The sequence below is a fragment of the Actinotalea lenta genome (assembly GCF_030586465.1).
Lineage (GTDB): Bacteria > Actinomycetota > Actinomycetes > Actinomycetales > Cellulomonadaceae > Actinotalea > Actinotalea lenta.
The window spans coordinates 1-114,825 of record NZ_JAUQYP010000002.1; the positions used below are offsets into that span (position 1 = coordinate 1).

The window sequence follows — 114,825 nt, forward strand, 5'->3', positions numbered from 1 at the left end:
CCGCCGAGGAGTTCCTCACCGCACCCGCCACGAAGAAGGGTGAGGTTCTCGCGGGGCTCGCTGCTGCGGGTCGCGCGACGTACCGGGCCTGACGGCCCATCCGCGACGCCCGCTGCCGGCCTGTGCCCCCGAAGCCGTTCCGGCCGGCAGACGGGGCTCGGGCCGGCCGCGGTCCGGCGCGAGTGCGGGGCCGGGGCATCCACGCCCCGGCCCCGCGTCATCTGCCGTTCGGTTGAGCGGGCTCACCCGCGCTCGTACCGCCGGCAGGGTGAGACGAACTCCTGGCCGTCGACCTGCACGTGGTACGGCAGCGGGCCGACGTCGTGCCAACCGTTGCGCTCGTAGAACCGGCGCGCGCGGGCGTTGCCCTCCACGACGGCGAGCCATGGCACCGCGCGTCCAGCGGCCATGATCTGCCGCTCGCCCTCGGCCAGCAGCGTGTCGGCCACCCCGGTACCGCGGTGCTCGCGCGCGACGAAGAGCTGTTCGACCTCGTCGCCGACCACCATGACGAACCCGGCCACCTCCCCGTGGGCCACGGCCACCGTCGTCTGCCCGAGCCGGGCGGCTGCCCGCGCGTCGAACGCCGGCCGGGTGCGCACGGCGGTCAGGCCGTCCGGGACGTGCCCGGCGTGCCCGTCGTGCCAGCCGACGTGCCAGATCTCCGCGATCCGGCCGACGTCCTGCTCGGTCGCCGGCCGCAGCACGCTGGCCACGCGGTCAGGAGTCGGTCGACGTGGCGCCGGTCGCGCCGCCGGCACCGCCCGAGCCGCCCTCCGTGGTGCTGCCGGAGCGGCGACGACGGCGACGGCGCTTGCGGGCGGGGGACGCCTCGGACCGGGTCGCGTCGCCGCCGTGCGCGTCGGACCCGGAGTGCTCGCCCTTGCCGTGCTCGCCCTTGCCGTGCCGGTCCTCGCCGTGGCCGTCCTTGCCGTGACCGCCCTTGCCGTGCCGGTCCTTGGAGTGCCGGTCCTTGGAGTGGCCGTCCTTGCCGTGCCGGTCGCGGCCGTCACCGTGGTGCTTGCCGGTCTCGCCGAGGTCCTCGAGCTTCTCGGCAGCCAGGCCCTCACGGGTCCGGGCCGACCGGGGCAGGCGCCCCGTGGTGCCCTCGGGGATGTCCAGGTCGGTGTACAGGTGCGGCGAGGAGGAGTACGTCTCCTGCGGGTCCGGGAAGCCCAGGTCCAGTGCCCGGTCGATCAGTGCCCAGCGCGGCACGTCGTCCCAGTCGACGAACGTGACGGCGGTCCCCGTCTTGCCCGCTCGCCCGGTCCGGCCGGTGCGGTGCAGGTAGGTCTTGTCGTCCTCGGGGCACTGGTAGTTGATGACGTGCGTCACGTCATCAACGTCGATGCCGCGTGCGGCGACGTCGGTGGCCACCAGGACGTCGATCTTGCCGTGGCGGAACGCGCGCAGCGCCTGCTCGCGCGCGCCCTGGCCCAGGTCACCGTGGATGGCGCCGGCCGCGAAGCCGCGCTCGGTGAGCTCGTCGGCGACCTTGGCCGCGGTGCGCTTGGTCCGGGCGAACACCAGGGTCAGGCCCCGGCTCCGGGACTGCAGGATGCGCGCGAGCACCTCGACCTTGTCCAGCGCGTGCGCCCGGTAGACCACCTGGGTGATCGCCTTGAGCGTGAGGCCCTGGTCGTCCGGGTCCGCGGCCCGGATGTGCGTGGGCTGGGTCATGTAGCGGCGGGCCATGGACACCACGGCGCCGGGCATCGTCGCCGAGAACAGCATCGTGTGCCGCGAGGCCGGTGTGCGGGCCAGGAGCTTCTCCACGTCCGGCAGGAAGCCGAGGTCGAGCATCTCGTCGGCCTCGTCGAGCACCACGGTGGTGGCCCGGGACAGGTCCAGGTGGCGCTGGTTGAGCAGGTCGACCATCCGGCCCGGTGTGCCGACGACGACCTCCACCCCCTGGGTCAGGGCCTCGATCTGCGGCTCGTACGCGCGGCCGCCGTACAGCAGGGTCACGCGCACGCCCCGGTTGCGGGACGCGGTCTGCAGGTCCCCGGCGACCTGGATCGCCAGTTCACGCGTGGGCGCGACGACCAGGGCCTGCGGCTTGCCCGGTGCCGGCAGCCGGTCGAAGCCCTCCTCGCCGGGGGCGATGACGTGCTCGAGCAGGGGGAGGCCGAAACCGAGGGTCTTGCCGGTACCGGTCTTCGCCTGGCCGATGATGTCGTGCCGAGCGAGCGCGACGGGCAGGGTCATCGCCTGGATCGGGAACGGGTGGGTGATCCCTGCGTCGGCCAGCGCCGACGTGATCTCGGTCCGGATCCCGAAGTCGGCGAACGTCTTGTCGATGGCGGGGGCCTTGTCGGTGGCGGGGGCCTTGTCGGTGGCGGGCGCAGCGGCGCCCGGCGCACCCGTGGGGGTGGCGGTCATGTCGTCCTCTCGAAGCCGTGCGGCCACCGCGGGGCGGGGCCCGGCACGGGCGGGGTGGTAGCCGATCGCACAAGAGACGGCGTGCTGATCACGCGAGGCAGACGAGACGACCGGTCAACCGATGTACGACCCAAGCCTATAGCCTGGACGGATGAGCGACTCCGCGCCCGACACCGCTGCACCGGCCGCACCGGGGGACCTGGCGCTCCCGTTGCTGGGGATGATCGCGTACTTCCAGCTCGCCGCGTTCACACGGCTCGCGGCGGACTCCGGGCTGGCCCCGACGCTCACGCAGCGGCTCAGCCTGGCCGGGTACGCCCGCAACGCGCTGAACCGGGTCGACCGCGTGGCCGGGCGGATCGTCGAGCTGGGCGGTGACCCGCAGTCGGCGATGCGGCCGTTCGCCGGGGTTCTCGTGGAGTTCGACGAGCGCACCGAGCCGTCCACCTGGTCCGAGCGACTGCTCAAGAGCTACGTCGGCTACGGCGTGGCCGACGACTTCGCGCGCGTGCTCGCCGAAGGCCTGGACCCGGCCTCGCGCGAGGTGGTCGACGAGGTGATGAGCGACGACGGGCACGGGGCGACAGTGGTCGCGGCGCTGGAGGCCGCCGGCGCCGACGACGCGACGCTGTCCCCGCGGCTGGCCCTGTGGGGCCGCCGACTGGTGGGGGAGTCCTTGGGCGTGGTGCAGCGCGTGCTCGGCGCCCACCCGGAGGTCGTGCGGCTGCTCGCCGGGGCGTTGCCGGGCGACGAGCCCCAGTCCCGGCTGTTCGCGCGGCTCACCGCCGAGCACACCCGCCGGATGGATCGCCTCGGCCTCGCTGCGTGACACGGCCGTCGAACGGCCGCCGGGTCAGAGGTTGAAGCCGACCCGCCTGGCGTCGTCCGTGCCGAGCTCGACGTAGCCGACCATGCCGGCGGGGACCAGGACCCGCCTGCCCTTGGCGTCCACGAGGTCGATCGGCGCGCCGACCTCGAGCGCCTTGAGCACGTCCTTGGCGATCTTGTCCGCGGTTCCGTCGAGCTCGACCACCAGCTCACGCGCCACGTTCTGCACACCGATCGTGATCTGCACGCCCATCCCTTCGTCGTCGCTGACGCCATCCTAGGAGGAGGACGTCGGCTCGGCGTCCCGGCGTCCGGGGATCAGCCCCTGCACCCCGCTCCACGCGAGCCTGCCGACCAGGTCCACGGCGGTGTCCGAGTCGACCGTCGAGGGCCGGTGCCGGGACGTCGCGGTGACCTGCGCCATGCCCACGAGCACCTCGGCCAGGAGGTCGGCCTCCGGCTGCGCCAACCCGGTGAGGTCCCGCAGCCCGCGGCAGACCGCGTCGGCGGCCTCCCGGGACGCCGCCTCGACGCGCTCACGGACCTCGTGGTCGCGTGTCACGTCGGACTCGAACAGCAGCGACGACGTCTCGCCGGCCTGCTCGACGAAGCCGACGAACGCGGCGACGATCGCCCGGGCGATGTCGTGGCCGGGCGGTCCGTCCGCGGTCGAGGCCCGCGCCAGCTCGGCGTCCACGGCGGCGGCCAGGGCCTGGCCACGGCGGTCGACCACGGCCAGGTAGAGGTCCAGCTTGGACGGGAAGTGCCGGTAGAGCACCGGCTTGGAGACCTCGGCACGATCGGCGATGTCGTCCATGGACACGTGGTGGTACCCGTCGCGGGCGAACATCTGCTCCGCGATCGCGAGCACCTGGGCGCGTCGGTCGTCGGCGGACATCCGCGGCGGACGTGGGGCCATTGGCGCATGCTAACCACGGCTCCTGCCGCGCGGGCCCCGTCCACCAGGATCGCTACGAACGTGTGACGTGCGGCGGCGCCGGTGCCACGATGGCCTGGTGCCCGAGCTCCTCCAGCACGCCAGGCCCCTGCGGCTCGCGCGGCACGCGCGACGCTCGGGCCCGGTGCTGACGCGCGGGAGGTTCGGAACGCTCGGTCTGGTCCCGGCGGTGCTGATCGGGCTCGGCGCGGGGTCCGCGACCGGCCTGGCGATGGCGTACTCACCGGCGACCGAGACCGCGGCGTCGGACGTCCGTGCCGCGAGCGACCGTCTGACGGGCGACCGTGCGGGGAGCGACCGTGCGGGGAGCGACCGGGTGGCCAGCGGGCGTGCGGCGCCGGCCCCCACGCCGGTCTCCTCCCCTGCCCCGTCGGGATCGGTCGACTTCCTCACCCCACCCGGTTCCCCGGCCGCGCCGCCGTCCGGCATGTCCGCCGCCGACCGGATGGCCGGTCTGCTCAGCACCGACGTCCCGCAGCGCGCCGGTTGGGACCTCGTGGTGGTGGCCGGCTCGAGCCCGGCGCCCGACCCGGACGCCCCGGTCCGCACGGTGCGGGTGGAGGTCGAGGCCGGCCTGCCGGTGGACGGTGAGCGGTTCGCGACGCTGGTGCTGGGCATCCTGAACAACCCGCAGGGCTGGGGGCACGGCGGTGCACTGAGCTTCGCGCGGACCGACGGCGACGCGGACCTGCGGGTGGTGCTCGTCTCGCCCGACAAGGTCGACGCGATGTGCGCGCCGCTGGCCACGCGCGGCACGTACTCGTGCGGCCGTTCCGGGCACGCGGCGATCAACTACGCGCGGTGGGCCACCGGAACGGACGCGTTCGCCGACCTCACGGTGTACCGGCAGTACCTCATCAACCACGAGGTCGGTCACCTCCTGGGGCACCCGCATGAGCAGTGCCCCGCGGCCGGCGCGGTCGCCCCGGTGATGCAGCAGCAGACGGTCGCCGTGGCGCCCTGCCTGCCCAACGGCTGGCCCCACCCCGACTCCGGTGTCGGCGGCCTGTGATGGGATCGGGGCGTGGTCGAGCTCCTGGCGCCGGTGGCGCGCCCGCCGTGGCCGGAGCCTGACCCGTCCCAGCGCCGGGTGATCGAGCACCGGGGGCCCCTGCTGGTCACGGGCGCCCCGGGATCGGGGCGCACGACGACGGCGTTGGCGGTGGTCGCGGACCGGGTCGCGTCCGGCGAGCTGGACGTCTCCGAGACGCTGCTGATCGCCCCCACCCGGCTCGCGGCCGCGCGGCTGCGCGATGCGCTATCGGGGCGTCTGCGGGCCACGACGGGCGAACCCACCGTGCGCACCGCCTCCTCGTTGGCGTTCTCGGTGCTCCGGGCACGTGCGGCGCTGCTCGGTGAGCCGCCGCCGACGCTGATCAGCGGCCCCGAGCAGGACCTCGTGCTGGGCGAGCTGCTCGCGGGGCACCTGGCGGGGGAGGGCGCCGCCGTGCCGTGGCCGGACCGGGTCCCGTCCGAGGCGCTCGGCCTGCGCGCGTTCCGCGACGAGCTGCGTGACCTGCTGATGCGGGCGGCCGAGCGGGGGCTGCGCCCCGAGGACCTCGACGTGCTGGGTCGCACGCACGCGCGGCCCGAGTGGCGGGCCGCGGCAGCGGTCTACGCGGAGTACCTGGATGTCACGCGGCTGCGCTCCGGAACCCCCGACGCGGGTGCCCGGTTCGACCCGGCCGCCGTCGTCGACGAGGCCACCGAGGCGTTGGGGGCCTGGTCGCACGAGGTGCCGCACGCAGCGCGGCCGTCGTGGCGGCTGGTCGTGGTGGACGACTACCAGGAGGCCACGGCCGCGACCGTCCGGCTGCTGCACGCGCTCGCCGACGACGGCGCCGAGCTGGTGCTGCTGGCGGATCCGGACCTGGCGGTGCAGACGTTCCGGGGCGCGAGCCCGGGGCTGGCCGACCGTGCCTCGCTGCCGGCCGGGAGCGAGCTCGGGGCGTTCGGCGCGGACACGGCCGTGCTCGAGCACGTGTGGCGGCACGGACCCGGGCTGCGCGAGGTGGTCCGGGCGGTCACCGCGGAGATCCGGGGCCCGCAGTTCCGGCACCGCCAGGTCCCCGGCGACGCCGCCCGGGCCGAGGACCGCGCGGAGGTCCACCTGCTGCGGTCCGTGGCGCAGGAGTCCGCCGACGTCGCGCACGTGCTGCGCGGCGCGCACCTGCACGACTCCGTCCCGTGGCGCCGGATGGCGGTGGTCGTGCGGTCCGGTGCGCAGGTCGCCGAGCTGCGCCGCGCTCTGCTGTCCGCGCGTGTCCCGGTGGCCGTGGACGCCTCCGACGTGCCGCTGCGGGTCGAGCCCGCGGTGCGGCCGCTGCTCACCGCGCTGACGTGCGTGCTCGACCCTGATGCGCTGGCCGAGCACGCCGCGACGCTGCTGACCTCGCCGCTGGGCGGGCTGGACCCGGTCGGGCTGCGGCGCGTGCGGCGTGCGCTGCGCGCCGAGGAGCTTGCGGGTGGCGGCGGGCGGACCAGCGATCCGCTCCTGGTCGAGGTCCTCGCGGACCCGGCGCGTGCCGCCACCCTCCCGGCGGAGCTCCGACGTCCGGTGCAGCGGCTCGGGCAGGTGCTGGCGGCGGGCCGCGCCGCGCACGGCTCGGGCGTGCTCGAGGTGCTGTGGGCGATGTGGTCGGCCGCCGGACTCGCAGAGCCGTGGCGGCGGGCGGCTCTGGCGGGCGGCGCCGCGGGGGCGCGGGCGGACCGCGACCTCGACGCGGTGCTGGCCCTGTTCGCCGCCGCGGAGCAGTTCGTCGACCGGCTGCCGCAGGCGCCGCCCCAGGCGTTCCTCGACCACCTCGAGGCGCAGTCCCTGCGTGCGGACAGCCTGGCGGCCCACGGCGGCGTCACCGACGCCGTCTCGGTGCTGACCGCCGCAGCCGCCGCGGGGCAGGAATGGGACGTCGTCGTGGTCGCCGGCGTGCAGGAGGGTACGTGGCCCGACCTGCGGTTGCGCGACTCGATGCTGGGCGCCGGGCACCTGGTCGAGGTCCTCGCGGGCCGCGCCTCGGCCCCCGAGTCGTCCGCGGAGGCGCGCCGTGCGGTGCTCGCCGACGAGCTGCGGGCGTTCGCCGTCGCGGTGTCGCGAAGCACGACGCGGCTCGTGGTCACGGCGGTGCGCGACGCCGACCACCAGCCGTCCCCGCTGGTGGACCTCGTGGTGCCGGGGAACGGTGAGGGTCCGGACCCGCGCGTGCGCGCGGTGCCCGCCGCTCTCGACCTGCGGGCCCTCGTGGCCCGGTGCCGTGCCGCGGTGGAGCGCGACCCCGGGTCGCCGGCCGCGGGGCTGCTCGCCCACCTGGTCGAGCACGGTGTCGAGGGTGCGGACCCCGACACCTGGTTCGGCACCCGGGCGCTGTCCTCGTCGCGGCCGCTGTGGCCGGAGGAGGGGCCGGTGCCGTTGTCGCCGTCCCGGCTGGAGCTCGCGGCCACGTGCGCGCTGCGCTGGGCCCTCGAGCAGGCGGGCGGGACGGCTGCCGACTCCCGCGAGCAGACCCTGGGCACGCTGGTGCACGCCGTCGCGGCCGCGCTGCCGGAGGGGAGCCAGGAGCAGCTCGCAACCCTGCTCGAGGAGCGCTGGTCGGAGCTCGGGCTGTCCGACGGGTGGCTGGCGACCCAGGCCCGCCGGCGCGCCGACGACATGGTGCGCAAGCTCGCCGCCTACCTGCGCACCGCCGACGAGGCCGTCGCGTGCGAGGAGAGCTTCTCGGTGCGGGTCGGTCGGGTCGAGCTGCGCGGCCAGGTGGACCGGCTGGAGCGCGCCGGCATGGACGCGGACGGGCATCCGCTGCTGCGCGTCGTGGACCTCAAGACCGGCAAGACGGCCGTGCGCAAGGACGACGCCACGCGGCACCCCCAGCTCGGGGCGTACCAGGTCGCGGTCGACGCCGGCGGGTTCGACCACCTGGTCCCGGGCGCGCGGGCCGGCGGCGCGACGCTCCTCTACGTCGGGACAGCCGCCCAGCGAGTCACGCTGCGCGACCAGATCGCCCCCGCCCAGGACCGCGAACCGGGCTGGGCGGCCCAGCTCACCGAGGCCGTCGCCGAGGTCGTCACGAGCGGCGCGATGGCCGCAACCCGCAACGACGGCTGCCAGACGTGCCCCGTGCGGCGATCCTGCCCGGCCCAGCCCGAAGGCCGGGTGGTGGGCGCATGAGGTCCGCGGTCCAGATCGCCGAGCTGCTCGGCCGCCCGGCACCGACGCCCGAGCAGGTGGCCGTCATCGAGGCCCCGCTGGAACCTGTCCTGGTGGTCGCCGGGGCCGGGTCCGGCAAGACGGAGACGATGGCCGCGCGCGTCGTCTGGCTGATCGCCAACCACCGCGTGGAGCCGGCCGAGGTCCTGGGCCTGACCTTCACGCGCAAGGCCGCGGGGGAGCTCTCGCAGCGCGTGGCGTCCCGCCTCGCACTGCTGCAGCGACGGTTGGGCGGCGAGCTGAAGACCTCGCGGTTCCTCGCGCCGACGGTGTCCACGTACCACGCCTACGCGGCGTCGCTGGTGGGCGACCACGCGCTGCGGCTGGGCGTCGAGCCCGCGTCCCGCCTGCTGGGGGAGGCCGGGCGGTGGCAGCTCGCGCACGACGTCGTCGAGCACTGGGCCGGGGACCTGGACACCGCGTACACGCCCCGGACCGTCACCGCCGCGGTCCTGGACCTGGCCGACCAGCTCGCCGAGCACCTGGTCGAGCCGGACCGGCTGCGCGAGGAGTGCGAGCGCATCGTGGCGGCCATGGCTGCGGCGCCCGAGCGGGAGCGGGCCACCGGAGCCGCCCGCACCCTGCTCCAGGCCGCGGCCACGTCGGTCGCGCTGCGGGCCCGGCTCGTCCCGCTCGTGGAGGAGTTCACCGCCCGCAAGCGCGAGCGCGACCTCATGGACTTCGCGGACCAGGTCGCCCTCGCGGCGCGCGTCGCGCGCGAGGTGCCCGAGGTGGGCGCGGGCGAACGGGCCACGTACCCGGTCGTCCTGCTCGACGAGTACCAGGACACCTCGGTGGCGCAGCTCGTGCTCCTGCGGCACCTGTTCGGCGACCGGTCCGGGGTGAGCCACCCGGTCACCGCCGTCGGCGACCCGCACCAGTCCATCTACGGCTGGCGAGGCGCGAGCGCCGGTGGTCTGGAGCGGTTCTGCGAGCAGTTCCCGCGGGCCGGGGACGCTGGTCCGCAGCCCGCGCACCGCCGGGAGCTGTCGGTGTCGTGGCGCAACGACGTGGCGATCCTGGCGGCGGCCAACACCGTCGCGGCACCGCTGCGGGCCGAGGCGCGGCTCGACCTGCCCGAGCTGTCCGCCCGTCCCGGGGTGGGGCACGGCGAGGTCAGCGTGCAGTACTACGAGGACGCCGAGTCCGAGGCCCGCGAGGTCGCCGCGTTCGTGGCACGCCGCCGCCGTGAGCTCGGCGTGGACGGGCGGCCGGCCACCGCGGCGGTCCTGTGCCGCAAGCGCTCACAGTTCCCGGCGCTCGAGGCGGCGCTGCTCGCCGCCGGGCTCCCGGTGGAGGTGGTGGGCCTGGGCGGGCTGCTGTCCACGCCGGAGGTCGTCGACCTGGTCGCCGCGCTCCAGGCCGCCTATGACCCCTCCCGAGGGGACGCCCTCATGCGGTTGCTCACCGGCCCACGGGCCCGGCTCGGCCTGTCGGACCTGGCGGCGCTCGCGGACTGGTCGGCGCACGCGGCGGCGCGTCCCGCCGAGCACGGGGTCGAGCACCGGGTCGAGCACGGCGCGGCGCACGGAGGCGAGCGCGGGGTGGGCCACGGCGCGGAGCCCGACGTGGTCGACGAGCGGTCGATCGTCGACGCTCTCGACTCGTTGCCCCCCGCGGACTGGACCAGCCGCCACGGGCGGTCCCTGACCCCCGTGGGCCGGGCCCGGCTCGCCGAGCTCGCCGCAGTGCTGCGCACCCTGCGCAGCCAGACGTTCCTCCCGGTGGCGGACCTGGTCGCGGAGGCCGAGCAGCTCCTCGCCCTGGACATCGAGGTCGCCGTGCGGCCCGTCAGCCCGGCCACCGCGCGCGCACACCTGGACGCGTTCCGGACCGTGGCCGCGCGGTTCGACGCGGAGGAGGGCGGGACGCTGGGGGCCTTCCTCGACTGGCTGGCAACCGCCGAGGCCGAGGAGCGGGGGCTCGAGGCGCCGGTCGCCGAGCTCGACCCCGAGGCGGTCCAGCTCCTGACCGTGCACGCCGCCAAGGGCCTGGAGTGGGATGTCGTCGCCGTCCCGGGCCTGGTCGAGCGCACCTTCCCGGTCGGTCCGCCGTCCTCCGGCTGGCTCACGGCGCACGGCTCGCTCCCCACGGCGCTGCGCGGGGACCGCGAGTCGCTCCCGGACGTGTCGGTCACCACCGGTGGCACGCAGGCGGAGCTGGGTCACCGGCTGCTGGAGTACAAGGACGCGGTCGCCGAGCACGAGCTGGCCGAGGAGCGCCGGCTCGCGTACGTCGCGGTGACCCGGGCGCGGCAGGCCCTGCTGCTGTGCGGCTCGTGGTGGCGCGGCGGCGTCAGGCCCACCCCGCCGTCCCGGTTCCTGGCCGAGCTGACCGACGCGCACGCGTGGACCCCGCCGGAGCAGCCACCCGCGCCCAGCGACCAGGCGCCGCTGGTGTGGCCCGTCGAGGCGGCCATGGGGGGCCGCCAGGAGGCGGTGGACCGCGCCGCAGTCGCGGTGCGTGCGGCGGCGCCGAGCGCCGAGTGGCCCGACCACGACCCGGAGGGACAGGACCTGGCTCGCACCGCCGCGCTGCTGCTCGCCGAACGCGCTCGCGGACGGGAGCAGGCGGGCGTCCCGCTGCCCGAGCACCTGTCCGCGTCCGCGCTGGTCGCGCTCGAGACCGACCCGGCGGCCTTCGCGCTCGCGCTGCGCAGACCGGTGCCGACGCCACCGTCGACCGTCGCCCGGCGGGGCACTGCATTCCACGCCTGGGTCGAGCAGTACTTCGGTCGCGCCGCGCTCGTCGACGTCGACGAGCTCCCCGGCGCCGACGAGGCCGTCGACCCGGAGCTCGACGCGCTGCGGGCGGCGTTCCTGGAGTCGGAGTGGGCGGGCAGACGACCGCTCGAGGTCGAGGTCGACGTGGAGACCACGATCGGCACCACGGTGGTGCGGTCCCGCATCGACGCGGTGTTCGGCGAGCCCGACGGCGGCGTGGTCGTCGTCGACTGGAAGACCGGCGCGGTCCCCGCCGAGGACCAGCTGCGCCACCGTGCGCTCCAGCTCGCGGTGTACCGCCTCGCGTGGTCGCGGCGCACCGGGCTGCCGCTGGAGAAGGTCCGGGCGGCCTTCGTCTACGTCGCCCACGGGGTCACGGTCCGCCCCGAGGCGCTCGCGGGCGAGGAGGAGCTCGCCCGCGTCCTCGGGGTCGGCGAGCTCGAGGACGCGCTCAGGGCCTGACCGGGGCCGACAGCGCGCCTGCCCAGGCGGGAGGTCCGAACGGTGCAGCCTTCCCGTCGCTATCCGACGGGAACGCTGCACCGTTGTGGGCCATCACTCCTGGTCGGACTGCCGCGGCCGGTCCCACGCGGCGTCGTCCGTGGGCTCCGTCGGCTCGCCGGACTGGTCGACGTCGGGCCCGGACGCGGTGACGATCGGTTCGCCGGACCACTCGACGCCCGAGCTGCGCGGGGACGCGTCGTCCGGGCCCGAGCTGCGCGGGGACTCCTCGTCGGGGATCGCTTCCGCCGGCCGGCCCTCGTCCACCGCCCTGGCGTGCCCACCGTCGTCCTGCCGCTCGGCGTCGTCGGCCGCCCACGCCTGGTCCGGTGCGGCGCCGCCGTCCTCGGTGAAGGCGAGCTGGTCCTGGGCTGCGGCGGTGGCGGACCGGCGCACCGGCGGGTTCGGTGCCGGTGCGGCGGAGGTGTCGGTCTCGCGCGCGGCAGCCTCCTGGCGGGCGGTCTCCTGCTCGGCTGCCGCCTCGCGGGCGGCCGCCTCGTACCGGGTCAGGTGCTCCTCGAGCTCGTCGAGCATCGAGCGGGCGTCGTCGATCACCGCCTGGTCGCCGATGTTGACGCCGTGCATCAGCCACCGGACGACCGCGAGCTCACCGGCCAGCAGCGCCCGGGTTGCCAGGTGCGGATCGCGCAGCTCGGTGCGTCGCAGGTGGTAGGCCTCGATGATCGGGTCGACCGCGGGCTGCGGTGCGGCCACGAGCAGCCAGGCGAGGTCGTCGGCCGGGTCGGCGACCTTGGTCTCCGACCACCCGAGCACGCCGACCGGCACGTCGTCGCGCACCAGGACGTGCTCGGCGGACAGGTCCCCGTGCACGACGGTGGGCTGGAAGTGCCACAGCGCGACGTCCTCCAGGGCGCGCTCCCACCGGCGCAGCAGGAAGGCCGGCACGTACCCGGTGCGTGCGGCCTCGTCGAGCTCGCTCAGCCGCCTGCGCCGGTAGGAGTCGGCGTCGTAGACCGGCAGCCCGGCGTGCTCCACCACCGAGACCGGCAGCTCGTGGATCGCCGCGATCGCGCGGCCGAGCGCCGCGGCGAGACCCGGGCCGGGGCCCAGCTCCTCGAGACGGATCGGGCGGCCCGGGAGCTGACGGTGGACCACGGCGCGCCCGCCCTCCGGCAGCGAGACCGAACCGGCCAGGCGCGGGACCTCGAAGGGCAGCGCGCCCGAGTCCACGTGGGTGACGAGTCCCGCCAGCAGTGCGACCTCGGCCTCGAGGGCCGCGCCCGCCGCAGCGTCCTGCGGCGCACGCGTCGTCCACCGTCCGCCGGTGGCGTCGATGACGACGGCGGCGTCGATGCCCGGCCCGGGGTGCGAGGCGCGGCGCACGTCGACGGCGTCGAGGTTGGGGACCGCGACCGTGGACAGGGCCGCGAGCACCAGGGGAGAACGTGCCACGGGCCCACCGTACGGCTCGGGCGCCGCGCTCGGGCGCCTCCCACGGGCGTGTCCGGCCAACCGCCGCCTACCGTGTGCCCGTGGACTGGACCCGACTGCCCCTCTCCCGCGACACCACGGACCGCGCCGCACACCGGCGCACGGACCCGGACCTGGTCCGGGACTCGTGGGCGGCGCCGGGGACGCGCGTCGTGCTGGTGCACGGCGCAGCCGTGGCGACCACGGCCGACCGGGCCGCCCTGGACCTCGCCAACCCGGCCGAGGTCGCCGACCCGGGGCTCGTGCTCTTCCTCGGCGCGGACGAGTCCGGTGACCTGATGGCCGTCGTGCGCGAGGACCCGGACCCCGACCGCACGTGGAGCGGGCTGCGCGACTGCGGGCACGTCATGGGTGACCGCGACTCGGGGCTGGCCACCACGGCGCTGGCGCTGGCGGCGTGGCACGCTCGGCACCCGTGCTGCTCCCGCTGCGGCGCGGCCACGGAACCGGCCCTGGGCGGGTGGACCCGGCGCTGCCCGCAGGACGGTTCGGAGCACTACCCGCGCACCGACCCGGCCGTGATCATGGCGATCACCGACGCCGACGACCGTCTGCTGCTCGCGCACGGCGCCGCGTGGCCCGAGCGCCGGTTCTCCACCCTGGCCGGCTACCTCGAGCCGGGTGAGACCCCCGAGCACGCCGTGGTGCGCGAGGTCGCCGAGGAGACCGCGGTCCGCGTCGTGGACCCGCAGTACCGCGGCAGCCAGCCGTGGCCGTTCCCGGCGTCGCTCATGCTCGCGTACACGGCCCGTGCGGTGACCACGCAGATCACCGTGGACGCGACGGAGGTCACGCAGGCGCACTGGTTCAGCCGGGCTGCGCTGGCCGCCGCCGTGGCCACGGGCGACGTGGTGCTGCCCACCCGCACCTCGGTGGCGCGTGCGCTGATCGAAGACTGGTACGGCGGCCCGCTGGACGCGGGCGACGCCCCGCGCTGACCCGTCCGTGGATCGTCCGCGGGTGTCCCCGGCACCTGCGACACTCGCCACGATGTCCACCACCGCCGACGCCCTGCTCGAGCCGCTCGACCCCGAGCAGCGTGAGGTCGCCCTCGCGCTGCGCGGACCGGTGTGCGTGCTCGCGGGAGCCGGCACGGGCAAGACCAGGGCGATCACCCACCGCATCGCGTACGGGGTGCGGACCGGGACGTACCCGCCGGCCTCGGTGCTGGCCGTGACCTTCACCGCTCGGGCCGCGGGCGAGATGCGCACCCGGCTGCGGGACCTGGGCGTGGTGGGCGTGCAGGCCCGGACCTTCCACGCGGCGGCGCTGCGTCAGCTGTCCTACTTCTGGCCCCGGGTGGTGGGCGGTGCCCCGCCGCGCATCCTCGAGCACAAGGCGCAGGCGGTCGCCGAGGCGGGGCAGCGGTTGGGGCTGCGCCTGGACCGGCTCGCGGTGCGCGACCTGGCCTCCGAGGTGGAGTGGTCGAAGGCGTCCCTTGTGCCGGCCGACGACTACGTGGCGGCGGCGGACGCGACGGACCGCCCGCTGCCGGCGGGGCTGGACCGGACCGCGGTGGCCAAGCTCATCAGCGCGTACGAGGAGGTCAAGGACGCGCGCGCGGTGATCGACTTCGAGGACGTGCTGACGCTGCTCGGGCACATGATCGAGAGCCGGCAGGACGTCGCCGAGCAGGTGCGCGGCCAGTACCGGCACTTCGTGGTCGACGAGTACCAGGACGTGTCGCCGGCGCAGCAGTACCTGCTCGACCAGTGGTTGGGGTCGCGGCACGAGCTGTGCGTGGTCGGTGACCCCAACCAGACCATCTACTCCTTCGCGGGGGCGACCCCGCACCACCTGCTGACGTTCACCGAGCGGCACCCGGGGGCGGCCGTGGTGCGACTGGTGCGCGACTACCGCTCGACGCCGCAGGTCGTGGACCTCGCCAACCGGGTGCTCGGGCGCCGCGCCCGTCAGGTCTCCGGCCTCGAGCTGATCGCGCAGCGTCCGCCCGGGCCCGCGGTGACGATCGAGGACTACCGGGACGACGAGGAGGAGGCCGCCGGTGTCGTCGCGCGCATCGGCCGCCTGGTGGCCTCCGGCGTGCCGGCGCGCGAGATCGCGGTGCTGTACCGGACCAACGGGCAGTCGGAGGTGTTCGAGCAGGCGCTCGCCGACGTGGGCATCGGATACCTGGTCCGCGGCGGGGAGCGGTTCTTCGCCCGGCGCGAGGTGCGCGACGCCCTGGTCCTGCTGCGCGGCGCCGCGCGATCGATGTCGGACGTCCCCCTGGGTGAAGCCGTGCGCGACGTGCTGGCCGGCGCCGGGTGGAGCCCGGAGCCGCCCGCCGCGCGGGGTGCGGTCCGCGAGCGGTGGGACTCGCTGCAGGCGCTGGTCGGCCTCGCCGACGAGCTCGAGGCGAACGGGCCGACCCGGCGACTCGCGGACGCACCGGACGGCCCGGGTGCGGAGGGTGCGCAGCGCGCGACGCTCGTGGACCTCGTCGCAGAGCTGGATGACCGTGCCGCGGCGCAGCACGCCCCAGCGGTGGACGGGGTGACGCTCGCGTCGCTGCACGCCGCGAAGGGCCTGGAGTGGGACGCGGTGTTCCTCACGGGGCTCAGCGACGGGCTGGTCCCCATCTCGCTGGCCGAGTCCCGCGCGGCCGTCGCGGAGGAGCGTCGGCTGCTGTACGTCGGCATCACGCGGGCGCGGGAGCACCTGCACCTGAGCTGGGCGCGGTCGCGCACGGGTGGGCGGTCCTCACGCGAGCGCACGCCGTTCCTGGCCGGTGTCCTGGGGGACGGCCACGCGTCGTCGGAGCCGGAGCAGGCCGACCCGGAGCTGGTCGAGGCGCTGCGCACCTGGCGGGACCGGATCGCGCTGGAGTCGGAGCGGGCCCCGCACAACGTGCTGCCGGACGCCACCCTGACCCGGGTTGCGCTCGCCCGGCCCGGCACGCGCGCGGAGCTCGCGCGGGTGCCGGGCGTCGGGCCCGTGACCATCGACGGCTTCGGGGACGCGATCCTGGCCGTCGTCGCTGGTCAGCGCCCATGGGGGTGACCCGCGCGGGGCGCGCGGGACAGCGCTGCGGGTGCTCGCGAGAAGTTCTGCGGTAATTCCGTTGTGCGGCCCGGCGCGCGGGGTCTAGCGTGTTCGCTGTCCTGACCGGTGCCAGGGGCTGGAAGACGCCCTGGGCGGAGCGAGAGAGGGGGTGGGTGACCGAATGATGATCGACACGGCGATCTGCGGGATCGATGCCGTGCGCCCCGCGCTGCCCACCCCGACCTTCCTCCAGGGGACAGCTGCGCCCGCTCGCGGTCGTGAGATCGGCGCATCGCCCGCCTCCGCCCCCGACTCCTCGGTCTGACCGGAACGCCTGCTCAGGCCGCGGAGTCCACCGGGACCCGCGGCCTTCGTCTTGAGGGCCTGGTCCCAGCATCAGCCCCAGACTTCGCAGGACCCGAGGAGGAGCCGTGCGGCTCACCACGCTGCTCGACACGCTCAACAACGGTGGCAACGGACCGTGGCCGCCCGAGGCGTCGACACTCACCGACCCCGAGTTCGACCTCGTCATCTCCAGCCTGATCCCGTGCCGTCAGAACGACGCCGAGCTCTGGTTCGCCGAGCGCGAGTCCGAGGTCGAGCAGGCGAAGGCGCTGTGCCGTGCCTGCCCGGTGCGCGAAGGGTGCTTGGCCGGCGCCGTGGACCGTCGCGAACCGTGGGGGGTCTGGGGCGGTGAGGTCTTCGTCGACGGTGTCGTCGTCCCGCGCAAGCGCGGTCGCGGCCGCCCCCGCAAGGTGGCCGCGGCCTGACGTCGCCGGCGACCCGCACGCACCGGCCGCCACCGGCCACCGCACCGCACCGGCCGCCACCGGGCACCGCACCGGACCGGCGCCACCGGTCAGCGCACCTGGCTCCCGCACCCGCACTCGGGGTGCGGGAGCCAGTGCTGTGCCCGGGGGACGGTCAGCGGCAGGCTCAGCTCGAGCGCGGCGTCGTGCGTCGCGCACGGGCGGCCGTCCAGGTGCGCGAGCACCTGCACGGTGGCCAGGGCACCTGCCGCGACGGCCAGGGTCGACTCCGCGACCAGGCTCGCGCTCGCCCGCGCCGCGACGAGCTGGGCTGCGACCAGCGGCCAGGCCGGGTCGGCATCGGCGCGGTGCAGCTCGGCGCACGTCAGGCAGGCGGTGCTGCCGGGCACCACCAGGGGTCCGACCAGGACCGACGCCTCGCGGACCAGGACGGACAGGTGGGGTACGCCCGCGTCGCGCAGCGGGGTGTGGCGCACCGGGTCGGCCACGGCACGGTCCACGAGCACGACGAGGTCCGGGCTCCGGCCGACCGCCGCCAGGGTCTGGGCGCGGGGCCGCGCTGCACGGACCGCACGCGCGACGGCCAGCTCCCGGGGTTCGCCGAGGTCGCGGTCGGTCAGGCCGCCGAAGCCGACGTCCGCCGGGAGGACCGGCGAGGGGTCGTCGAGCTCGAGCCGTCCCACCCCGGCCAGTGCGAGCGTCTGGGCGACGGCGATGCCCACCCTGTCCAGCCCCCAGATCCGCACCCGGGCGGCCGCTCGCGCGGCCAGCAGGGGTGCGACGTCCCCGTCGGCGGACAGCAGCGACCACGCCCGGAGATCGGCCTGCTCGGCGGGGGGGACAGCCGCGGGCGTACGGACCATCAGGTGGCCCCGTGCGAGGTGGTCGAGGATCGCGTCGGCCTCCTCGGCGTCGACCCCGGCGGCCTGCAGCGCGGTGCGCACGGTCCGCTCCGGTGCGCCAGGGGGGAGGGCGGCCAGCACGCCGGCGGCTGGTGGGCTCAGGTCGCCCAGCGCCACGGCCCACCGCGGGTCGGTGCCGACCTGGACGGTCGTGGTGTCCCGCCGCACCACGGGCAGGGTTCGCAGCTGCACACGGCCTCCTCTCCGGCAGCAAGCGTGCTCGGGTCCGGGAGGCGGCAGGGGTTGTCCACACATGACAAGAGGCGGCCCCCGATGGGGACCGCCTCTCGCGGGTGCCTGGCTCAGGCCTTGCCGAGGATCCGGTTCAGCTTGGTGCCGCAGACGGGGCAGGTGCCCTTGGCCATCTTGCGGCCGTTGGTCACGACGACCTCGCCGGAGGTCTGCCGCTTCTCCTTGCACTTCACGCAGTAGAACTCGCCCTCGTAGGTCTCGGCCATGGTGTCTCCGTTCATCAGCCTGGTGCGTCGGTCGTGGTCGAGCCGACGGGCCGGAGCGCGGTGATTGGTCGGCTCCGTGCTCGGATCAGCGTAACGGTGCCGCATGGCCGTGCGTGGCTCGCTCCGGGATCGGCGCGTCGTGCACGGTCGGGCCGCGGTGGGGGCCGTCCACCGGTCGTCTGGTCGCCCGAGGCCGGTGTCCGCCGCGCGGGCTACCGTTCCCGGTGTGGACGACGAAGCACTCGCGACGGCCCTGGAGCGGGTCGAGGTCCGGCGCAGCCGGCGACGCACCCGCACGGTGAGCGCGTTCCGGGAGGGCGGCCGCACCGTGGTGGCCATCCCGGACCGGTTCACCGCGACCCAGGAGCGCGAGTGGGTGCGCAGGATGGTGACCAAGATGCTCGCGTCGGAGCGGCGCAGGACCCCGTCGGACGCCCAGCTCGAACGCCGGGCGGCTGAGCTCTCCGATCGGTACCTGGACGGCCGTGCCCGCCCGGTCAGCGTCGCGTGGTCCGCCCGCCAGGGCAGGCGTTGGGGGTCGTGCACGCCGTCGGAGGGCACGATCCGGATCTCCACGAGGTTGCGCGGTGTGCCGCGGTGGGTCCTGGACTACGTGCTGCTGCACGAGCTCACGCACCTGCTGCATGCGGGCCACGGCCCGGGGTTCTGGGCCGAGCTCGAGGCGTACCCGCGCACGGACCGCGCCCGAGGCTTCCTCGAGGGTTTCGCCCACGCGACCGACCTGCCGCCCGAGGACACCGACGCCGACGAGCCCGGCGGCGAGGCCGACGGGTACCGCGGTGACCTCGAGGAGCCCGGCGCGGGCGTCGACGCGGGTTAGGTCAGCTCTCGCCCCTCTTGCCCTCGTCGTCCTGCCCGAAGATCTCGGCGAGCGCGCGGTCCAGGTCCGCGTTGTCGGCCTCGGCGGCCTCCCGCCGTGCCCGGTAGCCCGTCGGGTCGTCCAGGTCCTCCGCCGTGGGCAGCAGGTCCGGGTGGTCCCACACCGCCTCCCGCGCGGCCGCGCCGCCCTCTTCGGCCAGCGTCGCCCACAGCGTCGCGGCGTCGCGGGACCGCCGGGGCCGCAGCTCCAGGCCGACCAGGGTCGCGAAGATGTCCTCGGCCGGCCCGCCGGCCGCGCGCCGACGACGCATCGTCTCGCGCAGGGCTGCGGTGTGCGGCAGGTGCGCCTCCGCGGCGACGGACGTGACGTGGTCCACCCACCCCTCGATCAGGGCCAGCAGCGTCTCCAGCCGCAGCAGCGCAGCCTGCTGAGCCGGGGAGGTCGCCATGGCGAACACGCCGCCGGACAGCGCATCGGCGATGCCCTGCGGGTCGGTCGGGTCGATCGAGCGGACGGCGTCCTCCAGGGCGTCGACGTCGATCGCGACCCCCCGCGCGTACGCGTCGACGACGCCCAGCAGGTGCCCCTGGAGCCACCCGACGTGCGTGAACAGCCGGGCGTGGGCGGCCTCGCGCAGCGCCAGGAACAGCCGCACCTCGTCGGGCGGGACGTCCAGGCCCTCGGCGAACTCGGTGACGTTGCGCGGCAGCAGTGCGGTGCCGGGCCCTGGCAGCAGCGGCACGCCGATGTCGGTGGTGCCCAGCACCTCGCGGGACAGCGTCCCCACGGCCTGACCCAGCTGGAGCCCGAACACGGCGCTGCCCAGCTGGCGCATCATCGGCGCCATCGCGCCGGCCAGGTCGCCCATCTCCTCGGGCATGTGCTGCTCGCCGATCACCCGCGCGAGCTCCGCCGAGACGCTGCCGGCGACCGGCTCGGCCAGGGTGCGCCAGCGCGGCAGGGTCTGCTCGACCCACTCCGACCGGCTCCAGGCGCGCACCGGCCCTCCGCAGGCGGGCAGGTCGGTGGCCTGGTCGAGCCACAGCTCGGCGACCCCGAGCGCGTCGACCACCGCGCGGCGCTCGGTGTCCGTGACGCTCGGGTCGCCCTCGGCGGCGGCGGTCTGACGGGCCAGGTCGTGCGTGAGGTCGGTGTTGATCGGTCCGGTGCCCGAGGCGAGCACCTGCTGCATCTGCGACACCATCGCCTGCACGGCCGCGGGGTCCTCCGGCAGGCCCATGCGGCTGGCCAGCTCGGCCAGGTCGATCGGTTCGCCGTCAGGGCCCTGCAGGCCGTGCTCGGCGATCTCCGCGATCACCTCGTCGGCCTGCGGTCCGAGCATCTGTCGCAGCATGGCCGCCCAGGCCGGGGGGATGCCGGGGGTGGGGTCCGGAGTGGACATCGGGCCTCCAGGGGAGAGGTGGTTCGTCCACGGTAGCCGGGGGGCGGCCCGGGGCCATGCCCCGTGGGCCCGGTTCGCGACCGGGTTCGCTCAGGGCGCAGCGACGCCGGCCCGCGGGCGCCGAGGTGAGAGCGGTGCGCCGCGCGGCTCGACGCGAGCCACCCGGCGGCTCAGGGGATGATGACCCGGTGAGCGACGACCCCCGCACCCCTGCGCCGGACGCGACCCCCCACGGCGAGCCCGACGTCGCCGAGGGCGGCGACCCGTTCGTGCCCTCGGACGACGAGGGCCAGGACGAGCCGCGGCCCGCGACGCCGCGGTCGATCACCCTCAGCGTGTCGGTGGTCGCGCTCGCCCTGCTGCTGGCGGTCGCGTCCGCCCTGCCGCTGCCGTACGCCGTGGAGGCGCCCGGGCCGACGCTGAACACGCTGGGCGCGCACGACGGCAAGCCCCTGATCGAGATCCCGCACGCGAAGACCTACCCCGTCACCGGTCAGCTCCGGCTGGTGACGGTGTCCACCGCGGGCGGCCCCGGCTACCCGGTGACGCTCGGCCGGATGCTGTCCGGCTGGGCGTCGCGCCAGGACTCGGTGATCCCGGTCGAGGCGATCTTCCCGCCGGACCAGACCCAGAAGCAGATCTCCCAGGCCGGGCAGCAGGAGATGATCTCCTCCCAGGAGGACGCCACCGTCTCCGCGCTCGAGGAGCTCGGCTACCAGGTGCCGACCACGCTCACCGTCGGCGACGTGATGACCGGCAGCGGCGCCGACGGCCACGTCCGCAAGGGCGACGTCATCACCGCGGTGAACGGGGTGCAGGTCGACTCGTTCTCCGCCCTGTCGACGCAGATGGACGCGGTGCGCCCCGGGGACACCGTGACGCTGACCGTGACGCGCGACGGGTCCCCGACGCAGGTGCCGGTGACCACCACCGACGACGGTCACGGGCGTGCGCTGCTGGGCGTGCTCATCGACCCGAGCTTCGACTTCCCGGTCGACGTGTCGATCCAGATCGAGAACATCGGCGGCCCGAGCGCGGGCACGATGTTCGCGCTGGGGATCATCGACCTCCTCACGCCCGAGGACATGGCCGACGGTCAGGTGATCGCCGGCACGGGAACCATGGACCTGACCGGGACCGTGGGGCCCATCGGCGGCATCCGGCAGAAGATGTACGGCGCGCGGCACGACGGCGCCACGTGGTTCCTGGCCCCGGCCCAGAACTGCGCCGAGGTGGTGGGCCACGTCCCGGACGGCCTGCACGTGGTCTCGGTCACGACGCTGCACGGCGCGCGCCAGGCCGTCGAGGCGATCGGCGCCGGCAAGGGCGACCAGCTCCCCACCTGCTCCTGACCGCGGCCCGCGGATCGCGCCACCGTGGTCAGAGCGCGGCGCTGCGGTCAGAGTGCGGCGCTGCGGTCAGAGTGCGGCGCCCGGGACGCCGCGATCTGCGACGAACGCCGCGATCTGCGACGAACGCCGCGATCTGCGACCGGCGCCGCGATCTGCGACCGGGGGCGCGGACGCGGCTTGGCCCTACAGGAGGGTGGCGGCTACTGCGTCGGTGAGGCCGGGGACCAGGTCGGGGCCGGCGGCGACCGCGGCGTCGTCGTCGTTCGCCCGGGTGCGCAGCACGCACCAGCGGGGGCCGTCGCGCAGCGCCCCCGCGGCAAGGCGCACGTCCTGACGCTCCGGGTGGGACATCAGGTACTGCACGGCCTGTTGCGGGTCGGCGGGCATGTCCCGCTCGGCGCTGCTGGGTAGCACGACCCGTTCGACGACCACAGCGGCGCCGTGCACGGTGTCCGGCCATGCGAGGCCCCCGAGCAGCTGCTCCAGGTCCTCGGCGGCCGGCAGCCCCTCCTGCTCGACCGCGGTGAGGTGCTCGGGGTCCAGCCGCGCGGCGACCATCGTCTCCGGCGGGAGCTGGCCGGCGAGCTCGGGCTCGGCCTCGAGCGCGGCGGCGGTGCGCACCAGCGCGAACACCCGCACCGGGCCGTCCCAGCCGGCGCTCGCCACGTGCCGTTCGATCTCCCGCATGACGCGGTCCAGCGCCTGGACCGCGGCGTCGTCGCTGCTCGAGGTGCTCACCGCGCCATGGTGTCACGCCCTCGGCGGGAGGTTCCGCGCCCGCGCGCCGGGCACGTGTGGGAACCTGGGCCCGTGCTCGTCCGTTGACCCGACCGACGCGTGCGCGCCGAATGCCCGTCCCCAGCCGAGCCCCGACCATGAGGACCACCTGACGTGACCTTCGCACGACCCAGCCGACCTTCCTCCGGCTCCGGTGGACCGCGCCGCAAGCGTGGGCCTCTCGGGCCGACGATCGCGATCATCATCGGGCTCGTCGTGCTCGTGATGATCATGGCCCAGGTGTGGACCGAGGTGCTCTGGTTCCGCCAGGTGGGCTACCTCGGCGTGCTCACGACGCAGTGGATCACGCGGGCCATCCTCTTCGTGGCCGGCTTCGTGGTGATGGGCGTGGCGGTGTGGGCGTCGCTCGCGGTCGCGTACCGCAGCCGGCCCGTGTACGCACCGTCCACGCCCGAGCAGGCGTCGCTGGACCAGTACCGGGAGATGATCGAGCCGCTGCGCCGGCTCGTGATGATCGCCGGGCCCGCGGTGGTCGGCTTCTTCGCGGGGTCGGCCGCCTCGGCGCAGTGGCAGGACGTGCTGCTGTTCCTCAACCGGACGTCGTTCGGCACGACGGACCCGCAGTTCGGGCTGGACGTGTCGTTCTACCTGTTCGTGCTCCCGATGCTGCGGTTCGTGGTGTCCTTCCTGCTCGCGGTGGCCGTGGTCGCCGGGATCGCGGGGCTGGCCACCCACTACCTGTACGGCGGCCTGCGCGTCGGCGGGGGCAGCGGCCCGCGCACGATCCCCGCGGCGCGCGTGCAGCTGGGGGTGACGGCCGCGGTGATCATCGCCCTGATCGGGGTGAACTACTGGCTGGACCGGTACTCGCTGCTGACCAAGACCTCGGCGGACGCGACGGTGCCCGGTGGGGCGTCGTACACGGACGTCAACGCCGTGATGCCGGCGAAGGCGATCCTGACCGGCGTGGCGGCGCTGATCGCGATCGTGTTCCTGTACGCCGCGTTCCGGGGGACGTGGCGGGTGCCGGTGATCGGCGTCGGCCTCATGGTCATCTCGGCGATCCTCGTCGGGGGGATCTACCCAGCGGTCGTGCAGCGCTTCCAGGTGCAGCCCAACCAGCAGTCGGCGGAGTCGGAGTACATCCAGCGGAACATCGATGCGACCAAGGCGGCCTTCGGGTTGTCGGACGCGGAGATCACGCCGTACGACGCGAAGCTGACGGCCACGGCCGGGGCGCTGCGCTCGGACGCCGAGACCACGGCGAGCATCCGGTTGCTGGACCCGGCGATCGTCAGCCCGTCGTTCCGCCAGCTCCAGCAGAACAAGCAGTACTACGACTTCCCCAAGACGCTGTCGGTGGACCGCTACAACATCGACGGGGAGAGCCGGGACACCGTCATCGCGGTGCGTGAGCTCAACCTGGGCGGCCTGGACTCCGCGCAGCGGACCTGGGTCAACGACCACACCGTGTTCACGCACGGGTTCGGCGTCGTGGCCGCCTACGGCAACACGACCGCCGCGGACGGCCGGCCGTCGTTCTACGAGGGCGGCATCCCGCCGGTCGGTGCGCTGGGCAAGTACGAGCCGCGGATCTACTTCGGCGAGAACCTGCCCGACTACTCGATCGTGGGCGCGCCGGCCGGCACCTCTCCGTGGGAGCTGGACTACCCGGACGACTCCGCGGGCGGCCAGGTCAACACCACCTTCCCGACCGCCGAGGTCAAGGCGGGCCCGAGCATCGGGAACCTGTGGAACAAGCTGCTGTACTCGCTGAAGTTCGGCTCGGAGCAGATCCTGTTCTCCAACCGGGTGACGCCGGACTCGCAGATCCTGTACGACCGCTCCCCGCAGGACCGCGTCAAGAAGGTCGCGCCGTACCTCACGCTCGACTCGAGCGTGTACCCGGCCGTGGTCGACGGGCGCGTGGTGTGGATCGTCGACGGGTACACGACGTCCGACCAGTACCCGTACTCGACGTCCAAGCAGCTCGAGCAGGTGACCCAGGACTCGCTCACCGCGCGGGGTGGTGCGCTGTCGGCGCTCGCGCCGGACGAGGTGAACTACCTGCGCAACTCGATCAAGGCCACGGTCGACGCGTACTCCGGCAAGGTCACGCTGTACTCCTGGGAGCCCACCGACCCGGTGCTGGAGACCTGGCAGAAGATCTTCCCCAACACGGTCAAGCCGATGAGCGACATCAGCGGTGCGCTGATGAGCCACCTGCGCTACCCGCAGGACCTGTTCAAGGTGCAGCGCGACCTGATGGCGCACTACCACGTGGGCACCGCGTCGGAGTTCTACTCCGGCCAGGACTTCTGGCGGAACCCGGAGGACCCGGTCAACTCCAGCGAGCTCCAGCCGCCGTACTACCTGACGTTGAAGATGCCGAGCCAGGACAACCCGACGTTCTCCCTGACCTCGGTGTTCATCCCCGGCGGTAACACCGACCGGCAGGTGCTCACGGGCTTCATGGCGGTCGACGCGGAGCCGGGCGACACCGCAGGCCAGCGCCGGGCGGACTACGGCAAGATCCGCATCCTGGAGCTGCCGCGCAACTCGACGGTGCCCGGACCCGGCCAGGTGCAGAACGCGTTCAACTCGGACCCGAACGTGTCGGAGAGCCTGAACGTGCTCCGGCTGGGCAGCTCCACGGTGGTCAGCGGGAACCTGCTGACCCTGCCGGTGGGCGGTGGTCTGCTGTACGTGCAACCCGTGTACGTGCAGTCCTCGGCGGGCACCAAGTTCCCGTTGCTGCAACGCGTGCTGGTGGCGTTCGGCGAGAACATCGGGTTCTCGGACACGTTGGGCGGCGCGCTGGACCAGGTGTTCGGCGGTGACGCGGGGGTCGACACCCCGGGCCCGACGGACAGCGGTGTCCCGAACGCCCCCACGAACGGAGGCAGTACCGGCGGCTCGACGTCGTCGCCCACCACCTCGCCCACGACGAGTCCGTCGAGCAGTCCGACGACGAGCCCCACGACGCCTCCCGCCGGGGACGCGCAGGCTGCGCTGAACGACGCGCTGCAGCGGGCCAAGCAGGCGCTGGACGACGGTCAGGCGGCCCTGACACGCGGTGACTTCGCCGCGTACGGCGAGGCGCAGAAGCGGCTCCAGGCGGCGCTGACCGACGCGATCACGGCCGAGGCCCAGCTCAACAACGGCGGCTGAGACCCGAGGGTCCCGTCGCGCAGCACGCGCGACGGGACCCTCGGTGCTTCCCGGCGATCTGCGACGGGCCCCCGTGTGGAGGGGGCGTCGTCAGGCGACCTCGATCGAGCGGCGCGCGAGGCCCCACCAGAAGCCGTCCAGGGCGGTGGTCACCGTGCCCGGCACGGTGGCCGCGCCCAGGGTCAGGAACAGCGGCGTGAAGTGCTCGACGGTGGGGTGCGCGTACGGCATGCCCGGTGCGCGGTCGCGGTAGCCGGCGAGCTCGTCGACGTCGCCGCGGGCCAGGGCGTCGGCGGCCCACGCGTCGAACTCGGCCGACCAGCCGGGCACGCGCGACAGGTCGCCCCAGGGCAGGAACGGCAGCCCGTGGGTCATGAACCCCGAGCCCACCACGAGCACGCCGTGCTCGCGCAGGGTCCGCAACCGCCGCCCGAGCTCGAGCAGCCGGCCGGGCTCGTGCGTCGGCATGCTGAGCTGGAGCACGGGGACGGAGCCGTCGGGGTACATCGCCAGCAGCGGCACCCAGGCGCCGTGGTCGAGCCCGCGCGCGGTGTGCTCGTGCAGCGCCTCGGAGGCGGGCAGCACGGAGCGGACCAGGGCGGCCAGGTCGCCGGCGTCGGGCGTGTCGTACCGCAGCCGGTAGTACAGCGGGTCGAACCCGCCGAAGTCGTAGACCAGGTCGGCCCGGCCGTCGGTGGTGGACAGCGCGAGGGGAGCGGACTCCCAGTGCGCGGAGACGATGAGGATCGCGCGCGGGGTGGGCAGCCGCCGGGCCCAGGCGTGCAGGTCGTCCATCCACGCGGCGTCCTCGAGCAGCGGCGGGGCGCCGTGCGACAGGTACAGCGCGGGCAGCGGGCCGTCGGACGGGGTCCACGGGCGGCGCGGCACGGCGGTGTCCAGCCGCGCCGCGCGCTCGCGGAACTGCGCGTAGGGGTGGGTCATGGTCAGTCGGCCAGCGCGAAGCCGCCGGTCCACGAGGTCCGCTCGGCGGCGGCCAGGGTGATCTGCAGGAAGCCGAGCGCCTCGAGCTCGCGGGCCCGCTTGAGCGCGCCTGCGTCCACGGCCCGCAGGCCCCCGGCCTCGACGACTGAGGACAGTGTGGCCTTCGCGTCCGCGTCGTCCCCGGCGATGAGCACGGTGGTGGGCCGGGCGAGCACGGAGCCCGCGGCCAGCGCGCCGGCGAACGTGGTGTTGAAGGCCTTGAGCACGCGTGCGGTGGGCAGCGCGGCGGCGATCTCGGCGGCGGCCGAGGAGTCCGCGGGCACCACCAGGGAGTCGAACGTGGCGAAGTCGACGGGATTGGTCAGGTCCACGACCACGGTGCCCGCCATCGCCGAGCCGTAGGTCTCCAGGACGTCGGCGAGGGAGGGGTAGGGGATCGCGAGGATGACGACGTCGGTCCCGGACGGCAGGTCCTCGCCGCGGTGCACGAGGGTGTGCGGGGTGTCGCCCCGGCTGAGCACGGCGTCCAGGGCCTGTCCCATGGTCCCGGTGCCGATGATGCTGACGTGCGTCATGACGTCCTCCCGTGTCGATCAGGACCTCGTCGGCCCATTTGGTTGAAGTGACAACTAACACGCTAGGGCGCAATGGTTGAAGCGTCAAGTGTTCCGGTAGGATGCGGGGCATGACGCGTTGGCTGACCGAGGACGAGCTGCAGGCCTGGGTGCGCCTGGTCGCGGTGGTCGAGCTGCTGCCGGGCTCGCTCGAGCAGCAGCTGCGCCGGGACTCCGGGCTGTCGCACTTCGAGTACTACGTCATGGCGATGCTCTCCGAGGCGCCAGAACGCCGGCTGCGGATGACCGCGCTCGCCGCGCGGTCCAACGCGACCCTGTCCCGGCTGTCGCACGTGGTCAGCCGGCTCGAGGACCGGGGGCTGGTCGAGCGGGCGCCGTGCCCGGCGGATGGCCGGGCCACCAACGCGGTGCTGACCGAGGCCGGGTGGCGGGCCGTCGAGGCGGCGGCTCCGGGTCACGTGGAGCAGGTGCGCCGCACGGTGCTGGATGCGCTCGAGCCGCAGCAGGTCGACCAGCTGCGGGCGATCGCGGGCGCGATCCTCGACCGGCTCGACCCCGACGGCGTGATGACCGCCCCATACTCGCGGCCGCAGGGGCAGCGCGCCTAAGCGCGGGCCAGGGTGCGCAGGGCCGCCATCGTGTTGTCGATGGTGTCCGCGTGGCCGAAGTGCCAGCCCTGTGCGTAGCCGCAGTGCATCGACAGCAGCCGGACGGCCTGCTGAGGCACCTCCACGCCCTCGGCGATCACGTGCAGGCCCAGGTCCCGGGCCATCGCGACGGTCGACCCGACCACGGTCTCCAGGCGGGGGTCGTCGAGCATCCGGCTCGTCAGCGCACGGTCCAGCTTGAGCACGCTCAGCGGCAGGCTGAGCAGTCGCGTCAGCGAGGAGTGCCCGGCGCCGTAGTCGTCCAGGGCGATCTGCACGCCGGCGTCGTCGAGCGCCCGGAGCTGGGTGACCGCGGCCTCCCGGTCCACGAACGCGGCCGTCTCGGTGACCTCCACCACGAGCGCGTCGGGTCCCAGTGCCCGCTCCTGCAGGTCGGCCATGAGCTCGGCCGCGAGCTGCGGGCGGGCCAGCTCGATGGGCGAGATGTTGATGCTGAGCTGGATCGAGGCCGCGGACGAGCCCAGCCGTCGGATGCGCGTCAGCGCATCCATCCCGCGCTGGCGCACCTGCCGGCCCACCGGGATCATCAACCCGCTGGCCTCGACCACCGGCAGGAAGTCCCCGGGAGGCAGCAGGCCGTGCTCCGGGTGCTGCCAGCGGATCAGCGCCTCCAGGGCAACGGTCGAGCCGGTGCGCAGGTCCACGATGGGCTGCAGGTAGGGCACCAGCTCGCCGGCGTCGAGCGCGCGGCGGATCCGGGTGGGCTCCACCGGGCGCGCGTGACCCAGCGTGCGCCCGCCCCAGGCGTCCAGGCGGTGCAGCTCGAGGCGGTTCATGATGTGGTCCGCGAGCACGCGCAGAGCGTGCAGGTGCCGATCGGTGAGCTCGAGCGGTGCGGTGTGGTGCACCGCGAGGACGCCCAGCGGCAGGCCGTCCCGGCCGGTGAGCGGCACCGCGGCGAACGCCCGCACCGGTCCGTCCTGGGCGAACGGGTGGTCGGGGCGCAGCGCCCCCGGGATGTTCGGCAGCACCACGGGCTCCCCGCGCTCGACCGCGGCCGCAGAGACCGACATCGAGCGGGGGATGTTGCGCATCGGTGCGCCGAACGTGGCGTAGACCTCGACCTCGTCCTCGCCCAGGAAGCCGACCGCGGCGCTGCGAGTGCCGCAGAGCTGGGCGGCGAGCTCGGCGATGTCCGTCAGGTCCGGGCCCTGGCCGCCCAGGATCCCGTAGGTGAGCAGGGACTCGAGGCGGTCCAGCTCGCGCGGCAGGTCCATCACCGGACTCCTCCTCCCTGTCGTGGTCTGTATCGGCCGGTTCTGGGCCGGCTGAAGCGGTGGTTCGGCCGTGCCGTGGGGCGGCCACCCGGATGGGTGATCATCACCGGCGGCGGACCCCGCCGGTGTCGGGCCGGTGACCGTGCGTCACCCGGGTTCGGAGACGCTCAGGACGAAGGTCCTCTGATGAGCAGTGTCCTCGCCACGATAGATGGTGCGCCAGTCACCGAGCGTGCCTGGTGCCCGGGCAGCGATGCGTGCCGGGGGTCGGCAGGGGGCACAAGCAGGGGGACATCTCCATGAGCACGTCGCGCGGCAGGTCGCCGCGGTCCGCGGTGGCCGACGTCCGGCTGGGCGTGGTCGTGTTGTGACGCGCTGCGCCGACGGGGCGCGCCGGGACGGCGCGCTGAGGGTGCGCCAGGGAGGCGCGCCGAGGGTGCGCCGGTAGGCGCGCCGACGGGAGAGCCCTGGCCGGGCTCGCTGGGGGGCAGTCCGGCCAGGGCTGCCGTGCGGGGTGGGGTGCACGGGGTTTGGGGTGGACGGGCAGGGGCCGCGGCAGAGGGCGGAGGTTGGGGGCGATTTGCCGCTCCACCTACGGTCCCGTATCGTTGAGGTTCGCGACGCGGGGTGGAGCAGTTCGGTAGCTCGCTGGGCTCATAACCCAGAGGTCGCAGGTTCAAATCCTGCCCCCGCTACTTGTGAAGGTGCAGGTCAGAGGCCCTCTCGATCTTCGGATCGAGAGGGCCTCTGGCGTTGATGCACGCAGAATGCACGCATCGGTCAGGCGCGGACGCGTGCGGACGGCCTCGGTGGAGCGCGGAACGCTCGGGGTACTTGTTCTCGGTGAGCCTCTCGGCGCCAAGATGACCAGTGGCGGGTGAATCGACCCACGACTTCGCTACCCACGCTGCGGGACATTGCGAGGATGCCTGTCTCGGCCGCTACGTTGTCCGAGACCGCAGTGACAACGACGCGCGCCGCGGCGCGGAGGAGACAGCCCCAGCCATGAGCAAGTCGCTACTTGAACAGCTGCCTGGCATCGTGGCTGCGGGCAAGCGCCAGGCCCAGCAGGTGCTTGAGCAGCTTGAGGGCCGAAACCGCGTCACCCTTCAGACCCGCGAGTTGGTGATTCCGTCGAAGGACCGGACCGGTCTGAGCCTTTGGGCCGCACGCGACCCCGAGACCGACGCCGGGGACATTACTTCGCTGAACCGGCTGATCTATGGCGACAACCTCCTGGCGATGGCCGCGTTCCTGAGCGGCAACGATGAGACGCCGAGTCTGCGCGGCAAGATCGATCTGATCTACATCGACCCGCCGTTCGACTCCAAGGCCGACTATCGAACCAAGATCACGCTACCTGGCACGACCATCGAGCAGCGCCCGACCGTTATTGAGCAGTTCGCCTACTCGGACACTTGGGCGGACGGCACTGCGTCCTACCTCGCGATGATCACTCCGCGGCTGGTTCTGATGCGGGAACTACTCTCAAGCGAGGGATCGATCTTCGTTCATATCGACTACCACGTCGGTCACTACGTCAAGCTCGTCCTCGACGAAGTATTCGGGCGCGACAACATGCTTAACGAGATCATCTGGGCGTATACGGGCCCGTCGAACACAAAGAACTGGTTCCCTCGAAAGCATGACAACATTTTCTGGTACCGGAAGTCTAGCGGCCACATCTTCGATGGCGATGCCGTCCGTGTGCCTTACAAGAAGCTGGCCACCGGCAAGACGAGCGGGATCTTCAAGGAAGAGCACTTCTTGTCAGAGAATGGCAAGATCCCTGAGGACTGGTGGTCCGACATCACGACGGTAGGGCGCATCAAGGGAGAGGGTGTCGACTACGGCACCCAGAAGCCAATCCAGTTGCTGGAGCGGATCATAAAGGCATGCTCTCGTCCCGACTCGATCGTGGCCGACTTCTTTGTTGGATCGGGAACTACCGCAGCTGCTGCGGAGCGGCTCGGGCGCCGCTGGGTTGCGACCGATCTCGGCAAGCCCGCCGCGATGATTACCCGCAAGCGGCTTATCGACCAGGATGCCCGGCCTTTCCTGTATCAGGCGATAGGCGACTACCAGGTCGAGCAGGCCCGTTCGACGCTCGGCCGAAGCTTCCGCATCGGCGACCTCTCGCGGGTCGTGCTGGATCTTTATGGCGCGCTGCCTCTGCCGTCAGAAGAAAACGTCAACGGCAGCCTCGGCTGGATGCCGAACGGTCGCACACTCGTCTTTGCCGACAGCCCCTCGCGCCTGACGACGCCCTCGACGCTCAAGCGCGCCCAGGGTTACCGCGACACCAAGATGGGCGGCTTCGATAAGGTAGTTGTGCTGGGCTGGAACTTCTCGGCCGGTATTGGGCAGGACATTGCCGATCTGAACGACCCAAAGCTTGAGGTCCTGGTCATTCCCCCAGATCTCCTCGACAGCCTCAAGAAGAAGGGCTCTGACAAACTCGCCGGGACGGTCCGGTTCTCGAGCCTCCAGTACCTGCAGGCCGCGGTGACGGAGCGTGTCGTCGGGTCCGGTGCCCGCGAGTCGCTGACCGTCCGGCTGCAGAACTACGTCCTGCTGTCGCCGGAAGCCATCAACCTCGACGCGTCCAGCAGGGCAGCCCTTCAGGGCGTCATGAACACCGAGCCGTTGGCACTCATTGAGTACTGGGCGGTCGATCCCGACTACGACGGCGAGGTCTTCCGCTCGGTCTGGCAGGATTACCGGGGAAATATCGAGAACGACGCTGACGAACTGCGCGTCGTCACAACCGCCGAGCTCGACCTCCCTCCACATGACGGTCCTCGCACAGTCTGCATCCGTGCCGTCGACGTATTCGGGTTTGAGTCGGATGTGGTCCTGCCCAACGTCGAGGTGACGGCATGAGCGGCTTCGCAGACTTCCCCCTGGCCAAGGGGCTCGCCAAGATCGTCGACCCCCAGATCGCGGATCTCGTCGCCGGCGCCGGGGCGCCGATCCTGGAGCAGGTCACGCCTGTCACGGCCGAGCTGTTGCGCTACTGGTTCCAGCAGGACTATTGCGACCTGCGCGGGCTCAACTTCCATGCCGGTCAGCGGGCGGCCATTCTCAACACGATCTACGCGCATGAGGTTCTCAATGCGGCGAGGCTGAGCGATCTGTACAGTGCGGTAGCCGCTGATGCCTTGGCGACCGCCGGGGTGCTAAGCGAGGTGACGCGCGCGCGCCACAACCATCCCAAGTACGCCGCCAAGATGGCTACGGGCACCGGCAAGACGTGGGTCCTCAATGCGCTTCTCGTGTGGCAGCACCTGAATAACATCGCCAACCCGTCTGACCCTCGCTTCTCCAGCAACTTCTTGCTGGTGGCGCCCGGTCTGATCGTCTACGAGCGCTTGCTGGACTCCTTCCTGGGAAAGGAGCACGAGGGGGAGCGGGGCTTCGAGTCCAGCGACCTCTACTCGCAGCGCGACCTGTTCGTGCCCGAGACACACCGCAGCCAGGTCTTCGGGTTTCTGCAGTCGTCCGTGGTTGTCAAGAGCGACATCGGTCGCAAGGTGACCGGCTCCGGGATGGTCGCCATCACCAATTGGCATCTGCTAGCCGGCCAGGAGGACCCGGACTTCCTCGCCGACCAAACGGGGGAGGACGAGGTCGAAGCACCCGGCGCCGACATCGACCCCAAGGGGGCCGTAGAGAGCGTCTTTCCGCTGACACCGGGCACGGCGGCCGGCAACTCCCTGGACGTGCTAGACCGGCGCTTCCTGCGTGGCGGCCCGCTTGAGGCCCTCAAGGACCTCACTGACCTTGTCGTGTTCAACGACGAGGCGCACCACATTCACGAGATCCGGCGCACCGAAGAGGTCACCGATGTCGAGTGGCAGAGGAGTCTGAACGAGATCGCCGCGACCAAGGGGCGGCGCTTCATGCAGTTCGACTTCTCGGCCACGCCTTACAACGAAGTCGGCGGTCGCGGCGGCAACGGCAAGGAATACTTCCCGCACATCGTTGTCGACTTCGACCTCAACGCAGCTATGCGCGCCGGCCTGGTGAAGGCGCTGGCGCTCGACAAGCGTCGGGACATCGCCGCACTGCCTCTTGACTTCAAGGCCGAGCGCGACGAGCAGCGGCGGGTCACAGGGTTGTCCAATGGGCAGCGCGTGATGCTGCGAGCAGGGCTCAAGAAGCTGGAGATCCTGGAACGCCAGTTCGCCGGGGCCGACCGGGACAAGCACCCGAAGATGATGGTGGTCTGTGAGGACACTTCGGTCACGCCGCACGTCATCGAGTTTCTGAACAGCACCGGGTTGTCCGAGGACGACATCCTCCGTGTCGATTCCGGTCGCAAGGCCGAGCTCGGCATCAAGGATTGGGAGCCGATCCGCGAACGGCTCTTCGACATCGACAGGCACAAGCAGCCGCGGGTCATCGTCTCGGTTCTGATGTTGCGTGAGGGCTTCGACGTCGCCAACATCTGCGTCGTGGTTCCTCTGCGCTCGTCCGCGGCATCGATCCTGCTGGAGCAGACCATCGGGCGCGGGCTTCGCCTGATGTGGCGCGGAGACAGCGCTATCGATGAACTGAAGGCACAGACTCGAGAGCGCATCTCCAAGCGGCTTGAGCCGGACAACTACTTCGACGTGCTGTTCATCGTGGAGCACCCAGCGTTCTCGAAGTTCTACGACGACTTGCTGGCTGGCGGGCTGGCGGTCGAGGTCGGCGATGACTCAGACGGCACCACCGCCACCGGTGACCTGGAGCACGTCGATCTGCGGACCGGCTACGAGTCCTACGACTTCGAGGTGCCCATCATCCTGCGCGACGCTGACGAGGAGCTGCGAAAGCCCAGCGTCAACCCCCTCGAACTCACGCCAAGCAAGTACCAGCTCGACTGGCTCAGGAAGGCGGTCGGCAAGGGAGACCAGTTCGTGTCGCAGGATGCCCAGACCGGCACCCAGTACGGCGACTACCGCGTGGACGGCGGTGTGCTTACCGCTACGGGCTACAATGACTACCTCTCGCGCATGACGATTCGCATCTCCGAGGCCCTCAGCCGAGGAATGACGAGGAGCCAGTCGCACTACAACCAGCACGCCAAGTTCCCGATCCTGCAGGCATACCGGCCGCTGCTGACTGGCTGGCTCGACATCTACATCCGTAATCGGCTGTTCCAGCAGGAGTTCGACCCGCTGGTGGATGAGAATTGGCGTGTTTTGCTGCTAGATGACGTCGCGCAGGACCTCGCTGGCGTCTTCGCTACAAAGCTGGTCGAGCTCCAAGCGAGCCAGGTTGTAGCTTCGGCGGAGATCCAGCACCGCAGGCTCTCCGAGGTGAAGTCGATCCCCGTGCGCACCAGCACCGCTGTTGAGGTCACGAAGTGCATCTACCCAAAGCTTCCCGTGCCCTCTCAGGGCGGTGGCCTGGAGCGGGCTTTCATCCAGTGGGCCGATAGCGACTCCACGATCGAGGCGCTGGCCAAAGTGCACGAGTATCGCCATGAGTTCCTCCGCCGGCCATACCTCAAAGCTGACGGCATGCCAGCGCAGTACTCGCCCGACTTTCTTGTCCGCACCGCCGAAGCGGTCTACGTTGTCGAGACAAAGGCACAGACCGCTCTCAGTGACGACAATGTCAGACGCAAGCAAGTGTCAGCCACGACCTGGTGTGAGCAGATTAATGAACTGGAACCCGAGGAACGCGACGGCCACGAGTGGTACTACGTCCTGCTAGGCGAGACCCTCGTCCGTCAGTGGCGCGACAAGGGCGCGAAGGCATCTGACTTGCTGGAGTACGCTCGACTGCGGCGGCGTTCGGGGCCCGAGCAGGGCCGGATATTCTAGGGTCCGCCGTTTCTAGCCGGTTCCGAGCCACTGCAGTCCGGACAACTCGGCGCGTGCGGGGCTGTCGACATCGCTATCGATCCGGGCGCGGAGACGGCGGACCGCTGCATTGTCGTCGGCGGCCGCGGCTGCCTCAAGTGCGTCGCCAAGGAGTAGTTCCGAGGCCCCGTCGACGTTGAGCCCCTTGGTCGCTGCGTCAAGGCTCGTCGCCAGGTTCGAGCAAGAGGCGCCTCAGGACGGGAGCCACATCGGCGATGGTGCTGATCATGTGCTGGACGTCGTGCTCCGCCCATGAGTAATCCGCGTCCGGTACCCCGAGCAGGGGTCGGTCGCGCACGAGGTTCATCGCGGATCGCAGGTCGTCGGTCTCGTCGAGTCCGGCCGCGAGTCCCCGGCGAGCGAGTCTCTGGAAGTCGGACCAGTCGGTCGTGACCGCGTTCCCGAGTCGGTAGAAGCCGTCAGCGCCGACGACGGGGAGGACGTCCGCGCCGACGCGTTGCCGCGTCCGGTAGACGAGGCTGTTGCGGGTCTGGCTGTCGATGCGCTTGCCGTACCAGAGGGCCTTGTCGAGCTCGGGTCCCGTCGCACGTCCCCGGAGGGCGAGGTACACCAGGAGTTCGGTCGATCGCCGACTCAGGTGACCGGCGCGCTCTGGGAGACCCGTGATCACCACTGGTCCGAGTAGTTCGACCCGGACAGTCGAGGGCGGAGCGTCGGCGGCGTCGCCGTCCACGTCCTCGGCTGGGGGTAGCGCCGCCAGTGCGTCGATGATCTCGACCGTCAGCGGCGCGGGCCGCAGCGGCGGGCGTCGTCGACCGCTGGCGCAAGTGCCATTAGCTCGACCAGTCGGCCCAGACCCTCCGCGTTCAGGCGCTGAGGCTGGACCTGGATCCCGAGTGGCTCGACGCGGGCGCCGGCCTCGTCGGCGGTAACCGTCCACACTGGGTCCGACGCGGTGTGCAGTGTCACGACAACGGTGCCTGTCCACGGTCCCGGAGCCGGTTCCGCTGTGTCGGAGGAGTCGAACACGACAGGCAGCCAGACATCACCGACGAGCCGGTCCGATCGGGCCTGCAGCGTGTCGTCGAGACCGACTTCCGTCAGAGCGTGGCGCACATCGCTGAGTCGACGATCGGCCGTGCGCGTGATTGCCGCCGCGGGCGCGGTCTGCAGGCGGGCCGGGTCGCAGGCTCGGGCGAGTGGCTCGAAGTCCTGGCCGGCCGCGAGGCCGACGCGGCCCGTTGAGGTCGGAGGTGACGAGCTCGGCGACGAGCGCCCGGCGGAGGTCGGCTGCAACCGCCGGGTCGCCGCCGATGGTCAGCGTCCCCGCCGCTTCGAGGTTCAGGAGGACGGTTCCGTCGGCGGAGTGGCCGAGTGTCACGAGTGTCGGGAACGGCTCCGGGCGGCCCGGGTCGTCCGCACTCGGCATCGAGGTCAGTGCCCCGTGCGGCGTGTCGGTGCCCGGCGGCCTGTTCCACGACCCGGCCGCCGACCGCGCCCTGTTCGACGCCGTCCGGCGGGCGCCGTCGCGCCGCACGTAGACGTGATGAGCTCGACCTGCCCATCAACGACCCCGAGCCGCATCGCCCGTTCCGAGATCCTGCGACGCCTGGACGCCAAGCGAGCCGCCGGCCGGCCGATCGTCGGCGGAGGTGCTGGCACAGGCCTCTCGGCGAAGGCCGAGGAAGCCGGCGGGATCGACCTCATCGTGATCTACAACTCGGGCCGCTACCGGATGGCCGGCCGCGGCTCGCTGGCGGGCCTGCTGGCCTACGGGAACGCGAACGACGTCGTCGTCGAGATGGCCCGCGAGGTCCTGCCAGTGGTGCAGGACGCGCCCGTGCTGGCCGGTGTGAACGCAACCGACCCCTTCATGACGCTCGACGTCTTCCTCCCCGAGCTAGCCCGGCTCGGCTTCTCCGGCGTGCAGAGCTTCCCGACGGTCGGCCTCATCGACGGCCAGTTCCGCGCCAACCTGGAGGAGACCGGGATGGGCTTCGCCCACGAGGTCGAGCTGGTCCGCGCCGCCCACGAGCTCGACCTGCTCACCACCCCGTACGTGTTCTCCGCCGAGGACGCGGGTCGCCATGACCGAGGCCGGCGCCGACGTGGTGGTGGCCCACCTCGGCCTGACCACCGGCGGTGCGATCGGGGCGGACACCGCCCGAACCCTGGACCAGTCGATCGACGTCGTCCGGGAGTGGGCGGCGGCGGCCCGGTCGGTGCGCCAGGACGTGGTGGTGCTCTGCCACGGCGGCCCGGTGTCCGCGCCGAAGGACGTCGCCGTGGTGCTCGCCGCGGTGCCGGAGATCGACGGCTTCTACGGGGCGTCGTCGATGGAGCGGCTCCCGACGGAGGTCGCGATCGCGGACACGGTGCGGGAGTTCGGCGCGATCGAGAGATGACAGGAGTGTCGAGCGTTCGAGCGCCGCATGATGTGGCCGATGAGGCGAGGACAGGAGCATCGCCTCACCGGCCCTGAGCGCCGCGGTCCTGCTACCTCAGGTGTCGTGGAGTTCAGCGGCGTGTGCGGATGGCCTCGAAGGCGGCGAGTGCGCGCTGGTCGGCGTCGGGAAGGGTGTGCAGGTACTTCTGGGTGGTCATGATCTGGGCGTGGCCCATGCGTTCCATGACGGCTTTGAGGTCGGCGCCGCCGGCGAGGAGCCAGGAGGCGTGGGCATGGCGTAGGTCGTGCATGCGGGCGGGGAAGTCGATGCCGGCGCGTTGGACTGCGGGTCGCCAGTATCGGGTGTTGAAGGTGGCTCGGGACAGGGGTTCGCCGTGGGCCATTTCGCGCGAGGGGAAGAGCAGGTCGTCGCGGGCCAGGCCGAGCGTGGCAATGCGCGCGGCGAGTGCGTCGAGGAGGCCTTGGGACACGGTCAGGGTGCGTGGCTCGTCGTCCTTCGGGTAGGGCTTGACGATCATGCGCTGACCGGTGGGGGAGTCCTTGCGGGAGACCTCGACGATCGTCTCCTCGACGGTGATGGCGCGTCGGAGGAAGTCGATGTGGCGGGGTCGGAGTGCGATGAGTTCGCCCCAGCGCAGGCCGGTCTCGATGCCGGTGAGCACCAGGGGCCGGAAGCGTTCGGGGATCTCGGAGAGGATCGCGTCGAACTCGGCCGGGGTGAGGGTTCGGGCGCGCCGGGTGACGACTTTGGGGAGCTCGGTGTCGGCGCAGGGGTTGAAGGCGATGAGCCGGTCGCGCACGGCTCGGGCGAAGATCGAGTGGAGCATGGTGTGGTACTTGGCGATCGACCGCGGGGACAGGCCCTGATCGAGTGCGTGGGAGACCCAGCCCTGGATGGCCGACGGTGAGATCTTGCCGAGCTGCAGCCGGCCGAAGTAGGGCACGAAGTGGTTGCGGAGGTAGGAGGCGTAGCCGGCGCGGGTGGTGACCTCGAGGTGGCGGGAGGGCAGCCAGATGTGTTCGGCGTACTCGGCGAAGGTGATCTTGCCGGCGCCGGGGTCGATCCACTCCTGTCGGCGCACTCGTTCCTCGGCGCCGCGCGCGGCTGAGCGGGCGGCCCTCTCGCTTGCGAATACGCCGGCGGATCGGGTGCGGCCCTCGGGGTCGCGGTACATCCCGGCGTGACGGATGGCGCCGCTGCGGTCGGGCTTGCTGATGATCCAGACCATCGTGACTCAACCCCCGGTGCACGCAGAATGCACGCAGACGCGTCTGGATCCCGACGGACGGCCGCGGGCTAGCCCGGACGTCGAAATGGCACTTGACCTGCGGAAACGCATGCATCGATGCTAGTCAAGAGCGTGGAGAAGCGGTAGTCGGCCCGGCTCATAACCCAGAGGTCGCAGGTTCAAATCCTGCCCCCGCTACTTGTGAACGAAGGCCCGGACCAACTGGTCCGGGCCTTCGTCGTACACGTCCGGCGTGGCGCTTGAGGACGTTGCCGGTCCCGCTCTCGGCGCCGCGCGTCGAGTCACCAGGTGAGGAACATCGCTCAGTTCGGCAACCAACCTCACGTCGGGGTGATCGCTTTCACGAAGGAGCCTGCGCAGGTCGACGAGCGCATCTCGATTTGCCGGGTCCACGAGGTCGGCGCGCACTGCTTACCAGTACCTGTAGCGCTGCCCGACTCCGCGTTCAGGGCGAGCGGGGTCTTGCGGATGGTCGACTCGAGCCGCAGTCGCGAGGTGCGGTAGTGGGGGCTGCCGTCCGCGACGACGGTGGCCTCGCACGGGTCGAGCGGCTCGATGGTGTCGAGGCTTGCGTAGAAGCTCGCGGGGAGGTCGCGGACGAGTTCGCTGAGGCCCTGGACGTGGACGAGGAGGCCGTCGGCGGTCTCCTCCGCGGAGCGGACCAGCCACTCCTCGTCGCGGACGACGACAACTGAGCCGGGAGCGACGGTGATCCCGGAGCCTGCCGTCGTGGTCACTGCTGTCGTGCCCCCTGTCGTTGGTGCTTCGTCACACTACAACCCGGCCTCGCCCGTCGATGGTGACGCGGGCTTCTCCGGCCCTCGTGTGCCGCTCCGGGGCCCGAGGTCCATCCGCATCCACTCGAGATCCGCACCATCTCCGACGTACCGGATCAGGTCGTCCTGGCGTGGCTGCCCGATGACCAGGCGGTACGCGCCGACCGTCCTCTGCAGCCGGTGGTATCGCGCGACTTCGCTGCTCAACGGCATCGCCGGCACGTACCGCTCGATCGCCGCCGGCCCGGCGTACACCCATGAGGGAACGATGTCGCTCGCGCCCTCCTCGCGGCCTTCGGCCGCTGCGAGGAACATTGCGAACCAGGGGTCGTCGACGGTGGCGTGGAACGCCGCATCGGCGTGCCTCGCGGCGACGTTCTTGCGAACCGCGTGCCCCTTGTAGCGGTGCACGCGTCCTTCGCGCTGCTCGAGGTCGACGGGGTTGCCGGGCAGATTCCAGTGCACCACTGCGTGGCTGTAGGTGTGGAAGTCCAGCCCCTCCTGGCCGACCGATGTCGACGCGAGCACGAACGGCCAGAACGGTGAGTTGAAGGCGGTCTGCACGTGGGTCTCGCGCACGGCTGCCTGGTCCTCGGCCCTCGCCCGTCCGAAGCGTGCGGCGAAGTGCGAGCGCATCGTGTGGCGCTCGACCGTGAAGCCCGCGTCGTGCGGCTGGAACTCGTCGACGGCGTTGCTCGTGGTCTTCAGCCTCAGCGCTTCGCGCATCCGGCCCGCGATTCGCTCGGCCCGGAGCGGGCTGGGGGCGTCCTGGAGGCCCTCGGACTCCAGGAGCACGTGGGCGTACTCGTCGAGGGTGGCTTGGAGGCCGCCGTCGAGTGCCTGGTCCAGCACCAGCCGCCAGTAGTGCTCCTCGGCGGCTTCCTCCGCGCGGAGGATGGCCATCAACTCTGGGCGGTTGAACAGGGACCGCAGGCCACCGGCTACCACGCTTGCGTGGAGCCGGGTGCTTGGGTCGGCGAGGGCGTCATGTCCTCCGGCCACCCGGGACAGCGCGCGCAGCGCGCACACGCCCGGGCCCGCCAACGCGAGGCGTGCCAGGACATCGACGAGGTCATCGGGGCGCGGACCGAGCTCCTCAGCGCGGATGGCGCGCAACGCGGCCACGTGCTCGGCGAGCCCACGGCCCACGTCGTCTGGGTCATCGTCGTCGCCGAGGCCGAAGCCCGCTTCGAATCGCTGCTGGTCCGGGACGGCGGCGACCCGATCCAGGAGCACGGGCGCAGCCCAGTACCAGCGCCGGTCGGGGGGCCCTGCCGCGCTGGTGCTGGTCGGAAGACGATCGAGTGCTCGCGTTACCCGGTCGCGCACGGCGTCGAGAACCGCATCGCGTGGTGCGGGCAGACGCTCCGCCACGGCGCGCGCGATGGCCAGGGGGTCGCCGAGCTGAGCGAGCGTGGAGCTGGGGTAAGCGAGTGCCAGGACCGGCATCGCGCCCGGTGCACCGTCCTTCAGCCTGTACTGGAGCAACGGCGTGGTGCGTCGCGCTGAGTAGGACTCGCGTCGCGAGGCGGCCTGGTCCGTGGCGCGACGCTCAGCCTCGTAGCTGACCATCACCGAGATCGCCTTGGGGACCACCGTCCACGCGGAGAACACCAGTCGCTTGGTGTACTGCCGCAGGGCCGGATCCGTGTAGGTGCCGCTGAGCTCGACGTAGGGGAGTGAGGGTGGCAGCCACGGGAGCCGCCAGGCTCCCGGGTCGAGGGCGTCTGCGATGAGGCTGCGGAGCTTAGCGTTGCCTGGGTCCAGTGCGCGGTACCGCTCGACGTCCTCCCAGGGGAGCATGCCCTCGGCGGTCTCGAGCGCTCGCGCCACAGCAGGGTCGGACCTGTGGTCGAGCAGGTCTTCCTTCACCTTGTAGCCCTGCTGGTCCATGAGGTTGAGCAGGTACGGGGCCGACCGCCACAGCTCGAAGATGTCCGGCCTCCCCACGGCTCGGGCAACGCTGTTGAGGCCGCGCAGGGCCCGCAGCTCAGTGAGCTCGACGCCGTTGGCAGCTGCGCGGGTCTCCCGGAGCATGCCGTCACGATCGGTGCTCACCGCGAGCCGCTCGGTGCGGCACATCACTCGGCGTAGCGCCGTCTCGACTCGATCCTTAGCGGCTCGGGCCGCGTCGACCGAGCTGCCATCGACCAGGGCCGCACGCATGGTCCGCAGGTCAGCCTCGATGCCCGCGGCCGCGTCGTCGCCGGCGAGGAAGCGGACGGTTGAGACGAAGTCGCGGTAGTGGTCATCGCCTTCCGGTTCATCGGGCAGCGTGTACATCTTGAAGGGCGTCGCGGACAGCAGGAGGACCTTGGCGTCGGGGTGGTTGAAGATCGCGTGCGCGAGCTCGGCGGCGTCCGATCCTGGCGCCATGAGGTCCTTGAACCTCTGGAACTCGTCCATGATCACGAGGTCGGGTTCGAGGGCTTCGACCGAGGCGCGAGCGACCACGGACCGCAACGCACCAATGAGGGCGTAGCGCCTGCTGGAGAGCCTCCAGTGCGGGTCGCCGCGCAGGTAGTTGAACTCCTGCACGCACTTTTCGAGCTCGGTTCGCAGCGGGCCGGCGTTCGGACCCTGCGTCTTCTCAAGCTCGTCGCGGAATGCCACGACGATGTCCGCGTCGAGGCTCGAGCGGTCGAACGAGTCGAGCTGCCGGGCGAAGCTCTCGCGGCCCGAGCCACCTCGGAAGAACTTCAGCCAGCGGGTGGGGCGCACGTAGTCCCGACCGTAGGCCGCAGCGAGGAGCCAGTACAGCACCACCCTCTCGGGTGCCTTGCCGCCGCCACCCTTGACGTGGAACGAGGTTCCCGGGGTGAACGAGACGATGTTGATCCGCCGGTCGTTGAGCCGCTTGATGACCGTGGGCAGCATGGTGAGGCGGTCTGCGTGGTCGAGTTTCTGCCCGTCGACCACGTTCAGCCTGCTGAGGTTCTGGCGCGCGATCTGCTGGTTGGAGCAGATGTAGACGATGTCGATCCGCTTGGGGGTGTCCCACAGGTGGTCGACCGTGGTTGCGATGAGACCCTTGGCGACGAGTGTCTTGCCGAGGCCGACCTCGTCGGCGACGAGGAAGCGTTTGACCGCGTCGTCGTCGGTCCACAGTCGGCGGTGCACGTACTCGACTGTGGCGCGCTGGAAGTCCTTGAGCCCGCTCATCACGGCGTCGACGTCGGGCCGGTGGTCGGTCGTCATGCGCCTGCCTCCTCGGCGACGAACTCGCGGACCACGGTCCACAGCTGGTCGAACCCGTCGGGCAGCAGACCGCCCACCTCGCGCAGCTCGTCGACGATCTGGGCGATGCGGCCGATGGCGGCGCTGTCGCGGACCGCAGCGCGGATCAAGGGCTCGAAGAGGACGATGTCGTGGCTGGTCCACGGGTGGGAGTCGGTGCCGCCGAGCAGGTCCCTCGCCGCAGCGTCGGCGAACGCGATGCTGCCGCCGAGCTCGGGTTCGGCGAGCAGGAGGGCGAGGTAGCGGACGACCGCCTCGACATCGCGTAGCAGGTCCCGCAACGCACCCTGCTGCCGCTCGGGTGGGTCGCCGACCAGCTCTGCCTTGAGCACGCAGCGGCGCGTCACCCGGGCGTCGCCGGTCCCCGCCGTCGTCTCGACCGCGACGAACGGCGTCACCGCGGAGATCGCGATCTCGGGCCACGAGACCGACGCAGCGAGAGGTTGGGCATGAGCGTCGGGGCGGAGGGTGATCGGCCAGATGCGGGTCTCGCCCGGCAGATGCTCGGGCAGCGGCAGTCGTACCTCGATCGACGTGACGTCGCCGTCCACGTCGCCAACCTCGACAGTGGGATAGGCCGCGGCGAGTCTCCGGTGCAGCGTCTCGAGTGCGCGCTCGGTTTCTTCGCGTGGGTCGGCCTTCGCAGCCTCCGGCTCGGGTGTGATTTCCTCCAGGAGCGGGGCGAGGCCGTCGGTGCCTGATCCGAGCATTGCCTTCACGCCGCACAGGCCCACCGGGCCTTCGAGTCGGACAGAGAACTCCACGTTGCCGCCCCAACCCGCAGAGGTCATGTTGGCGCTGCCGGTCGCGACCTGAGCGCGGGAGCCGATGTCTGCGACCGCGACCTTGGCGTGCAGGCCTTCGGCGACCCAGGGCCCGCGGCCCGTCCCAGGGCCTACCTGCACGGTGTCGCGCTGCCCGCCGTCTGGGTCAGACGCTGCTTCGCTGTCCCCGGACTCCGTGTAGCTGCTCAGGACAGATGTGCGCCAGCCTGCCAGCGCGTCCCCACCGAGTCGGGCGAAGGTGTCCGCGCGGGAGACGAGGTGACACTCAGCCGATGCACGGCCCATCGTCGCCACCGCTGTTGCGTCGAGGAACGGGCTGATGACCAGGAGTCGATCCGCTGAGGGCGGGGTGGGGGAGTGCCCCGGTTCGCCCAGTCCGAGTGGCAGGAGCTCTGCTGAGTCGAAGGGGTGCGGCACGCCAAGTCGCGCCTGCCGCAACGAGTCGACGATCGACTCCACCTGTTCATGTCGGGCCGCCGGGAGGGTGCGCACGCAGAGGTCGGGGAGAGCGGCGATGAAGTCCGCTGCGCGCGCACCTTCGACGGTGGGCCCGTCGTCTGCTTCGTCGAGCACCAGCGCCGTGTCCCACGACCGGTCGAAGGTGAGGTTCCTGCTCAGGACCACGAGCCGGTGCCGCACGCCTTCGTCGGAGGCGAACCGGAGTGCCCACACCTTCGGGTGGAAGAGCCTGTCGTGGTCGGGTGCGACGACCTCGTGCACGCAGTCCTCGGCGAACGTGAGCACGCGCCGGTACTCGCCGGGGACGGCGATGCCCCCGGCCTGGCAGAAGACGGTGGTGCGCTCGCTGTACTGGCGCAGGGCGGCGAGGAGTGCGGCGGGGTCCGCCTTGGCGAGGCTGTCGCCGTGCTCGATGAGGGCGAACGAGATCGGCGCGAGGAGGAGCGCCATGAGGTCGAGGGAGAACGTGGTTCCGACTGCGATCTCGACGCGGTACCCGTCGGGCGGGCGTAGGGCGTCGGTGAGCAGCACGCGGGCGTCAGGAGCGAGCATCGAGCACCTCCGGGTGGAGGTCGAAGATCATCTGTTGCACCGTCGGCCAGCGGTAGTTGAGCCTTCCGAGACCTGACGCGCCGCCCCAGGCGTCGATCGCGGCCCTGTTGCCGATGCGTGCACGCGCACCCTTGAGCTGTCGTTCGCGGAACCTGATGAGCTCACGGGCCGCCCGGTCGTCGGCGACGTCGGGCGCGCGCTCGACCACCGCGCGCCACTGGTCGACGAAGGCGCGTGTCCGCTCGCTGACGCGCGGGTTGTGCCGCCGGATCACGTCCCAGAACGCGCGCTGATCCCAACCGTCGAGGACGCGCTCGGCGGCGAGCGCAGCGGACCAGGTTGCGAGCCGGTCCCGGTAGTCGTCGGCGAGGCCGGGGCGTGCCGACTGCTCGGCCAGCAGCAGGTTGTACAGCAGGGTCGCGCCGTCGACCAGGGCGCTGAACCGGCGGCCGTGTTCCACAAGTTCCGCCGCCGGCGCAGGGGCGGAGTCGATGCCTGGCACGTCCCAGACGTAGTCGACGCCCTTGGTGGGCGGGTGATCGACCAACCACGCGAACATCGTGCCGGCGGTCGAGAGCCGGATGCGGTGCGCCAGGTACTCGGTCTCGTCGGAGGTCAGCAGGAAGTCGGTCCTGATGAGGAGGTCGTCGGGTCGGGTGGGGAGCCCGGCGTCGAACCCAGAGACGTTGAAGGTGTCCCGCGCCTCGGGGTCATCGGCGGCCGGGCGCGACCTGGCTGCGGATCGCAGACCGATCGAGCGGCGCATGAAACCGTCGATGCTCTCGTCCCAGCTGCGGATCCCCCAGGTCATGAGGGTTCCCCAGTAGATCGCGCTGGGCATGCGCTGGAGGTGTTCACGTGAGCGGCTTCCGATGACGCCGGAGGACTCGGCATCGGCGAGTCCGTCGGTGCCGGCGAGAAGACTCTCGATGAGCTTGATCTCCAGGCGCCGCAGACGCGCTGCGGCGTCTGCGCTCGATCTGGCGTTCCTCACCGCTTCCTCGACGAGCCACGGGACGAACAGCGCGTACCGGAGTCTGGTGTGGACCACGGACAGGCCCGGGAAGAGCGTGTTGGCGATGGTGTCCCGGACCGTGCCGATGCCGATCTCGTCGAGCGTGCCCTCGTCCCGGAACAGCGCGATGACCTCCATCATCGTGCGGCGCTGCTGCTCGTCGGCGTCGAGCCAGCCGAAGTGGGACGTCATCGGGCGCGTCGCCCCCACGGGTATCGGCCGGATGCCCGGACCCGGAGCCCTAACGTGACGGCAGCCGTCGTCACTGGTCGACCAGCTCCTCGAGCTCAGCAGAGGTCAGCCGTTGGCGGGGGTCGGCTTGGCGGCCGTCGAAGTGGAGGCCTTCGGCCCGGAGGAGGTCGCGGGGTTCCCGGTGGTCATCTGGGTCGGTCCAGGCGAACGTCTCGCTGACTCGACCGTCGGCACCCAGCACCCGCTGCGCATTGGGGCACTCTGGGCAGCGGGCGATGTGCGTGCCGACCGGTTGTGGTGCGGTGCCGACGAGGGTTGCGAGGTCGCCGTAGGTGGTCCAACGGCCGGGCGGGATTGCCGCCATCGCAGCGTGCAGAACGCTCCAGTCGAAGCCACCACGCGACGTGACCGAGCCGGCGACCTCGGTCAGGGCGCGGCCATCGGGAAGGACCCACCAGGCAGGCCCGCGTACGGAGCGCTCGACTCCCGTCGCCTCCTGGAGCACGGTCTGGACGATCGGGGTCGGCCGTCCACGCCGGCCGTCGTATGCCCACTCCAGAGGGTCTGATCGCCGGTTGCTCCAGGTCGCGGTGCCACGGCGAGGGTCGGCGCTGATCCACTCCTCGATCTGCCGCGCGAGGTCCGGGTCGATGTCCGCGGGCCGAAGCTGGAGGACGGTGCCGTCCGGGATAACGGCTGCGTCCACGAGCCGCACGACGGTGCTCTTCTCCCTGACGCGGCGGCGGCCTGCTTCGTCCGCCCTTGCCTTCGCGCGTTGCGGGGAGACCATGAACTCCTCGACGTCGGGCACAGGGAACAGCTGGGAGACGGTCACCACCGTTTCCCCGCCCTGCGTCCGGTATGCCTGGGCTCGCTGGAGCGTGACGTCGAGGCCCATGTCGGTCAGCCAGACCACGGATGCGGTGACGACCGGCGGGAAGGCGCCGGCGACCAGCACGATGCGGGGCTTGGTGAGCAGCTCGGAGTCGAGCTCGCCGCCGACGTGGGTGGCCAGGATCTCGCGAGTCGTGTCCTCGTCGGCGGGTAGACCACGCCGCGCTCGGAATCTGGACAACTGGTCGACGAGGGTGTCCTCGGTGAAGCGGCTTGCCATCGCCGCGTACTTGATCGCCTGCATCTCGACGGTGTCTGGTGCGCGATCGCGCTTGAGCTCGGCGACCACGAGTCGGCCGTCGTCACCCAGACCGAGGACGTCGAGGCGGTCCCGTTCTCGTGTGCCCGCCCCGGACCACCAGTGGTCGAACTCGAACGTGATGATCATGACACCGGGGCCGAGGATCGACGGGTGGGCCAACACCCACTCCTGGAGGTCATCTCGCTCGCGCAGTCCGGTGTCGGCCAATGTGACGGCCTGCGCGGGCGTCGCCTCAGATCCCTGCACGGTGAATACCAGCTCGCTCGCCACGTTGCGCACCCCCGTCTGCCGATCGCTCCAGACAACCTAGCCGGGTGCTGCGACACGACCGCCGTTCGGGGGATCGAGCCTTCCGGGGCAGCTGAGGCGGTCGCGTTCATCCGCGGAGGGCAGAGTCCTCGTCGGGCCTGTAGCCGGAGGTGATGGCTTGCCTAGAGGGGTGGGCTGCCCCATGTCCACAGGTCCGCCATCACGTGGTGATCCACCAGCCACCGCCGCTCACCGTGTCGCACGATCCGCTCGCCGTGTTGCTCGAGGAGGGCTAGGACGTCCTGCCCCGGCTTCCCGCCGAGGGCAACCACGAGCGAGGGAATCTGGTCGCCGGACACCGTGAGGAAGTACTCGTACTCGCCGTCTCCCGACAGGTCCTGGCCCTCGATGACGATGGCGCCATCGCTTCGTTCGACCGCGTCCACATGCAGGTTCCCGTGGTCGTACAGGACGACTCTCTTCTCCACGTGTGCTCCTCGCTCCGACCTCACGGCCATGCCCATCGTCCCGTATGGCTCTGACAGGCCCCGGGCTGATTGCCGTTCACCCCCGTCGAGATCGGCACACCGGACGACCCGGCCCGTGTTCGAGGCTGCGGCGACAATGGGTCGGTGACAGAGCGGCTGCTGACCCCGTCGAAGATCACAGCCTGGCTGGACTGCGCCCACTACCTCACGCTGCGGGACGAGGTTGATCGTGGTGTCCGCCCGCAGCCGCCGGTCATGGTCGGCGAGATGGCTCGGATGCTGATCGACAAGGGACTCTGGCACGAGCAGGCGGTCCGGGACCGCTACCGGGCGGAGGGCCGGACCGTGCTCGAGGTGCCCGAGCGCGCGCAGGGTGAGTCGTTCACCCGGGGGACCGCGCGGGTCGCGCGCCCTTGCTCGACGGCGAGCATGACGTGATCTACCAGATGCCGTTCGTCCACCATGGGATCCGCGGTGTCGCCGACTTCCTCGAGCGGGTCACAGACCGGGACGGTAGAGCCAGCTACGAGCGGGTGTCACCAACCTCATGAGCCACGACACCTAGGGCCAGGACGGGCCGGCGCCTGTGCTGTGCCGCACCGGCCCGCCTCTGGTGCTACTCGGTGCGGAACTGTCCGACGAGGGTCTTGAGCTCGGTGGACATCTGGGCCAGTGATGCGACGGCGTCGCGACTGTCGTTGACGCCCTGGGTGGTGAGGTCGGCGGCTCCGGCCACCCCGGCGATGTTGGCCGCGATCTCGCCGGAGCCGGTGGCAGCCTCGGCGACGTTGCGCCCGATCTCCGCGGTAGTCGACGTCTGCTCCTCGACCGCAGACGCAATAGTCAGCTGGAAGGTGTTGATCGAGCCGATGATGGTGGAGATCTCGTCGATTGCGGTCACGGCCTCGGAGGTGTCGGCCTGGATGGCCTCGACCCGGCGCGCAATGTCCTCGGTGGCCCTGGCGGTCTCCTGAGCGAGGTCCTTGACCTCGCCTGCCACCACGGCGAACCCCTTGCCGGCCTCCCCGGCGCGGGCCGCCTCGATGGTGGCGTTGAGGGCGAGCAGGTTGGTCTGCTCGGCGATCGTGGTGATCATCTTCACGACGTTGCCGATCTCGCGGGAGGAGTCCCCGAGGCGGTTGACGGTGGTGGAGGTCCGCGAGGCAGCGGCGACGGCCTGGCTGGCGACGTCGGTGGCACGTGTCGCGTTCTGCGCGATCTCCTTGATCGAGGCGCCCATCTGTTCGGCGCCTGCGGCCACGGTCTGCACGTTGGTGGAGACCTGTTCGGCGGCGGCCGACACGACCCCGGCCTGGGCAGCTGTCTCCTCGGCAGTGGCGGCGATCTGGGTGGTCGTGGCGGACATCTCCTCCGCGGCGCTGGCCAGTGAGGCCGACGACTCGTCGATGGTGCCGATGGTCTGGCGCAGCCGACCCACCGCGGTGTCCAGGGCGGCGCCCATCTTCCCGACCTCGTCGCGCGTGACGAGACCCGAGGTATGGGTCAGGTCTCCCTGCTCGAGGGCCTCGCACACGACCCGCACCCGGTTCAGGCCGCCGACGATGGACCGGGCCACCAGCAGGCCGATGCCACCGGCGAGCAGCAGCCCGACCACCAGGATCAGGATCGACTCCAGCCTGCGGGACTCGTAGACCTGCTGGACCCCGTCGGCTGCTGCGCCGGCGCTGTCGAACTCGTAGCTGGTCAGGTTGTTCAGGGCGTCGTCCATGACGGTGATCGCCGATGCGGCCTGGTCGCGCGCGGCCTGCCAGGCAGCGACGTCGCCGGCGGCTCCGGCCGGGAACATGGTGGAGTCGCGGAGGCCGACGTAGTCGTTCAGACCCGACTCGAAGGCGTCGAGCAGCTGCGCCTGCTTGTCCGAGGGCTGCTCAGCCCGGTAGGTGGACAGCGCCGTGCGGGCTTCTGCCTCGGCGGCCTTGGCCTTGGTCTCGTACTGGGAGACCTGGCCCTGGCCCGTGGACAGGGCCTGGTTGGTGGTCATCAGGCGCATCTCGACGGTGGCGCGGTGCATGGTGGCGGCCAGGTCGGAGTTTCGGACGTTCTTGTCGTAGAGCGCGTGGGCGGCCGCGTTGGTCTCGCCCAGGGCGCTGATGCCGATCACGCCGATCACTGCGGCGACCACGGCCGCTATGAAGACCGCGAACAGAATGCGGGTGTTGACGCTGCGGTTGTTGAACCACCTCATTGGGGGTTGATCGTGCGTGCGCATGGCTTCGAGCCTGTCTCCTGGGGGATGGGCGAGACTCCGTCGTCTCGCGATGATGATCATGTCGGGCGGCCTTTCCCGCTATTGAGGCGTTTGGTCTCTGGAGCCGCGGGTGATCTTCGACAAGCGGGGGTGGGAGGGTCGGACCGGTGCCAGGTCGGATTGCATTTCGGCTCAGTGAAGTCGTGCGCCCTGAACGTGCGAGTGAGCTCAGGCCAGCGCGCTACGTGCGCGTCAGTCTTGGCCGCCGGCGCGGGGCGCCGGGTGGAAGGTCTCGACGGCTCCGATGACGTGCCCGGTGTGGTCGTGCAGCGGTGAGGCGGTGACCTGGACCCGGACGCGGTGACCGTCGCGGTGCTTCAGTGACACGGCAACGGTGCGGGTCTGGCCGTCGCTCATCGAGGCCAGCAGGGGGCACCGGCTCCCGCACAGCGCGACGTCGTCATCATCGACGTGGTCCAAGAAGCCGTCGCCGCACCATCGGCCGATGGCCTTGTCGGATGGGTAGCCGGTGATCTGGTGTGCGGCCGCGTTCCAGAAGGTGACGACCCTGTTTCGGTCGGTGACGTATAGGCCGTCACGCAGGGAGGCCAGGACCCGGCGGTGCGCATCGTTGCTGTCCATTGGCACCTCTCTTCAGCCCTGCACGTGCCAGCAGCATCGACGAATCCAAGGGGAACTTAAGTCAGGGGACGGGCCCTTTCACACGGCCTCGCGGTGGCAATCGCGGCCACGCCTGGCACTAAGGACCAATGTCCCTCAGTTCGCGACGTCGCGTGTCGATTCCTAGATCAACCCGGACCATTCCGCGCCGGGAAGGGAGGGGCGCCCGGGAGGTGCGTTGTGGTGGCGAGGATTCGGACCGAGGTCCTCTGGCTCGCCATGTTCGCGATCGCGACGGGCGCCGGCACGGTCCTGGCCGTCGACCCCTCCCGGCTGACGCTGTCGCACTCGGCCGTGGGCGTGGGCGCGCTGTGGCTGTCACGTCCCGGGCGCCGCGCGGCTCCGAGAGCAGCGGTGATCATGCTCGTGACCGCGGGTGTGGCACGAGCAGCTGGAGTCGGCTGGCCAATCGCGGGCGCGATAGTGGTCTCCACCATGGCTGGCGCCGGGTTCGCCGCCGCCGCGCGCCACCGCTGGGCCGCAGGATGCCGGCTCGACGGGCTCGCGGACGTCGTGTCGCTGGCGTTGGTCGCCGCCGGCGCCGGCGTGGTCGCCGGGCTCGCCGCAGCCCCGGCCATGGCTTGGCCCGCGGCGGATGGATGGCCGTTCGTGATCCTGGTCGGGGTGCGTGCGGCTCTTGGGACCTTGCTGGCTCTCGGCGTCGCGGCTGCGTGGGTGGCCCTACCGCCACCGCCCGGTGCCCGGCTGATCGTCCGCCTTGCTGCTGAAGCGATCGCGACCGGCGCAGTCCTGGCGGCACTCCTCATCGAGGAGCACTCCCTGCCGATGCTGTTCGTCGCGGTGCCGCTGACCCTGTGGATCACCGCCCGTGGGCCACTGCTGCGGATACTGAGCCACGCGGCCGTCGCAGGTGCCACGATCGTGGTCTTCACCGCCTGGGGTTTTGGACACCTGGCACGTCAGGGCTTCTACATCGGTGCGATCGGCGCCGAGTTCTACGTGCTGGTCCTCACGACGACCGGCACCGCGTTGGCCGTCCTTCGCCTGCAAGCCGAGTCCGCAGCCTTCCGCGCCGCCTCGGCTGATGACGGTTTGCGGGCCGCGCTCAGTGCCAACCCCGCTGCCCTGGTCGGCGTGCGAGTCGACGACGGGACCGCGACGATCACGGGCTCGAACAACGCGGCCCAAGCACTCCTTGGCATCAGCGGCGAGGGCCTCAAGGGCGCAAGTCTCCTCCGGCTCCTGCAGAGCCACGATCACCGCCTGCTGGTGGCCGGCCTCACCGAGGTCGCAGCCGGTACCGCGGAGGCATGGGCTGGCCACGTCTCCCTGCGCTCCGAGGCCGGTCCGGTCAAGCGCCTGGAGGTGACCGCGCGCCGCTGGCAAGACGCCTACCCGGGTCGGCTCCTGCTGAACCTGTCCGACATCACCCGGGCATGGGAGTCGCGCGAACGGCTGTCCTGGGCGGCCCTGCACGACTCGGACACCGGCCTGCCCAACCGCGCGATGCTCACCCAGCACATCGTCACGGCGATCTACGCGAGTCTGGCCACCGGCAGGCACACAGCCGCGGTCGTGATCGACGTCGACGGTTGGCGCCGGGCACAGCATCAGATCGGATGGGACGACGGCGGTCGGTTCCTCAGCGCCCTTGGCGCTCGCCTTCAAGACGCCGCACGTCCCCAGGACCTCGTGGGCCTGACCGCAGATGCGCGGTTCGTCGTGTGCTGCCCCGACGTCGCCGACCTGGACCACGCCACCGAACTGGCGAGCCACCTGCGCCGTGCGATTGCCGAGCCCATCGTGATCGCCGATCAGGTCGTGCACCTCCAGGCGCGGGCAGGCGTCGCAGTCTGCGAAGACCTGAGCGCACCCGACGAACTCCTCAGCCGCGCTCAACTCGCATCGCAGCGACTCAGCCCCGACGCCCACCCCGGCGTCTCGGCATGGACCTCCGACCTCGCCGAGGCGGCCGCCCGGGACCGTGACCTGCGTCACGACCTGAACCAGGCCGCTGAACGTGGCCAGCTGCGGCTTCACTACCAGCCGGTGATCGACATCGCGTCCGGTGCCACCGCCGCGGTCGAGGCCTTGGTCCGCTGGGATCACCCCCAGCACGGTCTGTTGGCCCCAGGGAACTGGATCGGCATTGCCGAGACGCACGGAGCCATCGTCGAGATTGGCCGCTGGGTCCTGCGTGAGGCATGCGCCCAGGTCGCCGCGTTGCGCGCCGAGGGCCACGCGCTGACCATCCAAGTCAACGTCTCGGCGCGCCAGCTGCGCGATGCCGACATCGGCGCCCAGGTCATCGAGGCGCTGACCGCGGCCGGAGCACACCCCACCTGGCTGGTGCTCGAGGTCACCGAGACCCACCTGCTCCACGTCGACGATGCGCTGATCGAAACCCTCGAGCGCCTCCGCCGGACCGGGGTTCGGATCGCCGTTGACGACTTCGGTACCGGGTTCAGCACCCTGCAGGCGGTGGCGCAGATGCCCGTCGACGAGTTGAAGATCGACCGGTCCTTCATCCAGGGCCTCGCCACGGCCCCACGATCAGCGGCCGTGGTCAGTGGTGTCATCGGAATCGCCCAAGGCATGGGCGCCACCGTCGTCGCCGAGGGCGTCGAGCACCCGGCACAAGCTCAGACCCTCCTCGAAAAGGGCTGCGCCCTCGCCCAAGGATTCCTCTGGTCCCCACCCCTACCCCAAGACGCCTTGCGCCGGTTCCTCGCCGACCGAGCCCCCACGAGTCCGGCACCACTGTCGGCCCGCCCGGTGGCAGCCGCCGCGGTTGCACGCTGAAGCTTGTCCGCTCGCCCCGATCCCCGGCCCCTACGACTCGTGAATCGGCCTCTTCGGCAGCCTGCGCACCCGACGCGACCGCCCCCGCCTGCTCGGGACCAGGTCGCGCATCTGCTCCAGGTCCCCGAAGCACAGCAGCCGGTCCCCGTCCTCCAGCACCCGCCGTCCACCCGGGTTGGGGATCACCCCCGTACCCCGGTGCAACGTCAGCACCGAGATGTCCCGCTCCGCCAGCCCCGACTCGGAGATGGGCTTGCCGACCATGGCCGAGGCGGAGTGCACGACGATCTCGGCGACGCCGTACTTGGTGGAGATGGTCAGCCGCTGGCGCACGTCGATCTCCGGGAACGCCACCTGGTTGTCGATGAAGTCGATGATGGCGCCGGCGACGTCGAGCTTGGTGGCGGTCTCCACGCCCTCCAGGCCGGGGGAGGAGTTGACCTCCATGACCAGCGGCCCGTCCTCGCCCTCCAGGATGTCGACCCCCGCGACCCGCAGGCCCATGATCTGCGCGGCGCGCACCGCGGTCTCCTCGTAGGCGCTGTCCAGGGTCACCGCCTCGACCGAGCCGCCGCGGTGCACGTTGGAGCGGAACTCGTCGCCCTGCGCGGTGCGCCGCATCGCGGCGACCACCCGGTCCCCGACGACCAGGGCGCGGATGTCGCGACCCTTGCTCTCCTTGACGAAGCTCTGGATCAGCACGTTCTGCTGGGTGCTCTGCAGGGTCTCGATGATCGCCTCGGCGACCCCTCGGTCGGGGGCGAGGATCACCCCGATGCCCTGGGTGCCCTCCAGGAGCTTGATCACCACCGGGGCGCCGCCGACCCGCTGGATGGCCGGGCGCACGTCGGCGCGCTCGCGCACGAACGTCGTGGGCGGCATGCCGATGTGGTGCCGCGCCAGGATCTGGGTGGCGCGCAGCTTGTCGCGGGAGTTGGTGATGCCGTTGGCGGTGTTCGGGGTGTAGACGTCCATCTGCTCGAACTGGCGCACGACGGCGGTGCCGAAGTAGGTGATCGAGTTGCCGATCCGCGGCAGCACCGCGTCGTACTGCGAGATCTGCCTGCCGCGGAAGAGCAGGTCCGGCTCGTCGCCCGACAGGTCGATGGCGAACCGCATCGTGTTGAGCACCTTGACGGCGTGCCCGCGGTCCAGCGCCGCGGTGCGCAGCCGCTGGGTGGAGTAGCTGCGGGGCGCGCGGGACAGGATGGCGAGCTTCACTGGGGTTCCCGGAATAATGTCGGCGTGGCAGAGCCCGCCAATTCAAACACCGCCGACGGCCCGCACGAGCCAGGCGCGGTCGCGGGGTGGCGCGAGTGGGTGCGGCTGCCGCGGGTGCCCGTGCGGTGGATCAAGGCCAAGCTCGACACCGGCGCCCGGTCCAGTGCCATCCACGCCTTCGACGTCGAGGAGCACACCGTGGACGGCGAGCCGCGCGTGAGCTTCTCCATCCACCCCTGGCAGCGCTCCGATGAGGACGCGGCGCGGCTGGACGCCCCGGTCATCGACCAGCGCCTGGTGCGCTCGTCCAACGGTGGCAGCGAGGAACGGCTGGTGGTGCCCATGGTGATCCGGCTGCTGGGGCGCGACGTCACCACCGAGATGACCCTGTCCAACCGGGACGAGATGGGGTTCCGGCTGCTCATCGGCCGCGACGCCCTGAGCCAAGGCTTCCTGGTCGACTCCGCCCGGTCCTACGTGGGCGGGCGGCCCCGTCGCGTCGTCCGCCGCAAGAACTGGGGGCGGTGAGTGGCCCGCGACTCCCTGCCGATGGGCAGCGTCCGGGTGCGGGCCGGCACGGCCGCCGAGGTCGGCCTGCTCATCACCCGGCTGGTCACCGGCGGGGACGTCACGCTGCCCGTCCGGGTGGTGCACGGCAAGCTGGACGGGCCCGTCGTGTGGCTCGACGCAGCGGTGCACGGCGACGAGGTGGTCGGCGTCGAGGTGATCCGCCAGGTGCTGCGCACCCTGCAGCCCAAGCAGCTGCGCGGCACCGTGATCGCCGTCCCGATCGTCAACGTCCTCGGCTTCATGACCGGGGACCGGTACCTGCCGGACCGGCGCGACCTGAACCGGTCCTTCCCGGGGTCGGCCCGCGGGTCGCTGGCCGCCAGGGTCGCCCACCTGTTCATGACCGAGGTGGTCAGCAAGTGCAGCGTCGGGATCGACCTGCACACCGGGGCCGACCGCCGGGCGAACCTGCCACAGATCCGCGCCGACCTCGACGACCCGGGCACCCTCGAGCTCGCCCGGGCGTTCGGCGCCCCGGTCGTCCTGCACGCCCGGCTGCGCGACGGCTCGATCCGTTCCGCGGCCGCGGAGTCCGGGGCCCGGGTCCTGCTGTATGAGGGCGGGGAGAACCTGCGGCTCGACGAGTACGCCGTCGACGCGGGTGTGCGCGGGGTGCGGCGGGTGCTCGCCGCGCTGGGCATGACCGACCCGGTGGCCGAGGACCCGCCGCCGACGCTCGAGTGCCGGGGCAGCGGCTGGGTGCGGTCCCGGCGCACCGGCATCGCCCACCTCGACGTTCAGCTCGGCCAGGAGGTCGCCGTGGGGGAGCGCCTGGGGTCGGTGTTCGACTCCTACGGCAAGACCCTGCGCACGGTGCGCGCCGACCGCGACGGCGTGGTGATCGGCCGGGCCAACGCCCCGATCGTCAACCGCGGGGACGCCCTGGTGCACATCGCGTCGCCGTCCGCGCCGGTCATCGCCGTCGACGAGTAGAACTCACACGTCCACGAGGCCGCCTCCGCCGCAGACTCGGACTCGTGGCCCGCATGTCAGGCAACCGTCGCCCCCAAGCGCAGGGCGAGGTCGTCGCGGGTCTCATCCATCGTTTCCATGAATACGGTCAGCATCGCGGTCAGGACCGCTGGTGCGAACGGTGCGCCCGGGAGCGTGAGCTGTTGCCAGACGGCACGGTCGCGCAGTACCCAGCGGACCCAGGTCCGGTCGCGGTTGAGCAGGCCGATCTCCACCGCGGCCTGGCGGCGGGAGTACACGTCGTGGGCGATGCGGGCGAAGATCTCGACGGCCGGCTGGTCATGGCGCGCACGGACCCAGACGGGCTGGCTCAAGTGGGTCAGGGCGATGTCCCCGTCGTCGTCAATGGTCGGGTCGGTGCCCGTCTGCTCGCGGACGACGTCGTGCACGAGCCTCGCGAGCGCGTCCCGGTCGGCAGGCATGATCGCCAGCGGTGGCTCCGGTTCGGGCGACGGAGGGTTGGCGACGTCGGCGGGCACCTCGTCGCACAGGCGGTCGCCCGGCCGGCCCGTCTGAACCGGGAACCCGGCCAGGTCGGACTCGAGCTCCTGCCATGTCGCGGTGCGGCGCGGGCGGGGGACCGCAGCCTGCGACCTCTCGTCGTGGGTCTGGCCCATGGTCGTCTCCCTCGGGTCGTCGTTCATGCCTGGTCCCACAGGTGCCCGAAGGCCCGCACGGTCGGGCCGATGGCCGCGGCGACCCCAGCGCGGGCCTGGTCGCGGTCGATGCCGAGCAGCCGGGCGTAGCGGATGGCCACGGTGGGGGTGCGCTGCTCGGCGTGGGCGCAGTGCACGAAGACGGTGTGCCCGTCGGCGCGCAGGGCGGCGATCGCGTGGGCGGTGTCGTCCAGGACGAAGTCGAGGTTCGGGTTGGCCTCGGGGTCCTCGGAGTCCATCAGCCACACGTCCACCTGCCGCGACGGGTCGACCGTGCCCTGCGCGCGACCGCGCCGGCACAGGCTGACCACGGCGTCCCAGCCGTCGTCGAGGGCGGCCTGGTTGCCGAGGATCACGCCGTCGTCGAACGGGTGGGGCACCCGAATCGGGCGGGCGGGGTAGTCGACCCGGCCGGTCGAGGGCCAGCCACGCTCGTCGTCCCGCCCACCCCGGGCGGTGAGGATGCCGAGCCGGGTCAGGTCGGTTGCGCGCAGCCCGGGCCAGCCGTGGATGGTGCGGCGCCAGGCGGCCGGGACTGCGCTGCCGCCCCACCGTGCGCCGAGCAGGGCGCCGGCGATCGCGGCGACGGTGTCGGTGTCGTGGCCGGCGTGGACCGCGGCCTGCAGCGCGTCGGTCAGGTGCTCGCACGGGTGGGTGCGGGTCGGGTCGTCCAGGGTCGAGGTGATCGCGGCCCAGGCGGCCTGCAGTGCGCGGGGCGAGTGCCCGTTGTGGGGGATCGAGGCGGGGTCGGCCCCCGCCGCGTCCTCGATCCACGCCGCCCAGCGCGTGCGCCGCACGGCGGGGATCAGGTCCAGGCCGCCCGCGAGCTCGAAGCGACCCTCGCGGCCGGCCACCCGCACGGCTTCGGACCACAGCACCGCCGAGTCGGCGGCTTCTGGGTCGCCGTGGGTCAGGGACGCGATGGCGCGGGCAGCCTCCGCCGTCGCAACGCGGTCGGTGAGGTTGGCCAGGCCGACTATCCCGGTGCGCATGAGCGCACCGTTGCCGCCGCCACGGCCCTGCGCGCGGTAGAGGTCGCGGGCGAGAGCGGTGAGGCGCCCTGCGCAACCCGGACCGGGTTCCACCTGCGAGAGGACCTGCCGGGTGTGGATCCCGACGTCCGTGGCGCCCTGCCGGTACCAGGCGAGGAACCCGTCGGCGATGGCGTCCAGTGCGGCGGGCGAACGAAGGTCGGCGCCGGTCGCGGCGATCTGGGCGATGACGACGGCCATCTGTGTGTCGTCGGAGTATTCGCCGGGTTCGTACGGCCCGTAGCCGCCGCCGAGCATCCGGGCGGGGCCGGCGACCGTCGACTGCCCCTCGTAGGGGACGCCTAGCGCGTCGCCCGCCGCCTGCGCCATCAGCACACCGGCCGCCCGGTCGAGCGTCACCGAGGTCCTCGTCATCTCGACTCCCGTCTTTAGATCGGTTATGCGCTAATCGAGACGGTAGCAGGGAGGTCTGAGTTAGCGCAAGAGTGCGCTATTCTCTCGGCGTGGTGTACCGCGACAGCTCGGGCCGAACGCTCGCCGACTACCCCCGCCCCTCGGTGGCCGTCGACACCGCCGTGCTGACCGTCACTCCCGACGGCGTGCTCGCCGTGGTGCTGGTCCGCAGTGGAGATCCGGCTGGGTGGCGCGTGCCGGGTACGTTCCTGCACCCGGGGGAGCGCCTGGCCGACGCCGTTCGGCGGTCCCTGGCGCAGAAGGCCGGGATCACGGGTCTGGAGCCGGCGCAGCTGCACGTCTTCGATGCCCCGGAGCGCGACGACCGCGGCTGGGTGCTCTCGGTCGCCCACCTGGCCACCGTCCGGTATGAGGAGCTGCGCCTCGATGCCGGGATCGCCCGCCTCGAGGACATCTCAGCGGTAGGAGAGCTGCGCTACGACCACAGCGCGATCATCGAGTTCGCCGTCGCCGAGCTCCGCGCTCGGTACGCCTCGGCGCCCGACCCGGCAGGGCTGCTGCCGGAACCCTTCACGATCCTCGAGCTGCGCCGACTGCACGAGGCCGTCGCCGGAGAGTGGCTCCAGCGCGACACCTTCCGCCGCGCGATGCTGCCCGGCCTCGTCGCCACGGGCGAGCTGCAGCGCGGGCAGCGCGGGAAGCCGGCGGAGCTGTTCCGGAGGACGTGAGGTGTCGGCGTACGACGGTACGGTGCCTGGGTGTCCAAGGCGGGGGCCCTCGACCCGAGTGCGCTGCCGGTCCGGTGCGAGGACTGGGAGGTGGTGGACCTGTACGCCTTCGACCGTGTGCGTGACCCGCGTTCCTTGGCGGATGTCGCCGACTCGCCGCTGGATGCCCTGATCCCAACGCTCGCACCGCCTGCCGCGTCGGACGTCAGGACGTCCCCGTGACAGAGCGGCTGCTGACCCCGTCGAAGATCACGGCCTGGCTGGACTGCGCCCACTACCTCACGCTGCGGGACGAGGTCGATCGTGGTGTCCGCCCACAGCCGCCGGTCATGGTCGGCGAGATGGCTCGGATGCTGATGGACAAGGGACTCTGGCACGAGCAGGCGGTCGTGGACCGCTACCGGGCGGAGGGCCGGACCGTGCTGGAGGTGCCTGAGCGGGCGCAGGGTGAGTCGTTCACCCGGTGGACCGCGCGGGTCGCGCCCCTGCTCGATGGCGAGCATGACGTGATCTATCAGATGCCGTTCGTCCACAACGGGATCCGCGGTGTCGCCGACTTCCTCGAACGGGTCATCGACCGAGACGGCAGAACCAGCTACGAGCCGGTCGACGCGAAGCTGGCTCGCGGTGCCGCCAAGCCGGGTCACGTGCTCCAGCTGTGCTTCTACGCCGAGGCAGTGGCAGCGAGTCTGGGTCGGGCACCGGAGCGCGTGCACATCGAGCTCGGTTCGGGTGCGCGGGAGACGATCCGGATCGACGACGTGGCGCCGTACTGGCGCCGGCTCCGATCCCAGCTCGCCGCCATCGTCGCCGGGCCGCCGACTGAGGCGACCGCGCCGGAGCCGTGCGACCACTGCGCGTTCTGCGAGTTCGAGCAGGTCTGCGATGCCGAGTGGCGCGCCGCGGACTCCCTGATCCACGTCGCCGGAATCCGGCGGTCAGACCGCGCTCTGCTGGACGACGACGGCGTGGCCGCGATCGCGGCCCTTGCCACACTGGCCCACGAGGTGGAAGGCCTGGATCCGCAGCGCAGGGATCGCCTGGCACGGCAGGCGCGCCTGCAGGTGCTGGCGCGCGAGGCTCCGGATTCGGATCCACCCCCGTTCGAGCTCATCTCGGCCTCGCCCGAGGAAGACGAGCCGGTGTCGGAGGGCGCGTCGACACCGAGCCTGACCGGCTTCGCCGCGCTGCCCGAACCCGATGACGGCGACGTCTTCCTGGACTTCGAGGGCCACCCGTTCTGGCGGGCCGACGTCGGGCTGTTCTTCCTGTTCGGGCTGATCGAGCGCGACGGCGACGAGTGGGCCTACAAGACGTTCTGGGCGCACACCCAAGCCGAGGAGGCCCAGGCCACCAAGGACCTCGTGGACCATCTCGTGGAGCGCCGGCGGCGCTACCCGGGGATGCACGTCTACCACTACAACCACACCGAACGCTCAGCGCTGTCCGCGCTCGCCGCACAGTATGCGGTGGCCGAGCTCGACCTGGAGGAGCTCGTCGCCACCGGAGCGTTCGTCGACCTGTACCCGGTGGTCACCGGGGCAGTCCAGGTCGGCACGGAGTCCTACGGGCTCAAGCACGTCGAGCGGCTCGCCGACTACCAGCGCAGCCACGACATCGACCGCGGTTCGGGTGCTGTGATCGAGTACGAGCACTGGATGCACGACCACGACGAGGCGCGTCTGCAGCGGATCGCTCGCTACAACGACGACGACGTGCGTGCCACCCGCGCGGTGCGCGACTGGCTGGTCGCGCACCGGCCCGAGGACCTGCCGTGGCGCGACACCGTCCTGGAGCCTCCGGTCGACGAGTCGGGCCTGGACGAGCGCATCGAACGACTGCACGCCTTCGGGCCGGGCACCCACGAGCACCTCATGGGCGATCTGCTCGGCTACTGGCGGCGCGAACGGCGCGTGGTCGCGGCCGATTGCTTGCGTCTGTCGATGGCCGACCAGCACGACCAGCTCGCTTCGCCCAGCGTGATCGCCCGGCTGCAGTTCCACGGTCTGCGCGATCGCGTGAGCGCGAGGACCGGACGGAAGCTCAAGGGCCAGGCGGCCCAATTCTCCTTCCCCGACCAGCCGATCGACCCGGACATCACGCCGGGCTCGACGATGATCGTCGCGCTCCAGGAGCAGGAGTGGTCCTTCCTCAGGGTGGAGGCCCTGGACCGGGAGGACCGCACCATCACGGTCACCGCGGACGACCATGTGGCGATCGACGGACTGATCCCGGATCACCTGGTCCACTGGGTCGCCTTCGACGAGAGTGCCAAGCTCGCGGCGCTCAGCGAGCTGGCCGACCGCATGCTCGACAACGACGCGAGCGCGGTCGGCCACAAGATCCTGCGGCGTGATCCCAGCGTGTTCGTCCCCGGCGAAGGACCCGCCGACGGGCTGTTCTCGGGCGGCTACCAGCAGGCGTGCGCGTGGGCGCCGCACCTGGATCACAGCTACGTCCCGATCCAGGGCCCGCCCGGCACCGGCAAGACCTTCACCGGCGCCCACATCGTCCACACCCTGGTCCAGCAGGGCCGCCGCGTCGGGCTGACGGCGATGAGCCACCACGCCATCGACAACCTCACCCAGGCCGTCGTCGACCGGTTCGCCGAGGAAGGCACCCCGTTGAGCGCGGCTCGCAAGGCCGCGGGCGGGCCGGTCACGGGCGTCGACTACATCAACGACAACACCAAGTGTGCGACCGGCGGCTACGACGTGGTGGCCGGCACATCCTGGCTGTTCGCCTCCCGAGCGATGCGCGACAACCCCGTCGACGTCCTCATCGTCGACGAAGCCGGCCAGCTCGCTCTCGCCGACACGATCGCGGCCTCGATCTCGGCGACCGACGTGATCCTGCTCGGAGACCCGCAGCAGCTGCCCCAGGTCGCCCAGGCCGCCCACCCCGACCGGTCCGGCGTCAGCGCCCTGGACCACCTCATCGGTGAAGGCGCCCGAACGTTCCCACCCGACCGGGGCCTGCTCCTGGACACCACGTGGCGCATGCACCCCGACGTGTGCGGCTTCATCTCCGACGTCATGTACGAAGGACGGCTCACGAGCGAAGCCGGCTGCGCCCGCCAGGGCACCGACGCCGGGACCGGGTTGCGGTGGATCCGCGCCGAGCACATGGGACGCTCGACGGAGTCCCCTGAGGAGGCGGCCACCGTCGCCGCCACGATTCGAGACCTGGTGGGGACCAGGTGGACCGACCGCGAGGGCGCCACTCGGCCGATCACCGTCGACGACATCATCGTGGTCGCCCCCTACAACGACCAGCGTCGACTGCTCACGAGGGTCCTCGCGGCGGATCCGGTGACCGCGGGCGTCGAGGTCGGCACGGTCGACAAGTTCCAGGGTCGGGAAGCCACCGTTGTGATCTTCTCCATGGCCACGTCCTCGGCCGAGTTCATGCCTCGCGACGCCAGCTTCCTGTTCTCCAAGAACCGGCTCAACGTCGCCATCAGCCGGGCCCGCTGCCTGGCCTACCTGGTCTGCACCGACGAGCTGCTCGACACCCGGCCTCGGGACGTGGAACAGATGAGATTGGTGTCTGCGCTGTGCGCGTTCGTCGAACGGGCTGAGATCGCCTCGACCGCGGCGGCCGTCGTGCCAGCCTCCATCGACCGGGACTCGGCGAGGGGAAGCGGTGAGCAGCTGGGGCGGATCCGCCGATAGGACGAGATGTTCGTCCATCGCGGGGAGCCTCCTGCCGTTTGCGTGCGGTGGCGCGGTAGACAGTTCGGGTGCCCGATCTGTACCCGCCCGAACCTCCGGCTGCCGACCGAGACGGCGGCGCGGAGCGGACGGTGTGGGAGCACCTTCGCGACCAGCTCCCGGACGATGCGGTGCTGATGCATGGTCTGTCGATGGTGGAGCGCGGCGTCGAGCGGGAGATCGACTGTCTGGTCCTGTGGCCAGGGGTGGGGATCGCGGCGGTGGAGGTGAAGGGCGGGCGCGTGACGCGCGAGCGCGGCCGGTGGCTTCAGGGTTCGGGCGAGCGCAGGCACGTGATCGACCCGTTCGGGCAGGTGCAGGATGCCCGGCACATGCTGACCCGGTTGTTGGCGCAGCGTGGTTTGGGTGCGGCGTCTGCGAGGACCGCGCATCTGGTGGTGGTGCCGCACACGGACGTGTCTGCGGAGTGGGAGTGTCCGGAGGCGCCGTCGGGGATGCTGCTCGGACGCTCGGACCTGCCTCGTGTTGCCGAGGCTGTGCGCGGCGCGATCGAGGTCCACGGTGCTGGCCATGCGCCGCTGGACGTCGGGGCGCTGGCGCAGTTGGTGGACTACCTGGCTGGGTCGTTCCCGTCGCAGGTGGAGGCGTTGGCGTTGGCCGCGCAGCACGAGGACGCGATCGAGCAGATGACCCGCGATCAGGCGAAGCTGCTGGATGCGCTGCGGAATCTGAACCGGATGCGGGTCGTGGGTGGTGCGGGCAGTGGGAAGACGTGGATGGCGTTGGAGGTCGCTCGTCGTCGGGCCCGAGCGGGGGAGCGGGTCGCCCTGGTCTGCTACTCGCGTGGGCTGGGCCGGTACCTGGAGCGGATGACCGGCGAGTGGAAGCCGGTGGAGAGGCCCGCGTACGTGGGGCTGTTCCATGATCTGCCGTTGTCGTGGGGTGCGGAGGCGGGCTCTGATGACGACTCGGACTACTACGAGCGGCGCCTGCCGTTGCAGCTGGGCGAGCTCGCTGTCGCCCGCCCATCGGAAGAGCTCTTCGACACCGTGGTGGTGGACGAGGCGCAGGACTTCTCCGACCTGTGGTGGCCCTCGCTGCTGCGGTGCCTGCGCGACCCGGACGCCGGCGGGTTGATCGCGTTCTCGGACGAGGACCAGCACGTGTTCGACCGGGACGGGTCCGCGCCGATCACGTTGGCGGCGATCGCGCTGGAGGAGAACCTGCGCTCGACCCGGCAGATCGCGCAGACCTTCGGCTCGTTCGGCGACGGGATGGTCAAGCCGAGGGGGATGGCCGGGCCGCCCGTCCGGCTGGTCGACGTGTCGTTCGACGAGGCGATCAGTGCCGGGGATGACGCGGTCGAGGCGTTGTTGGCGGACGGATGGGCGCCGGGGCAGGTCGCGCTGCTCGCGACGGGGCGGCGCCACCCGTTGCAGGTGGAGGCGGTCGGCTACCACGGCTACGCGGAGTACTGGGACGAGTTCTTCGCCGGCCAGGACGTGTTCTACGGGCACGTGCTGGGGTTCAAGGGCTTGGAACGAACCGCGGTGGTGCTCGCGGTCAACGGTTTCCACGACCTGGAGCGCGCCCGGAAGATCGTGTACACGGGCATGTCGCGCGCGAGGGCGTTGCTGGTGGTCGTCGGGCCTCGGGTCGAACTGGAGGCGATCGGTGGCGAGGGCGTGAAGCGCCGGTTGGCCGACGCGGACGCGTGGCGGCCGGCGTGAGCGTCGCGGTGCGGTCCAGGTCCCGGTGTGTCTAGCGGTGCGGCGTGTCCAGGGGCGCGTCCAGCGCCTCTGCGATTCGGGTGAACAGGGTGCGGTCGACAGGGTCCAGGCCATGGATCGCGGACGCGAGCTCTCGTGCCTGTGCCGCGACGGGACGGGCGCGGTCGCTGAGCAGGTTCGAGTAGCGCTCATCCAGCAGGTGCAGCGGTGGTGAGGCGTACATGGCCAGGGCATCCAGGAAGATCGCCAGGCGACGGGCCTGGGCGGAGCCCGTGGTTCCGGCGCCCCCGACGCCGAGGTAGCGGAAGCGGCCCTTCCACAGGCGTTTCGTTCCATCGTCGACCTGGAAGGTGATGATCGTGCCGAGCTCGCGCGCGGATCCGTTGAACGCGATGACCTCGTGTGCGAGTCGCAGGAAGTTGTCGTCGGTCATGGAGGACCCCACGACGAGTAGGTGCTCGGTCATCAGGAGCGCCTGGACGACGGAGCCCATGGGGCCCGAGCGTGCCTGGTAGCCGACGAAGTCTGCACGGGTCAGGACGATCGATTCGGGTCGGGTCACGTCGCCATGCATCTTCAGAAGCCACGGTTCGTGGGGCTCGGTCGTCGCGTCCGGCAGGACGGCGAGCGCGCTGTGGCCTTGGTCGGCCATGGCCCTCTCGTAGAGCTGGTCGTAGTTGGTGGTGACGGCGTGGCGGACCCCCAGTCCGGCCAGGAGGGCGTGGGCGACCCCATATCTGTCGTGGCCGGAGATCCGGTCTGTGACGGCCTGGCCGAGGGAGGCGCGTGCGGTGCCTTCTTCTGCATAGAGCCGTGCGAGGAGTTCCGCGCGGTCGAGGGGGGACGCCTTGTCGCTCAGTCGCGGGGTGTCTGGAAGGGCCCTGCCGAGCTCGTCGAGGAGACCGTCCCAGGAGGGTAGGCCGGCGCTCATGCTCACGCCTGCCCCGAGGAACAGCGCGAGACGGCCTTCGCGTGCGCACTCGGCGAGGTCCCGTGCGGCGGTGAGGTCGTCGCCGAGTTCGCCGTGCGACCTGTCGTTCGCGCGGCGTTCTGCCTGGAAGGCCGCGAGGTCCGAGCCGCGGAAGGCAGCGATCGCGATGTCGAGCTCGTTCTGGGCGACGAACTCCTGGCAGGTGCGGAGCAGCTGGCGGATGACCTCGCCGCGGATCTGTCCGAAGCCGCCACCGGCGACGCCGAGCGTCGGTACGGCAATCAGGGGCACGGATCGACCTGAGTCGCCGTCTCTCTGGCCTGTGAGTTCCGCGGCCATCTCCTCCAGGGCGAGGCGGAGTCTGGTGAGGAGCGCGTCGAGATCGGTCCTCGCCGCAGCGAGCTCGTCCGCACGTCCGGTGCCCGACGTGTAGCGCGCGACGTCAACGAACCAGGTCGGCTTCGGCGTCTTCGGGTGGACGTGGGTGCTCGCCTTGCCGAAGCGGTCCTGGTTCCAGCGGCCGGGGCGGAAGTGGTTGACGAGGTCGTACCAGGTGTCGCTTCCCGCGGCGTGATCGCCAATGCCCAGGGCGGGCGCCCAGTGCGGCTCCACGGTGAAGTACGCGTCGGTCGGGATGACGACGGCGTCGCAGTCGAGGTGCTCGAGTCGTGCGCCGAGGACGAAGACGTGACCTGCCACCTGCAGCTCCCTTGGTGGTGCGCCGGGTCATCACGCCTCGGCGCCGTACGTGTGTGAGTAGTCAACCGGTGCAGGCGGGCGGCGTGAAGGAGCCCGCGCCATTCTCGGCTCATACATCCGCGTCCGAACTCCTACGCGGTGGAGACGCCGGGCCATCGTCGCGCCGCTGTGGGTCGCCTGGTCCTGCCTCGTCCTATCCCACGGCAAGGAGACGAGAGATGCGGGTCTCCCCGTTCGATGACGGCGCCCTGCACGTGGATGTGGTGATCCGAAGCGACGGCGCCATCATCCTCGAAGGGCAGGACCTGTCAGGTGCGGGCGACTGCGAGTACTTCGTGACGGTGACCGCGGACCAGGTCCCTGGGCTGGTGGCGGGCCTCGGCGGCAGTCCCGACCAGCGCATCGTCGACCTCCTCACCGACCGTGCCGAGGAGATCGGTCGCCCTCTGCGGGGGATCCCGGCTGACGGGGCACCTGGGCGCCTGCCCCCGCGCGCCTCCCCGCCGCCCCTTGACTCCCCGCGCGCCCCCGTGGCTGAATCGCCCTACCGACCGACCACTTAGTAGGTAACGCGACGAAGGAGTCCCGTGATGAGCACCCAGGCCAGCCCGTTCGACGCCGCCGTCGAGGCCGTCCGCTCCGGCGACGACCCGACCGAGCACGCCCGCCGGCTCTACGCGCAGCTGACGGACGAGGAGCGCCTCGGGCTCCTGGACGGGGACACCCCGTTCTGGGAGGGCATGGCGGAGATGTTCCTCGAGGGCTACAACCTGCGGCCCATCGTCCAGGGCCAGGTTGAGCGGCTCGGGGTCCCCGGGGTCCGGTTCGTCGACGGGCCGCGCGGCTGCGTCGCCGGCCAGGGAACCGCGTTCCCCGTCTCGATGGCCCGCGGCGCGACGTGGGACGTCGCGCTCGAGGAGCGCGTCGGCGACGCCATCGGCCAGGAGATACGCGCGATGGGCGGCAACTTCTTCGGCGGCGTGTGCATCAACCTGCCCCGCCACCCCGCCTGGGGCCGCGCGCAGGAGACCTACGGCGACGACTCGTACCACCTCGGTGAGCTCGGCGCGGCGCTGACCCGCGGGACGCAGCGGTGGGTCATGGCGTGCGCCAAGCACTACGCGCTCAACTCGATGGAGAACGCCCGGTTCACCGTCGACGTCACGGCCGACGAGGCAACGCTGCACGAGGTCTACCTGCCGCACTTCAAGCGCGTGGTCGACGAGGGTGTCGCCGCGATCATGTCCGCGTACAACTCCGTCAACGGCCAGTGGTGCGGCCAGAACGAGTACCTCCTCACCGAGGTGCTCCGCGACCTGTGGGGCTGGGACGGCATCACCGTCTCCGACTTCATCTGGGGTCTGCGCGACGCCGTGGCCTCGCTCCACGCGGGCCTGGACCTCGAGGAGCCGTTCGCGCAGCAGCGGGCCCGGGACCTGCCGGCCGCCCTGGCCGACGGCCGCACCTCGTGGGACCTCGTCGAACGCGCCGGGGTCCGGCTGCTCGCCGCGCAGCTGCGCTCCTACGCCGCGCGCACGCCTCAGGCGCCGGGCGTCTCGGTCATGGCCGACGACGAGCACCGCGCCCTCGCGCGGGAGGTCGCGGCCCGCGCGATGGTGCTGCTCAAGAACGACCCGGTCGGGGAGGCGCCCGTCCTGCCCCTCGACCCCTCGACGACGCGGATCGCCGTCATCGGGCGGCTCGCGACCGCGCCGAACATGGGTGACAAGGGCTCGTCGGACGTGCGCGCCCCCAGCCACGTCACGCCGGTCGACGGCATCCGCGCCGCCTACCCCGACGCCGACGTCGTGCTGGTCACCGACGACGACCCGGCGGCCGCGGCCGAGGCGGCCCACGCCGCCGACGTCGCGATCGTCGTCACCGGGTTCGACCACGTCGACGAGGGCGAGTACGTGGGCTCGGACACCATGACCAACCCGGACCTGCTGGCGCTGTTCCCGCCTGCCCCCGAGGGGAACCCCCTCGCGTCGGAGCGGAACGTCGTCATGACCGGCGGTGAGGTGATGGGCGGGGACCGCGCCTCGCTCACGCTCCGGCCGGTCGACGAGGAGATCATCCGGGCGGTCGCGGCGGCCAACCCTCGCACCGTCGTCGCCGTGGTCGCCGCCGGGACCGTCCTCATGGAGCGCTGGCGGCACGACGTCCCGGCCGTGGTGATGATGTGGTACGCCGGGATGGAGGGCGGCCACGCCCTCGCCGACGTGCTGCGGGGCGCGGCGAACCCGTCGGGGCGTCTGCCCTTCGCGATCCCGACGTCGTCCGAGCACCTGCCCTCCTTCGACCGGGACGCGACCGCGATCACCTACGACCGCTACCACGGTCAGCGGCTGCTGGACCGGCTCGGCGTCGAGCCGGCGTACCCGCACGGGTTCGGCCTCGCGTACACCACCTACGCCGTCGAGGACGCCGCCGCGGGCCCCGTCCTCGACGGCCGCACCACGGTCACTGCCCACGTGGCCAACACGGGTGCACGCGACGGGCACCACGTGGTGCAGGTCTATGGGCGCCGCGCCGAGAGTGCGGGCGAGACCGCCCTTGTCGGCTTCGCGGCCGTCGCGGTGGCAGCGGGGGAGCGGGCCGAGGTGGAGGTCCCCGTCTCGCTCACGCCGCTGGGCAGGTGGAACGGCGACACGCGGCAGATCGACCTGCCCGACGTGCCCGTCGTCCTCGAGGTCGGTGCCCATGCGCACGACGCCGGCGCTGTCCTCGTGCACCTCCCGGCCACGACGTGACCGGACCGGGAGCGGGCCGCGTGCGGATGTCCGCGGCCGCACGGCGCCAGCAGATCCTCGACGAGGCCACCCGGATCATCGGGCAACGCGGCTACTTCGGGTTCTCCGTGCAGGAGGTCGCCGACAGCTGCGGGCTCACCCAGGCGGGCCTGCTGCACCACGTGGGGAGCAAGGACCAGCTCCTCACCGCGGTGCTCGAGGAGCGGGACGCCCGGGACGTCGCGGCGCTCGGTGGCCTCATGGAGCAGTACGCCGTCGACGCCCTCGCCGACGCCTTCGAGATCGGCCTCGAGGACGCGGTCGACTGCCTGCACCGCCTCGTGGAGCGCAACGCGTCGCAGCCGGAGATCGTGCGGCTGTACTCCGTGCTGCGCAACGAGTCGCTCGAGCCCGGGCACCCCAGTCACCAGTTCTTCCGGGACCGGGACGCCCGGGCGCTGCGGTTCTTCCGGCAGCTGTTCGTCGCCACGGTCGCCGAACCGGGGTCGTTCGCGCGGCAGGTGCTCGCGCTCATGGGGGGCCTCGAGGAGCAGTGGCTGCGCGCGCCCGACGAGGTCGACCTCGTCGCCGAGTGGGACCGGGCGATGGCCGTCCTCGTCGCGGGACGGCCGGTCTGACGATCCGGCCGGCAACTTGACGGCGCCGCGCGCGAGGGAGGGCCGCCCCGAGATCGTACGAACCGGCACCCGAAACGGTTCGAGTGCGGCTGCCGCCACCCCTATAGTCCTAGGCGTGGCAACGATGCACGCAAACCAGCTCCTGACCCCTGCCCCCATCTCCGAGCACCCGCTGACCTGGCGTGAGACGGACCGTCCCGAACCCGGTGAGGGCCAGCTCCTCATCAAGGTCGCGGGATGCGGCGTCTGTCGCTCCAACCTCCACATGATCGAAGGCGACTGGGTCGACGGCGGGGTCCCCGCCATCAGCCCGATCGTCCCCGGCCACGAGGCGACGGGGCGGGTCGAGGCCGTCGGCGCCGGCGTGGAGGGCTTCGCCGTCGGAGATCCCGTCGGCGTCCAGCCGTTGTGGTGGACGTGCGGGGAGTGCGAGTTCTGCACGAGCGGGCGCGAACAGCTGTGCCATCGGCGGATCATCACCGGTGAGCACGTCGACGGCGGCTATGCCGAGTACCTGGTGTCGTGGGCGGACCACACGTACCACGTGCCGGAGAACCTGGACCTCGTCGAGGCGGCACCGCTGTTCTGCCCGGGCATCACCGCCTACGGCGTGGTCGACAAGATCGACGTGGGCCCGGGCGACGTCGTGGCGGTGTTCGGCCTGGGCGGGGTCGGGCACATGGCCGTGCAGATGGCCGCGCTGACCGGTGCGGAGGTGGTCGCCGTCGGGCGGACGCCGGCCCACCTGGAGGTGGCGCGTGAGCTCGGGGCGGCACGGACCGTCGACTCGAGGGACCCGGCCGCGATGGAGGCGATCGCCGACTCCGCTGACGCCGTCCTCACCTTCGCCGGTTCCGACGCGGTCACGGCCCAGGCGATGCAGACCCTGAAGTGGGGCGGCACCCTGGTCAACGCCGTGCCGATCACCGTGCAGGACTTCCACTTCAACAAGGGTCAGACGATCAAGGGCTCCATCCTGGGCAACCGGGAGCAGATGCGGGCCGTGCTCAGGCTCGCCTCCGAGGGCAAGATCCGGACGGTCGTCGAGCGGTTCCCCATGGCCGACGCCGCCCACGCGCTCGAGGAGCTCGCCGCAGGGCGGCTGCGCTCGCGCGCGGTCCTGCACACCTGAGCGGCGCCGCACGGGGGTGCGGTGAGAGCCGCGCCCCCGTGCGCGCTCGACCTCACATGCTCGCTCGGATGAGGGGCACCGGGAACTGGGCTGCCCGGATCGCCGGCATGAGCTCGTCCGTGATCCCCGCGGTGAAGGCGTCGAAGTCGAACACCTTGAACAGGGCCTCCCGCCCGAACTTCGAGCTGTCCGCGACGAAGAAGGCCTGCGAGGCGATCGAGAGCATCGCGCGCTTGAGCTCGAGCTCGTAGCTGGACGTGTTGTAGATGCCGTCCTCGGTGACGGTGTCGGCGCCGAAGACCGCGACGTTGACGCGCAGGTTCTGCAGCTGCTGGACCGACGTGGGTCCCCACATGGTGTAGACGTTCGGCAGGAGCTCGCCGCCGATGAAGACGAGGTGCGCGTTCTGCTTCCGGGCGATCGCCGTGCCGATCAGCAGGTCGTTGGTGACCACCGTCAGCTGGCGGGCCTCCAGGTGCCGGGCCACCTCGAGCGTGGTCGTCCCGCTGTCCAGCAGGACGGTCTGGCCCGGGAGGATGCGCTGCGCCATCGCGCGCCCGATCGCGCGCTTCTCGGCCTGGTGCAGCGACTGCTTGAGGTCCATCGGCGCGTCGGTCTGGCGGATGGGGAGCGCGCCGCCGTGCGTCCGCTGCACGAGGTCGCGCGCCTCGAGCTCGGCGAGGGTCCGCCGCACCGTCGACTCGGTCACCTGGAAGTGCCGGGCCAGCTCCGCCACGGAGACGAAACCACGCTCCAGCAGCAGGTCCACCATCTCCGCCTGTCGCGACACGGCACGGCCTCCCTTGACTGTCCGCGCACCACTCTAGCGCGCGTTGTGCGCGAAAACGCGCAGATGCGTGCGCAGGCTCAAGAAAATGGTGCAGGAAACCGTTGACACGACGCGCGATGTCGCTCTAGCGTCTGCTCACGTGCCGCCGCAGGCAACGGCGCAAGTGCTCAATCACAAGGGAGTGACCACATGAGGCACAGGAGACTTGCCGGTGGAGCCATGGTCAGCGCGCTCGCGATGGCGCTCGTGGCCTGCAGCTCGGTCAACGGGGGGGACCCCGGCACCGGAAGCACGGACGGCGGATCGAGCTCGTCGGGCGGGGCCGCGGACGGCGCGTACGTCGTGGTCGTGAAGGCCACGGGCATCGGCTGGTTCGACCGCATGGAGGTCGGCGTCAACGAGTGGGCCGACGAGACCGGCATGGACGCTCGCGAGGAGGGCCCGTCCGAGGCCACCAACGAGGGCCAGGTCGCGATCATCCAGGACCTCATCGCGCAGCAGCCGACCGCCATCTCGGTGGTCCCGAACGACCTCGCCGGCCTCGAGAGCGTGCTCAAGCAGGCCCAGGACGCGGGCATCGTCGTGGTGAGCCACGAGGCCGTGGGCATCAAGAACGTCGACATCGACATCGAGGGCTTCGAGAACAAGGCCTACGGCGCGCAGATCATGGAGAACCTCGGCGAGTGCACCGGTGGGGAGGGCCAGTACGTCCAGTTCGTCGGGCGCCTCACCAACGGCTCGCACTCCGAGTGGGTGCAGGGCGCGTACGAGAAGCAGCAGGCCGACTTCCCTGACATGACCCGTGTCGAGGACCCGATCGAGTCCGAGGAGAACGAGGAGGTCGCCTACAACAAGGCGAAGGAGCTCCTCGCCAAGTACCCCGACATCAAGGCGTTCCAGGGCTCCGCCGGCACCGACGTCGTCGGCATCGGCCGGGCCGTCGAGGAGGCCGGCAAGACGGACAGCATCTGCGTCATGGGCACGAGCATCCCGTCGGTCGCCAAGGGCTACCTGGACAGCGGCGCCATCGACAAGATCTTCTTCTGGGACCCGGCGATGGCCGGCAAGGCGCAGCTCGCGGTCGCGAAGATCCTCGCCGAGGGCGGCACCATCGAGGAGGGTACGGACCTGGGCGTCCCCGGGTACGAGTCGCTCGTCAAGCTCGACGGGGCGGACAACGCCTACGCCGGTGACGCCGGAGTGGCGGTCGACCTGTCGAACGTCGACCAGTACAACTTCTAGCAGCCGCCTGCACAGGACCCGGGTGGGCGACGACCTCGCCCACCCGGGTCGTGTCGGATACCCGAGGGATTCCCATGGCCCCGTCCGCAGCACCGGTTCTCGAGGTCCACGACGTCGTGAAGACCTACGGGGGCATCCATGCCCTCAACGGCGTCTCGTTGGAGCTCCTGCCAGGAGAGGTCCACTGCCTGGCGGGGGAGAACGGCAGCGGCAAGTCCACCCTCATCAAGATCATCAGCGGTGTCGAGAAGCCCGACTCCGGCACGGTCGTCATCAACGGCCGCACCCACCGCCACCTCACCACCGGTGACGCGATCCGCAGCGGGATCCAGGTCATCTACCAGGACTTCTCGCTCTTCCCGAACCTGTCCGCCGCCGAGAACATCGCGATGCTGAGCGAGCTCGCGGACCGGCGCCGGATCTCGTCGCGGTCGCGCATCCGGGCGGCGGCCCGGCGGGTGGTCGAGGACCTCGGCCTCCGGCTCGACCTCGACGCCGATGTGGCCGACCTCACCGTCGCCGACCGCCAGCTGATCGCCATCTGCCGCGCGCTGGTGAACGATGCGAAGGTCCTGATCATGGACGAACCCACGACGGCGCTCACGCACACCGAGGTCGAGCGCCTGTTCACCATCGTGCGCCGGCTCCAGGAGCGCGGGGTGGCCGTGATGTTCGTGAGCCACAAGCTCGACGAGGTGCTCGAGATCTCCCAGCGCGTCACGGTCCTGCGCAACGGTGCGCAGGTGGCCTCGGGCGCGGCCGCGGACCACACGCCGCGCACCATCGCCAAGGCGATGACCGGTCGCGAGGTCAGCGACGAGCGCCTGGTGGGCGAGGTGCCGCCGGACGCACCGGTGCTGCTCGAGCTCGACCGGCTCGGTCGCGCGGGCGGGTTCAGCGACGTGAGCTTCGCCCTGCGGGCCGGCGAGATCCTCGGGATCACCGGCCTGCTCGGCTCAGGCCGGTCGGAGATCGCCGAGGCGATCTTCGGGATCCACCCCGCCGACTCCGGCACCATCCGGGTGGCCGGGACCGAGCGGCGGATCCGGTCGATCCGGGACGCCGTCCACGCCGGCATCGGCTACGTGCCGGAAGACCGGCTCACCCAGGGGCTCTTCCTCGACGTGTCCATCGCGGACAACATGATCGCCGCGTCGCTCGACTCCTACCGCGCCCGTGGCGGCCTGCTGGACCGGCGCCGGGTGCGCGACTCGATCGCGGACCTCTTCCGGCGGCTGCGGATCCAGGCGCCGAACGTCGGTGCCATGGTGCGCAGCCTCTCCGGGGGCAACGCGCAACGCGTCGTGCTCGCCAAGTGGCTGGACCGCAAGCCCGCCGTCCTCGTGCTCAACGGGCCCACGGTCGGCGTCGACATCGGCTCCAAGGAGGAGATCATCGCCATCCTGCGCGAGCAGGCGGCCGCGGGCATGGGCGTGATCATCATCTCCGACGACATCCCCGAGCTGGTCACGGCCTGTCACCGGATCCTCATCGTGCACGAGGGCCGGGTCGTCTCCGAGCTCACCGGCGACGAGGTCGACGCCCACGAGATCCAGCGGAGGATGGCGGCATGAGCGGCAGGCTCTCCCGGCTACGGGGCCCCAACAACGAGGGTCTGCTCGTCGCGGTGATCCTCGTGGTCGTCGTGGCGATGGCGCTGTCCAGCCCGGCCTTCTTCACCGCCGGGACGTTCTTCGCCCTGGTCCGCAGCTCGATGGTGCCCCTGATCTTCGCCCTCGGGGTCCTCATGGTCCTGATCTCCGGCGGCATCGACGTGTCCTTCCCCGCGATCGCGATCTTCGCCGCGTACTCCACGGTCAAGTGGGTCATCGGTGCCGGCGCGGACCCGGGACCCTGGGTGATCATCGCCATCGCGATGCTCGTGGGGGCCGTGCTCGGCCTCGTCAACGGGGTGGTCATCGCGAGGTTCCGCCTGCCGACCCTGATCGTGACGCTCGGTACCCAGAGCATCTTCAAGGGCGTGCTGATCTCCTACATCGGTTCCGTGTACATCTCGGCCGCCGACCTGCCCGACTCGGTCAACGCCCTCGCCGGGTCGCACCTGCTGGACGTGTCGGGCGGCGGCTACCTGCACTTCATGATTGTCCCGGTGGTCGTCGTGGCCGTCCTCGTCGCGCTCCTGCTGAGCCGGACCATCTTCGGGCGGAGCATCTACGCGATCGGCGGCGACACGGAGGCGGCTCGACGCGTCGGGATCGACGTCGTGCGGACCCAGGTCTGGCTGTACGTGCTGGTGGGTGCCCTGGCGGCGTTCGGCGGGATGCTCTACGTGATCCTGGGCCGCAACGCGAACCCGCAGAGCATCGTCGGCACCGAGCTCGACATCATCGCCGCGGTCGTGCTCGGGGGCGCGTCAATCTTCGGTGGCCGTGGGTCGGTCCTCGGCACGGTCCTCGGCGTGGTCCTCGTCCAGCTCATCAACAACAACCTCGTCCTGCTCGGGATCCCCAGCACGTGGCAGCGCGCCGCCGTCGGGATCCTGCTGCTGCTCGGCGTGGGTGCCCAGGCGCTCGGCGCCCGGCGCCCGAACGGGCACTCGGTGGACGTGGAACCCCCGCTCGAGCGCGAGGAGGTGGCGGCGTGAGCGAGCAGCGCAACGCCCTGCGCGACGTCAACTCCCGGGTCGAGGCGGGCTGGTCCGCCGTGCTGGAACGTGTGCACGTGGCGCACGGGGTCGGGCGGATGGCCCTGCTCCTCGTGCTGACCTTCACGTTCTTCGCGGTCCAGCGACCCGGTGTGTTCCTGAACCCCGTGAACCTCACCAACATGGGCATCGCCGCGCCCGAGATCGGCCTGCTCTCCCTCGCGGTGATGATCGCGATGCTCACCGGCGGCATCGACCTGTCGGTGGTCGCGATGGCCAACGGCACCGCGATCACGGTCTCCAGCCTCTACACGGCCGTCGGCGACGCGCAGGGGCAGGCGGCCGCGGAGGGCTGGGCGCCGCTCATCGTGCTCGTCGGGGTGCTCGTCGGCGTGCTGCTCGGGGCCTTCAACGGCTTCCTCGTCAGCGTCGTCGGCATCACCCCGATCCTGGCGACCCTCGGCACGATGCAGCTGTACAACGGCCTGGCGCTGGTGTGGACCGGCGGCGTGACCATCTCCGGTGCGCCGAGCGCGCTGCGGTCGATGGGCGGCACCGCCGTGGCCGGGATCCCGGTCCTCACGATCATCCTCGTGCTGTGCGCGGTCCTCCTCGCGGTGGTCATCAACCGCACGCCGATCGGCCGCAAGGTCCAGCTCCAGGGCGCCAACCCCGTGGCCGCGCGCTACTCCGGGATCAGCCCCCGGAGCACGCTGATGATGACCTACGTCATCAGCGGCCTGCTGTCCGCCGTGGCCGGGCTGCTGTTCCTGAGCCGCAACCCGTCAGCCAGCGCCGACTACGGCAGCAGCTACGTCCTGCTCGTGATCGTGATCGTGGTCCTGGGGGGCACGAACCCCGCAGGTGGCTTCGCGACCGTGCTCGGCGTCCTGCTGGCGACGCTCACGCTGCAGGTCGTGGCCAGCGGGTTCTCGGCGTTGCGGCTCTCCGCGTACGAGTACGCCATCGCGCAGGGCGTCATCCTCATCGGCGTGATGGTGCTCGACCAGGTTCGGTTCCGACGACGGCCGCTGCGCCGACGACCCGGGATGCAGGACCGCCCGGTACCCACTCCCGCCGAGAAGTAACGAAGGACGGAGCGTCATGAAGAAGATCATCAACAAGCCCGAGGACTTCGTCGACGAGTTCGTCGAGGGCATCCTGCTCGCGCACCCGGACCTCGTGAAGACGCCGGGCGACGACCTCCGCGTGCTCGTGCGCGCCGACGCGCCGCTGACCGGCAAGGTCGGCATCGTCACGGGTGGCGGCTCCGGACACCTGCCGCTCTTCAAGGGGTACGTCGGCAAGGGCCTGTGCTCGGGTGTCGCGATCGGCAACGTCTTCAGCTCGCCCAGCTCGGACCAGATCTTCGAAGCCACCAAGGCGGTCGACGGCGGCGCCGGCGTCCTCTACCTCTACGGCAACTACGGCGGGGACGTGTTCAACTTCGACCTCGCCGGCGACCTCGCGGAGCTCGAGGGCATCGAGACCCGCACGGTGCTGGGCCGCGACGACGTCGCGAGCCAGCCGAAGGACCGCCGGCTCGACCGGCGCGGCGTGGCAGGCATCTTCTTCGCCTACAAGGCCGCCGGCGCCGCCGCAGAGCGTGGCGACTCGCTCGACCAGGTCGCCGCCGTCGCCGAGGACGTCGTGGATCACACGGCCACCATGGGCGTGGGCCTCGCGCCGACCATCCTCCCGACGACCGGCAGGCCGAGCTTCGAGCTCCCGGACGGCGAGATGGAGATCGGCATCGGCATCCACGGGGAGCCGGGCTCCCGCCGCGGCCCGCTCGAGACCGCCGACGAGATCGCCGACCACGTGGTCGGGGCGCTCCTGGAGGACCTCGGCCTGGGCGAGGGCGCCCGGGTGGCGGTGCTCGTCAACGGGCTGGGCGCCACACCCCTCGAGGAGCTGTACCTGCTCTACCGACGGACCCACCAGATCCTCGCCGAGCGGGGCATCGAGATCGTGCGCCCGTACGTGGGCGAGTACGCGACGAGCCTCGAGATGGCCGGCGCCTCGATCTCGCTGCTCGAGCTCGACGACGCGCGGCTCCAGCTGCTCGACGCACCCGCACTGTCCCCCTTCTTCCAGGAGCGCTGATCCCCGTGCAGGGCACGAACCTCAACGAACACATCCGAGGCAGCCTCGAGATCCTCGTCGAGTCGGCGGACGAGCTGCGCGACCTCGACCAGGCGCTGGGTGACGGCGACCTCGGCATCACGATCACCGCCGGGTCCCACGCCGTCGTCGCGGAGCTCGAGAAGCTGTCGCCCACGGCGACGCCGACGGAGATCGCTCGCACGTGCGCCAAGGCGTTCGCGAGCGCCAACCCGTCGACCATGGCCGCGCTGGTGGCGGGCGCCCTGCTCAACGGGTCGCGCACGTGGGAGGGCAAGGACGAGATCGGGCTGGCCGAGGCCACCGAGTTCGTCACCGCGGCCGCGAGCAGCATCTCGCAGCGGGGCAAGAGCGAGGTGGGCGACAAGACGATCCTCGACGGCATCGCGGCGGTGGCCGAGGCCCTGCGGACGTCGTCGGACTCCACGGAAGCGACGGACGCAGCGGTGCGCGCCGCCGGACGCGCCGTCGAGGAGACCGCCGGGCTCCAGTCGCGGCGCGGTCGCGCCTCGTGGCTCCAGGAGCGCAGCATCGGCCTGCCCGACCCGGGGGCGACGGCGTTCCAGCGGCTCGTCGAGGCCTGGTCGCGCGTGTCCGCGGCCACTCACTGAACCAGCAGCACCCCAGGGGGCAGGGACCGCACGTGCAGGTCCCTGCCCGGGCCCTCGGGCCGCCACGACCACACGAGAGGAAGTCCGCAACGATGACAACCTGGCTGAGCGAGGTCTTCGACGTCCCGAAGCCCGTGATCGGCATGTGCCACCTGCCTGCCCTGCCGGGTGACCCGGGGTACGACGCGGCCGGCGGCATGGACAAGGTGCTGGCGCACGCCCGGCAGGAGGTCGCGGCCCTCCAGGACGGCGGCATCGACGGCATCCTCATCTCCAACGAGTTCAGCCTGCCGTACCTGACGACCACCGAGCCCATCACCGCCGTGGCGATGGCGAGGGTGATCGGCGAGATCCGGTCGGAGCTGCGGGTCCCCTTCGGGGTCAACGTCCTGTGGGACGGCGTGGCGTCGATCGACCTCGCGGTGTCGACCGGGGCGTCGTTCGTCCGGGAGGTGTTCACGGGGGTCTACGCCTCCGACTTCGGCCTGTGGAACACCGACGTCGGCAAGGCCGCCCGGCACCGGGCCAGGATGGGCGCCACGGGCGTGCGCCTGCTGTACAACATCGTCCCGGAGGCGGCCGCCTACCTGGCCGAGCGGAGCCTGGCCCAGCTCACCCGGTCGACGGTCTTCAACGGCACCCCGGACGGCCTGTGCGTCTCCGGCCTCACCGCGGGGGCCGCGACGGACACCTCCACGCTCGCCGTCGTGAAGGAGAACGCGGGCGCCGTGCCCGTGTTCGTCAACACCGGGGTGCGCCCGGACACCGTGGCCGAGAGCCTGGAGTACGCCGACGCCGCCATCGTGGGGACGTCGCTCAAGCGTGACGGCGTGTTCGAGAACGAGGTCGACCGCGCCCGGGTCGCCGAGCTCATGGCGGTGGTGAGGGGGCTCCGGGCATGACGTTCCTCGGCATCGACGTCGGCACCTTCGAGACGAAGGGTGTCCTCGTCGGTGCCGACGGGGACGTCCTGGCCATCGCCCGCCGCCGGCACGGCATCTCGACCCCGCACCCCGGGCACGTGGAGCACGACCCGGAGTCGGACTGGTGGGCAGGCCTGACCGGGGTCGCCAGGGAGCTCATGCAGCATCCCGGAGCCGGTGAGATCCAGGCCGTCGGTGTGAGCGCCATCGGCCCGTGCGTCGTCGCGGTGACCGAGGACCTCGCCCCGCTGCGTCCCGCGATCCTCTACGGGGTGGACACGCGCGCGACCCGGCAGATCGCCGCCTGGACGGAGCGGCTGGGCGAGGACGAGGTGTTCCGCCGGTGCGGGAACCCCCTGACGAGCCAGTCGGCCGGGCCCAAGATCGGCTGGCTGCGCGAGGAGGAGCCGGACGTGTGGGAACGGGCGCGCTGGTTCATGACCAGCCAGTCCTGGCTCGTGGCGAGGCTCACCGGCGCGGTGGTCATGGACCACGCCACCGCCGGCTACTTCCACCCCCTGTACGACCTCCGGTCCCGTGGCTGGGACGTCAGCGGGTTCGAGGACGTGGTCGCACAGGAGCGGCTGCCGCGGCTGGGGTGGACGACCGACGTGGCCGGGCGGGTGCACGAGGCGGCCGCGGCCGCGACCGGCCTGCCGGTCGGGACCCCGGTGATCGTGGGCACCACGGACGCGCCGGCGGAGGCCGTCGGTGCGGGTGTCGTCTCCGACGGCTCGCTCATGGCGATGTACGGCTCCAGCGGGTACTTCATCCGGGTGGGCTCGAGCCCTCTGACCCACCGCGACCTGTGGGCAGCGCCGTTCGTGCTCGAGGACACCTACGTGCTCGCCGCCGGCACGGCGACGCTCGGGACCGCGACCCGGTGGCTCGCGGACCTGCTGGCCCTGACCGAGGCCGAGGACACGGTGACCTTCGGACGGCTGCTCGAGCTCGCGGGCGACTCGCCGCCGGGAGCCGGGGGGGTCCTGGCCCTGCCGCACCTGGCGGGTGAACGGACGCCGTTCCAGGACCCGACGAGCCGCGCCGCCGTGGCCGGCATGGGATTGGAGCACACGCGCGCCGACGTCGCGCGGGCGGTGCTCGAGGGCACGGGGCACGCGGTCGCCGAGGCCCTCCTGACCTACGAGCGCGCCGGCGTCCCCGTCGAGCGCGTCGTCGCGATCGGGGGGGCCACGAAGAACGACATCATCACGCACACGGTGGCGACGGTGACGGGTCTGTCGCAGGAGGTGGCGGACTCCCCGGGAGCGGCCTACGGCGACGCGCTGCTCGCGGCGGTCGGCACCGGCGCGGTGACCGACCTGGGACCGGACTGCTCCTGGTGGCCGCAGCGGCACGCCGTGCGACCCGACGCCGAGCACGCGGCACGGCTCCGGGCCGACCATCTGGCCTGGGTGGAGCTCTACAGGGCGCTGGCGCCATGGGCGCGGGCGCGGTCCGCAGCGGCGGGGGAGGAGCGATGAGCGGGGAGATCGACTGGGCCAGGATCGGAGCGCTCGTCGCGGACGGCGTCCAGCTCGCGGCCGGCGACCGGGTGTCCGTCTTCACGACGGACAGCTCGGTCATGGCCGCCGTCTCGGCCTTCGTGGAGGAGGGCTGGCGCCGCGGGGCTGTGGTCCAGGTGCTGGCGACCGACGAGCGGTTCGACGCCAGCGCGCTGCGGCACGCCCCGACCGAGGTGCTCGAGCAGGCCATGCCGCTGGAGGCGGCGGCCATGCAGTGGTCGGACGTCCACGTGTCGTTCCGCGCCATGACGAGCCCGGTGGTGCAGGCACCGCCCGAGCGCATCGCGGCACTGCGTCACGGGCGCGGCCTCGTCTCGACGATGCGCTGGGAGAGCACGCGGTGGGCGCTCGTGCGGGTACCGACTCCGCAGTGGGCCGAGGCGATGGGGCTGGACGGCGAGACCCTCGTGCGGGAGTGGGGTGCCTCGTTCGACGCGGACTGGGCCGATGCGGGTCGGCGGATGCAGGCGCTCTGTGACCGGCTCGACCAGGCCCGGCGCGTCGTGGTGGAGGACGCGCACGGCAGGCTCGAGCTCACGACGGCGGGGCGGACCTGGGTGCCCTTCTCGGGCAGCGCCAACTGGCCGGACGGCGAGGTGGCCACCGCGCCGGTCGAGACCCAGGTGGAGGGCTCCATCCGCTTCCCGGGGGCGCTCTCCTTCGGCGGCGTGATGGTGCGTGACCTCGAGCTCGACTTCGAGAAGGGCCACGTCGTGGCCGAGCGGGCGGCGGAGGGAGTCGCCTTCGTGCGGGACCTGCTGGATGGCGACGAGGGTGCGCGCCGGGTCGGCGAGCTGGGGATCGGTACCAACGCTGCGCTGACGACGATGACGGGCGACCTGCTCATCGACGAGAAGATCCTCGGCACGATGCACATCGCCCTGGGTCGCGCCTACCCGCAGTGCGGCGGGGTGAACTCCTCCGCCCTGCACTGGGACATCGTGAAGGATCTGCGGGGCGTGCGCGGGTCCCTGCGGTTCGACGACACGTGGCTGGTCAAGGACGGCGTGGTCCAGGACCTCCTCCGCGAGGCCTCGGTGGGGACGGCGGGCTGACGCCGCTCCTCGGATGGGTCTCAGGGGTTGGCGACCAGGTGGGCGTGGAGCTCGACGACGTGGATCGGGACCGGCGCGGAGGTGGTCGTCGCGGTACCGGCGATGGGGTGGTCCGGGCCTGCGCCGTCGACGCGGTAGCGGCCGCTCCACGTGGTGGTCAGGGTGACCGCGTAGTCACCGTGGTGGGTGAAGGGTCGGGCGACGGTCTGGTGGGGGTACGGCGTGCCGGGATCGCTCGTCACCAGGGGTGGTCGGCCGTCGCCCTGGTCCCAGGCGTACGTGGCCGGTGTGGCGGTGATGGTGACCGGGACGCCGAGGATCGTCGTGTCCAGGACCTGGGGCGTGGGATCGGTGTACATGATCAGGTCCATGCCGACGACGGCCTCCCCGCGGTCGGGTTGCAGGTGGACGGGTGACGGCCGGAGGGGGAGTGCGGCGAAGTCGGCGGCGGTGACGATCACGTCCGCGGGGGCGTCCTCGGGGCACCCGCCGTTGTCCACCTGGACCCACGGGCCCAGTGCCTTCTGCGCGGCGTCGATCTCGCGGCGGAACATCGGCGCCAGGGCCGGCGTGCCGTCAGCGCACAGCCGGGTGGCGACGCCGCCGGTGGTCTCCGCGACGCACCGTTGACCGGGCGCGACCACGCCGTCGTCCCCGCCGCAGAACCGCGACGGGATCCTCCTGCGTTCGTAGCGTGGCCGTGGGGTGCCTTCTCCCGTCGTGCGCGTGGCCTCGCGGTGGGCCTCGATGACGAGCTCATGGGGAGCGGTCCGGCCCCCGAACGTTGTGGTCCCCGACTCGCTGTCACCGGGCTGAGTCGCATGACCGGGGCTGAACGCGAGGACGCCACTGAGCGCGAGCGCGGCGATTCGCCGGATCATCACCGTGCCTCGGTCTCAGGGGCGACCGGTTCGTCGCGCGCAGCGGTCTCGACCAGAATCCAGCGGTCTCCGATGAAGCCCACGTCGACGATGGCGTATCCGGACTCCGATCCGCTCGAGGAGGTTGTCGAGCCGTCCGCTGCGACCAGGGCAGCAGGTTCCGTGACGTATGAGAACTGGACCGCGTGGATGTGCAGCGTGGTGCTGTAGCCCACGAGCGTCGGCTCCGCAGCCCTGAGCCGGCCTCCCTCGAGGCGGCCGCCGGTGCTGAACGCGCTCGTGACGTCGTCGTGGGTGTGGGTGCAGAACTGGCACTCCGGATCGGCGAGGGCGTCCCACTCCGTCAGGTCGCCCGTCGCGATGACGTAGTTGTACAGGTCCAGGAAGTACGCGGCGGCGTCGACCGCGGCCTCGTCGTCGCCGGTGGTCCAGCTCGCGGGCTTGGCGGGTTCCGTGGGCGCGGACGGCGTCGGTGACGCGCTCGCCGTCGACGGTGCCGTGGGCGGTGCCCAGATCGGTGACGCGAGCGTCGACGCCGGTCCCGGCTCCGGTCCGCCGCCCGTGCACGCGGTGACCGACACCGCCGTCCCGACCGCGACCATCACCCACCGCGTCGCGCGCGACGCCCACCGCCCGGCCCCCTGCACCATGATCTGGGAACCTAGCAACGCACGTCAGGGCCCGTGGCGGGTTCGGTGAGTCTGTGGACAGCGCGCAACCGCGTTCGGCGCCTGCGCGGCCCGCTGATCGATGAATCCCGGCGAGGATGGGCATACTGGCGTGCGTGGCACGCATGTTGCCCGTCGACGTCGACGGGACGGTCGGGTGGCGCCAGGGCCGGCGCGGAACCCACGTGGGCAAGCGCATGGTCTACGGCATGGTCGCCGCGGCACTCGCGTGCCTCGACGTGGGGCTGGCGGACCGTGCGTTCGGTGACCACCGCGGGGTGTCCCTGGCGCTGCTGGCGATCGGGCTCGTGGGCGGCCTGGCCCTGCAGGCGGGCTTCAGCGTGGGGGTGTCGTGGTCGCCGGATGCGGCCACCTTCCGCGGGGTCCTGGTCACCCGGGTCATCCCGTGGAGCGCGGTCGCGGGGTTCCGGGTCTCTCCGGGTGCGGCCAGGCTGGTCGCGCGGCCGCTGCGCAGCGACCGGCCGCCCCTCGTCGGGCCTGACCTGCACGGCCTGGTCAACGGTGTCCCGCCCGGGTCGCCGGAGCACGCGGTGCACGCCGCGGAAGCGCTCAACGCCGTGTGGAAGCGGCGGCACCTGAGCGAGGGTGCGGTCCCGCGCCCGATCCGCACCACCGTGAGCCTGCCGGGCGCCCTCCCGCTCGCCTGGCTGCTCGTGCACGCCGCCGCCTCGGTGGTGCTGCTCGGGCTGACCTGAGCCTCGAGGGGATCATCGATAGTCTGGCGGCATGACGATGCATGCCGTCTCCGCCGTGAGCGGGGAGCTCCACGACACCGAGGTCCCGGCACCGGAACCGCAGGCGCACGACCTGCTGGTACGCGTCGAGGCGGTCTCGGTGAACCCGGTGGACGTCAAGACGCTGCGCGCCGCCCACCCCGACCCGCGCATCCTGGGGTTCGACGCCGCGGGCACGGTGGTGGCGGTCGGCCCCGAGGTGTCGCGCTTCACCGTGGGCGACGCGGTCTACTACTGCGGCGACTACACCCGCCCCGGGGCGAACGCGGACCTGCACGCCGTCGACGAGCGCCTCGTCGGGCACAAGCCCGCGAGCCTGTCGTTCGCCGAGGCGGCCGCGATGCCGCTGACCACGCTCACCGCCGCCGAGGCACTGTTCGACCACCTGGGCGCCGGCCCGAGCACCACCGGGACGCTGCTGGTGGTCGGGGCGTCGGGCGGGGTGGGGTCGATCCTGGTCCAGCTCGCCCGGCGGCTCACGGGTCTGCGGGTGATCGGGACGGCCTCCCGCCCGGAGAGCCGCGAGTGGGTCGCCGGCCTGGGCGCGCACGAGGTGGTCGACCACCGGGACCTCGGAGCCACGGTCCGAGCCGTCGCCCCCGACGGGGTGGACGCGATCATCTCCGCCTACACCGACGTGCCGGTGCTCGCCGACCTCCTGCGCCCGTGGGGGCACCTGGTCGCGATCGACGGGTCGCACCACGACGTCGGCCCGCTCAAGCCCGGCTCGCAGACGTTCCACTGGGAGTACGTGTTCGCCCGCCCCGCACACCGCATGCCGGACATGGCCCGGCAGGGCGACCTGCTCGAGCAGGTCAGCGGCGAGCTGGACGCCGGCAGGCTGCGGGGCACGGCCACACGGTTCATCCCGGGCCTGACGGCGAGCGGGTTGCGCGAGGCGTACGAGGCCGTCGGCTCCGGCCGGATGCTCGGCAAGCTCGTCGTGCACCGGTAGGCACGATCGCGGAGGGCGGCCGAGGACGCTGAGGGCGGGCATCGCCGGAAGCTCCGGCGATGCCCGCCCTCGTGCCTACTTGCTCGCGTCGCCGGAGAAGTGGAACGACACCGGCCCGTTGTCCGCACGGTGCGGCCAGCGCTGCGTGACGACCTTGGCGCGGGTGTAGAACTTCACGCCCTCGGGCCCGTAGATGTGGCTCTCGCCGACCAGCGACTCCTTCCAGCCGCCGAACGAGTGCCACGCGACCGGCACCGGGATCGGCACGTTGACGCCGATCATCCCGGCGGTGCCCTGCGCGCGCACGAAGGTGCGGGCCGCCTCGCCGGACGACGTGAAGATCGCGGCGCCGTTGCCGTAGGGGTTGGCCTGGATCGTCGCGATCCCGGTGGCGAGGTCGGGGATCCGGATGATCTCCAGGGTCGGTCCGAAGACCTCCTCCTTGTTGATCGTCATCTCCGGGGTCACGCCGTCGATCAGGGTCGGGCCCACCCAGTAGCCCTTCTCGTAGCCCTCGGGAGCGAACCCGCGACCGTCGACCAGGATGCGGGCGCCCTCCCGCTCCGCGGACGTGATGAGCGAGACGATCCGGTCGCGCGCCTGCGCGCTGATGATCGCGCCCATGTCGGCGTCCGGCGTCATGCCCTCGGCGACCTTGACCCTCGCGGCCTTCTCGGTCAGCCGCGCGACCAGCTCGTCGGCGATCGAGTCCTGCACCAGGGCGACCGGGAGGGCCATGCAGCGCTCCCCGGCGGCGCCGTAGGCCGCGGCGACGAGGTTGTCGGCGGCGTGCTCGAGGTCCGCGTCCGCGAGCACGACGGCGTGGTTCTTGGCCGCGCCGAGGGCCTGGACCCGCTTGCCGTGCTCGGAGGCGACGGCGTGGATGTGCTTGGCCGTGGTCGTGGAGCCGACGAACGACACCGCGGCGATGTCCGGGTGGGTGAGGAGTCGGCCGATGACGTCGCGGTTGCCGTGCACCACGGTGAACGCGCCGTCGGGCAGACCTGCCTCCTTCCACAGCTCCGCGAGGAACATCGCGGCACCCGGGTCCCGGGTCGGGGGCTTGAGCACGAACGTGTTCCCGGTGGCGAGGGCGACCGGCGACATCCACAGCGGGATCATCACGGGGAAGTTGAACGGCGTGATGCCCGCGACCACGCCCACCGGCTGGCGGAACGAGTACACGTCGATCCCGGTCGCCGCCTGATCGGAGTACTCACCCTTGAGCAGGGTCGGGATGCTGCAGGCGAACTCCACCACCTCCAGGCCGCGGCTGATCTCGCCCTTGGCGTCCGAGAAGACCTTGCCGTGCTCGCGCGTGACGATCTCGGCCAGCTCGTCGGTGTGCTGGACCAGGAGCTCGCGGAACCGGAACATCACGGCGGTGCGCTTGGCGAGTGAGTACTCCGACCAGATCTCGAAGGCGGCTGCCGCGCTCGCGATCGCGGTCTCGACCTCGGCCGGGGTGGCGGAGGCCACCTGACCGACGACCTCGCCGGTCGCGGGGTTCTCGACGGGGACCACGACGTCCTCGGCGCCCACGTACGGCTTGCCGTCGATCCAGTGCGGGATGGTGGGGATGGTGCTCACGACTGTCTCCTTCGATCGGTGCTGCTCATCCGCTCGTTCCGCCGTGCGGGCCGACTCCGGGCGATCGAGCTGGGCATGTGAGGCGTCTCGACGTCGGTTCATCGATTGTTCATGAGAGAGGTGTCGACCTGCTGACGATGCCGCTCCAAGGGTTCCGGGGGGAGGGGCTGGCGGCCGCCTCCATCGTTCACCGGATCGGCGGAAGATCATCCCATCACAGGTCAGATGCCGTTTTTCCGGGCCGGCGCGATGACGAGGACGTCACCGACCGATCCCGGGCCGAGGGCCGCAGCCTCGGGGGACACCCGGCGCCACCACCTCCTCGTGTGCTCCTTGACAACGCCTCACGGCCGTACACTACAGTGAATTATCGATGATCTGCGGAGCGGTAGACAAGACCCGCTGCGCGAAGGGAGCCGGCGGCTTGGCACCACGTATCGGGATGGCGAACGGGGCGCGAGGACGCGACCGCGGAGCCCCCGGGCGCGCTGCGACCACGACCGGCTTCGTGAACCAGGAAGGGACACCCGGATGACCAGCAAGCTGCAGCTGAGGGAGCAGTTCTCGGCATGCGGAGCGCCGCTGCGCGTCGACGTCTACGGCGACGCGCCCCGTGAGCACGTGCTCGACGACCTGACCTTCCTCAACTACCGGCTCGCCGAGGTCGTCATCTCACCCGACATCACCGTGGACACCCCGGACATCGTCTGGCAGATGGACGGCGAGAAGGGCGTGAGCTACGACGGTCACACCATGACCTTCACCGGCGACTGGCCGGCCGGCCCGCTGCAGAAGGCGATCGTGACGATGCTGACCCTCCGGATGGAGGAGATCGGCCTGCACCCGTTCCACTCCGCGGCGGTGAACTACCGGGGCAAGACCGTCCTGATCCTCGGCGGGGAGTCGAACCACGGCAAGTCCATGGCGCTGATCGAGGCCGGCGTGCGCGGCGGCGTCCAGGTCGCCTCCGAGACCTCGGTGATCGACGAGCAGGGCGTCGTCGTCAAGGGCTCGGTCGAGCCGTTCCTGGTCAAGCGCACCGAAGGCACCGAGCGTGCCGACAAGGCGGCCCCGAACAAGGGTGTCGAGAAGTTCTGGGGCACGATGCCCCGCTGGGAGATCACCGACCAGCCGGCCGAGATCGACGTCGTGCTGGTCCCGGCGATCGACGGCAACTTCGACCCGAGCACCACCGAGCTCATCCCCTTCGAGAAGCAGTTCCAGGCGCTGCACTCGCTGCAGAACTACCTGCTCACCAACGAGCTCCTCGCCCCCGGGCACCCGATGCCCGTCGTCGACACCGACGAGCGCCGACAGGCGAGGGCCGACTTCCTGCAGTCCTTCTGCACCCGGCCCTTCTTCTTCATCCGTGCGGCCACGCCGCAGGTCCTGCTCGACGAGTTCGACAAGACCTATGACGCTTAGGACCGGCCCGGCCACCCGGCCCGCGCACGAGCGCGACGCTGCAGGAGAGGAACCGATGAGCACCTACGACGAGCTCGGCCGGATGGCCGACTTCCCGGCCGGGCAGGTCGTGAAGGCCGCGTCGATGATCCGCACCGGGACCGTGGTGTCGCTCGCCGGTGTGCGGTTCCCCGGCATGCCGCTGTTCCCCGGTCACCCGCCGTTCCAGGTGCTCAACTACCGCACCCCCCGGGGCATCCGGGCCACCGGTGCCCAGCCGTGGGGCCCGGTCAACGACGTGGGCCTCGGCTACATGGCCGAGTACCTCATGGCGTCGTCCCACTCGGGCACCCACGTCGACGCCCTCGCCCACATGACGATCGGCGAGGACATGCACTGGTACGGCGGGGGCAACCCCGACGAGCACCTGAGCGACTTCGGCCCGATGGTCGGCGACGCGTCCCACCTGCCGCCCTTCTTCACCCGAGGCGTGCTGGTGGACGTCCCGGGGCACCGCGGCGTGCAGTCCCTGGAGGCCGGCGAGCCGGTCGACGTCGACGAGGTCAAGGAGATCCTGGCCGCACAGCGCGTCGAGGTGCGGCCCTGGGACGTGGTGCTGTTCCGCACCGGGTACCTGAGCTGGTGGCCGGACGCCGAGCAGCTCGCGGCGCACCGCACGGCAGGCCCGGACATCTCCGTGGCCCGCTGGCTGCTCGAGCAGGGCGTGGTCGCGGCGGGATCCGACACCGAGACGTTCGAGGTCCAGCCCGCGCCCGACCCCGGGCCGGAGGGCAACCCCCAGCCCGTGCACAACGCGCTGCTCATCGAGAACGGCGTCTACATCCTCGAGAGCGTCGACCTCGAGGAGATCGCACGCCGCAAGGTCTACGAGTTCTGCTTCGTCGCGCTCCCGCTGAAGATCCGCGGCGCGACGGGCTCGATGGTCGACCCGGTCGCCATCTACTGACACACCCGAACAGGAGACGCACAGGCATGACAGAGACGATGGAGGCCCTGGTGGTCCTCGAGCCCTCCGTGCTCGAGATCCAGCAGATCCCGGTGCCGGAGCCGGGCCCGAACGAGGTCCTGGCGCGGGTACGCGCGGTGTCGATCTGCGGCACCGACGCCCACCTGATCCACGGCGACTACCCGGGCTTCTGGCCACCGTCGTTCCCGTTCACCCCGGGCCACGAGTGGGCCGGCGAGATCGTCGCGCTCGGCGAGGGCGCCGACAGGCTGGGGTGGAAGGTCGGGGACCGGGTGGCCGGCACGAGCCACAACGCGTGCGGCGTGTGCCAGAAGTGCGTCGAGGGCCGGTACAACCTCTGCGAGAACTACGGCAAGCCGGGCCTGCACAAGCAGTACGGCCACAGCTATCAGGGCGTCGACGCCACCTACGCGGTGCACAACGTCAAGTGCATCTTCGCGCTGCCCGACTCGATCTCCTTCGACGAGGCCGCGGTGATCGACCCGGCGAGCATCGCCCTGCACGTGGCCCGGCGCGGCAACATCCAGCCCGGTGACACCGTGGTGGTCACCGGCGCCGGGTCGGTGGGCCTGCTCGCGGCGGACAGCGCGCTGGTCTGCGGCGCCGCGCGCGTCGTGGTCGTCGGGCGGGGCTACCGCCTCGCCAAGGCCGCCGCGATGGGCTTCGAGACCGTCGACACCAAGGACGGCGACCCGGTCGCGGCCGTGCGGGCCCTGACCGACGGGCTCGGCGCGGACGTCGTGCTCGAGTGCGCCGGTGTGCCCGAGACCCTCGGATGGGCGATGGCCATGCTGCGGCGCGGGGGGCGGTGCGCCATGGTCGGCATCCCCACGCAGGCCGTGTCGCTGAACGTCCAGCCGCTCGTCCTCGACGAGCTCGAGCTGGTCGGCTCGCGTGCCTCCGCGGGCGAGATGCGGCGCGTCATGCCGTTCGTCGCCAACGGCCGGGTGCGGGCCGGCGAGCTCATCACCCACCACTTCCCCCTGACGGAGTACCAGCAGGCGCTCGACACCTTCAACGACCGCACCAGCGGTGCGATCAAGATCATCGTCCATCCCTGACAGCACCGACCGACGCCGGGCAGGCGCCGGGCGGCTCCTGACAGTCGCTCGAGGAAAGGTCTACGTCGATGGTGACGTACTACAAGGCACACGCCGTTGCCGACGCCCTGGAGGTGCTGGGGCGCACGGACGTCGAGGCCAAGGCCCTGCTGGGAGGCACCGACCTCCTGGTCGGGCTCGGCGATCGGCTCGACAGCGCACCGGGCGTCGTGGTGGACCTCAAGGGTCTCGCCGACGGCGAGCCGCTCGCCGTGACGGAGAGCGGCGTGCGGATCGGCCTGACCGTGACCATGGCGGACCTCCTGGCAGACCCCACGGTCAGCACGTGGTACCCGGCGCTCGCCCAGGCCGCGGGCGAGGTCGGCTCCGTGGCGATCCGCAACCGCGCCACCCTGGTCGGCAACATCTGCAACGCGTCACCGGCCTGCGACACCGCCCCCGCGCTGCTCGTGCACGGCGCGCAGGTGCGGATCGCGTCGGCCGCCGGCGAGCGCGTGGTCCCGATCTCGGAGTTCTTCGTGGGCCCGCGCGCCACGACGTGCGCGCGCGACGAGCTCGTCACCGCCGTCGAGCTGCCCCGCCCCGTGCCGGGCACCGGCAGCGCCTTCCAGCGGCTGACCCGGCGCTGGGGGGTGGACCTGGCGACCGTGAGCGTCGCCGCCGCCGTGCACGGCGACGGCCGGATCCAGCTCGGGCTCGGCGCCGTGGCGCCCACTCCGCTGCTGGTCGACGTGCCGGCCGGCACCGACCTGACCGATCGCGCGGCACTCGACCCGGTGCTCGACGAGGTGCTGGCCGTGGCCACGCCGATCTCGGACATCCGTGCGGGCGCCGACTACCGGGCCGCGATGGTGCGGGAGCTCGCCGCCCGCACCCTCCGGGCGGCCCTCGACTCGACGAGGAGGACCCAGGCATGAGCGTCGGTACCGAGTCGCTGGTGACGGTCACCGCGACCATCAACGGCGAGCCCCGCACCTTCACCGTGCCGGGCCACCGCACCCTGCTCGACGCGCTGCGCTCGGAGCTGGGCCTGACGGGCACCAAGAGCAGCTGCACCGAGGGGGAGTGCGGGGCCTGCACCGTCATGCTCGACGGCCACGCGGTGAACTCCTGCCTGGTGCTCGCCGCCGAGGTCGACGGCCACGAGGTCCTCACCGTCGAGGGCGTCTCCGTCGACGGCGGGACCGACCTCCAGCAGGCGTTCCTCGAGCACGGTGCGGTGCAGTGCGGGTTCTGCATCCCCGGCCAGGTGATGTCCGCCGAGTACCTGCTGTCCCGCAACCCAGACCCCAGCGTGCAGGAGATCCGGGACGCGATGTCCGGGAACCTGTGCCGCTGCGCCAGCTACAACCGGATCGTCGAGGCGGTCCGCCAGACCGCTACGAAGAGGGTGAGCACCCGTGGGTGACGCACTGAAGGCGCAGGAGGTCGGAACCCTGCGGCCGGACGGCAACGTCGGCACCAGGACCAAGCGCTACGGCGGGCTCGAGCGAGCCAGCGGCGCGCAGAAGTACGCCGCCGACCTGGACTTCCCCGAGGCCCTCCAGGTCGCGATCGTGACGATCCCGGTGGGCTGCGCCGACATCCTCGGCGTCGACACCTCCGAGGCCGAGGCCATGCCCGGCGTGGTGGGCGTGCTCACCGCGGCCGACCTGCCGAGTCCGATGCCGCGGTTCGGTGTCTCGCACAAGGACCGCCCGGTGATGGCCGACGGCCGGGTCAACTTCTACGGCGAGCCGGTCGCGGCCGTCGCCGCGCTCACCCAGGAGCAGGCCGACGCGGCGGCGCGCGCCGTCACGGTCGACTACCGCGAGCTGCCAGGGGTCTACACGCTCGACGCCGCGCTGGCTCCCGACGCGCACCTCGTGCAGGACCCGAGCGACCCGACCAAGCGGGCCGGCGACCCGCTGCGCGAGACCAACGTCATCGAGGAGCAGACGATCGCCTGGGGTGACCTCACCGAGCAGGAGGCCAAGGCCGCCCTCGTCGTCGAGGACTCCTACAGCTACCCGATGATGACCCAGTTCCCGATCGAGCCGCTCGCGGTGATCGCCGAGCCGACCGACGCCGGCGGGCTCACGGTCTACACCCCGGTGCAGCACCCCTACCTCATGCAGCGGATCGTCGCCGGGCTGATCGGCAAGACGCTGACCCAGGTGCACGTGATCGCGCCGGACCCCGGAGGCGGCTTCGGCGGCAAGCAGATCCCCAAGTACGAGCCGCTCATGGCGTTCCTCGCCCTCAAGCTCGACCGGACGGTCCGGCTCACGCTGAACCTGGCGGAGACGACGACGGCGATCCGCCGGGCCGGCGCCAAGGTCCATGCCAGGACCGGCTTCAGCGCCGAGGGCGACATCCTCTTCCACCACGTCGTGATCGACTACCAGATCGGCGCGTACGCCGATGTCGCCCCGCGCGTGATGACCAAGGGCAGCTACGTGGGAGGCGGCCCCTACCGCCTGCCGGCGTGCCGGATCGAGGCGCGCGCGGTGCTGACGAACACGCCCGTCAGCACGGCCATGCGTGGCTACGGCGCCCCACAGATCAGCTGGGCCACCGAGTCGCAGATCACCGACGGCGCCCGGCGCCTCGGGCTGGACCCGGCCCGCGTGCGGCTGCGCAACCTGGTCGACAACGGCGAGGAGTTCGTCCAGGGCGAGTTCGCGGGCAAGGCCGACGGCGAGTGGAAGGAAGCCGTCGTCAAGGCCATGGAGCTCGCGGGCTGGGACGATCCGCTGCCCCCGAACCGCGGCCGCGGCATCGCGGTCGGCATCAAGTCCAGCGCGACCTCCGGGCTGTCCCAGAGCCTGGTGCGACTGCTGTACGACGGCAGCGCTATCGTCTACGCGGGGACCTCGGACATGGGTCAGGGTGCCCGGACCATCTGGGCCCAGACCGTCGCGGACGAGCTCGGCGTCCCGGTGGGCAAGGTCCAGGTGATCAGCGGCGACACCGACCTGGTGCCGTTCGACCTGCAGACCTCCGCCAGCCGCTCGACGGTCTTCATGGGCACCGCGGTGCTGCGGGCCTGCCGGGACGTGCGGCGCCAGGTGCGGGAGATGTACGCGGAGCGCGTGGGTGCGGACCCCGGTGACATCGACGACGAGCCGGGTGCGCTCCTCACCCCCGAGGGTGCCGTCACGCTGGACGAGGCGGCCCGGATCGGGCTGGGCGCGCTGCGCGGCGAGGTCCTCGGCCAGGGCACGTGCCGTCTCGAGGGGCGCAAGGGCCACCCGCTGGGCGGCGACGCGTCGTTCTACGAGTTCAACTGCACGATCAGCGAGGTGGAGCTGGACCGGGGGACGGGCCAGTACGTCATCACCCGGCACGTGTCGGTCAGCGACGTGGGCACCGAGCTGAACCCCATCCAGGTCGTCGCCCAGGAGGAGGGCGGCGCGATCATGGGACTCGGCCAGGCCGACATGGAGCAACTCGTGTTCGACGAGCACGGTCGGCTGCTGAACGCGAGTGCGATCGACTACCGGGTGCCCACCTACAAGGACGTGCCGCTGGAGCTCCTGACGGGCTCCGTCGAGAACCACGACGGACCAGGCCCGTACGGCTCCAAGGGCATGAGCGAAGGCCCGATCCTGTGCACCGGCGCCGCTCTCGGGGCGGCGGTCACGGCGGCAGCGGGGGTCAAGGTCACCGACCTCCCCCTGACGGCCGAGCGCATCTGGAGAGCGACCCGAGCCGCGGCGGAGGGCGCCATCGCCTGAGCCGTACGCAACACCGGTCCGTCGACCGTCCGGCCACGCCGTGGGCGCCACGGCGTGATCCGGTCGCGCCGTCGAGCCGTACATACCGCCCACAGCGCAGTGGAGACGGTGCCTCGGCACCGTGGTAGCAAAGGAGGAGTTGCGTGACCAGGAAACCGACCGTATGTCTTGCCGGCACCCTTGACACGAAGGGCGTCGAGTACAAGTACGTCAAGGAGTGCATCGAGAACCAGGGCGTCGACGTCCTGATGGTCGACTGCGGGGTGATCGGTGAGCCCTACTTCACCCCGGACATCCCCTCCAGCGAGGTGGCCGCGGCCGCGGGCATCGACCTGGCCGAGTTCGCCGAGCGCAAGGAGGGCGCCGACGGTCGGACCAAGGCGGTCCTGTCGATGGGTCGTGGTCTCGGCGTCGTGCTGCAGAAGCTGTACGACGAGGGCCGCATCGACGCCGTCTTCGGCATGGGCGGCACGGGTGGGACCGACCTGCTCAGCCCCGCCTTCCGCGAGCTGCCCATCGGCTTCCCGAAGATGATCGTGTCGACGATGGGGTCGGGCAACACCAAGCCCTACGTCGGCCCGTCCGACCTGATCATGGCGAATGCCGTGACCGACATCGCGGGCCTCAACCGGATCTCGCTGCTGGTGCTCGGCAACGCCGCGCACGCGATCGCCGGCATGGCCAAGGGCTACAGCTACGCCCAGAGCCAGGCCAGCGGGAGCAAGCCGCTCGTCGCGATCACGATGTGGGGCGTCACCACGCCCGGCGTGATGCGCATCCGCGAGCAGCTGGAGCGGGACGGCTTCGAGGTCATCATCTTCCACGCGGTCGGCGAGGGCGCGGGCATGGAGGCGCTCATCGACGGCGGCGTCATCGACGGCCTGATCGACTACTCGCTGCCGGAGATCCTCAACCACTGGCACAAGGGTCTGTTCGACCCGGGCATCGACCGCATGGAGGCCGCGATCCGCGCCGGCATCCCGATGGTGGTGGCCCCGGGTGCGCTCGAGGCGTTCAACTTCGGTGCGCTGTCCACGATCCCGCCGGAGTTCGACGTCCCGGAGCGGTACGTCATCGAGCACAACCCGAACGTCAGCTCCCTGCGGGCGACCCCCGAGGAGATGACCAAGCTCGGTGAGTACGTGGCCGACCACGTGAACCGCGCACCGGGGCCCAAGGCCGTGGCGATCCCGTGGAAGGCGACCTGCAACTACGCGCGCGAGGGCAGCCCGTGGGAGGGCCTGGACCTCCACCCGATGTTCGACCCGCTGCTGGCGACGCTCGACCCGAGCGTCGAGGTCGTGCAGATGGACGCGAACATCAACGACCCCGAGTTCGCCGACGCCGTCTACGCCCTGTTCCAGGCACGTTGGGAGCAGGCCAAGGCTGCCCAGGCCTAGGTCGCTCGGGTACGTTCCCGGGGGTCCGGCGGCCACGCACACCTGGCCGCCGGGCCTCCGGGCCACCGCGGGCCCGTCCGGGCCCGCCGCGCGACACCCGGCCGTGCGCGGCCGCGAGGGGAAGGAACCAGAGCTGTGCGCGAGATCCTCGAGGCACTCGGGTCGCCGGTCTCGTGCGCGCTCGTGACCGTGACCCGCACGTTGCACTCGTCGCCGCGCCCGGTCGGTTCCTCGATGGTGGTCCGCGCCGACGGGTCGATCATCGGCAACGTCTCGGCCGGGTGCGTGGACGGTGACGCCGTGCTGACCGCCGAGGACGTCCTGGCCGGCGGGAGGCCCGTGGTCACCCGGTACGGCGTGAGCGACGAGACGGCGATGTCCGTGGGCCTGGCCTGCGGGGGCGAGATCGACCTCGTCGTGTCGCCCGGACCGGCCCCGGCGCTCGTGGACCTGCTGCGCGGGCTCGAGCGCGAGGAGGTGGGCTGCGCGCTGGTCACGGTGGTCTCGCCCGTGGCCCTGCGCGGCCAGCACCTGGCCGTCGGGCCGCAGGAGGTGCGGGGCACCACGGGCGCACCGGCCCTCGACTCGGCCCTGGCCGAGCAGGCTCGCGCGCTGGTCGAGTGCGGGCGGAGCGGCACCGTGACGGTCGCCCCCGATGACACGCAGGCCGAGCCGGTCGACGCCGTGGTGCAGGTCGCGGTCCCGGCACCGCGCATGCTGATCTTCGGTGCCGGAGCCTTCGCGGGCCCGCTCGTGACCGCCGCCCGGTTGGTGGGCTACCGCGTGACGCTCTGCGACGCGCGCGCGGCGTTCGCGACGTCCGCGCGGTTCCCGGACGCCGACGAGGTGGTCGTGGACTGGCCGCACCGCTACCTGGCGGGCACCGTCCTCGACTCCCGCACCGTCCTGTGCTCGCTGGTGCACGACCCGAAGTTCGAGATCCCGCTGCTGGTCGCGGCGCTGCGCAGCCTCGCGGGTTACGTGGGCGCCCTCGGGTCCCGGCGCACCCATGCCGAGCGTGTCGCGGCGTTGCGCCGTGCGGGCCTGGGCGAGGAGGAGATCGCCCGGCTGCGCGCGCCGATCGGGCTCGACCTCGGAGCCGCCAGCCCGGAGGAGACCGCGATCTCGGTCGTCGCCGAGGTGATCGCGGTCCGGTCGGGCGGCACCGGGCGCGAGCTGCGTGACACGACCGGCCGCATCCACGGGGGGTCGACGTGAGCGCCGGGGCGCTCGGGCTGCTCCTGGCTGCCGGCGCCGGCCGCCGGATGGGTACGCCCAAGGCACTCATGGGGACCGTCGAGGGGGGGACCTGGGCCGCGCGCGCCGCCCGGGTGCTGGCCGACGGCGGCTGCACGGACGTGCTCGCCGTCCTGGGGGCGCGTGCCGCTGAGGCGGCCGCGGCACTGCCCGTCGAGGTCGCAACAGTGGTGGCCGAGAACTGGCGCGACGGGATGGGTGCCTCGCTGGCCGCGGGCCTGCGTGCGGCCGCGGAGCACCCCCGTCGACCTGCCGTGGCGGTGGTCCACCTGGTCGACCTGCCCGACGTGCCCGCCGCGGCGGTGCGGAGGGTGCTGGACAGAGCGGACGGGCGGACCGACGCCCTGGTCCGCGCGACGTACGCCGGCCGACCCGGGCACCCCGTGGTCCTCGGCCGGGCCCACTGGGACGCGGTGGCGGCCCAGGCGGGCGGGGAGCGCGGGGCGAACCGCTACCTCGCCGAGCACGACGCCCTCACGGTGGAGTGCGGGGACCTGGCCGAGGGCCGGGACGTGGACACGCCTGAGGCGCTGCGGCGCCCGGCGGCCGGGCTCTGACCCCGGCGGACGGACGACATGACGAATCCACACGGGGGTGAGGCCGATCTCAACGATCATCGATGATTCGGTGCGCTCAGGCGCCGCCTGAGCGCACCCCCGTGACATCCCCCAGCGGGCACCGACGCCCGCGTCGAACAAAGGAGTTCTGGGTCCAATGGAGAAGAAGGAACGCATGCCCCTGTGGCTGGCGGTCGCGATCACCGTGGTGATCGCCCTCCCGCTCGGCCTCTGGCTGAAGGAGTTCAGCCTCCCCCTGTGGATCGTCTTCGCGGTCTGGGCGGAGTACTTCGCATTCGGCGGGACGCTCAAGGGCGCGCGCACGCTCGCGCCGGCGTTCCTCACCGGTGCCGGCGTCGCCCTGGCCGTCCAGGCGTTCGCGACCTTGCTGATCGACCTGTTCGGCAGCGCACAGCTGGTGGTGCCCGGTGACGTCGCGATCCTCGTGGCGTACTTCATCGGGTTCTGCGTGTTCGTGTGGATGATGAAGTTCTTCCAGGTGCTCCAGGGCGGCTCGCTGGCGTACTTCCAGGGGATCGCGCTCACCCTCGGGTCGATCTTCACGGGCCAGGGCGCGGCGTGGGTCGGTCACTCGACCAACAGCTACGCCCTTCTCATCGGCGCGGCGATCGTCGCGATCGTGTCCTGCTTCGCGGGCATCCTGATCGGCTGGATCAACATCTGGCTCAACGGGGTCAGGGACGTCCCGGAGGCAGCTGCGGCCACCGAGGCGGCGGCGGCGACAGCCTGACGCCCGCGGTCGCCGGCGGGCCGGCCACGCCTCACGAGGGTGGGCCGGCCCGCCGTCGTCCGCTCGGGGAGCACTCCGCGACCGTGCACGCGGTGCTGCGGCACCTCGAGGCGGTCGGTTTCGACGGAGCGCCCCGGTTCCTGGGGGTCGGCGCGCGTGGCCGGCTCCTCGCGGACGCCTACGGGTTGGACGTCGGCCTGCGGACCCACGTCGTGCCCACGTCGAACGCCCTGGTTCATGCCCGGTAGGCGTGCCGCTGCGGCGACGGCGCTCAGCGCGGGTGGGGCGCGACCTGCACAGGCAGCTCGGGTGACCACGGCGGGAGCGGGATCGCCGCCATCGCCTGACCGGCCTCGACCTGGGTCACCTCCGCCGGGACCACCGCCAGCGCGTGGGCCAGGTGCAGCGAGCCGACCAGGTGCGAGGCGGAGCCGAGCCGGTGGGTGGGGCGGGCCAGGAACGGCTCGCCCGGCCGCTCCGGCGGCTCGAGGCGCACCGGCGCGTACTGCCGGCGACCGGCGGGGGAGCGCCACGCCTCGGCAGCCCTGACCGGCACCGTGGCGGTCTCGGCGTGCGGGTCACGGCCGGCGAGGACCGCCAGGGCGGGTCGGACGAGCACCCGGAACCCGACGAACGAGCTCACCGGGTTGCCCGGGAGGGCGAGCACCGGCACGTCCCCGTGGGAGGCCGCCAGCGTGCCGAGGCCTTGCGGCTTGCCCGGCTGCATCGCGACCTGGACGAAGCGCACCCGGGGCGACTCGAGGGCCTGGCGCACCACCTCGTACGCGCCCGCGGAGATCCCGCCGCACGTCACCACCAGGTCGGCGGCCTCGGCCGCGCGGGCCAGGACCGCGCGCAGCGTGCCCGGGTCGTCACCCACCCGCTCGGCGACCGGGACGTCGGCACCCCACTCGGTCGCGAGCGCGACGAGCATCGTGAGGTTCGAGTCCGGGATCGTGCCCCCGCCGAGCGCCTCACCGGGCGCCGCGAGCTCGTCGCCGGTCGAGACGACGGCCAGCCGGGGCCTGCGCGCCACCGGCAGCTCGCCGTAGCCCACCGCCGCGGCCGCGGCGAGCGCGGCCGCTCCGAGCCTGGTCCCGGCCGGCATCACGGGCGCGCCCACCGCCACGCCCTCGCCGCGGTGGCGCACAGAGGCGCCGACCACCACGGGCTCGAGGACGCGCACCGCGGGGGGCAGCGGCACCGACCCGCGCGGCTGGTCGGTCAGCTCGACGGGCACCACGGCGTCGGCGCCCTCGGGCAGGGGAGCGCCGGTCATGATGCGGATCGCGGTGCCGGGGGCGAGCACGGACGCACCGCGTGGCCCGGCGGGCTGGTCGTCCGCGACCGGCAGCTCGACGGGCCGCCCGGCGGACGCGCCGGCCACGTCGGCGGCGCGCACGGCGAACCCGTCCATCGAGGAGTTGGTGAACGGGGGAGCGGGCAGCCGGGCGGTGAGGTCCGCCCTGAGCGTCAGCCCCAGGCACGCGGCGAGCGGAAGCGTGGCTGCCGGCGGTGGGCTCACCAGCTCCAGGATCTCGGCGAGGTGCTCGTCAACGGTCCTGGTGGGCGACTCGGGCATCCGCGTTCCTCTCCTCGCGGGCAAGGGCGCTTGCCCGATCATCGATCATCCGGCGCGCGGAGCGCGCCAGCCGTGTACCCTCACCGCAACCTGCCGTAGTACCGCAGGTGGGAGGGGCGATCTCGGTAGACTGGGCCAACGGTACGGGTGGGAGGTGCGGGGATGGTCAGCCGCTCGGCAGGGCCGCTGTGGGAGCAGGTCAAGGAGATCCTGCTCAAGCGGATCATCGCCGGTGAGCTCGCGCCGGACGCCCGCATCGTCGAGGTCCAGGTCGCCCGGGAGCTCGGGGTCAGCCAGGCCCCGGTGCGGGAGGCGCTGAAGTCCCTCGAAGCCCTCGGGCTGGTCGACATCCTGCCGTTCAGCGGTGCCCGGGTGCACCGCCAGACCCCCAAGGAGCTCCTGGACGCCTACTCCGTGCGCGCCGAGCTCGAGGTGCTCGCGATCCGCTTCGCCTCGGCCCGCGGCGCGAACTTCTCGTCCCTGACGGCGCGGATGGGGGACATGTACCACGCAGCGGCCGAGGGCGACATGATGCGTCTGTCGATCGCCGACACGGCCTTCCACGAGGAGATCATCAAGGCGTCGGACAACGCCGAGCTCCTGCGGCTGTGGCACAACCTGCAGCCGAGCACGCGCGCGTACATCACCCTGATCAGCCCCGGGGCGGACCCGAACTGGACGGTGGGCCTGCACCCCCCGATCCTCAACACGCTCCTGGCGGGCGACCTCGAGGGTGCGACCGAGGCGATGCGTCAGCACTTCGCGCTCGCGCGGGCACGGCTGGAGGTCGGCATCGCTCACCGCGGTGAGGACGAGCCGCCTGCCGCGCTCCAGGCCGCCGTCGAGGCAGAGGCGACGGCCAAGGCCGCCGCCGAGGCGAGCAGCGCCGTCATCGCCTGAGTCGCTCGGCCACCTGCGCGGCCACCTTCGCCGGGGTGAGGCCGTACAGGTCCAGGAGGTCGTCGTTGGTCCCGGACTCGGGATACACGTCCTGGAAGCCGAGCCGGTCCAGCCTGGTCGGGCGGTGCTCGGAGAGGACCTCCGCCACCGCGCCACCCAGCCCACCGAGCACGGAGTGCTCCTCGATGGTGATGACGCGCCCGGTGGACGCGGCGTCGACGATGCCGTCCACGTCGAGCGGCTTGAGGGTGGGCACGTGCACCACGCGCGCGTCCACGCCCTGCTCGGCGAGCAGGTCCGCGGCCTGCAGAACGCGTGGCGTCTGGGTTCCGGTGGACAGCAGCGACACGTCGGAGCCCTCGCGCAGGACGGCGACCGTCCCGATCTCGAAGGGGCGCCCCGGTTCGAAGACCCGCGGCGTGGCGTCCCGCACCAGGCGGACGTACACCGGTCCCTCGTACTGCGCGGCCCACCGCAGGGCGCCCTCGGCCTCGACGTCGTCCGCGGGTGCGATGACGACCATGCCGGGCATGTCGCGCATGATCGCGAGGTCGTCGACGATGATGTGGCTCATCCCCGTGGACCCGGTGAACAGACCCGCGTAGCTCGGCGTGATCTTGACGTTGGCGCCGGTCTGCGCGATGAGCACGCGCACCTGGTCCAGCGGCCGCACCACGGCGAACGCGACGAACGTCGACACGAACGGGATGAGCCCGGTCGTGGCCAGGCCGGCTGCGACCCCGAGCATGTTCTGCTCCGCGATGCCCATCTCGAGGAACCGGTCCGGGTGAGCCTTCTCGACGATGTCCGCCTTCGTCGAGCTCGCCACGTCGCCGTCGACGACGACGATCCGCGGGTCGTCGTCGGCGAGCGCCGCGACCACCCGGCCGAACACCTCGCGCTGGGCCACGCCCATGGGGAGCGTCATCATCACTGCCTCACCGCCTCGGTCCCGGCGCCGAGATCGGCGAGCGCCGTCGCGTAGTCCTCGGGGCTCAGCGGCTTGCTGTGCCACGTGTAGTCGTCCTCCATGTACGACACGCCCTTCCCCTTGACCGTCTGGGCGATGATCGCCGTCGGACGCGAGTCCGTCTGCTCGATCGCCTGGCGCAGGGTCGCCAGGATGTCCCGCATGTCGTGCCCGTCCATGTCGAGGACCCGCCAGCCGAACGCCCGCCACTTGTCGGCGAGCTGACCGGGCGTGTGCGGCGGCTTGACCAGCCGGGTCGGGCCGTCGCGGTCGACGAGCCAGCCGAACTGCTGGAGGTGGTTCTCGTCGACGATCACCACGAGGTTGTCCAGGCGGTGGCGGGCGGCGGCCATCGCGGCCTCCCAGACCTCGCCCTCCTGGCACTCTCCGTCGCCGAGCATCGCGAACGCGAGGAAGTCCTTGCGCTGCAGGCGTGCGCCGAGCGCCATCCCCATCGCGGCGGAGATCCCCATGCCCAGGGACCCGGTGGACATGTCGATGCCGGGCAGCCGGGTCATCTCGGGGTGGCCCTGGAGGCGTGAGTGCACGGCGTCGAACGTCAGGAGCTCGTCGACCGGGAGGTAGCCACGGTGCGCCATCGTGGCGTAGAGGCCGATCGCGGAGTGCCCCTTGGAGAGCACGAACCGGTCGCGGTCCGGCCACGTCGGCTCGTCCGGCCGGATCCGCAGGACCTTGAAGTAGAGCGCGGTGAGGATGTCCGCCGCGGACAGCGGCCCGCCGAGGTGACCGGCCTTGGCGACGTTGATCGCCTCGATCACCGAGATGCGCACCTGGCGGGCTGTCTCCTCGAGCGCGGCGATCTCCGCGTCGTCGAAGGAGGCGGGCAGTCGTGGCGCCATGTCAGCTCTCCTTCTCGTAGGAGCCGGCGCGCACCGAGGGCGTGAAGACGCACAGCAGCTCGAGGTCCTCGGGTCCGTCCGACTCCGTCGCGTGGAAGGTGCCGGGGGCGACGTGGACCAGGACGCCGGGCGTCAGCTCCGCCGTGGCGTCCGGGGAGACGATGCGACCGCGTCCCTTGACGCAGAAGATCGTCTCCTCCTCGGCCGGGTGGATGTGGCCTTCCGGGCGCGAGCCGGCCGGGTACACCGACAGTCCGATGGACAGGTGCTCGGCGTCGCTGTTCCAGGGGCCGAAGTAGGTGTGGAACGTGCGTCCAGGCAGATCGATGGACTCGGCGTCCTCGAGGACGTAGCGCGTGATCACGGCACCGTCACTCCTTCTCCGGCACCACCGCCGGCTCCGGGAATTATCGATGATTTACACTAGTGACGGCCGCGATCGAGCGTCAAGGCGGGGTCGCGCGGGCACGGAGGCGATGGAGGAGGGCACGTGCATGCAGGTCGGCGGCCTGATCGTGGCCAACCGGACGGAGATCGCATGATCATCGATGACAACCCGGTGCTGGTGATGCCGAGCCGTGAGCCGGCGGACGGTGCGGAGCTCGTGGACTCCCTGGGCCGGGTCGCACGCACGCTGCGTGTCTCCCTGACGGATCGCTGCACGCTCCGCTGCCGCTACTGCCTGCCGGCCGACGGCGTGCCGTGGATGCCCACCGAGGAGATGCTGACCGACGACGAGGTCGTGCGGCTCGTCCGCCTCGCCGTCGAGCGGCTCGGCGTCCGTCGGGTGCGGCTGACCGGGGGGGAGCCGCTGCTGAGGCGCGGTCTCGTCGGGATCGTGGCGCGGATCGCCGAGCTGCGGACGGCCCTCGGGACCCCGCCCCGCATCGCGCTGACGACGAACGGGGTGAGCCTGGCGCGATGGGCCGACGACCTGGCCGCGGCGGGGGTGGGCCGGGTCAACGTCTCGCTCGACACGCTGGACCCCGAGCTCTACGCCGCGATGACCCGACGGGACCGGTTGGCCGACGTGCTCGCCGGGCTCGCAGCGGCGCGGCGGGCCGGCCTCACGCCGATCAAGGTCAACGCGGTCCTGCTGCGCGGGGTCAACGACCACGAGGCCGTGCCGCTGGTGCGCTGGGCCGTGCGCGAGGGGTACCGGCTCCGGTTCATCGAGCAGATGCCGCTCGGGCCGGCGCAGGAGTGGGACCGCAGCCGGCTCGTGACGGCGGCGGAGATCCTGGAGCGACTGCGGGCCGAGCTGGACCTGGTGCCCCTGCCCGCGGCTCAGCGGGGCTCGGCACCCGCAGAGATGTGGCAGGTGGCCGGGACGGACGCCGAGGTCGGGGTCATCGGGGCTGTCACGCGCCCGTTCTGCGCGGCGTGCGACCGTGTGCGTCTGACCGCGGACGGGCACGTGCGCACGTGCCTGTTCGCCGCGACCGAGACGGACCTGCGCTCGCTGCTGCGCGCGGGCGCGGGCGACGAGGAGCTGGCACGTGCGTGGCGCACGGCGATGCTGACCAAGCCGGCCGCCGGCATCCGCACCGGGCTGGTCGCCGCGCCGGATCGGCTCATGAGCGAGATCGGCGGTTGAGGTCAGGGGCTGTTCACCCACTGGGAGGTGCCGTCGGCGAACACCTGGCGCTTCCAGACCGGGACCCGCTGCTTGACCCGGTCGACGAGCGCCGCCGTGGCGGCGAACGCCTCGGCGCGGTGCGCGGAGGAGACCGCCGCGGCCAGCGCGCAGTCGCCGACCTCGAGCCGTCCCACCCGATGCGTCACCGCCAGCGCGTCCAGGCCGAAGTCCGCCACGACCTCCTCGGCGATCTGGCGCATCAGGGCGGCGGCCGAGGGGTGAGCGCTGTACTCGAGGTGGTCGACCGACGACCCGTGGTCGTGATCGCGGACGACGCCGGCGAACGTGACGAGCGCCCCGGCGTGGTCCCGCGCGACCAGCCGGGCGAGAGCCTCGGCGTCGATCGGCCGATCCGTCACGTCGGCGGTCACGCCGGGGATGAGCGCACCCCGGGGAGCATCATCGATGGGGAGATCGCGCGCCTCCGGTGGGGGCGCCGCAGCGTCGACGAGGACTCCCCAGGCGCGACCGGCGTTCCTTTGCGACGATTCCACGGCGGCCAGCGTACTGTCCGATGCGCATTTCATCGATGATCCTGTCGCGGCCTGCACGGGGACGCCCGAGTGGGCGCCGAGCACGAGGAGACCGATGCCAGCCCACACAGGCACGCAGCTGCTGCTCCTGGGTACCGCCGGTGGTGCGGCCACCTACCCGGTCCGCGGAGCAGGCGCGTCGGCGCGCAGCGGGATCGCGTCGGCGATCGTGGTGGGTGGCCGCGTCCACCTGGTCGACGCCGGTCAGGGTGTCGCGCGGCAGCTGACCTTCGCGGATGTCGCGGGGGCGGGACCGGCCCACGCCCTGCGGCCCCTGCGGGCCGTGTACCTGACGCACCTGCACTCCGACCACACGATGGACCTGGTCAACCTGCTGCACTGCGGGTACGTCCAGGGCTGGCCCGACGCTCCGGTGGACGTCTTCGGACCGGGACCGCGCGACGGCGTGCCCGGGGCGCCGACGGACCGGCGTCGGGCCGGAGCGCACCTGGGCACGACCCGCTTCCTCGAGCGGCTCATCGACGCGTTCGCCGCGGACTTCGACGACCGGGTCTCGGCGTCCCGCCGCCCCGAGCCGTCGACGTTGGTCACGGCCCACGACGTCCTGCCGCCGGCCGGTTCGGCGGACGTGTCAGCCGGCATCCCGCCGGTCGACCCGTGGTTCGTCGCGGAGTACCCCGACCTGCGGGTCACCGCGACGCTGGTCGACCACGGCGAGATGCTGCCGTCCCTGGCCTATCGGTTCGACACCGAGGCCGGCTCCGTGGTCTTCTCCGGCGACACCTCGCCGTCCCCGAACCTGGTCCGGCTCGCCCAGGGCGCCGACATCCTCGTGCACGAGGTGATCGCCGCCCGCTACGCCACGTGGCAGTACGGCCCCGAGCCGCTCACCGAGCGGCAGCGGCTCGCCGCCGCCACGGTCATGGCCAAGCACACGCCTTCCGACCAGGTCGGTGCCATCGCGGAGGCCGCCGGGGTCCGCACGCTCGTCCTGACCCACCTGGTGCCAGCATCGGTGCCCGCCGCGCTGTGGCGGGAGGCCGTGCGGGGGTTCAGCGGCGAGGTCGTGGTGGGGGAGGACCTCCTGACGATCCCCGTCGGTCGCTGACGGCGGACCGGGGCCGCGCTCGCCGGACCGCGCTGCACCGAGTGCGCTGCCGTCGGCTCAGTCCCGGCGCAGCCGTCGGATGCTCACCGGGATCAACCCCACCACGAGCACCGGCAGCAACCACCAGGCGTTCACCCCGGCCAGGTGCGTGAGCGCTGCCGTCGCGGCCAGGCCCACCACGACGGCCGCCGCGATGAGCCAGTCGTCGCCGATCACGAAGTCCCACCAGAACACCCCGAAGGCCCGCAGCCTGCGCATCCTCAGACCTCCTCCGCCACGAGGGCGCCGCGGCCCCGCGGCGCGAGCAGCCGGACGTAGCCCCACGAGACCGCCAGCACGGCGGGGACCAGCACCAGCAGGGCGGCGTCCTGCCCGGGCCACGTCACGCCGGCGCCCTCCGCCCCCCAGAAGATCCCGAACCCGGTGAGCATCACACCCACGACGAACTTCATGGCGTTCTCCGGCACCCGCGACAGCGGGCCGCGCATCGCGAGCCCCAGGCCTGCGACCAGCAGCACCGCGGCCCCGGCGGCCAGTGCCGCGAGGGGGACGTCGCGCTGGTTCGTGCCGAACGTCAGGACGATGAAGACCACCTCGAGGCCCTCGAGCAGCACTCCCTTGAAGCTCAGCGTGAACGCGTACCAGTCCCCGACCAGCGGGCGCCGCGTGCTGACCGCGGCACGGGCGGCGGCCACCTCGTCGGCGAAGATCTGCTCCTCGTCGTGCAGCGCCTTGAGCCCGCCGGCGCGCATGATCGCCTTGCGCAGCCACCCGACGCCGAAGATCAGCAGCAGGCCGCCCACGAGCAGCCGCAGCGCCGACATCGGGATCGCCGCGATCGCCGGGCCGAGCACGGCCACCACTGCCGCGAGCACCACCCCGGCGGAGCCGGCCCCGGTCAGCGCCGACCGCCACCCCCGGGTCGTGCCGGCGGCCAGCAGGATGGTGAGCGCCTCCACCGCCTCGACGATGCAGGCGAGGAACACCGCGAGGAACAGCGCGAGACTCGTCACCAGGATCCTTCCGACGCGGCACGGCGGGCTGCGTTGCGCGGCGGGGCGTGCCGGCGGGCAGCCTACGCCCGGGCCGTGCTCGTCCGGTGCGACGTCCAGGGAAAGTCCAGGTTGCCCCCCTAGCGTCCGGCGCGTGTCGCTGACCTACCTGGAGTCCGTCGTCGTCGGTGCCTTCCAAGGGTTCTCCGAGCTCTTCCCGATCTCGTCCCTGGGGCACAGCGTGCTCATCCCCGCGCTCGTCGGCGGCCGGTGGGCCAGGGACCTGAGCGTGTCGGCACCGGAGTCGCCGTACCTCGCGTTCATCGTGGGCCTGCACGTGGCCACCGCGGCGGCGCTGCTGGTGTTCTTCTGGCGCGACTGGGTGGCGATCATCGGCGGGTTCTTCACCTCGATCCGCCGGCGCAGCCTGGCCGACCCCTACCAGCGCCTGGCCTGGCTGATCATCATCGCGACCATCCCGGTGGGTCTGGCGGGCCTGGCCCTGGAGCACCTGTTCCGCACGACGTTGGGCAAGCCCGTGCCGGCTGCGGCGTTCCTCGTCGTCAATGGGCTCGTGCTCCTCGCGGGTGAGCGCCTGCGCCGTCGCGCGCCGGTCGCCGTGCTGGCCGGACAGACCGAGGCCGTCGCCGCGGGCGGCCTGACCATGGGTGATGTGGCCGCCGAGCGCCGCGCCGCCCGGGAGGCGGGCCAGGACGTGCACAGCGGACCGGTGGCCGACGGGCGGCTGGCCGGGCTCTCGGTGCGGTCCGCGCTCGCGGTCGGGTCGGCGCAGATCCTGGCCCTCCTGCCGGGGATCAGCCGCTCGGGGTCGGCCATGGTCGCGGGCCTGTTCCGGGGCCTGTCGCACGAGGATGCCGCCCGGTTCTCCTTCCTGCTGGCCACGCCCGTCATCCTCGCGGCGGGTGTGCTGAAGATCCCGGACCTGTTCGGACCGCTCGGCGCCGGCATCCACGGGCAGGTGCTGGTCGGCAGCATCGCGTCGTTCGTCACCGCATACCTGTCGGTGCGCTACCTGACCCGCTACTTCCGCACCCGCACCCTGACCCCGTTCGCGATCTACTCGATCGCGCTGGGCGCCGGGGCGCTGGTCTGGCTCGCCGTGCACTGAGAGCGCCCCGTCGCTCGGCCGTCGGGGTCCCGGCGGCCCACGCGGCGAAGCCGGCCACAGACACCGAGCCCTGCGTGGCCGTCCGCGATGCGGACGCCGACGAGGGGCGACCGACCCTCCGCCGCGTGGGGCGCCGCGGCCCGCCCTCGTACGATCGACCCCGTGCCGCCCCGCTCCCCGCTCCCGGCGCGCCACGGGCTCGACGCCGCCCGGATCCACACCCCCGCGGCCGACCGCGAGCCCGTGGACCGGTGGCCGACGATGGGCGCGTGGCTCCGGGACCGCCTGCCGGATCACGTGGACGTGCCGGGCATGCTGGCGCAGGGGCGGTTCGTGGACGAGAGCGGCACCGCGGTCCGCGACGCGGATCCCTATGCGCCGCTGCGCTGGGTGTGGTTCCACCGCGACCTGCGTGACGAGCCGCCGGTGCCCGGGAAGATCCACCTGGTGCACCGCGACGAGCGCCTGGTCGTCGTCGACAAGCCGCCGTTCCTGGCCACGATCCCGCGCGGCCGCCACGTGCTCCAGAGCGCCGTCGTGCGGCTGCGCGACGAGCTCGGGCTGCCGGAGCTGTCGCCGGTGCACCGGCTGGACCGGGTCACCTCCGGCCTGCTCATGCTGGCGACCGAAGCCCGGTGGCGCGGCGCCTACCAGACCGCCTTCGAACGGCGCGCGGTGCACAAGACCTACCGGGCGCTCGCGCCGCTGCGCGCCGAGCTCGAGCTGCCCCGTGTGGTGCGCAGCCACATCCGCAAGGAGCGAGGCACGTGGTGCGCCGAGGTGGTCCCGGGTGCGCCCGCCAACGCCGAGACCCTGGTCGAGCTCGAGCGCGAGGTCGACGGCCTCGGGGTATACCGGCTCACCCCGCGCACGGGCCGCACCCACCAGCTCCGCCTGCACATGGCCGAGCTGGGCATCCCGATCATCGACGACCCGCTGTACCCGCAGGTGCGCGACGTCCCGGTCGACGACGTCCGCCATCCCCTGCAGCTGCTCGCCGCCGAGATGGCGTTCACGGACCCGGTGGACGGGCACCAACGGTGGTTCACCAGCGCCCGGTCGCTGCCCATCACGCCGGGAGGCTGAGCCGCCGGCCACGCCGGCGTGGTGGCGTGCCGGGACGCCGTCGCGCGGCTGCCTCGTAGGCTTCGCGCGTGAACACCCCCACTGCCGGCGGCTCCGGCACGTCCCGTGGCTCGTCGCTCCCCATCCTGCGCGTCGGCAACGACGAGCTCGAGCTCGCCTTCCTGCCGACCGTGGGTGCCCGGCTGATCTCGCTGCGGGTCGGCGGTGCCGAGCTGCTCTGGCGGAACCCCGACCACCTCGACGACGACCTCGGCACCGTGCTGCCCCGCGACCAGTGGCCACCCCTGGACGGCACGATGGGCTCCTGGGCGAACCTCGGCGGGTCCAAGACCTGGCCGGCGCCGCAGGGGTGGTCAGGCCCCGACGAGTGGCCCGGGCCGCCCGACCCGGTCCTCGACTCGGGCGACTGGCGCCCGGAGGTGCTGCGCACTCCGGACGCAGCGACCGTCGTGACCTTCACCAGTCCGGAGGATCCGCGCACCGGCCTGCGCGTCGAGCGCCGCTTCGAGATCCCGGCGGCGGGCACGGCGTTCAGGCAGCGCATCACGTTCCGGTGCGTGGCGGACCACCCCGTGCGCTGGGCCCCGTGGGAGGTGTGCCAGGTCGACACCGCGATGTTCGCCGGGCACGACGAGCCCGACGCCGGGGTGTGGGTCGGCGTCACGGGGTGCCACGAGCCCAGCGCACTCGTCCGGCTGGACGGGGAGATCGCCGTGGGGGACCCGGCCGACGGTCGCCGGCGCGTCGAGGTGGCAGACGTGATCGCGAAGGTCGGTTTCACCGACGCGGACGGCACCATCGAGGTCGTGCGTCCGGACGGCGCCGGGCTGCGCTGGACGTACCACGTCGCCCCGGGGGCGTACCCGGACGGGGGCTGCGCCGCGGAGATCTGGATGCAGTACCCGGCCGCCGGGCCCGTGCCCGGGGGCCTGTGGCCCACGGCTCGCCTGCTCGAGCTCGAGGCGCTCGCCCCGCTGACCACGCTCGACCCCGGTCAGGAGCTCGCGTTCGAGATCGGGTGGTCGGCGTGGGGCCCGGCGGCGCCGTGACGGCCTGAGGAGGGCGCGACCCGCGTCCGCTACCCCCGCACCCAGACCGGCGCGGAACCGGGCTCGAGCCTGGCGTAGTCGGGCGCGGACCGCAGCGCCTTCTCCGAACCACCAGGGTTGTACACCGCCAGGAGCCGGAGCTGCTTCCACCCCGTGTTGAACGTCGAGTGCTCCACGCCCCGAGGGATGTAGATCGAGTCGCCGGCCCGCACCGGGAACTTCCCGGAGTCCGCGACCGTCTGCTCGCCCTCGCCCTCGATGATGTACAGCACCTCGTCCGAGTCCGGGTGGGTGTGCACGTCGTGCCCGAACGTCGGGTTGATGACCACCTCACCGACCGTCAGGGACGCCTCGGGGAAGTGCTCGTCGGTCACCCCCCACTTGATCGAGCCCCAGTCGAAGACCTCGGTCGCGATGTCGTCCTGGTGGGTGCGCGCTGCCATCGTCCGCTCCTTTGCCGGCGATCCCGGGGGGCTTGGTGCCCGCTTCTCGATGCTACGCGGAGGTCGGCGCGAGCGTGTTGGCGAACACCTGCCACGCGAGCAGCGACTTCGCGACCAGGCTCAGGGTGATGTAGGCGCGCTCACCGACGAGGTAGTCCTTCCAGCGGCCGACCTGCTTGTACTGCAGCCACTGGTTGATCGCGAAGGTGTTGAACAGCAGGAAGATCGACACGATGATCCCGTAGACGAACGCGGGCGGTTCGGCGCCGGACGTCGACCCGGGCGCGATCAGCAGGAACACCACGGCGAGCCACGGGACGACGCCGACCATGCTGCCGAACACGAACGGCAGCATGCCGCCCTCGCCCGGCACCTCGTACTTCTCCTGCAGCCAGCCGAACAGGATCATGGCCGCGTTGACGGCGAAGATCGCGCTGAGCGCGACGATGTCGGTGATCCCGGTGATCTGCGCGATGAGGAAGATCATGATCGAGGACGACAGCCCGTACTCGACCCACCGCGCGATGTTGCGCTGCTGAGCGAGGTCGGCGCCGTAGCGCCGGAACCCGGCGGGCGTGACCAGCCACAGGTGGGCGATCGCGCTCAGCGCGAAGAAGCCGAACACCCCCCACGCCAGCTGCACGTCGAAGAGCGCGACGCGCTCGAAGCTCGTCGACCCGGGCGGGCCGCCGAGGTACTGGGCGGTCACCGGCAGGCCGAAGTCGGTCGCGAGCAGCACGATCGCGACGGCCTGGACCGCGTGCACCAGGCCGGCGATCAGGTTGTAGCGGCGCAGGCGCGCGAGCCTGCCGGCCGGGATCTGGAGTGGGGTACGGGCGGCCATCGCTCTGTCTCCTGGGCTTCTGGGACCGCGGCGGGTCCCTGTCGGTGGGTTCGGAAGTTCGGTTGGTTCTGGTTCTGGTGCCGGCTGCTGCTCAGACCTGCGGCTTCAGGACCGCGATGAGCTCGTCGATCTCGTGCCCGCGGTGCTCGGGGTGACGTAGCGGGCGGTGGCGCGCGACCCGGTAGTGCGTGCGTCGGCCCACGCGCTCACGGGTCAGGTACCCCGACTCCTCCAGGTCGGCCAGGATCGTGAGGGTCGCTCGTCCGCTGACCCCCACCCGGGTGGCGATGTCGGCCACCCGGGCGGTGTGATCAGCGGCGACGACCAGCAGGACCTGGGCGTGGTGGGTCAGGAACGTCCACCGTGGGACCTCGGGTCGTGACCGGTCCAGATCTGGCACGGGAGCCATCATCGCGCCCCCGCCCCGTCCCGCGTGGGCCGGGCTTCCCGGCCGTCCTCGACGGTCGGGGCCAGGCGCCCCTCCCGCCGACGTCGCCACACGGGTTCGAGCTCGTCGAGCTCGGCGGCCGTGGCGAACCGGAAGGGCGGATCGACGGGTGCCGCGACGGAGCGCCGGCCCTGGCCTCGCGTGGCCCGCAGGCTCGCGGTCAGGGCGACCGCGAGGATCGTCACGATGACCGTCAGGGAGACCCACGTGGGAACGTAGTAGAGGTCGATCTTGAGGATCATCTTGATGCCCACCCAGACCAGGACGAGCGCCAGGCCCGTCTTGAGGTAGACGAACCGGTGGACGAGGTCGGCCAGCAGGAAGTACATCGCACGCAGTCCCAGGACGGCGAAGGCGTTCGCGGTGAACACCAGGAAGGGCTCGTCGGTCACCGCGAAGATCGCCGGGATCGAGTCCACGGCGAACACGACGTCGGTCACCTCGACCAGCACCAGGACGGCGAGCAGCGGGGTCGCGAGCAGCACCCCGCCGCGGCGGACCACGAAGCGCTGCCCGTGATACGCGTCGGTCATCGGCACCCAGCGGCGGAACAGCCGCAGCGTGCGCGACCGCGTCGGGTCGACGTGCTCGTTGCGAGCCCGCAGCATGCGGTACCCGGTGACGAGCAGGAACGCCCCGAACAGGTACAGGACCCAGGAGAACCGCTCGATGATCACCGCGCCCGTGGCGACGAACACTCCCCGGAACACCAGCGCACCCACGACCCCCAGGAACAGCACCCGGTGCTGGTACTCGCGCGGGACGGCGAAGTAGGTCAGCAGGATGGCCCAGATGAACACGTTGTCGACCGCGAGCGACTTCTCGATCAGGTAGCCGGCGAAGTACTCCCCGCCCCGCTCGGCGCCGTAGACCTGCCAGACCACCGCCCCGAACCCGACTCCGGCCGCCACCCACGCGACCGACCACGCCGCTGCCTCGCGCACGCCGATGACGTGCGCGCGGCGGTGCGCGACCAGGTCGATCGTGAGCATCGCCAGGATCACGCCGATGACGGCGAGCCAGACCCCCACGGGTGTCTCCATCAGAACCTGTCCAGGACGGTCAGCGCGACGCCGTCGTGGTCGCGCAGCGCGCCGTCGGAGACGAGCGCGACCCAGCCCCCGCGGTGCAGCACGGTCTCGATGAGCTCGTCGACCAGGTCGTCGATGACGTCCGGGTGGTCGACGTCGTCGGCCGGGGTCAGGTGGTCGCCGTCGGGGCTGAGCCGGGCGGGCACGTACAGCCCTTCCTCCACGGCGAGCATCTCGGGGCGTTCGTGCCGGCCCGCGAGCCAGGCGGCTGCCATGCCACTCACGGTGCGTCCCTCGCCCGTCCGGCGCTCGAGCAGTGCCAGCGCCTCGGCCTCCCGGGAGCGCAGGTAGGCCTCCACGACGGGTCGGATGCGGGTCGCGAGCTCGTCCAGCGGGAGGCCGCCGAGGTTGCCGACCACGGTTCCGGCGAGTCGTGCGAGGTTGCGCGACACGTCCGTGAAGAGCGCCAGGAGCCTGGCGGGACCGACGACGACCAGCGGCATCGGGCGGGCCGCGAGGTGTGCGCCCAGGGCGGCATCGACGTCCCGCAGGAATGCGGTGGCCTCGGCCTCGTGCAGCCGCGGCCGATCAGGGTGCCGGCCGCGCGGTCTCGCGTCGCCCCGGTCGCGCTCGAGCGGGAAGCGGTGCCCGGGCGCGGGCCGGAGGCCGCCCACCACCCCTTCGTACAGCTGCGCGTGCCGCTGGGAGAGCACCAGGACGCTGTGCCGGGGCGTGCGGTGCATCGCCCGCACGAGGTCCCGGGTGGCGAACGTGGGGTCGACGACGACGCGGTCGGCGACGGGCAGGGGGAGGACCACGCGCACCGCGGTCGAGGCGTTCACGAAGATGCCCAGCGCCGCTCCGGTCGCCTCGAGCACGGCGGCGTCGGCGATCTGCTCGAGCTCGTGGAGCAGGTACCGGTGCTCCTCGGCGCCGCCGTCCTCGGCCGCGAGCCGCAGTGCGACCTCCCGGGTCAGGGCCCGAAGTCGGGTGCGGTCGGTCTGGTGCATCGCAGCGCCCGGCCGGGTGCTCATCAGCACGGACACCGAGGGGTAGGACCGTGCCGCCTGCAGGCGCAGGACGAGGGCGGGGTCCGGCGGCTCGGCCGGGGCCAGGGTAGACGGGCGGGTGGGGTGGTCGTGCGTCGTGGTCATGCGTCCTCCGGTCCGGTGACCGGAGGTCTCTCCCAGCCCCTCAGGGCCCGGCTCGCCGGGCCGGCATGGGCCGGCCGTCCTGACGACGATGCTCGCTCGGGGATACTCCCCTCCGTGCGACAAGTGAAGCACACTTCATGTGTCTGCGCCAGTGCCTGAACCGCGCGGTGGACGAAGCGAGGGGGAGCCGGCCGGCTCCCCCTCGCTTCCTCACAGCGGCGTCAGCGGTTGACCACGGCGCCCCACGGGAGGTGGTAGCTCCCGTCGGCCCCGCAGTCGACCTGCACGTAGCCGTCGTACAGTCCGGTCGCGGCCGCCCGCGCACCGGTGAAGTCCACCGTGAGCGTCGAGCCGTCGATCGACGCATCGGCGTACGCCGAGCCGGTGGTGTCGACCACCGAGCAGGCGCTGCTGCTCAGCGCGATGTCCACCGAGCCGTTCGCCGGGGCGTTACCGGTGAACACCCCGAATGAGGCGTTCGCCGGGGAGAACGTCACCGCCGCGGCATCGGCCGCCGGGAGGCTGATCAGGCCGCCGCCCTGCTCCCAGACCGACCCGCCGGGCTTGCTCGCATCGGCGGTGGTGACCAGGGCGGACTTCACGTCCTGGGGCGTCCAGGTCGGGTGCGCGCCCAGGAGCGCCGCGGCCGCGCCGGTGACGTGCGGGGACGCCATCGACGTGCCGTTGTACAGCTCCCAGCTGGTCCCGGTGATGCCCAGGTAGTTGAACTGGACCGTCGAGGACAGGATGTTGACACCCGGGGCCACGACGTCGGGCTTGACCGCGTAGGTGAACGGCACGGGCCCGCGGCTGGAGAAGTCGGCCAGCAGGTTGGGCGTCTCCGGCACGATCTGCGGCGGGGTGATCACCGCGTCCGCACCGGCCTCGAGCGCCTTGCCGGCGTCGTAGGAGACCATGACGGCCGGGATCTGGTCGTCGTAGCCGGGCGACGTGGCCATGCCGATCGGGTCCTGCCCGGCGTAGGTGTAGATGATCGCGCCGGCCGCGCCCGCCGCCTTGGCGTTGGCCACCTTCTGGCTGAAGGAGCAGGTGCCACGGGCGATCACGACGACCTGGCCGGTGTGGTCACCGGCTCCTGCCGCCGAGCAGGCCTCGTTGTCCGTCCCGCTCCAGTCGACGATGTGGTACGTGCTGCCGTCGAAGTTCGGGAAGTCGCCGGGCACGGCCGCGTAGGTGGGGCCGTTGTCGGCGACCTTGATCTGCACACCCATGCCGCGGTTGTTGGTGCTCGCCCCGACGGCGATGACCTCCGACGCGCTGCCCGGCGAGCCGACCGTGTAGCTGCCCGGACCCTCGTTACCGGCCGAGGCGACCACGACGACGCCGGCCTGGACGGCCTCGTTCGACACCTCGGCGAGGAAGTCGTGCGGGCCCTGGGGGGTGCCCCCGAGGCTCATGTTGATGACGTCCATGCCGTCCTTGACCGCGTCCTCGATGGCGTGGGCGATGTCGTGCGAGAACGCCGAGCCCCCGAACGCCACATAGCCGGCGCCGAACATCGGGAACACGTTGTAGTCGTACAGCTCGGTACCCGGGGCGACGCCGGACAGCGTCGTGCCGGCCGTCGCCCACGGCTCGGTGTCCCTGATCGTGGTGCCTGCGCAGCCGCCGATCGTGCCGGCCACGTGCGTGCCGTGCGAGGAGGAGAAGTAGAACGGGTCGCCGGGCGACGGGACGTAGCCGGGGCCGACCATGGCGGGCAGCGCCGGAACCTTGGGCATCACGCCGACGCCGCTGTAGTAGATGCCACCGAAGTGGATGGTCTTGCAGGCGAAGAACGGGTGGGTCGGGTCGATGCCCGAGTCGATCACGCCGACCTTGACGCCCTTGCCCGCGTTGGCCGCACCGCTGACCGAGCCCCAGAACTGGTCCGCGCCGATGAGGCCGACGCTCTGGTCCATGTCGAGCGAGTACAGGTTCGAGGTCTGCGTGCGCTGGACGCCGGAGATCTTCGCGACGTTCGACCGGCTCGCGCCGTTCAGCTTGATCGCGACGGCGTTCGCCGTCACGTAGTACTGGTCCA

General features: G+C 72.0%; 98 protein-coding genes, 1 tRNA gene and 1 pseudogene (1 of these 100 only partly in view). 57 read left to right on the forward strand and 43 right to left on the reverse strand.

Annotated features, from left to right (window positions below; all coding sequences use genetic code 11):
• Positions 1-242: 242 nt before the first annotated feature.
• A complete protein-coding gene (locus tag Q6348_RS13920) occupies positions 243-716 on the reverse strand; it encodes a GNAT family N-acetyltransferase (RefSeq protein WP_304602001.1) in 474 nt (157 codons plus the stop codon).
• Positions 717-720: 4 nt separating this feature from the next.
• Positions 721-2,382 (reverse strand): DEAD/DEAH box helicase, encoded by a 1,662-nt coding sequence (locus Q6348_RS13925; RefSeq protein WP_304602002.1) that lies wholly within the window; start codon positions 2,380-2,382, stop codon positions 721-723.
• A 151-nt stretch (positions 2,383-2,533) separates the two neighbouring features.
• Here Q6348_RS13925 and Q6348_RS13930 point away from each other — a divergent pair, with 151 nt between their 5' ends.
• Entirely contained in the window at positions 2,534-3,211 is a 678-nt protein-coding gene (locus Q6348_RS13930) for a ferritin-like fold-containing protein (RefSeq protein ID WP_304602003.1), read from the forward strand.
• Positions 3,212-3,235: 24 nt separating this feature from the next.
• On the opposite strand, the gene Q6348_RS13935 is transcribed toward Q6348_RS13930, so the two are convergent.
• Together Q6348_RS13935 and Q6348_RS13940 are read right to left on the reverse strand one after the other, a co-directional pair.
• On the reverse strand, positions 3,236-3,463 hold the full coding sequence (locus tag Q6348_RS13935) for a DUF3107 domain-containing protein (RefSeq protein ID WP_350339679.1): 228 nt from the start codon (positions 3,461-3,463) through the stop codon (positions 3,236-3,238).
• Between the two features lie 24 nt (positions 3,464-3,487).
• On the reverse strand, positions 3,488-4,129 hold the full coding sequence (locus Q6348_RS13940) for a TetR/AcrR family transcriptional regulator (protein WP_304602005.1): 642 nt from the start codon (positions 4,127-4,129) through the stop codon (positions 3,488-3,490).
• A 97-nt stretch (positions 4,130-4,226) separates the two neighbouring features.
• On the opposite strand from Q6348_RS13940, the gene Q6348_RS13945 reads away from it, so the two are divergent.
• Genes Q6348_RS13945 through Q6348_RS13955 form a run of 3 tightly spaced genes read left to right on the forward strand, consistent with a single transcriptional unit; the run spans position 4,227 to position 11,554 of the window.
• A complete protein-coding gene (locus Q6348_RS13945) occupies positions 4,227-5,180 on the forward strand; it encodes a DUF3152 domain-containing protein (protein ID WP_304602006.1) in 954 nt (317 codons plus the stop codon).
• Positions 5,181-5,192: 12 nt separating this feature from the next.
• Positions 5,193-8,330, forward strand: coding sequence for an ATP-dependent helicase (locus tag Q6348_RS13950; RefSeq protein WP_304602007.1), 3,138 nt, complete (start codon positions 5,193-5,195; stop codon positions 8,328-8,330).
• On the forward strand, positions 8,327-11,554 hold the full coding sequence (locus Q6348_RS13955; RefSeq protein ID WP_304602009.1) for an ATP-dependent helicase: 3,228 nt from the start codon (positions 8,327-8,329) through the stop codon (positions 11,552-11,554). The genes Q6348_RS13950 and Q6348_RS13955 overlap by 4 nt, the downstream gene beginning before the upstream one ends.
• Before the next feature lie 93 nt (positions 11,555-11,647).
• Here the strand turns inward: Q6348_RS13955 and Q6348_RS13960 are convergent, their stop codons facing one another.
• Entirely contained in the window at positions 11,648-13,006 is a 1,359-nt protein-coding gene (locus Q6348_RS13960; RefSeq protein WP_350339680.1) for a phosphotransferase, read from the reverse strand.
• Between the two features lie 80 nt (positions 13,007-13,086).
• On the opposite strand from Q6348_RS13960, the gene nudC reads away from it, so the two are divergent.
• The 4 genes from nudC to Q6348_RS13980 all read left to right on the forward strand — a co-directional run bounded on the left by nudC (position 13,087) and on the right by Q6348_RS13980 (position 16,800).
• Positions 13,087-13,983, forward strand: coding sequence for an NAD(+) diphosphatase (nudC, locus tag Q6348_RS13965; protein WP_304602010.1), 897 nt, complete (start codon positions 13,087-13,089; stop codon positions 13,981-13,983).
• Between the two features lie 52 nt (positions 13,984-14,035).
• The gene (locus Q6348_RS13970; protein WP_304602011.1) at positions 14,036-16,048 is read left to right on the forward strand and encodes an ATP-dependent helicase; all 2,013 of its coding nucleotides are present in this window, start codon (positions 14,036-14,038) and stop codon (positions 16,046-16,048) included.
• Positions 16,049-16,211: 163 nt separating this feature from the next.
• Positions 16,212-16,355, forward strand: a complete 144-nt coding sequence (locus Q6348_RS13975; protein ID WP_304602012.1) for a hypothetical protein — start codon at positions 16,212-16,214, stop codon at positions 16,353-16,355.
• Between the two features lie 106 nt (positions 16,356-16,461).
• Complete coding sequence (locus Q6348_RS13980) at positions 16,462-16,800, forward strand: WhiB family transcriptional regulator (protein ID WP_304602013.1); 339 nt, start codon at positions 16,462-16,464, stop codon at positions 16,798-16,800.
• A gap of 89 nt (positions 16,801-16,889) precedes the next feature.
• Here Q6348_RS13980 and Q6348_RS13985 read toward each other — a convergent pair whose 3' ends face one another.
• Both Q6348_RS13985 and Q6348_RS13990 read right to left on the reverse strand, forming a co-directional pair.
• Positions 16,890-17,894 carry a thiamine biosynthesis protein ThiF gene (locus Q6348_RS13985; protein WP_304602014.1) on the reverse strand — a complete coding sequence of 335 codons (1,005 nt, stop codon included), beginning with the start codon at positions 17,892-17,894 and terminating at the stop codon, positions 16,890-16,892.
• A gap of 110 nt (positions 17,895-18,004) precedes the next feature.
• Positions 18,005-18,160, reverse strand: a complete 156-nt coding sequence (locus tag Q6348_RS13990) for a DUF5679 domain-containing protein (RefSeq protein ID WP_304602015.1) — start codon at positions 18,158-18,160, stop codon at positions 18,005-18,007.
• Positions 18,161-18,386: 226 nt separating this feature from the next.
• Between Q6348_RS13990 and Q6348_RS13995 the strand changes: the two genes are divergently transcribed.
• Positions 18,387-19,001, forward strand: a complete 615-nt coding sequence (locus tag Q6348_RS13995; RefSeq protein WP_304602016.1) for a M48 metallopeptidase family protein — start codon at positions 18,387-18,389, stop codon at positions 18,999-19,001.
• Position 19,002: 1 nt separating this feature from the next.
• Here Q6348_RS13995 and Q6348_RS14000 read toward each other — a convergent pair whose 3' ends face one another.
• On the reverse strand, positions 19,003-20,403 hold the full coding sequence (locus Q6348_RS14000; RefSeq protein ID WP_304602017.1) for a zinc-dependent metalloprotease: 1,401 nt from the start codon (positions 20,401-20,403) through the stop codon (positions 19,003-19,005).
• Positions 20,404-20,591: 188 nt separating this feature from the next.
• Between Q6348_RS14000 and Q6348_RS14005 the strand changes: the two genes are divergently transcribed.
• The gene (locus tag Q6348_RS14005) at positions 20,592-21,755 is read left to right on the forward strand and encodes a YlbL family protein (RefSeq protein WP_304602018.1); all 1,164 of its coding nucleotides are present in this window, start codon (positions 20,592-20,594) and stop codon (positions 21,753-21,755) included.
• A 183-nt stretch (positions 21,756-21,938) separates the two neighbouring features.
• On the opposite strand, the gene Q6348_RS14010 is transcribed toward Q6348_RS14005, so the two are convergent.
• Positions 21,939-22,493, reverse strand: coding sequence for a PPA1309 family protein (locus Q6348_RS14010; protein ID WP_350339681.1), 555 nt, complete (start codon positions 22,491-22,493; stop codon positions 21,939-21,941).
• A gap of 153 nt (positions 22,494-22,646) precedes the next feature.
• Between Q6348_RS14010 and Q6348_RS14015 the strand changes: the two genes are divergently transcribed.
• Complete coding sequence (locus tag Q6348_RS14015) at positions 22,647-25,664, forward strand: UPF0182 family membrane protein (RefSeq protein ID WP_304602019.1); 3,018 nt, start codon at positions 22,647-22,649, stop codon at positions 25,662-25,664.
• Positions 25,665-25,754: 90 nt separating this feature from the next.
• Here the strand turns inward: Q6348_RS14015 and Q6348_RS14020 are convergent, their stop codons facing one another.
• Both Q6348_RS14020 and Q6348_RS14025 read right to left on the reverse strand, forming a co-directional pair.
• Positions 25,755-26,606: a dioxygenase family protein gene (locus tag Q6348_RS14020; protein ID WP_304602020.1), complete on the reverse strand. Its 852-nt coding sequence runs from the start codon at positions 26,604-26,606 to the stop codon at positions 25,755-25,757.
• A gap of 2 nt (positions 26,607-26,608) precedes the next feature.
• Entirely contained in the window at positions 26,609-27,181 is a 573-nt protein-coding gene (locus Q6348_RS14025; RefSeq protein WP_304602021.1) for an NADPH-dependent F420 reductase, read from the reverse strand.
• A 110-nt stretch (positions 27,182-27,291) separates the two neighbouring features.
• Here Q6348_RS14025 and Q6348_RS14030 point away from each other — a divergent pair, with 110 nt between their 5' ends.
• Positions 27,292-27,789: a MarR family winged helix-turn-helix transcriptional regulator gene (locus Q6348_RS14030; RefSeq protein WP_434062036.1), complete on the forward strand. Its 498-nt coding sequence runs from the start codon at positions 27,292-27,294 to the stop codon at positions 27,787-27,789.
• Here the strand turns inward: Q6348_RS14030 and Q6348_RS14035 are convergent.
• Positions 27,786-29,066 (reverse strand): sensor domain-containing phosphodiesterase, encoded by a 1,281-nt coding sequence (locus Q6348_RS14035; protein ID WP_304602023.1) that lies wholly within the window; start codon positions 29,064-29,066, stop codon positions 27,786-27,788. The genes Q6348_RS14030 and Q6348_RS14035 overlap by 4 nt on opposite strands.
• 621 nt (positions 29,067-29,687) lie before the next feature.
• Here Q6348_RS14035 and Q6348_RS14040 point away from each other — a divergent pair.
• The 3 genes from Q6348_RS14040 (at position 29,688) to Q6348_RS14050 (ending at position 34,882) form a co-directional block, all read left to right on the forward strand.
• A tRNA-Met gene (locus Q6348_RS14040) sits at positions 29,688-29,761 on the forward strand.
• A 310-nt stretch (positions 29,762-30,071) separates the two neighbouring features.
• Entirely contained in the window at positions 30,072-31,949 is a 1,878-nt protein-coding gene (locus Q6348_RS14045; RefSeq protein WP_304602024.1) for a site-specific DNA-methyltransferase, read from the forward strand.
• Complete coding sequence (locus tag Q6348_RS14050) at positions 31,946-34,882, forward strand: DEAD/DEAH box helicase family protein (RefSeq protein ID WP_304602025.1); 2,937 nt, start codon at positions 31,946-31,948, stop codon at positions 34,880-34,882. The genes Q6348_RS14045 and Q6348_RS14050 overlap by 4 nt, the downstream gene beginning before the upstream one ends.
• 196 nt (positions 34,883-35,078) lie before the next feature.
• Here the strand turns inward: Q6348_RS14050 and Q6348_RS14055 are convergent, their stop codons facing one another.
• Positions 35,079-35,492 carry a hypothetical protein gene (locus Q6348_RS14055; protein ID WP_304602026.1) on the reverse strand — a complete coding sequence of 138 codons (414 nt, stop codon included), beginning with the start codon at positions 35,490-35,492 and terminating at the stop codon, positions 35,079-35,081.
• Positions 35,493-36,428: 936 nt separating this feature from the next.
• Between Q6348_RS14055 and Q6348_RS14060 the strand changes: the two are divergent.
• Together Q6348_RS14060 and Q6348_RS14065 are read left to right on the forward strand one after the other, a co-directional pair.
• Positions 36,429-36,902 (forward strand): annotated as a pseudogene (locus Q6348_RS14060) (phosphoenolpyruvate hydrolase family protein); the annotation flags it as partial.
• 67 nt (positions 36,903-36,969) lie between these two features.
• Positions 36,970-37,287 (forward strand): phosphoenolpyruvate hydrolase family protein, encoded by a 318-nt coding sequence (locus Q6348_RS14065; RefSeq protein ID WP_304602027.1) that lies wholly within the window; start codon positions 36,970-36,972, stop codon positions 37,285-37,287.
• A 112-nt stretch (positions 37,288-37,399) separates the two neighbouring features.
• Here the strand turns inward: Q6348_RS14065 and Q6348_RS14070 are convergent, their stop codons facing one another.
• The 7 genes from Q6348_RS14070 to Q6348_RS14100 all read right to left on the reverse strand — a co-directional run bounded on the left by Q6348_RS14070 (position 37,400) and on the right by Q6348_RS14100 (position 47,448).
• Positions 37,400-38,518 carry a tyrosine-type recombinase/integrase gene (locus tag Q6348_RS14070; protein ID WP_304602028.1) on the reverse strand — a complete coding sequence of 373 codons (1,119 nt, stop codon included), beginning with the start codon at positions 38,516-38,518 and terminating at the stop codon, positions 37,400-37,402.
• Positions 38,519-38,859: 341 nt separating this feature from the next.
• Positions 38,860-39,276: a hypothetical protein gene (locus Q6348_RS14075; protein ID WP_304602029.1), complete on the reverse strand. Its 417-nt coding sequence runs from the start codon at positions 39,274-39,276 to the stop codon at positions 38,860-38,862.
• A 36-nt stretch (positions 39,277-39,312) separates the two neighbouring features.
• Positions 39,313-42,513 carry a DEAD/DEAH box helicase gene (locus Q6348_RS14080; RefSeq protein ID WP_304602030.1) on the reverse strand — a complete coding sequence of 1,067 codons (3,201 nt, stop codon included), beginning with the start codon at positions 42,511-42,513 and terminating at the stop codon, positions 39,313-39,315.
• Complete coding sequence (locus Q6348_RS14085) at positions 42,510-44,348, reverse strand: phospholipase D family protein (protein ID WP_304602031.1); 1,839 nt, start codon at positions 44,346-44,348, stop codon at positions 42,510-42,512. Before Q6348_RS14085 ends, Q6348_RS14080 begins: the two co-directional genes overlap by 4 nt.
• Positions 44,335-45,555, reverse strand: a complete 1,221-nt coding sequence (locus Q6348_RS14090) for a DUF6361 family protein (RefSeq protein WP_304602032.1) — start codon at positions 45,553-45,555, stop codon at positions 44,335-44,337. Before Q6348_RS14090 ends, Q6348_RS14085 begins: the two co-directional genes overlap by 14 nt.
• A 70-nt stretch (positions 45,556-45,625) precedes the next feature.
• Positions 45,626-46,981: an MGMT family protein gene (locus tag Q6348_RS14095; RefSeq protein WP_304602033.1), complete on the reverse strand. Its 1,356-nt coding sequence runs from the start codon at positions 46,979-46,981 to the stop codon at positions 45,626-45,628.
• A gap of 161 nt (positions 46,982-47,142) precedes the next feature.
• The gene (locus Q6348_RS14100) at positions 47,143-47,448 is read right to left on the reverse strand and encodes a hypothetical protein (RefSeq protein ID WP_304602034.1); all 306 of its coding nucleotides are present in this window, start codon (positions 47,446-47,448) and stop codon (positions 47,143-47,145) included.
• Between the two features lie 144 nt (positions 47,449-47,592).
• Between Q6348_RS14100 and Q6348_RS14105 the strand changes: the two genes are divergently transcribed.
• Entirely contained in the window at positions 47,593-47,886 is a 294-nt protein-coding gene (locus Q6348_RS14105) for a hypothetical protein (RefSeq protein WP_304602035.1), read from the forward strand.
• A 178-nt stretch (positions 47,887-48,064) separates the two neighbouring features.
• Here Q6348_RS14105 and Q6348_RS14110 read toward each other — a convergent pair whose 3' ends face one another.
• Complete coding sequence (locus Q6348_RS14110) at positions 48,065-49,654, reverse strand: methyl-accepting chemotaxis protein (protein WP_304602036.1); 1,590 nt, start codon at positions 49,652-49,654, stop codon at positions 48,065-48,067.
• A 255-nt stretch (positions 49,655-49,909) separates the two neighbouring features.
• Complete coding sequence (locus Q6348_RS14115) at positions 49,910-50,299, reverse strand: PAS domain-containing protein (RefSeq protein ID WP_304602037.1); 390 nt, start codon at positions 50,297-50,299, stop codon at positions 49,910-49,912.
• Between the two features lie 222 nt (positions 50,300-50,521).
• Here Q6348_RS14115 and Q6348_RS14120 point away from each other — a divergent pair, with 222 nt between their 5' ends.
• The gene (locus tag Q6348_RS14120; RefSeq protein ID WP_304602038.1) at positions 50,522-53,101 is read left to right on the forward strand and encodes a putative bifunctional diguanylate cyclase/phosphodiesterase; all 2,580 of its coding nucleotides are present in this window, start codon (positions 50,522-50,524) and stop codon (positions 53,099-53,101) included.
• A 30-nt stretch (positions 53,102-53,131) separates the two neighbouring features.
• On the opposite strand, the gene Q6348_RS14125 is transcribed toward Q6348_RS14120, so the two are convergent.
• Positions 53,132-54,322 carry a RimK family alpha-L-glutamate ligase gene (locus tag Q6348_RS14125; protein ID WP_304602039.1) on the reverse strand — a complete coding sequence of 397 codons (1,191 nt, stop codon included), beginning with the start codon at positions 54,320-54,322 and terminating at the stop codon, positions 53,132-53,134.
• A 24-nt stretch (positions 54,323-54,346) separates the two neighbouring features.
• Between Q6348_RS14125 and Q6348_RS14130 the strand changes: the two genes are divergently transcribed.
• Positions 54,347-54,850, forward strand: coding sequence for an ATP-dependent zinc protease family protein (locus Q6348_RS14130; protein ID WP_304602040.1), 504 nt, complete (start codon positions 54,347-54,349; stop codon positions 54,848-54,850).
• Positions 54,851-55,825 (forward strand): succinylglutamate desuccinylase/aspartoacylase family protein, encoded by a 975-nt coding sequence (locus Q6348_RS14135; RefSeq protein ID WP_434062064.1) that lies wholly within the window; start codon positions 54,851-54,853, stop codon positions 55,823-55,825. It begins immediately after the preceding gene.
• Positions 55,826-55,881: 56 nt separating this feature from the next.
• Here Q6348_RS14135 and Q6348_RS14140 read toward each other — a convergent pair whose 3' ends face one another.
• Positions 55,882-56,508 (reverse strand): T3SS (YopN, CesT) and YbjN peptide-binding chaperone 1, encoded by a 627-nt coding sequence (locus Q6348_RS14140; RefSeq protein ID WP_304602041.1) that lies wholly within the window; start codon positions 56,506-56,508, stop codon positions 55,882-55,884.
• Positions 56,505-57,926, reverse strand: coding sequence for an ADP-ribosylglycohydrolase family protein (locus Q6348_RS14145; protein ID WP_304602042.1), 1,422 nt, complete (start codon positions 57,924-57,926; stop codon positions 56,505-56,507). Before Q6348_RS14145 ends, Q6348_RS14140 begins: the two co-directional genes overlap by 4 nt.
• 89 nt (positions 57,927-58,015) lie before the next feature.
• On the opposite strand from Q6348_RS14145, the gene Q6348_RS14150 reads away from it, so the two are divergent.
• The 4 genes from Q6348_RS14150 (at position 58,016) to Q6348_RS14165 (ending at position 64,058) form a co-directional block, all read left to right on the forward strand.
• Positions 58,016-58,654, forward strand: a complete 639-nt coding sequence (locus Q6348_RS14150) for an NUDIX hydrolase (protein ID WP_304602043.1) — start codon at positions 58,016-58,018, stop codon at positions 58,652-58,654.
• Positions 58,655-58,684: 30 nt separating this feature from the next.
• Positions 58,685-58,876, forward strand: coding sequence for a hypothetical protein (locus Q6348_RS14155; RefSeq protein ID WP_304602044.1), 192 nt, complete (start codon positions 58,685-58,687; stop codon positions 58,874-58,876).
• Positions 58,873-62,328 (forward strand): TM0106 family RecB-like putative nuclease, encoded by a 3,456-nt coding sequence (locus Q6348_RS14160; RefSeq protein WP_304602045.1) that lies wholly within the window; start codon positions 58,873-58,875, stop codon positions 62,326-62,328. The genes Q6348_RS14155 and Q6348_RS14160 overlap by 4 nt, the downstream gene beginning before the upstream one ends.
• A 68-nt stretch (positions 62,329-62,396) precedes the next feature.
• Positions 62,397-64,058: a nuclease-related domain-containing DEAD/DEAH box helicase gene (locus tag Q6348_RS14165; protein WP_304602046.1), complete on the forward strand. Its 1,662-nt coding sequence runs from the start codon at positions 62,397-62,399 to the stop codon at positions 64,056-64,058.
• 31 nt (positions 64,059-64,089) lie between these two features.
• On the opposite strand, the gene Q6348_RS14170 is transcribed toward Q6348_RS14165, so the two are convergent.
• On the reverse strand, positions 64,090-65,688 hold the full coding sequence (locus Q6348_RS14170; protein WP_304602047.1) for an SIR2 family protein: 1,599 nt from the start codon (positions 65,686-65,688) through the stop codon (positions 64,090-64,092).
• A 218-nt stretch (positions 65,689-65,906) separates the two neighbouring features.
• Here Q6348_RS14170 and Q6348_RS14175 point away from each other — a divergent pair, with 218 nt between their 5' ends.
• From Q6348_RS14175 to Q6348_RS14190, 4 genes are all read left to right on the forward strand, one after another.
• Positions 65,907-66,251, forward strand: coding sequence for a hypothetical protein (locus Q6348_RS14175; RefSeq protein WP_304602048.1), 345 nt, complete (start codon positions 65,907-65,909; stop codon positions 66,249-66,251).
• A gap of 27 nt (positions 66,252-66,278) precedes the next feature.
• Positions 66,279-68,441 (forward strand): glycoside hydrolase family 3 protein, encoded by a 2,163-nt coding sequence (locus tag Q6348_RS14180; RefSeq protein ID WP_304602049.1) that lies wholly within the window; start codon positions 66,279-66,281, stop codon positions 68,439-68,441.
• A gap of 26 nt (positions 68,442-68,467) precedes the next feature.
• Entirely contained in the window at positions 68,468-69,058 is a 591-nt protein-coding gene (locus Q6348_RS14185) for a TetR/AcrR family transcriptional regulator (RefSeq protein WP_304602326.1), read from the forward strand.
• 124 nt (positions 69,059-69,182) lie between these two features.
• Positions 69,183-70,190, forward strand: coding sequence for an alcohol dehydrogenase catalytic domain-containing protein (locus Q6348_RS14190; RefSeq protein ID WP_304602327.1), 1,008 nt, complete (start codon positions 69,183-69,185; stop codon positions 70,188-70,190).
• Positions 70,191-70,242: 52 nt separating this feature from the next.
• On the opposite strand, the gene Q6348_RS14195 is transcribed toward Q6348_RS14190, so the two are convergent.
• A complete protein-coding gene (locus Q6348_RS14195; RefSeq protein ID WP_304602050.1) occupies positions 70,243-70,980 on the reverse strand; it encodes a DeoR/GlpR family DNA-binding transcription regulator in 738 nt (245 codons plus the stop codon).
• Positions 70,981-71,169: 189 nt separating this feature from the next.
• Here Q6348_RS14195 and Q6348_RS14200 point away from each other — a divergent pair, with 189 nt between their 5' ends.
• The 9 genes from Q6348_RS14200 to Q6348_RS14240 all read left to right on the forward strand — a co-directional run bounded on the left by Q6348_RS14200 (position 71,170) and on the right by Q6348_RS14240 (position 81,066).
• On the forward strand, positions 71,170-72,222 hold the full coding sequence (locus tag Q6348_RS14200) for a substrate-binding domain-containing protein (protein WP_304602051.1): 1,053 nt from the start codon (positions 71,170-71,172) through the stop codon (positions 72,220-72,222).
• Positions 72,223-72,296: 74 nt separating this feature from the next.
• Entirely contained in the window at positions 72,297-73,796 is a 1,500-nt protein-coding gene (locus Q6348_RS14205) for a sugar ABC transporter ATP-binding protein (protein WP_304602052.1), read from the forward strand.
• Positions 73,793-74,827, forward strand: coding sequence for an ABC transporter permease (locus Q6348_RS14210; RefSeq protein WP_304602053.1), 1,035 nt, complete (start codon positions 73,793-73,795; stop codon positions 74,825-74,827). Before Q6348_RS14205 ends, Q6348_RS14210 begins: the two co-directional genes overlap by 4 nt.
• Complete coding sequence (locus tag Q6348_RS14215; protein WP_304602054.1) at positions 74,824-75,915, forward strand: ABC transporter permease; 1,092 nt, start codon at positions 74,824-74,826, stop codon at positions 75,913-75,915. The genes Q6348_RS14210 and Q6348_RS14215 overlap by 4 nt, the downstream gene beginning before the upstream one ends.
• A 16-nt stretch (positions 75,916-75,931) precedes the next feature.
• On the forward strand, positions 75,932-76,933 hold the full coding sequence (locus Q6348_RS14220) for a dihydroxyacetone kinase subunit DhaK (RefSeq protein ID WP_304602055.1): 1,002 nt from the start codon (positions 75,932-75,934) through the stop codon (positions 76,931-76,933).
• A 5-nt stretch (positions 76,934-76,938) separates the two neighbouring features.
• A complete protein-coding gene (locus Q6348_RS14225) occupies positions 76,939-77,562 on the forward strand; it encodes a dihydroxyacetone kinase subunit L (protein ID WP_304602056.1) in 624 nt (207 codons plus the stop codon).
• Positions 77,563-77,654: 92 nt separating this feature from the next.
• Positions 77,655-78,464, forward strand: coding sequence for a BtpA/SgcQ family protein (locus tag Q6348_RS14230; protein WP_304602057.1), 810 nt, complete (start codon positions 77,655-77,657; stop codon positions 78,462-78,464).
• Positions 78,461-79,969, forward strand: coding sequence for an FGGY-family carbohydrate kinase (locus Q6348_RS14235; protein WP_304602058.1), 1,509 nt, complete (start codon positions 78,461-78,463; stop codon positions 79,967-79,969). Before Q6348_RS14230 ends, Q6348_RS14235 begins: the two co-directional genes overlap by 4 nt.
• Complete coding sequence (locus Q6348_RS14240; RefSeq protein WP_304602059.1) at positions 79,966-81,066, forward strand: aminopeptidase; 1,101 nt, start codon at positions 79,966-79,968, stop codon at positions 81,064-81,066. Before Q6348_RS14235 ends, Q6348_RS14240 begins: the two co-directional genes overlap by 4 nt.
• Positions 81,067-81,086: 20 nt before the next feature.
• Here Q6348_RS14240 and Q6348_RS14245 read toward each other — a convergent pair whose 3' ends face one another.
• Together Q6348_RS14245 and Q6348_RS14250 are read right to left on the reverse strand one after the other, a co-directional pair.
• Positions 81,087-81,950 carry a hypothetical protein gene (locus Q6348_RS14245; protein WP_304602060.1) on the reverse strand — a complete coding sequence of 288 codons (864 nt, stop codon included), beginning with the start codon at positions 81,948-81,950 and terminating at the stop codon, positions 81,087-81,089.
• Positions 81,947-82,597: a DUF6318 family protein gene (locus Q6348_RS14250; RefSeq protein WP_304602061.1), complete on the reverse strand. Its 651-nt coding sequence runs from the start codon at positions 82,595-82,597 to the stop codon at positions 81,947-81,949. The genes Q6348_RS14245 and Q6348_RS14250 overlap by 4 nt, the downstream gene beginning before the upstream one ends.
• 134 nt (positions 82,598-82,731) lie before the next feature.
• Between Q6348_RS14250 and Q6348_RS14255 the strand changes: the two genes are divergently transcribed.
• Both Q6348_RS14255 and Q6348_RS14260 read left to right on the forward strand, forming a co-directional pair.
• Positions 82,732-83,331, forward strand: a complete 600-nt coding sequence (locus Q6348_RS14255) for a hypothetical protein (protein ID WP_304602062.1) — start codon at positions 82,732-82,734, stop codon at positions 83,329-83,331.
• Positions 83,332-83,362: 31 nt separating this feature from the next.
• Positions 83,363-84,325 carry a zinc-binding alcohol dehydrogenase family protein gene (locus tag Q6348_RS14260; RefSeq protein WP_304602063.1) on the forward strand — a complete coding sequence of 321 codons (963 nt, stop codon included), beginning with the start codon at positions 83,363-83,365 and terminating at the stop codon, positions 84,323-84,325.
• Positions 84,326-84,400: 75 nt separating this feature from the next.
• Here Q6348_RS14260 and Q6348_RS14265 read toward each other — a convergent pair whose 3' ends face one another.
• Positions 84,401-85,906, reverse strand: coding sequence for a CoA-acylating methylmalonate-semialdehyde dehydrogenase (locus Q6348_RS14265; protein ID WP_434062069.1), 1,506 nt, complete (start codon positions 85,904-85,906; stop codon positions 84,401-84,403).
• 540 nt (positions 85,907-86,446) lie between these two features.
• On the opposite strand from Q6348_RS14265, the gene Q6348_RS14270 reads away from it, so the two are divergent.
• The 11 genes from Q6348_RS14270 (at position 86,447) to Q6348_RS14320 (ending at position 97,300) form a co-directional block, all read left to right on the forward strand.
• Positions 86,447-87,340, forward strand: a complete 894-nt coding sequence (locus Q6348_RS14270; RefSeq protein ID WP_304602064.1) for a hypothetical protein — start codon at positions 86,447-86,449, stop codon at positions 87,338-87,340.
• A gap of 55 nt (positions 87,341-87,395) precedes the next feature.
• Entirely contained in the window at positions 87,396-88,286 is an 891-nt protein-coding gene (locus tag Q6348_RS14275; protein ID WP_304602065.1) for a cyclase family protein, read from the forward strand.
• 26 nt (positions 88,287-88,312) lie between these two features.
• On the forward strand, positions 88,313-89,368 hold the full coding sequence (locus Q6348_RS14280; protein ID WP_304602066.1) for a zinc-dependent alcohol dehydrogenase: 1,056 nt from the start codon (positions 88,313-88,315) through the stop codon (positions 89,366-89,368).
• A gap of 68 nt (positions 89,369-89,436) precedes the next feature.
• A complete protein-coding gene (locus tag Q6348_RS14285; RefSeq protein ID WP_304602067.1) occupies positions 89,437-90,285 on the forward strand; it encodes an FAD binding domain-containing protein in 849 nt (282 codons plus the stop codon).
• Positions 90,282-90,776, forward strand: coding sequence for a (2Fe-2S)-binding protein (locus Q6348_RS14290; protein WP_304602068.1), 495 nt, complete (start codon positions 90,282-90,284; stop codon positions 90,774-90,776). The genes Q6348_RS14285 and Q6348_RS14290 overlap by 4 nt, the downstream gene beginning before the upstream one ends.
• Positions 90,769-93,087, forward strand: coding sequence for a xanthine dehydrogenase family protein molybdopterin-binding subunit (locus Q6348_RS14295; RefSeq protein ID WP_304602069.1), 2,319 nt, complete (start codon positions 90,769-90,771; stop codon positions 93,085-93,087). Before Q6348_RS14290 ends, Q6348_RS14295 begins: the two co-directional genes overlap by 8 nt.
• 143 nt (positions 93,088-93,230) lie before the next feature.
• Positions 93,231-94,487, forward strand: coding sequence for a Tm-1-like ATP-binding domain-containing protein (locus Q6348_RS14300; RefSeq protein ID WP_304602070.1), 1,257 nt, complete (start codon positions 93,231-93,233; stop codon positions 94,485-94,487).
• Positions 94,488-94,622: 135 nt separating this feature from the next.
• Positions 94,623-95,705, forward strand: coding sequence for an XdhC family protein (locus tag Q6348_RS14305; protein ID WP_304602071.1), 1,083 nt, complete (start codon positions 94,623-94,625; stop codon positions 95,703-95,705).
• Positions 95,702-96,301 (forward strand): nucleotidyltransferase family protein, encoded by a 600-nt coding sequence (locus Q6348_RS14310; protein WP_304602072.1) that lies wholly within the window; start codon positions 95,702-95,704, stop codon positions 96,299-96,301. The genes Q6348_RS14305 and Q6348_RS14310 overlap by 4 nt, the downstream gene beginning before the upstream one ends.
• 175 nt (positions 96,302-96,476) lie before the next feature.
• Entirely contained in the window at positions 96,477-97,052 is a 576-nt protein-coding gene (locus tag Q6348_RS14315; RefSeq protein WP_304602073.1) for a DUF1097 family protein, read from the forward strand.
• A 92-nt stretch (positions 97,053-97,144) separates the two neighbouring features.
• Positions 97,145-97,300 (forward strand): hypothetical protein, encoded by a 156-nt coding sequence (locus Q6348_RS14320; protein WP_304602074.1) that lies wholly within the window; start codon positions 97,145-97,147, stop codon positions 97,298-97,300.
• Between the two features lie 23 nt (positions 97,301-97,323).
• Here Q6348_RS14320 and Q6348_RS14325 read toward each other — a convergent pair whose 3' ends face one another.
• Positions 97,324-98,634 (reverse strand): molybdopterin molybdotransferase MoeA, encoded by a 1,311-nt coding sequence (locus Q6348_RS14325; protein ID WP_304602075.1) that lies wholly within the window; start codon positions 98,632-98,634, stop codon positions 97,324-97,326.
• A 162-nt stretch (positions 98,635-98,796) separates the two neighbouring features.
• On the opposite strand from Q6348_RS14325, the gene Q6348_RS14330 reads away from it, so the two are divergent.
• Complete coding sequence (locus Q6348_RS14330) at positions 98,797-99,534, forward strand: GntR family transcriptional regulator (protein ID WP_304602076.1); 738 nt, start codon at positions 98,797-98,799, stop codon at positions 99,532-99,534.
• Here the strand turns inward: Q6348_RS14330 and Q6348_RS14335 are convergent.
• From Q6348_RS14335 to Q6348_RS14345, 3 genes are read right to left on the reverse strand one after another with little or no spacing between them, the layout of a single operon-like run.
• Complete coding sequence (locus tag Q6348_RS14335) at positions 99,524-100,462, reverse strand: transketolase family protein (protein ID WP_304602077.1); 939 nt, start codon at positions 100,460-100,462, stop codon at positions 99,524-99,526. The genes Q6348_RS14330 and Q6348_RS14335 overlap by 11 nt on opposite strands.
• A 2-nt stretch (positions 100,463-100,464) precedes the next feature.
• Positions 100,465-101,364 (reverse strand): transketolase, encoded by a 900-nt coding sequence (locus Q6348_RS14340; RefSeq protein ID WP_304602078.1) that lies wholly within the window; start codon positions 101,362-101,364, stop codon positions 100,465-100,467.
• Position 101,365: 1 nt separating this feature from the next.
• Positions 101,366-101,728, reverse strand: a complete 363-nt coding sequence (locus tag Q6348_RS14345) for a cupin domain-containing protein (protein ID WP_304602079.1) — start codon at positions 101,726-101,728, stop codon at positions 101,366-101,368.
• A 174-nt stretch (positions 101,729-101,902) separates the two neighbouring features.
• On the opposite strand from Q6348_RS14345, the gene moaA reads away from it, so the two are divergent.
• A complete protein-coding gene (gene moaA, locus Q6348_RS14350) occupies positions 101,903-102,961 on the forward strand; it encodes a GTP 3',8-cyclase MoaA (RefSeq protein WP_434062065.1) in 1,059 nt (352 codons plus the stop codon).
• A gap of 2 nt (positions 102,962-102,963) precedes the next feature.
• Here moaA and Q6348_RS14355 read toward each other — a convergent pair whose 3' ends face one another.
• Positions 102,964-103,374, reverse strand: a complete 411-nt coding sequence (locus tag Q6348_RS14355) for a molybdenum cofactor biosynthesis protein MoaE (RefSeq protein WP_304602080.1) — start codon at positions 103,372-103,374, stop codon at positions 102,964-102,966.
• Between the two features lie 217 nt (positions 103,375-103,591).
• Here Q6348_RS14355 and Q6348_RS14360 point away from each other — a divergent pair, with 217 nt between their 5' ends.
• On the forward strand, positions 103,592-104,605 hold the full coding sequence (locus Q6348_RS14360) for an MBL fold metallo-hydrolase (RefSeq protein ID WP_304602081.1): 1,014 nt from the start codon (positions 103,592-103,594) through the stop codon (positions 104,603-104,605).
• 57 nt (positions 104,606-104,662) lie between these two features.
• On the opposite strand, the gene Q6348_RS14365 is transcribed toward Q6348_RS14360, so the two are convergent.
• On the reverse strand, positions 104,663-104,863 hold the full coding sequence (locus Q6348_RS14365) for a hypothetical protein (RefSeq protein WP_304602082.1): 201 nt from the start codon (positions 104,861-104,863) through the stop codon (positions 104,663-104,665).
• A gap of 2 nt (positions 104,864-104,865) precedes the next feature.
• A complete protein-coding gene (locus Q6348_RS14370; protein ID WP_304602083.1) occupies positions 104,866-105,618 on the reverse strand; it encodes a COG4280 domain-containing protein in 753 nt (250 codons plus the stop codon).
• A gap of 133 nt (positions 105,619-105,751) precedes the next feature.
• Between Q6348_RS14370 and Q6348_RS14375 the strand changes: the two genes are divergently transcribed.
• From Q6348_RS14375 to Q6348_RS14385, 3 genes are all read left to right on the forward strand, one after another.
• Positions 105,752-106,726 (forward strand): undecaprenyl-diphosphate phosphatase, encoded by a 975-nt coding sequence (locus Q6348_RS14375; RefSeq protein ID WP_304602084.1) that lies wholly within the window; start codon positions 105,752-105,754, stop codon positions 106,724-106,726.
• Positions 106,727-106,888: 162 nt separating this feature from the next.
• The gene (locus Q6348_RS14380) at positions 106,889-107,812 is read left to right on the forward strand and encodes a pseudouridine synthase (RefSeq protein WP_304602085.1); all 924 of its coding nucleotides are present in this window, start codon (positions 106,889-106,891) and stop codon (positions 107,810-107,812) included.
• Positions 107,813-107,880: 68 nt separating this feature from the next.
• Entirely contained in the window at positions 107,881-108,861 is a 981-nt protein-coding gene (locus Q6348_RS14385; protein WP_304602086.1) for a hypothetical protein, read from the forward strand.
• 29 nt (positions 108,862-108,890) lie between these two features.
• Here Q6348_RS14385 and Q6348_RS14390 read toward each other — a convergent pair whose 3' ends face one another.
• The 6 genes from Q6348_RS14390 to Q6348_RS14415 form a co-directional block, all read right to left on the reverse strand.
• On the reverse strand, positions 108,891-109,304 hold the full coding sequence (locus Q6348_RS14390) for a cupin domain-containing protein (RefSeq protein WP_304602087.1): 414 nt from the start codon (positions 109,302-109,304) through the stop codon (positions 108,891-108,893).
• 52 nt (positions 109,305-109,356) lie between these two features.
• Positions 109,357-110,148: a heliorhodopsin HeR gene (gene heR, locus Q6348_RS14395; RefSeq protein ID WP_304602088.1), complete on the reverse strand. Its 792-nt coding sequence runs from the start codon at positions 110,146-110,148 to the stop codon at positions 109,357-109,359.
• Between the two features lie 91 nt (positions 110,149-110,239).
• Complete coding sequence (locus tag Q6348_RS14400) at positions 110,240-110,557, reverse strand: helix-turn-helix transcriptional regulator (RefSeq protein WP_434062066.1); 318 nt, start codon at positions 110,555-110,557, stop codon at positions 110,240-110,242.
• Entirely contained in the window at positions 110,557-111,639 is a 1,083-nt protein-coding gene (locus Q6348_RS14405) for a TerC family protein (protein ID WP_304602090.1), read from the reverse strand. The genes Q6348_RS14400 and Q6348_RS14405 overlap by 1 nt, the downstream gene beginning before the upstream one ends.
• Positions 111,639-112,781, reverse strand: coding sequence for a baeRF3 domain-containing protein (locus Q6348_RS14410; RefSeq protein WP_304602091.1), 1,143 nt, complete (start codon positions 112,779-112,781; stop codon positions 111,639-111,641). Before Q6348_RS14410 ends, Q6348_RS14405 begins: the two co-directional genes overlap by 1 nt.
• Before the next feature lie 221 nt (positions 112,782-113,002).
• A protein-coding gene (locus Q6348_RS14415) for a S8 family serine peptidase (RefSeq protein ID WP_304602092.1) crosses the window boundary here: on the reverse strand, positions 113,003-114,825 show its 3' portion. The gene runs 298 nt beyond the window's last position; 1,823 of the gene's 2,121 nt are visible here — the last part of the coding sequence; its start codon lies beyond the right edge, outside the window; the stop codon is at positions 113,003-113,005.

Excerpts from the sequence above, each read along its gene's own strand:
- heR (WP_304602088.1), bottom strand. The coding sequence starts at position 110,148 with ATGGCCGCCCGTACCCCACTCCAGATCCCGGCCGGCAGGCTCGCGCGC.
- Q6348_RS14275 (WP_304602065.1), top strand. The coding sequence starts at position 87,396 with ATGAGCACCTACGACGAGCTCGGCCGGATGGCCGACTTCCCGGCCGGG.
- Q6348_RS14220 (WP_304602055.1), top strand. The coding sequence starts at position 75,932 with ATGAAGAAGATCATCAACAAGCCCGAGGACTTCGTCGACGAGTTCGTC.
- Q6348_RS14285 (WP_304602067.1), top strand. The coding sequence starts at position 89,437 with ATGGTGACGTACTACAAGGCACACGCCGTTGCCGACGCCCTGGAGGTG.
- Q6348_RS13935 (WP_350339679.1), bottom strand. The coding sequence starts at position 3,463 with ATGGGCGTGCAGATCACGATCGGTGTGCAGAACGTGGCGCGTGAGCTG.
- Q6348_RS14325 (WP_304602075.1), bottom strand. The coding sequence starts at position 98,634 with ATGCCCGAGTCGCCCACCAGGACCGTTGACGAGCACCTCGCCGAGATC.
- Q6348_RS14000 (WP_304602017.1), bottom strand. The coding sequence starts at position 20,403 with ATGTCCACTCCGGACCCCACCCCCGGCATCCCCCCGGCCTGGGCGGCC.
- Q6348_RS14140 (WP_304602041.1), bottom strand. The coding sequence starts at position 56,508 with ATGAACGACGACCCGAGGGAGACGACCATGGGCCAGACCCACGACGAG.
- Q6348_RS14340 (WP_304602078.1), bottom strand. The coding sequence starts at position 101,364 with ATGGCGCCACGACTGCCCGCCTCCTTCGACGACGCGGAGATCGCCGCG.
- Q6348_RS14080 (WP_304602030.1), bottom strand. The coding sequence starts at position 42,513 with ATGACGACCGACCACCGGCCCGACGTCGACGCCGTGATGAGCGGGCTC.
- Q6348_RS14335 (WP_304602077.1), bottom strand. The coding sequence starts at position 100,462 with ATGACGCTCCCCATGGGCGTGGCCCAGCGCGAGGTGTTCGGCCGGGTG.
- Q6348_RS14290 (WP_304602068.1), top strand. The coding sequence starts at position 90,282 with ATGAGCGTCGGTACCGAGTCGCTGGTGACGGTCACCGCGACCATCAAC.
- Q6348_RS14110 (WP_304602036.1), bottom strand. The coding sequence starts at position 49,654 with ATGAGGTGGTTCAACAACCGCAGCGTCAACACCCGCATTCTGTTCGCG.
- Q6348_RS13990 (WP_304602015.1), bottom strand. The coding sequence starts at position 18,160 with ATGGCCGAGACCTACGAGGGCGAGTTCTACTGCGTGAAGTGCAAGGAG.
- Q6348_RS14090 (WP_304602032.1), bottom strand. The coding sequence starts at position 45,555 with ATGACGTCCCACTTCGGCTGGCTCGACGCCGACGAGCAGCAGCGCCGC.
- Q6348_RS14270 (WP_304602064.1), top strand. The coding sequence starts at position 86,447 with ATGACCAGCAAGCTGCAGCTGAGGGAGCAGTTCTCGGCATGCGGAGCG.
- Q6348_RS14390 (WP_304602087.1), bottom strand. The coding sequence starts at position 109,304 with ATGGCAGCGCGCACCCACCAGGACGACATCGCGACCGAGGTCTTCGAC.
- Q6348_RS14330 (WP_304602076.1), top strand. The coding sequence starts at position 98,797 with ATGGTCAGCCGCTCGGCAGGGCCGCTGTGGGAGCAGGTCAAGGAGATC.
- Q6348_RS14240 (WP_304602059.1), top strand. The coding sequence starts at position 79,966 with ATGAGCGGGGAGATCGACTGGGCCAGGATCGGAGCGCTCGTCGCGGAC.
- Q6348_RS14050 (WP_304602025.1), top strand. The coding sequence starts at position 31,946 with ATGAGCGGCTTCGCAGACTTCCCCCTGGCCAAGGGGCTCGCCAAGATC.
- Q6348_RS14360 (WP_304602081.1), top strand. The coding sequence starts at position 103,592 with ATGCCAGCCCACACAGGCACGCAGCTGCTGCTCCTGGGTACCGCCGGT.
- Q6348_RS14235 (WP_304602058.1), top strand. The coding sequence starts at position 78,461 with ATGACGTTCCTCGGCATCGACGTCGGCACCTTCGAGACGAAGGGTGTC.
- Q6348_RS14230 (WP_304602057.1), top strand. The coding sequence starts at position 77,655 with ATGACAACCTGGCTGAGCGAGGTCTTCGACGTCCCGAAGCCCGTGATC.
- Q6348_RS13970 (WP_304602011.1), top strand. The coding sequence starts at position 14,036 with ATGTCCACCACCGCCGACGCCCTGCTCGAGCCGCTCGACCCCGAGCAG.
- Q6348_RS13975 (WP_304602012.1), top strand. The coding sequence starts at position 16,212 with ATGATGATCGACACGGCGATCTGCGGGATCGATGCCGTGCGCCCCGCG.
- Q6348_RS14175 (WP_304602048.1), top strand. The coding sequence starts at position 65,907 with ATGCGGGTCTCCCCGTTCGATGACGGCGCCCTGCACGTGGATGTGGTG.
- Q6348_RS14070 (WP_304602028.1), bottom strand. The coding sequence starts at position 38,518 with ATGGTCTGGATCATCAGCAAGCCCGACCGCAGCGGCGCCATCCGTCAC.
- Q6348_RS14210 (WP_304602053.1), top strand. The coding sequence starts at position 73,793 with ATGAGCGGCAGGCTCTCCCGGCTACGGGGCCCCAACAACGAGGGTCTG.
- Q6348_RS14365 (WP_304602082.1), bottom strand. The coding sequence starts at position 104,863 with ATGCGCAGGCTGCGGGCCTTCGGGGTGTTCTGGTGGGACTTCGTGATC.
- Q6348_RS13930 (WP_304602003.1), top strand. The coding sequence starts at position 2,534 with ATGAGCGACTCCGCGCCCGACACCGCTGCACCGGCCGCACCGGGGGAC.
- Q6348_RS14020 (WP_304602020.1), bottom strand. The coding sequence starts at position 26,606 with ATGACCCACCCCTACGCGCAGTTCCGCGAGCGCGCGGCGCGGCTGGAC.
- Q6348_RS13955 (WP_304602009.1), top strand. The coding sequence starts at position 8,327 with ATGAGGTCCGCGGTCCAGATCGCCGAGCTGCTCGGCCGCCCGGCACCG.
- Q6348_RS14205 (WP_304602052.1), top strand. The coding sequence starts at position 72,297 with ATGGCCCCGTCCGCAGCACCGGTTCTCGAGGTCCACGACGTCGTGAAG.
- Q6348_RS14280 (WP_304602066.1), top strand. The coding sequence starts at position 88,313 with ATGACAGAGACGATGGAGGCCCTGGTGGTCCTCGAGCCCTCCGTGCTC.
- moaA (WP_434062065.1), top strand. The coding sequence starts at position 101,903 with ATGATCATCGATGACAACCCGGTGCTGGTGATGCCGAGCCGTGAGCCG.
- Q6348_RS13925 (WP_304602002.1), bottom strand. The coding sequence starts at position 2,382 with ATGACCGCCACCCCCACGGGTGCGCCGGGCGCCGCTGCGCCCGCCACC.
- Q6348_RS14145 (WP_304602042.1), bottom strand. The coding sequence starts at position 57,926 with ATGACGAGGACCTCGGTGACGCTCGACCGGGCGGCCGGTGTGCTGATG.
- Q6348_RS14400 (WP_434062066.1), bottom strand. The coding sequence starts at position 110,557 with ATGGCTCCCGTGCCAGATCTGGACCGGTCACGACCCGAGGTCCCACGG.
- Q6348_RS14035 (WP_304602023.1), bottom strand. The coding sequence starts at position 29,066 with ATGGACCTGCCGCGCGAGCTGGACCGCCTCGAGTCCCTGCTCACCTAC.
- Q6348_RS14085 (WP_304602031.1), bottom strand. The coding sequence starts at position 44,348 with ATGCTCGCTCCTGACGCCCGCGTGCTGCTCACCGACGCCCTACGCCCG.
- Q6348_RS14065 (WP_304602027.1), top strand. The coding sequence starts at position 36,970 with ATGACCGAGGCCGGCGCCGACGTGGTGGTGGCCCACCTCGGCCTGACC.
- Q6348_RS14200 (WP_304602051.1), top strand. The coding sequence starts at position 71,170 with ATGAGGCACAGGAGACTTGCCGGTGGAGCCATGGTCAGCGCGCTCGCG.
- Q6348_RS14410 (WP_304602091.1), bottom strand. The coding sequence starts at position 112,781 with ATGACCACGACGCACGACCACCCCACCCGCCCGTCTACCCTGGCCCCG.
- Q6348_RS14185 (WP_304602326.1), top strand. The coding sequence starts at position 68,468 with ATGTCCGCGGCCGCACGGCGCCAGCAGATCCTCGACGAGGCCACCCGG.
- Q6348_RS13940 (WP_304602005.1), bottom strand. The coding sequence starts at position 4,129 with ATGGCCCCACGTCCGCCGCGGATGTCCGCCGACGACCGACGCGCCCAG.
- Q6348_RS14115 (WP_304602037.1), bottom strand. The coding sequence starts at position 50,299 with ATGGACAGCAACGATGCGCACCGCCGGGTCCTGGCCTCCCTGCGTGAC.
- Q6348_RS14025 (WP_304602021.1), bottom strand. The coding sequence starts at position 27,181 with ATGACGCACGTCAGCATCATCGGCACCGGGACCATGGGACAGGCCCTG.
- Q6348_RS14260 (WP_304602063.1), top strand. The coding sequence starts at position 83,363 with ATGACGATGCATGCCGTCTCCGCCGTGAGCGGGGAGCTCCACGACACC.
- Q6348_RS14045 (WP_304602024.1), top strand. The coding sequence starts at position 30,072 with ATGAGCAAGTCGCTACTTGAACAGCTGCCTGGCATCGTGGCTGCGGGC.
- Q6348_RS14190 (WP_304602327.1), top strand. The coding sequence starts at position 69,183 with ATGCACGCAAACCAGCTCCTGACCCCTGCCCCCATCTCCGAGCACCCG.
- Q6348_RS14315 (WP_304602073.1), top strand. The coding sequence starts at position 96,477 with ATGCCCCTGTGGCTGGCGGTCGCGATCACCGTGGTGATCGCCCTCCCG.
- Q6348_RS14405 (WP_304602090.1), bottom strand. The coding sequence starts at position 111,639 with ATGGAGACACCCGTGGGGGTCTGGCTCGCCGTCATCGGCGTGATCCTG.
- Q6348_RS14180 (WP_304602049.1), top strand. The coding sequence starts at position 66,279 with ATGAGCACCCAGGCCAGCCCGTTCGACGCCGCCGTCGAGGCCGTCCGC.
- Q6348_RS14030 (WP_434062036.1), top strand. The coding sequence starts at position 27,292 with ATGACGCGTTGGCTGACCGAGGACGAGCTGCAGGCCTGGGTGCGCCTG.
- Q6348_RS14250 (WP_304602061.1), bottom strand. The coding sequence starts at position 82,597 with ATGGTGCAGGGGGCCGGGCGGTGGGCGTCGCGCGCGACGCGGTGGGTG.